The sequence below is a fragment of the Pseudomonas sp. NFPP12 genome, from assembly GCF_900103205.1.
Lineage (GTDB): Bacteria > Pseudomonadota > Gammaproteobacteria > Pseudomonadales > Pseudomonadaceae > Aquipseudomonas > Aquipseudomonas protegens.
On record NZ_FMWW01000009.1, the window covers coordinates 1 to 110288 of the forward strand.

The window sequence follows — 110288 nt, forward strand, 5'->3', positions numbered from 1 at the left end:
GCGCCCCTGCTGCGCCTGACCCTGGTGCGCACTGGCGAGCAGCGTTACCACCTGATCTACACCAACCACCACATCCTGATGGACGGCTGGAGCAACTCGCAGTTGCTCGGTGAAGTACTGCAGCGTTATGCCGGTCAATTGCCGCAGCACCTGACCGGGCGCTACCGCGACTACATCGCCTGGCTGCAACGCCAGGACGCCACCCTCAGTGAACATTTCTGGAAACAGCAACTGCAGGGGCTGGATGAGCCGACCCGTCTGGCCCAGGCCATTGTTGCCGGTGCACGAGCGCCGCTGGAGGAGGGCCATGGTAGCCATGGCTGCACCCTCGACGAAGCCCAGACCCGCAGCCTGGGCGAGTTTGCCCGCCAGCAGAAGGTCACGGTCAACACCCTGGTGCAGGCCGCCTGGCTGTTGCTGCTGCAACGCTGCACCGGGCAGGACACTGTGGTGTTCGGCGCCACGGTGTCCGGCCGGCCGGCGGAACTCAAGGGGGTGGAGCAGCAGATCGGGCTGTTCATCAACACCTTGCCGGTGGTGGCCGCGCCACGTCCGCAGTTGTCGGTCAGCGACTGGTTGCAGGCGGTGCAGGAACGCAACCTGGCCCTGCGTGACTTCGAACACACGCCGCTGTACGACGTGCAGCGTTGGGCCGGTCTGGGGGGCGAGGCGCTGTTCGACAATATCCTGGTGTTCGAGAACTACCCGGTGTCCGAAGCCCTGGAAAAAGGCTCGCCGGCACAGCTGCAATTTGGCGCGGTAGGCAATCATGAGCAGACCAACTACCCGCTGACCCTGTCGGTGTTCGTCGCTGAGCGCCTGTCGTTCGACTACAGCTATTCGTGCCAGCACTTCAGTGCCGCGGTGATCCGGCAACTGGCCGAGGGCCTGCAGCACCTGCTGCTGGCCATGATCGGCAACCCCGGGCAGTGCCTGGGGGATCTTTCCCTGCTCAGCGACGGGCAACGGACGGCCGTTGAACAGGAGTCCCGCCGGGCGGCCGGGCAAGTGGGCCGGGGCCTGAATATCCACCAGTTGATCGAAGCCCAGGCCGCGCGCACTCCGGATGCCGTGGCGCTGCTGTGCGCCGGTGAGCAACTGAGCTATGGCCAGTTCAACCAGCGGGCCAACCAGTTGGCCCATAAGCTGATCGAGCAGGGTGTAGGCCCGGATGTGCGGGTGGGCATTGCCGTGGAGCGCGGGCTGGACATGATTGTCGGCCTGCTGGCGGTGCTCAAGGCCGGTGGCGCCTACGTGCCGCTGGACCCCGAGTACCCCCAGGAGCGCCTGCACTACATGATGCAGGACAGCGGCATCCAGTTGCTGCTGACCCAGTCGCCGCTGCTGGAGCGTTTGCAGGATGGCCTCGCGGTGCCGTACCTGTGCCTGGACCAGGCTCCCGTCTGGTTGGCCGGTATGGCGCAGGGCAACCCGCCTGAGCGCAGCAGCGCGGAAAACCTGGCCTATGTGATGTACACCTCCGGCTCCACCGGCCGACCCAAGGGCGTAGGTATTACCCACAACGCCCTGAGCCAGCACGCACGGGCCACCGCCAGCCATTTCAACATGACGGCTGCGGACCGTGGCTTGCAGTTCTCCACCTTCAACTTCGATGCCTTTGTCGAACAGCTGTACCCGGCGCTGATCCGTGGTGCTTCGGTGGTGATCCGCGGCAAGGCGCTGTGGGACAGCGAAACCTTCTACCGCGAGCTGATCGAGCAAGGCATCAGCATCGTCGACTTGAGCACCGCCTACTGGTTCATGCTGGGCAAGGACTTCGCCGCCAAGGGGCCGCGGGACTTTGGCCGCCTGCGTCAGCTCAACCTGGGGGGAGAGGCCATGCCGGCGGAAGGCGTGGCCGCCTGGAAGCAGGCCGGCCTGAAACACGCCTGCCTGCTCAACACCTACGGGCCCACCGAGGCCACCGTGAGTGCCACGGCCCATGACTGCGGTGCCTACCTGAAGGGGACCGAGCCGCTGCCGGCGGTGATTCCACTGGGCAAGGCCCTGCCGGGCCGTTCCATCTACCTGCTGGACAGCAGCGGCAACCTGCCGCTCAACGGTGTGATTGGCGAGCTGATGATCGGTGGCGACCTGCTGGCCCGGGGTTACCACGACCGCCCAGGCCTGACTGCCGAGCGTTTCATTCCCGATCCGTTCAGCAGCGATGGTGAGCGCCTGTATCGCTCCGGCGATCTGGCCCGCTATGACGCCGAAGGCGTGATCGAATACGCCGGGCGCATCGACCACCAGGTGAAGATCCGCGGTTTCCGTATCGAAATGGGCGAGATCGAAGCGCGGCTGCTGGAGCTGACGCCAGTACGCGAGGCGCTTGTACTGGCCCAGGACGGCGCGAGCGGGCCACAACTGGTGGCTTATGTAGTGCCAGCCGCGCAGGTGGCGGCCGATACGCCGCAGGCCCAGGCGCAACTGCGCGAGCAATTGAAAGCGGCCCTCAAGGAGGTGCTGCCGGACTACATGCTGCCGGCGCACCTGCTGTTCCTCGAAGCGCTGCCGTTGAGCCCCAATGGCAAGCTGGACCGCAAGGCCCTGCCCAAGGCCGAGGCCAGCCTGTTGCAGCAGGCCTACATCGCTCCACAGAGCGAGCTGGAACAGCAGGTCGCCGCCCTCTGGAGCCAGGTGCTGGGCGTCGATCAGGTGGGCCTGGACGACAACTTCTTCGAGTTGGGTGGGCACTCCCTGGATGCCTTGCGCCTGATCGGCGCCATCAACCAGGCACTGGCTGTGCAACTGAGCATCAATGCGCTGTTCACGGCGCCGACCGTGGGGCAACTGGCTGGTGTGATCGCAGCCGGTCAGCCCGACAGTGCACAGAATGTCATCGCCCTGGGCGGCTCCGGCCAGCCGCTGTTCTGCTTCCACCCGGCGGGGGGCAGCGTGTATGGCTACCTGCCGTTGGCGGCGCAGTTGCGCGACCGTTGCGCGGTGTATGGCGTGCTGCACCAGGCCTACCTGCAAACCGACTGGAGCGAGGTTTCATGGCAGGCCATGATCGAGCGCTATGTCGCCAGCATCCGCCAGGTGCAGCCGACAGGTCCTTACTACCTGGCAGGTTGGTCCCTGGGCGGGTCCATTGCCATGGACGTGGCCAGCGAACTGGAGGCGGCCGGAGAGACGGTGCGTTTCCTCGGTTTGCTCGACCCGACGCCGCCCCTGGGCGCCGGGGATGACCTGGTTCAAAGGCAGGAGGAGCCGGTCACCGTGACAGCCGAGTCCGAGTGGCAGGCGATCATCGACAAACTCTGCCAGCAGTTCCCGGGCAGTGCAGGGATGATCGAGAGCCGCTTGAGGCGTGAAGCCGAGCTCGACTGGCAGAGCATCCATGGCTGGGTGGCTGGCAATATCCCCCTGGCTCCCGGCGAGCTGGATCGGGTCGTGGGGCTGTTCAAGGCCGAGTTCGACGCCTCGCTGGTCAGCGCGGTGTTCAATGACTTGAGCGCCTTGTCTGCGGCCTATGCCTATCGCCCCCTGCGGGTTGCGCCGCGGCTATGGTGGTCCAGCGATTATGCCCGGGAGCGGATCCAGGTCATGGAGCAGGCCATGGGTCGCGAGGTACAGGGTGGCGAGATAGCCGCTTCATATCATATCGAAGCCCGCCATGAAGCCATGGTGGACAGCCGAGCCTTGCTGGAGAGCTTCACAGAGCAGTTGTTGACCTGCTTGAACTGAGACACCGACAAAGGCCTGGACCGGCAACGGTCCAGGCCTTTGTCGTTTTCGTCATAAGCAAATCAACGGCTCGCCCTCGCTCTGTAGGAGCTGGCTTGCCAGCGAACGTGCGCAGGTCTTAAGGGCGCCTTCGCCGGCAAGCCGGTTCCTACGGGGATCTGCACCGTGCATCTGACTGCTGTAGGAGCTGGCTTGCCAGCGTAGGCGTCACCCGGGGCGCTGCATGACTTGCGGGCCTCTTCGCCGGCAAGCCGGTTCCTACGGGGATCTGCACCGTGTATCTGACTGCTGTAGGAGCTGGCTTGCCAGCGAAGACGTCACCCGGGGCGCTGCATGACTTGCGGGCGCCTTCGTCGGCAAGCCGGCTCCTGCGGGGATCTGCACCGTGCATCCGACTGTTGTAGGAGCTGGCTTGCCAGCGAAGACGTCACCCGGGGCGCTGCATGACTTGCGGGCGCCTTCGCCGGCAAGCCGGCTCCTACGGGGGCGTGTGTGGGAGGGGAGGGGAATTCATCGCGTTGCAGGATCTGGCTTGCCAGCGAAGGTGCGCGAGTCTTAAGGGCGCCTTCGCCGGCAAGCCGGCTCCTACAGGGGGAGGACGTGATTCACAGAGACCAGCTGACCGTGACCATGGCGTTGCGCGGGTCGCCGTAGAGGCTGGTGCCGTAGTCGGTGTTGGTGCCGATGCTCTGGTAGTAGCGCTTGTCGAAGAGGTTGTTGACGTTGAGGCGAATGTTCACATTTTCCGAGGCCTTGTAGCTGGTCATCAGGTCCACCAGGGCGTAGGACTTCTGTTCGATGCGGTAGTCGAAGGTGCTCAGGTAGTCGTTGGTGCCCTTGTTGTAGATGGTGTTCTGGCCATAGATCCCGCCACCGATGGTCCAGCGGTTCAGGTCGCCGGGCAGTTGGTAGGTGGTGAAGGCCTTGAACACGCTGCGCGGGATGTCGGTGTCGAACAGGCGGCCGACGTTGGCTTCGTTGGAGTCCTTGGTGTACTTGACCGAGGCATAGGTGTAGCCCGCCCCCAGTTCCCAGCCCGGGGCCAGGGTGCCGTTGATTTCCAGCTCGATACCTTCGCTGCGCACCTGGCCCGCGGCTTCGTAGCAGGCGGTGCCGGGGCTGCACAGGTCGGGGTGGAGGGCCTTGGCACGGTTTTCCTGGTCGATGCGGAAGATCGCCGCACTGGCATTGAGTTTGCCGTCGAAGTACTCGCCCTTGATGCCCAGTTCGTAGTTCTTGCCTTCGATCGGCTTGAGCGCGCCGTTGGAGGCGTCGAGTTCGGTCTGCGGCTTGAAGATATCGGTGTAGCTGACATAGACCGAGTGGTTCTGGTCCAGGTCATAGATGGCCCCGGCATAGCGGGTCAGGTGCCGTGTCACTTTGTTCGGCAGGCTGGAGGCGGAGGCCTTGCCGTTCCAGGTGGTGGTTACGTCATAGTCGTACCAGTCCAGGCGGCCGCCCAGGATCAGCTTCAGGTCATCGGTGATGCTCAGACGGGTGGTGACGTAGGTGCCTTCCAGCTGGCTGGTACGGCGTTGTGTCCAGGGGTTGGCACTCATGTCCGGCTTGGGAATGCCGCTGGGCTTGTAGATGTTGGTGTGGGTCTCGAGGTCGATGGGCAGGCCCTTGCCCTTGAACGTCAGGTCGCGCCGGCTGGCGCCCACCACCAGTTCATGGGTACGCCCGAACAGGGAGAAGGGACCGGTGACGTAGCCGTCGTAGCTGTTTTGCTGGTCTTCGTAGTCGTAGCGACCGATGTTCTGGCCGAACTCATCGTAGTTGGCGCCCATGCGTTCCGGAATGGAGCCGAGCATGTTCAGGTCCGACCAGCTCTTGCTGGCGGACAGGAGCATTTTCCAGCTGTCGGCGAAGCGATACTCCAGGCGGCTGAACGCCGTGGTGTTGTTCTGATCCCAGTACTCCCACTTGCTGCCCAGGTAGGTCGAGCGCTTGAGGTGCAGGTCGCTGCCGTCGGCTGCAACCGGCAGGCCACCCCAGGAAGTGTTGTTTCTGCCGCTCTGGTTGGAGACGCCAAAAGTGAAGGTGGTGTCTTCGTTCAGGTCGGCCTCGGTGATGCCGTAGAACACGTTGCGTTCACTGCTGACGAAGTCCTGGAAGCTGCCCTTGCTCTGATAGGCGGCGACCACCCGGCCGCGCAGGGTGCCGCTTTCGTTGAGGGCGTTGGAGGCGTCGATCTCGGTGCGGTAGTCGTCCCAGCTGCCGGCGCTGCCGGTGACGGTGACCCGCGGTGTGGCGGTGGGGCGCTTGCGCACCATGTTGATCGCTGCCGACGGGTTACCTGCGCCCTGCATCATCCCGGTGGCGCCACGCACCACTTCCACATGGTCGAAGATAGCCATGTCAGCCGAGGAGTTCATGTCCCGGCTCAGGTAGTGGGTCAAATCGTTGGGCAAGCCGTCGGTCATCAGGTTTTCGACGGCAAAACCACGGGAGTAGAAGGTCGGCCGCTGCGGACCGTCCTTGGTGATGGAAATGCCGGGGGTGGCCTTGAGCACATCCTCCAGGGACCTCATGTTCTGGTCATCCATGCGTTGGCGGGTGATGACCGTGACCGACTGCGGGGTTTCCCGGGCCGTCAGCGACAGCTTGCTGGCGGTCTGCATGGCCCCGGTGGTGTAGGAACCTGTGTCCTCGGTGGTGGTGCCCAGGCCCTGGCCGCTGATGGTGCTGGTCCCCAGTTCCAGCGAGCCGTTGCCACCATGGTTGCGGATAGTGACCGAGTTGTCCTTGAGGGTGTAGGCCACCCCCGTGCCATTGAGCATGGCCGCGATGGCCCGCTCCGGCGAATAGCTGCCGCTGAGGGCGTTGCTGCGCTTGCCTTGCACATCGTCAGGGTTGTAGAGCACCTGCATATTGGCCTGGCGCCCGAACTCCTGCAGGGCCGCAGACATGGACTGCGAGACGATGTTGAAATGGATTTCCTGGGCCTGGACCTGAGCCATCAGTGGCAGGGTCAGGGCCAGGCCCAGGGTGCGGGAAGCCAGTTTTGGCGAGAAGGCCTGGCGAAGCAGCGCTTTCGTCAAAGGGGTCAGTCGGTGTTGTGCGGGCATGCTCATATGCTCTTATAGATCCGGCAGATGTAGTGACTGTTAATGGTATTAATTCTCAGTTCTGTCTGTATGACGCATCAGCTGCCATAAACCGGAAACAATCACGCCGGTTGCAGTTCAGTCAGGACTCGTCCGGCCTTCATGCGCACCAACTGGTCGGCAATGTCGAAGTAGCGATCGTCGTGGCTGATCACGATGATGGTCTTGCCCAGGCGCTTGAGATCGGGCAGCAGCTCGGTGTAGAAAATCCGCCGGAAGGCCGGGTCCTGGTCGGCGGCCCATTCGTCGAACACCAGCACCGGGCGCTCTTCCAGCCAGGCATTGACCAGGGCCAGGCGCTTGCGTTGGCCGGTGGACAGGTCGGTGGTGGTGAAGGCGCCATCCTTGACGCTGACCTTGTGGGCGATTTCCAGGCGGTTCAGGTACTGGGTGGCGACGTCCAGCGACTTGCCGGCATTGCCCTGGACCAGGTCGTCGAACAGGTAGTAGTCGGCAAATACCGTGGTGAACAGCTGCCGGTAGTCATCCCGGGCCCGGTCGGTCACCGCTTCGCCATTGAGACGGATCTCCCCGGACTGGGGCTGGTACAGGCCCAGCAACAGCTTGATCAGGGTGGTCTTGCCGCAGCCGTTCTCGCCGACGATGAAGACGATGTCGCCCTGCTTGATGTTCAGGTTGATCGGGCCCAGGTGGAACGGTTCGCTGCCTTCCACCGGCGGCGGGCTGTAGCGCACCTCGCGCAGTTCCAGGCTGTGCACCACCGCTTGCGGCGCTTCGCTGTCGTCCATCAGCAGGTGCGGCTCGGGAGAGGAGAAGCGTTCGGATAGTTCGCTGATCCGGGCGAAGGCGATCTTGGCCTTGCCGACGATGGGCAGGTAGCCGACCACGTGTTCCAGCGGGCCCTTCATGTACAGCAGCACCAGCACGAAACCGGTGATCACCGCAGGATCCGGGTTCGGGTAGTAGGCCTGCATGGCCAGGGCCAGGCCGATGACCACGAAGAACAGCATCGAGCCGAAGCTCTTGGCCAGGATGTAGATGTTTACCGAGCGCACCTGGATATCGCTGATGCGATCCGCGGTTTTCTGGATGCGCTGGGTATTCATGCGAAAGCGCCGGGGCCGGTGAATGCGCAGCTCCTTGGCGCCGGAGGCAATCGCGTTGTAGTAGCGCTGCAGCTCGTCCTCATGGTCGCGAGCCTCATCGAAGCCCTGGATGCCCTTGCCGCCGGCCACCAGTTGCACACTGGTGCCGATGATGATGGCCACCACCATCATCAGGAACATCGGCACCGAGAGGTACGCCAGGTAGCCCAGGCAGCCCAGGGTGACGGTGGTGGCGATGGCCAGGGGAGTGAAGGCGAAAGAGAAGTCGCTGATGGTGTCGACGTCGTGGGTCAGTACCGGGATCAGGCGGTGGGAGCGATAGCGTTCGATCTGGGTGATGGGCGCCGAGAGTACTTTTTCACCCAGGTCCTTGCGCAGGGCGGCAATGATCCGTTGTCCCACATAGTTGGTGCCGATGTCCGAGACGATGGAACTGACCAGGGCCAGCAGGCACAGGGCGGCGAAGGTCAGGACCACGCCCTGGGTCATACCAGTCGCCGAGTGCAGGGCGTTGTTGATGGTGGCCAGCAACAGGGTGATGGCCAGGCCGCCGGCCATGCCCAGGGCAACGGAGATCACCACGATGGTGCGAAAGGGCCTGAGCAATGCGAGCAGACCGTTGAAGGCGCCGCGCTTGGGGTCGGTCATAAGTACTTCCCAGAGAGTGGATAGAGGGTCGTAGCACGCAGACCCTTACCCCTGACAAACGAAGCGCCGACGCCAGTATTTAGCTCGGCATGCCAGCCCGGCGGGCACTGCGGATAAATTGCCCTGCCTGTGGTTCGTTCTTGTTCTGTGGGCGCACGTGTATCGACGCAGTGCCTGAACCATTGAGCGAGAGCGAGCAAATGACAAAGAAGAATCTGGTGTATGTCTGGTCCCTGCGAAATGCCGCCGCCGACAAGGCCGGGCAGCCGGTGGCTTACAAGGACCACGAGCGCTACATGAAATCGGTGCTGGAATTTCTGGTCCAGACGCTGAACCAGACGCCCCTGGGCGAGGCCTACGAACTGGTGGGCGTGGTCTACGACGATGACGAGCAGTCGCCACGGGACCAGCAGTTGGTCAGTGACTACGGCTTTGCCTACCAGCCGGGCCGCCAGTGGCTGTACCCGGCGGACCTGGAAGTGCAGGGCAAGCGGGTCAACGACTTGCTGCTGAGCGTGCCGTCCACCTATCGCCGCCATCCCCGCGGCAGTGCCGAACACATCGCCGGCAAGCAGGATTTCGAACGCCGCCTGCACGACACCCTGGTGGAGCTCAAAGCCGATATCGTGGTGCTCGACGGCCTGCTGGTGATCCTCGATGAACTGGTGCGCCCGGGAGCGCCTTTCGCCCGGCGGATCATGAACATCCACCCGGGCATCACCCGCATCGAATCGCCCTATGAGCGTCGCGGGGCCTATGCCACCTGGAATGCCCTGTACGGCGCCCGTGGGCAGAAAGTAGTGGATTGGGCGACGAAGGAAACCGAGCCGACCGCGCCGCTATACCTGACCGGTGCCTCGTTCCACTACGTGGACAACGGTATCGACTCCGGCGAGGTGCTGCATGACGTGCTCAACACCGAAATCGGCCCCGAGGACACCATCCTCGAACTGCGCTGGAACAACTTCAACAACAGCCTGTTCCCGGCCTTGCGCCAGGGCCTGTGGCTGATGCTGGAGAACCTTCGCCAGGCTCAGGCCGGCAAGGCCCGGGACGTCGCCTGATACTGCCAGTGGCCCGGTGCGGTTGTTGCCCCGGGCCGCTGTTCATCGGGGTGTCTACTTGTGGCTGGCGCCGGGCTGTTCCAGCTCACGCACGACCCGGAAGCTCAGCCAGTCCCCGCGCACTTCGCGCTTGCGGCTGTTGCGGTTGCCCGAACGCGAGAATACCGGTGCCTCGCCCCAGTCGTTGCCGCGAATCTGGGCATCCAGGCACACCCCTTCCGACTCTTCCATCCAGGCCCGGCCATCGGCAGGTGCGCCCACGTAGTCGGGGTGCCAGCAGTCGGCGACCCATTCATAGGTATTGCCGTGCATGTCATACATGCCGAAGGCATTGGGCGGATAGCTGCCCACCGGGGCGGTGAAGCTGAAGCCGTCCTTGGGGCCGTAGGTGTTGGCGTGCTTGGTGATCTGGTACTGGCCTTCTTCATCGAAAGGGAAGGGGAAGGAACCGGTGCTGCCGGCGCGTGCGGCGTATTCGCGTTCCGCCTCGCTGACCATCCGGTAGTGCTTGCCGGTTTTCTTCGACAGCCACTGGGTATAGGCCTGCACGTCGGCGTAGTCGACGCAGACCGCCGGCTGGCGCGGCCCCTGTTCATAGCGTGGCTTGCTGGCCTGGCACAGGCGGCCGGGGCGGTCGTCGCCGTCCTTGATCACGGTGCCGGTTTCGCGGATGTAGGCATCAAGCTCGGCGGCAGTGACATGGAAGCGGCTCATGGCGAAGGCATTCTTGAAGGTCACGGTGTGCTGCGGGCCTTCATCGGGCTCGCGGCCCACTTCGTCTTCCGGGGTGCCCATGACAAAGCTGCCGGCCGGCAGGACCACCATTTCCGGGCAGTTCTTGCAGTCCTTGAACACGCTGCCGGGCTTGGGCGGTTCTACCGCGTGTGCGTTGAGGCTGATCAGGCAACCGGCCAGGGCGGCCAAGGAGGAATAGGCGATGGGTTTCATCAGTCAATAGCCTTGTGCAATGTGAGTTCAGGGGGCGTGGCAACGGCTCAGGCGGTCTTGCTGCTGCGCAGGCGCTTGCCCAGCAGGTCCATGGTCCGGTCGATATCCGCCTCGCTGTTGAGCAGGCCGGGGGCCATGCGCACTACCGGCCCGGCATCGCGGTCCACCGCGTCCACCAGGATGCGGTTCTCGATCAGCCAGGCGGCGGTGGCGTCGGTGTCCAGGTTCTGGCCGCGGAAGAAGGTGAAGCCGGCGGAGTGCTCCGGGCTCAGGGGTGTTACCAGCTCGATGCCCGGGTGCTCCTGCAGGCGCTGCTTGAGGTAGCTGTTGAGTTCATGGATGCGCGACTGGATGTTGGCCTTGCCCAGCTGCATGTGCAGGTCGAAGGCCTGGTCCACGGCCCAGCGGTGCTCGAAGCTGTGGTAGCCGCCGGGGGTCATGGTGGTGGCGAAGTTCTGGTTTTCGGAGAAGGTCGCCACCATCGGCGTCAGGTGTTCGAGTTGTTCCGAGCGCGAGCAGAAGATCCCGGTGCCCCGCGGGCCGAACATCCATTTGTGGGTGCCGGCGACGAAGAAGTCGCAGTTCAGGTCGGCAAAGGTGATGTCCTCCACCCCCAGCCCGTGCACACCATCGACGCAGTAGAGAATCCGCTCGTGTTCATCGCGATTGCGGTTGTGCTGGTCCACCAGCTTGCCGATCTCGCCGATCGGCAGTTTCACGCCGCTGCCCGACTGCACCCAGGTCATGCCCAGTACGCGGGTGTTGGCGCGGATGCTGCGGTCGATGTTGCCCAGCACTTCGTCGGTGGACATCCGGTGGGGCGACTTGAACAGTTCGATGGTGCGCACCTGGGTGCCGTCGCGCTGGGTGCGGTACTTCAGCGCGTTGCGGGTCGAATAGTGCTCGTGAACCGTGGTCAGGATCTCCTGTCCGGGGCGCACGTGGATGCCGCCATACATCAGGGCCAGGCCTTCGGTGGTGCTGCCGGTCAGGGCCACCTGGCCGGGCTTGATCTGCAGGTAGCGGCCGACACTTTCGCGCACCTGGGCCTCGCGCTTCCAGGTGTACTGGGTGTCGTAGTCCATGGCCATGGCCGGGTTGCGGTCGAGCACTGCGCGGTATTTTTCGATGGCCTCGCGCACCGGCCTCGGGTGCGAGGTGATGAGGAAATTGGCCAGGTGCACGTAGTCCGGGTCGAGGTCGAACAACTGGCGCAATTGGATCCACTGCGAAGCACTGGCGGTGGCACTGTCGGCCCGGGCCTGGCTGATGGCGAGGTTGCCCAGGGGCAGGGCGGCGGCCAACAGGCCTGCTTGTTTGAGGAATGTCCGACGGTTGGTCACAGGAAGGCTCGTGGTCATGGGTTAGCCGGCGATGGCGGGTTGAGGGGCGGGTTTTGCAGGCTTGGCCAGTTTCTGCACCTGTTCCCAGACGCGCAGATAGTTCTCGCCCCAGAGCTTGGCGATCTCGATATCGCTGTAGCCACGCTGGATCAGCTCGGCGGTGACGTTGCGGTTGTCCGCCACGCTCATCCAGCCATTGACGCCACCGCCCTCGTTGAAGTCCGAGCTGATGCCGACGTGGTCGATGCCGACTTTCTTCACCGTGTAATCGATGGCGTCGACATAGTCCTTGAGGCTGGCCTTGGGTTCCTCATCGAGGATGCCGTACAGGGAGCTGGCGTATTCGCCAAAGCGCTGTTCCGGCCAGATGGTGATCACGGCGTCGCCGGGCATCAGTGCGTTCTCCAGGCCTTGCAGTGGCCCGAGGTCGAAGCGCTTGCGCAAGGCATTGAGCTTGTCCAGGGTCGGCTGGCTGAGGGGGCGCAGGTAGGTGGAGAAGCCCACGACCTGGATCACCCCGCCGGTGGCCTTGATCTGTTGCATTTCCTGGTCGCTGAGGTTGCGCGGGATATCCACCAGCGCCCTGGGGGCGGAGTGGGAAGCCACCACCGGTGCCCGGGTCAGGCTCGCAACGTCGTCCAGGGCCTTGCTCGACATCTGCGAGACGTCGATCACCACCCCCAGGTCATTGAGCCGCTGCACCGCCTGCTTGCCGACGGGCGAGAGGCCGCCGAGGGCGTCCCGGGTGTCATTGAAGAAGGGCAGCGGGCGCGACGAGTCGGCCCAGTCGTTGTTACCCACATAGCTGAAGCCGAACAGGCGCATGCCCCGTGCGGCCCACTGGTCCAGCTGGTCCAGGTCGTCGCCCATGGCGTAGGCATTGAGCAGGCTGATCACCACCGCCACCTTGCCTTCGGAGGCAATGCGGCGCAGGTCGGCGGGGGTGTAGGCGATGGCGGCCTGGTTGGGGAAGTCACGCACCATGCCCTGGATGATCCGGTAGCGGGTCTCGCGCTGGTGGCGGGCTTCCTCGACGAAGCCGGCGGTGGGGCGGTGCGGCGCGTTGGGGCCGTTCCACATCTCCGGCCAGGCCAGGATGCTCAGGGCGGCGCCGGACATGCGGCCGCGACCGGCCTTGACCAGGTCGAACTGGCGAGAGGTGTCCTTGTCCGCTTCGCTGCCTTCGGTGCCGAAATCCAGGGGCACGGTGATGTGGCTGTCGAAGGAAATGATGCGCTCTTGCAGGTCGTTGGCGTGCTTGACGATCTCGCTGGGGTAGGACACCCGGTCTTTCCAGTAGTAGTGCCAGGCCGCGCCGGCACCGACACCGAGGGCGGCGACGATGAGTATCAGCAGGCTCAGATAGAGGGTTTTCTTACCAGATATTTTGATCATTGCTATCCCAGTCGCAGGCGGGCTGATGACGGGGTCGGGCCCTGGGGTTCAGTGCTGCCGGGTCCGACCTTTTGTGCACATCTATCCGCGATAAACGAGCTGGCCGAGAGCAAATTTAGCGTCGCGGCAATCGCTGGCCGGTAAATTTCCCTGCAAATCCAACGTTCTAGCTAGATGCGTGACGCGCCACTGGATAAAGGTAGAGCGATGAGGTTTTCGAGAAGAGGATTTTTGACCGGTCTGGCGGTGACGGGAGCGGCTATCCCTGTGGCGTTCTACACCCAGAAGGAGTTGCTGCGTCAGGATGTACGCCGCAAGGAAGAGCAGGAGATCACCCCCGGGGAAGCCAAGCTGGAGGTGGCCCTGGACCCTGGCGTGCGCCTTGCCGATCACCTGCGGGGCATCTGGGATATCGAGTTTCTCGACGCCAACGGACCGCAATCCCTGCCTCGTAAAGGTTGTGAGTTGTTACTGGATGCCGGCCCCACCGGGCGCGGCTTGCGTGGCCTCCTGGGGCGTGCGCAGAGCCTGCGAGGCGACGGCCCGGTGGAGTTCATGGTGCAGGGCGACCTGGCGTCGGTGGACGCCGCCAGGTTGCGCTGGCGCTTGTTTGCCGGTGGCCGCATCGCCGGTGCCCCCAGCCATGAATGCCAGGTGGTGCTCGATGAGGTCTGGGCCAGTTGGGGCAATGCCGGCAGCGGCACCCTCAGTGGCAGCCTGCAGTCGCTGCAGGCGTCGCCACTGGCGCCGGTATCCGCGGCGCGTTTTGTGGCGCGCAAGCGAGTCTTTCCTGCCGCCCGGGACCAGAGCGGGCTGAGCCCCGCCTTGCTGGCGTGGCTGGTATCGCCGCAGCACCGCCTGTTCCATCAGCTCTGGCACGCTTCGCGGGACCGTTGGCACACCCTGCCCAAGGACAAGCGCAACAGCCTGCGGGGGCTCGGCTGGCAGCCGGGCCCGGTCAAGCATGAACGTGACGCCCGTGGGCGGCGCAAGCACCGCAATGCCTCGGGCATCGATTTTCTGTTCATGCACCGGCACATGCTCCTGCACGCCCGCTCGTTGCAGCCGGACCTGGTGTCCTGGCAGCAGTTGCCGCAGCCCTGTGCCCGCCTTGAGCAGGATCGGCAGGCCTTTATCCGCTATTACGAAAACCGTGACGGCTGCTCGGTGCCGCCGGCCTGGGTGGCCGACGACGATGAAGAGTTCACCCAATGGCTGCACGGGCTGAAAAGCGATGCGGCGTTCTATGGCAATTTCCAGGTCTGGGAGTCGCAGTACCAGGACCCCGAGTACCTCCGCCGCCTGACCCTGGGCCAGTTCGGGTCCGAGGTCGAGCTGGGCCTGCACGACTGGCTGCACATGCGCTGGGCGGATGTCGCCCGCGATCCTTCCAACGGCATGCCGGTGATGGAAGCGCGCCTGTCCTCGGACTTCGCCGGGCGCTGGTACCAGCCGCAGAACGACTTTCTCGGCGATCCCTTCTCGTCTCACGTGCACCCCATGTTCTGGAAATTCCATGGCTGGATCGATGACCGGATCGACGACTGGTTCCGGGCCCACGAGCGCTACCACCCCGGCGAAGTGTTGCGCCGTGAGGTCAATGGCGTGCCCTGGTTCGCCCCCGGGCGCTGGGTCGAGATCGACGATCCGTGGCTGGGGGCCTCGACCCATGGCTGCGGCCCCCTGGGCAATGCCCCGGGGGAAATGTCCCTGGAGATGGATCAGGAGGTCATGAAACTGGCCTTGCGCATCGCCCTGAGCCGCGACGAAGAGGTGCCGGACCTGCTCAAGCGGGCGCCGCGCCGGCCCTGGTATGCCCAGCACTTGAAGCTCTGAGGCGCGGGATTCAGTTGCTCAGGGCCACTTCGGCGAGGAAGTTGAAAAGCCCGCGGTATCGGCTGGCCTGCCATTGCCCGGTGCTGTGGTCGAAGAACTCGACCGGCGCCAGACAGTGCCGGTTCTCGATCCTGAACCCGTAGAAGTCACCGCAGCCGTTTTCTGAAAACAGCAGGTGAGCCTTGGCGATGGTCGGGTGCGCCCGGTTGATCTCGACCAGATGGAAATCACTGCCGCTGTCCAGCGAGTAGAGCGTGCTCAGGGCAAAGTAGCCGCCACCGCACTCCTTGAGGAACCAGGCGTAGTCGGCCGGCAGTTGCAGCCCCAAGGCCTGCTGCGCCTCCAGGATCTGGGCTTGGCTGGCAGGGCGGTCCGACGGCAGTTCGAACCAGATCGGATGGCTGCGCTTGCGTTCGTCCAGCAGTTGCTTGAAGTCCTCGACGTTCATTTTTTGCTCCTTGTGCAGTCAGTCGTCCGTCAGGATGGACCAGGCGCCGTGTTGCTCCAGTAAGTCCTGCAGCGCCTGCAGCTCTGCGGCGGGCGGCGGCTGGCCGGTCACGGCGGCGTAGAGGTCGTTGAGAATGAGGTCTGCGTCCCTGTGGGTGAGCTGAGCCATCAGCTGTGCCAGATTGCGGTCGCACCAGTGCGGGTACAGCAGCACCAGAAGATGGTTGTAGTCGCGGCTGTCGAGCCCGTTGGGGTAGACCTTGCGCAGTAGGGTCAGCAGGCCTGCCAGTGGCTCGTGCGGCGCTTTTTCGAGGGGCATGGGCTCTGTTCGCGGTGGGGCGGGAGGGGATTCTAAGCGATTGCACGCTCGGCCACTCCCGCCTTGTCATTGGCTCCAGCCGCCTCCCAGGGCCTTGTACAGGGTGATGCTCGATTGCAGGCGCGACAGCCGCAGTATGGGGCTGGTGTCAGTGGATATGAATGATCTTCCTTCAGTACTCCCAGTGCGCTTCAGTGAACGCTGCTGTTACAGGCAGCAAGCGGTGAAGTAACGCCAGATATTGTTCAAATAGTTCTTTGTTTTGGAATCGAGCTTTAAAGCCAAAGGGTAGTTCGCTTTTAAGGGCGACTATTATCAAGCGCTTGCGATCTACAGTGACGAAGTTATATTCGTTCCAGGGAAGACTCTGTTCTTGTTTTATTTCGTTTTTCCACCCCAGGATAAACTTGGCTGCGCCAAGCGCAATAGCGCCGGGGCCAATTAAAAAAAGCAGGGATTGGGTGTATATAGCAGCGCCAATGAAGAGAAGAAAAGCGGCGATGGCTATGCCCTTGAAAAAAATCTTCGCGCCGTTTGAGAAGTAGGGATGATACTCAATATATCCGTTGTCGCGGGTTATAGAATAGTTAAACAGGGTTTTCTGCCTGACTCCAAGCATGATGAAGTAAAAAATCAGGCCGTAACCTACGAAGCACAAGACAAATAGGTCAAAAACTTGATCAGGCAAGTTGCCCCACATACTCCAAGTGATAAAAACGTTTGCGAGTGTTGCCATCAGCAAAAGACCGAGCTGCGTCTTCATGATTTCTTTCGGAGAAAACGGGATGGCTTTGGTGGTCCAGCTCATCAGTATCTCGGGCTTTAGTGAGATATCTTGCTGTTTATCTTGGGGCGTGTCTTCACCGGACTGTTGAGCAAGGGGGGAAGTGTTTTCTTTTAGGCTAGTCATTTTTATTCGTCCTTGATAACCAGTAGCATTGCGTCCTTTCAAATATCTTATGAGCGCTGTTCTCTGGCATAAAAAATTTTCAATCAATACTCCCAGTGCGCCTCAATAAATTCTGCTGTTATAGGCAACAAGCGGTGAAGTAACGCCAGATATTGTTCGAATAGCTCTTTGTTTGGAAGTCGCACTTCAAAGCCGAGTGTTTCATGTGTGTGCTGGGTGGCGATAACCAATCGCTTGTGATCTACAGTGACCACGTTGTATTCGCTCCAAGGAAGGCTTTCTACTTGTTTTATTTCGTTTTCCCATCCCAGGAGAAATTTGGCTGCGCCAAGCGCAATAGCGCCGGGGCCAATTAAAAAAAGCAGAGATTGGGTGTAAATAGCAACGCCAATGAAGAAAATAAATGCGGCGATGGCAATGCCTTTGAAAAAAATCTTCGATGCAGTTGAATAGTCCACGCAATACTTTATATGCCCATTGTCACGGGTTATAGAGTAGTTGAATCGGGTCTTCTGTCTGAGGGGGAATATAATGAAATAGATATACAATCCATAAGCAAAGCTGCAATTGCGAATCAACTCAAAAAATGCTCCAGGTAAGCGATCCCACATTATCGCGGCTCCTAAGGCAGTTAGCATTATAGGACCTAATAAAAGACCAAATTGCGTTTTCATGATCTCTTTCGGTGGGAACGGGGTGGCTTTGGTGGTCCAGCTCATCAGTACTTCAGGTTTCAATAGGGTTTCTTGTTGTTTATCTTTGAACGTGTCTTCACTGTTTTGCTGGGCAACGGATGGAGTATTTTCTTTTAGGTTAGTCATTTTCATTGGTCCGCGATGGCCAGCAGCATGGCATTGGCGCGGCTGGATGCTTTGACTTGCAATGTGGTAAGGGCCAATCCATCGACCGCAGTCTCGCCTTGTCTTTCTAACTTCAACTGGTACAGGTAGCCTCTGTCCGTTTCACCTGTATCGAGTATTTGGCTGGGGTACCAGATTTGCAGTTCAATATAGTCCGCATTTTCAGCTAGGGGCACCCATGTTTGCCAGACGATATCTTCTCCAGGTGGTGGGAGTACCGGGAATCGAGCCAATGAAACCTGGTTGTGAGGTCGGTTGTTGACCTGCGTAAAATGATTGCTGTTGGTGAAGTGACCTTTATCAATGAAGGGATCTTGAACCGGCTTATCCATTGCTTTCACAGGTAATATATTCAGGGGGCGATAGCTGGCAATCACATTAAATGGCACCAGTTCGCCTCTAAGGGCACTGGGTAGCAAGATCTGCACCCAGGCGCCATTCTGAACCGTCATGGGAAGCGGAGTTCCTTTTAGGGTGTAGACTGTCTTTTGTTCAACGGTACTCTTGACGAACACTTGTGGGCTTAGCTGTATCTCCAGTAAAGAGCGCTTTTCTTCGGCATGACCGATAAAGGTGTCCGGGTGGCGCTCGCTCTGCGTAAGTGACCAACAGCACCGGCGTAACCACCAACCTACGCCATCGTGCTTGGCGCTGTTCAACATAAAAGTAGCAGCAAGATAAATAACACCTAGCACCAGTATAGCGACAGCAAACCAAGGGTTCATAACGAATGTAACTGCGCTACTCGACACACTCAATCCAGCCCAAAGTTGGGCCGCCCCACCGAGAAGCATACCGAATACCGCTATTCTCTTGAGCTTTAACGCTTTTTGCTCTTCCGAATTTTTTGCTGTCGCCAATTCATTATTTATATCTAAGATTTCTAAAGAGGCAGCAATGACCGTAAACGCCCCCATACCAATCATGCGTACGCTAAAGGAGCGAATCGTAGCTCCCCATGCACTATTGCCTGCTTTATCCCACTGCGCCGCAGTTTGACCGAGAATACCCACCGGCTCACCGTTAATCAAAACCGGCTTCGCTGCTTTTATAATCGACCACGGAGTTCCAACATAAATGGCCATCACCATACTAAAGTTATAACTCATGGAGTAGGCGATTTTAATTGTGTCTTGTGGTTCGAACTTGTTTTTGCCCTTGCTCAGGTCGCGGTAAATGAGCGCGGTGTTGATGAAGTTGAGCATGACCACGCCCCAGGTAATTGCCCCCGCATTTGCTCCCCACTTCATGTTCCAGGCTTTGGCCTTGGCTCCCCAGCCTTTTGCAACATCGACCCCTGACTGAGCAAAACTATAAATTTCCTTACGCATCAGTTCAGCATATTTATTATTTTGGTAGTCAAGGATGCCGGGGGCCTTCAGTGCGTGTATTCGTAATTTTTTTTGTAGAGCCTCGACGCTATGTGCCAGTTGTTTGCGTACGCCGTATTTATCCGGGTAGACCCATCGTCTGCTGATCTTTTTGAGTTGTACGTTTAGCAGTAGCCATTCACGCTTCCAAGTGCGCAGTCTTTTTCCAACCTCGGCATCGATGACCGCACGCTCCGCTGAGTTAATCAGCACATGGCCGATCAGCAGGTTGCGCATCAGGGCCACCAGGTTGGGCTGCTTACCCATGGCCAAGCGGCTGTCAGAGGGAATCAGGGCCAGCAGGATGGCTTGCGCGGCATTTTTACCCTCCTTGCTGGCCAGTTCGCGTAGGGCCTTGAAGGTGTCCTTCACGGGCTGCTTCAGCTCTCTCATCCAGGCCTTGTCGGCAAAGCCATCGTGGTTGAGTGCGCTGTTGAGCTCGCCTGCGCGACTGGACAAGTTCGTGAGGTCGCCCAGGCCATTGAGCAGAAGATCAGCTTGTTTATTCAGGGCTTCTTTCAAACCGGCCGAAAACCCATAGCGCACGAGGCCGAACAGGCTGGTGGCCTTAGTATCTTGTTTGGCTAACCAGGCACTGGCCAATGCGTCTTGTCCATAGATCAACAACAAGTCAGCCATGAGCATTTGCAGGTAGTGCAGGGTCTTGGGGTTGCCGGTGTCGATAAACAACTTGAGCGGCTCGGTGCCGATATGCACGGCCCAGGTCTGGAAGTCGAGCTGGCTGTTGCGCACGTTGCCCAGGAGGGTTTCTCCGTTTTTTTGATGGGCCTGGATATAGGCGTGGGCACCGTCCAGGTCGATTTCGCGACGCCATTTCCCGCGGGCGCTCCAGGCTTCGTAGTCGGCGTTGGAGGGCACTGTGCCGTACTTTTTCTTGAACGCGTGCTCTTTCTCGATGGCGCCGGTCTGCACTGGGGTGAAGCCCCCTCGGTTCATGCTGCCGAGCACCGCTATTGTCGCATCGGCTTGACGCTGTCTGAAACAGTCATCCAGATCGCGTTGATATTCCCGGGTTTTCTCGGCATCACCGCGCACTGAGGCGGGCAATTTGGCCGGGTCGATGCTGGCGCCACACAGTGTCTCAACGGTCTGTGCAATCTGGATCTTGTGTTCGTGCTGTTCTTGCCATTGTTGATAGGCGGCTTGATCGGCGGCCAGTTGCGCGCCCAGGTCGTTGAGCACCGACAAGGGTTCTTCAAGGGCGATGATCAGGGCGCTGTCCTTGTCCGGTACCGCGCCGGTCCAGAAAACATCGGCAGCTTTGGCCGCATAGGGCGCCTCCAGGGGAATGGCCGAGTCGGCAAGACGTTGGTCGTCCTTGACGCCATTGGGATCGACATCGGCCAACGCCTCGGCCATCAAGGTCAGTGGCAAGGTGTCGGGGGCCGACTGTGTCTGGCAGTAGCGCGGCAGGTCCAGTGCTTTCATCCACAATGCCCGGCTGCCAGGATTGGAGCGCATGTGCTCGCACACGCGCCAGGTCCATTGCAGGGGGGAACAACCGATGTGCAAGGAGCTGGTACGTGGGTACAGCAGGTAACGGCTGGTCGCACCGAGGCTGCTGCGTTCATCCTGGCCGATATCGGCATCGCTCCAAGGAATGCGGGTCAGCGTTCCATCGAGCCCGGAGTGCAGGTATTCATGGAGGGTCTTGGCGCTTTCGTCGTACACGTAAACATATACATCGTGCAGTTGGCGCAGGGTGTAGTGACGGGTTAGCAGTGAGGGTAAAGCGGCCCATTTCCCCAACTTCAGCAGCGGCTTGAGCCGTGTCGGGTTTTCATCGAAGCGCGAGCGATCCAGAGCGTAGCGCACAGGAACGATCGCCACCTCTGGGCCTGTGAGCGGGCAGGTGGCGGTGGCGTTTGCCGGGCGTTTGGAAAATCGGTCATTACGCTGGTCTTGGAGGGTCCCGCTCTTGTCAGTCATGTGCAGTGTCCTTTGCTCCCAGCCTGTGCTGGCGATAATCATCCAGTGCTTCGATGCGCAGTTCCGGTGCCAGGCTCGCGTGTTCCGGGTTCAGGTCCAGCCAGTCCTGGTAGGGGCCTTGGGGGCGTGTCGCGAAGTCTTTGCCCCAGTCGACGCAGGTCTCTGCCCAAATGACCAGCGCTCGTTCACTGACCAAACCCCAGGCGTTGCCGCTGCTTAGTACGTACTCCAGCCAGCGTTCGATTTGCTCACTGCTCAATCGTGTAAACGTCAGTGGGTCTCGCTGGTTCAGCCATTCATACAACTGCTCTTTGAATTGCCAGTGGTAGGCCTGTTCAAGGGCGGTGAGCTGCTCTTCACTCAATGTGGCCAAAGGTATGTTCCGGGGCTCGGACAAGTCGCTATGGCTGAAGCTTGTCAGGCACGGGCTATCGAATGGATTCCAGCTGTGGGGCGGTGTGTTGATCCACATCCGCTCCACGGGGCCCATTACCTGACTGAGTTGCTCTGATGGGTAGCTGGAGAGCCAGTGGTGCATCACCCGTGGGTCGGCAAAGCGCAACAGGCCGTTACCACCCAGCACATCAGGCGGTGCGATAAAACGCCGCCAATGCTCTGCCACCTGGCGCAACGGAGCGCGACTGAACAGCAGACAGGTATCTGCCTGCCAGATCGGACTCTGCTGCCACTCACTGATCAGATTCGAAGCATGCTGAGCGGACACCAGAATGGGCCCCAAGTCCTTCAACTCGTCCCAGCGTGTCCCAAGGTACAGCGGCTCGATCTCCAGTGCTTCGCCGCGTTGATACAGACTCACAAGAGCATCAGGACGCAGTGCACCATCGATCAGTAGGTAGTTGGCCTGGGAGGGGCTGTTCATTGGGCCTTCTCCTTGGCGAGTTTTTCGCAGATTTCACAACGTGGCGTTTTGCGCATCAAGGCTTGGCGTTGCGCCGCGATCAACAGTTCTCCGGGCTTATCCCCATCCGCCTGCTGCAACGGCCCCGGCAACAACGGCGCCGCGCCACTGCCGCTGCCCGGGCTGCCGCCGCCGTTGATCTTGACCTCGGCACCGCCGAAGACCACGCCGCTGCCGTCGATCTTTATCCAGCTGCCGCCGCCCTTGAGGGTCAGTTCGCTGCCGGCTTCGAGCACCACCTTCAGGCCGCTGGCCAGGTGGATTTCCTGCCCGGCTTCGACGAACAGGCCGCTGCCGATCTTCAGGTGCTGGCTGCCGGCGATGCTCAGGTGGTCGCCGGTGCGGGCCTCGACTTTGCGGTCGCGGTGCACGGTGTGGTGTTCTTCGGTCTTGAACTCGCTGTAGCTGTTGGCTTGCACCGTGTCGTGGCGTTCGTTGCCGACGCGGACTTTCTGGTCGTGCTCGATGTGTTCGTCCCAGTCGCGCTGGGCGTGGATGAAGATCTGTTCCGCGCCTTTTTTGTCTTCGATGCGCAGCTCGTTGAAGCCGCCGCCTCCTGGAGAACTCAGGGTCTTGAAGGTGCTGCGGGTCTTGTGCGCCGGCAGCGGGTAGGGGACGACGTTTTCCTTGTGGTACAGGCAGCCGGTGATCAGGGGCTGGTCGGGGTCGCCTTCGAGGAAGGTCACCAGCACTTCCATGCCCACCCGAGGGATGGCGACGCCACCGTACCAGGCGCCGGCCCAGGCCGAGGATACCCGCAGCCAGCAACTGCTTTTGTCGTCGCCCTGGCCGTCGCGGTCCCAGTGAAACTGCGCCTTGATCCGGCCGTAGGCGTCGGTGTGGATTTCCTCATTTTTCGGACCGGTGACCTTGGCGCTCTGGCTGCCGAGAATGCGTGGCTTGGGGTGTTCCAGGGGCGGGCGATGGGGGACGTCCCAGGGCGTGGCGGTGAAGCGGTTGCGGTAGCCCTGATGAAAGCCGTCCCGTGGCGCCGTATCGCTGGTGATGGACTCTTCCAGCACCTGCGGTTGACGGCCTTCATGGGTGATTTCCGTCAGCAGCCAGAGGTCGTTCCAGGCCGGATTGGGGTGCCCGGCCAGGGCCAGGAAATGGCCGCTGACCAGGCTGGGCTGGTCGCTGCGGCCGCAGGCCAGGCGGTAGTCGCTGCGGTGGCGCTCCAAGGCGCGCTTGGCCAGGTGCTTGCCGCGCTCGCGGTCGGTGAAGCGGCCCGGGTAGTCGTAGTCTTCGAGGTCGGGCTCGTTGCTCTTGCCTTCGGGTTTGCGGGCCGCCTCCATTTGCAATCGCGGCTTTTCGAAGTCGTAGTCGCGGCGGGTGACGCGCCGGGTGCGGGTTTCGAAACGCAGTTCGAAGCTCTTGATCACCGGGTCGCTGGCCACCAGCCCGGAGTCTTGGCGGTACGCCACCGGAGCCAGTTTCGGGAACACCGTCTGGTCGTCGCCGAACACCAGCAGGTGCCCGTCACGGCTGTGCTGGAAGTGGTAATGGATACCTTCTTCCTCGCACAGGCGCTGGATGAAATGCAGGTCCGATTCGTCGTATTGCACGCAGTACAGGCGCTCGGGGTAGTTCGTTCCCAATTGGAAGTGGTGGTCGTCGCCAAGGATGCCGTGCTCCTCCAGCACCTGGGCGATGATCTGCGGCACGCTCAGGTGCTGGAAGATCCGTTGGTTGATGCACTGTTCCAGGTAGGCCAGGCGTGGGCGCAGGCTGACCTGGTAGTGGGTCAGGCGCCGGCCGCTGTCGCCCTGGGCGATGCGTAGCACCTGCCCGTGAATGCCGCTGCCATCGGTGGCCAGTTGCAGGAAGGCAGGGGTGTGCAACAAGGCGTCGAGGTCCAGGTTGGCATGTTCGCTGACCAGTTCCAGGTCGAAGACGAAGGGCTGGCTGATGCGTTCCCGGCCTTTCAGGCTCAGCACCTGGAAGCCCGGGTCGCGACCTTCCAGGGTCAGGCTGAAATGCGTCTGGTCGGCGGCTGCGAACATTCCCTGTTCCTCGAAATCGGTGGCACAAACCTGAAGAAATGACCTGGGCCAGCAGAGCTGGCCCAGGGGTGCAACGCTCGCGCGACCTTAGCCGGCGACCGGAGTACGCCAGTCGTCGGAGCCGGAAGTGCCGGAGACTTCGTGGGTCCAGGTGATCTTGCGGTAGGTGAAATGCACGTCTTCCAGGTGGGTGAAGTGGGAATTGCCCGGGTCCTGGCAGTTGTGCATGTAGTCCTTGATGTCGACGATGATCGCGTCCTCAAGGGTGGTGGTGTAGTAGTGCTCCTGGGTGCCGGCGGCGGAGGTGCGGTACCACTGGATGACGATTTCGGTCAGGCGCTCACCCGAGGTCAGGGCCGCCAGCAGCAGCGGCGAAGCCTTGTCGAAGACCTTGGTGATGATCACCGGCTTGTGTACCCGCTGGCCGGTGGGCTGGCCGGACTGCGGGTCGCGGGGGATGATTACTTCGTGCTGGAAACCCTGGACCATGACCTGGTCCTCGTGGCCTTCCTGGTAGGTGTTGCCCACCGAATCGGCGGTAAAGGCCCCGGCGGTGATCAGGCCTTGTTTGGTGCCGGTGACCGACATGTACGCTGGCGTTGCCATGAATGCTCTCCTTGCGAATCACTGAGAAATGCCCCGGGCAGAATGGCCGGAGGGGCGAGGCAGTGGGTACAAGGTTTGTGCCAGCATTTGATTAGTGTTTGTTAATCAGCTGGTTACGAGTTTTCATGAGTATTTTCAGCGCGTTTTTCGAGGAAATACCGTGAAAAGTGCGCAAGATGTTGCGCAGTGCTGTGCAACATCTTGCGCACCTTAATGCAGGCCTTGTACTGCGCGGCTTACAGCGATCTGTGTACTGGATTATCAACAGACGGGTGCGCAAGATGTTGCGCGGTTGGGGTGTTGTACACAGGCCGCTGTTTTGCGGGTTACCCAGGGCCTGTCTCTGCCGTCACTGCACCTTCGCCTCAGGCACCCGCCAGCCGCCCCCCAGGGCCTTGTACAGGGCAATGCTCGACTGCAGCCGTGACAGCCGCAGTTGCACGTTCTGATCCTGGGCGGCGTACAGGGTGCGCTGGGTTTCCAGCACGGTCAGCAGGTCTTCGGCGCCTGCCTGGTAGCGGCTCTGGGCAATCTCGAAGGCCCGTTGCGCCTGATTCAACTCCTCGCTCTGCCACTGGCGTTGCTGGTCCAGGCCGCGAATGCTGTTGAGGGCTTTCTCGACATCGGCAAAACCATTGATGATCGCCCCGCGATAAGTCTCCAGCAGCTCTTGCTGGCGCGCCGTGGCCCTGTCCCGTTCGGCGCCCAGGCGCCCGTTGTTGAAGATCGGCGCCACCAGCCCGGAGGCGAGGTTGTAGAAGGGATTGCGCAAGACCTCGCCCAGCTTGTCGGCGTTCGAACCCAGGTTGGCGGTCAGGGTCAGGGTCGGCAGCATGGCCGCCCGCGCCACTTTGACATCGGCCTGGGCCGCCGCCAGCCGGGCCTCGGCACCGGCGATATCGGGACGGCGGGTCAGCAGTTCGCTGGGCACCCCGGCATCGATGGTCGGCCAGTTCAATTGGGCAAAGGGCTGGTCGTTCAGTTTCAGGCTCTGTACCGGCCGGCCCAGCAGGGTGGCGAGGGTGATCTGCGCCTCTTCGGCTTGCTGTTGTACCAGGGGCACCTGGCGTTGCTGGGCGGCCACCAGGCTTGTCTGCTGGGCCAGTTCCAGGGCGGTGGCCGAGCCGGAGTCATAGCGGGTCTGCACCAGTTGCAACACGTTCTGCGCATTGGCCAGGTTGAGTTCGGCGATACGGCTCTGTTCGCGCAGGGACAGGACCTGGGCATAGCTGTTGGCCACGCCGCTGAGCAGGGTCAGCTCAACGGTGGCCTGGTCGAACTCGCTGGCCTGGACTCCGAGCAGGGCGCTGTCGTAGGCGGCGCGGCGACCGCCCCAGAAGTCGACTTCATAGGTGGCGCTCAGGCCCGCGTCGAACGAGTTCGTGACCGTGCTGTTGCTGCTGGAATCGAGCTGGCTGGAGTTGTTGCCGCGCAACTGTTTTCTGCGGCTGGCGTTGAAGGTGCCATTGACGCTGGGCAGCAGCGGAGCCCCGGCGACGATGGCACTGGCCTGGGCCTGGCGGACCCGGGCCATGGCGGCGGCCAGGTCATGGCTGCCGGCCCGGGCTTCGGCGATCAGTTGGTCCAGCTCCGGGCTGCCGAAACGGGTCCACCAGCGCAGGTCTTGCTGCCGGTCGCCCTGGCTGGCGGGAGAGTGCCAGGACGCCGGTGCTTGCAGGCCGCTTTCCGGGCGCGGCGCCGGGCTGCTGCAGGCCGCCAGCAAGACGCTGGCGGCCAGGAGGGTCAGGTGCACTTTCATAGATCGATCATTCACTGGTAAGGGCCGTGACCGGGTCGAGCCGGGCAGCTTTGCGGGCCGGCATGAAGCCGAAGATGACGCCGGTGACCAGGGCGCAGGCGAAGGCGCCGAGCACCGCGGCCAGGGAGAAGGCCACCGCCACTTCGCTGAGGATCAGGATGCCGCCGATGATCAGGGCCACGCCGATGCCGGCCAGGCCGCCGACCACCGAAAGCATCACCGCTTCGGTGAGGAACTGGCGCAGGATGTCGCGCTGGCGGGCACCGGTGGCCATGCGGATACCGATTTCCCGGGTGCGTTCGCGCACGGTCATGAGCATGATGTTCATCACCCCGATGCCGCCCACCAGCAGCGAGATCGCGGCGATGGCGCCGAGCATCAGCGACAGGGTGTTCTGGGTCCGGGCCTCGGCCTGGATCATCGCGGCGTTGTTGGTCAGTTCGAAATCGCGCTTGCCGCCGTGCATGCGCAGCATCAGTTCATCGATCTCCTGTTCGGTCTGCTTGACCCGGCTGGCATCGGCGGCGGCGATCGCCACGTATTGCGGGTTGTGGTCGCCGAACAGGCGGATGCTGGCGGCGGAGTAGGGCACGGCGATGCGGTCGTCGCTGTCGCTGTCGCCGGAGCTGGCGCCTTTTTCCGAGAGTACGCCGACCACCTGGAACGGCACGTTTTCGATGAGGATGTACTGGCCAATGGGGTTGGCCACGTCCTTGAGGAGCTTTTCCCGGACCTTGTGGCCAATCACCGCCACTGCCGCCGCCGAGCGTTCGTCGGCCTCGCTGAAGTAGCTGCCCTGGGCCACGGGCCAGTTGAAGATTTCCGGGAAGTTGGTGTCGTTGCCGCCCACGTAGCTCATGTAGTCGGCGTTGCCGAAACGCACCCCGGCCTTGGCGCCGTTGACCGCCATGATCCGTTTCACCTGGGGCAGGTTGGCCAGGGCGGCGACGTCATCCAGGGTGACGATGCCTTCCGGGGTGCGCGGGTTGGGCGAGTAGCCGCTCAGGTAAATGATGTTCGAGCCAAACGCCCCCATCTGCGCCATCACCTGGCGCTTGCTGCCTTCGCCCACCGCCAGCATCACCACCACCGAGGCCACGCCGATGATGATCCCCAGCAGGGTCAGGGCGGTGCGGAAGCGGTTGATCCACATCACCCGCCAGGCGGCTTGCACCGCTTCCAGCAGTTCACCTTTCCAGGCGCCGGTGGCTTCGCTGCCGTCGGCCAGGCGCTGGCGCAGGTCCACGGCTTGCAGGGCGCCGGCGTTGGCGCTCAGTTGTACCGAGGGATCGCTGGTGGCGGTGTCGCTGATGATCTCGCCGTCGCGGATCTCGATGATGCGCTTGGCCCGGGCCGCCACTTCGCGGTCGTGGGTGATGAGGATCACCACGTGGCCCTGGCTGGCCAGTTCGTCCAGCAGGGCCATGACTTCGGCGCCGCTGTGGCTGTCCAGGGCGCCGGTGGGTTCGTCGGCGAGGATGATGTGGCCGCCGTTCATCAGGGCGCGGGCGATGGATACCCGTTGCTGCTGGCCACCGGACAATTGATGCGGGCGGTTGCCGCTGCGGCTGGCCAGGCCCAGGCGGTCCAGCAGGGCGGCGGCGCGGGCGTGGCGTTCGGCGGCCGGGGTGCCGGCGTAGATGGCCGGCATCTCGACGTTTTCCTGGGCCGAGCCGGATGGGATCAGGTGGTAGCCCTGGAACACGAAGCCGAAGGCCTCGCGGCGCAGCCAGGCCAGTTCGTCGCTGTCCAGGTGAGCTACGTTCTCCCCGGCGAACAGGTACTCGCCCGAGGTCGGGCGGTCCAGGCAACCGAGGATGTTCATCAGCGTCGACTTGCCGGAGCCGGAGGCACCAACGATGGCGACGAATTCCCCAGCGTGGATCGACAGGTCGATGCCCCGCAGGACATCGACCTGCGGGCTGTCGCCGCCGCCGTAGGATTTGCGGATGTTCCTGAGGTCGATCAGAGGCGTCTGCATTCAACCCCCGCTGCTGTTGGCCGGGCCGATCAGCAGATGATCACCTTCGTTCAAGCCGTCGAGGATCTGGATGCGCAGGCGGTCGCTGATGCCGACCCGGACCTTGCGTTCGTCGATCGAGCCGTTCTTGGCCACTACCCGAGCCATCTGCAGGTCCGGCTCGGTACTGCCGTGCAGGGCGGCGATGGGGGCGGTGAGCACATTTTTTGCCTGGTTGGCGACGAAGAACACCTGGGTGGTCATTTCCGCCATCAGCGCGTTGTCGGCGTTGTCCACGTCCAGCAGCACGGTGTAGAGCACCACCCGGCCGCTGCCGCTCTTGCTGGTGCTGTTGGGGCTGCCGCTACCCTGGCTGGATTCGTTGAGGGGCTTGGGCGGGATCGGCAGGATCTGCCGCACAGTGCTGGTCCAGCGTCGGTTGCCGCCACTCAGGGTGGTGAAGTAGGCGTGCATGCCGGGTTTGACGTGGCCGATATCGGCTTCCGAGACTTCGGCCCAGACGGTCATGGGCGAGAGCTTGGCGATGCGCAGGATCAGCGGGGTCTGCTGCTGGGCGTTGAGGGTCTGGCCTTCGCGGGCGTCCACCGCGACCACGGTGCCGGACATGGGGGCATAGATGCGCGTGTAGCCCAGTTCGGCCTGGTCGCTGCGCAGGCTGGCCTGGGCCTGGCGGATCTGCGCCTTGTACATGTCGATCCGCGCCTGGGTGGCCTTGAGTTCGGCCTGGGCGGTCTGTACGTCTTCCTCGCGGGTGGCGCCGCCGGCCGCCAGGTTCTGCTGGCGCTGGTACTTCTGCCGGGCCAGCTGGTTCTGGGCGTACTGCTCCTGCAACTGGGCCTGCAGGTTCTCGATGGAGAAACGGCTGGCGTCGAGTTTCGCCTGCTGGGTGGAGGGGTCGATCTCCACCAGCAACTGGCCTTCCTTGACCTGATCGCCGGATTCGACGTGGATCTTGCGGATCTGCCCGGACGCCTGGGCGCCCACATCCACGTAGCGGCGTGGTTGCAAGGTGCCCAGGGCGGTGACGCTGCTTTCTATATCGCCGCGGCTCACCTGCACGGTGGTGAACTGGTCACGGCCCGCCGGGATGAACTTCCAGGCAGCGATGGCAACAACGGGGATCACACACAGTGCGGCAAGCAGGGCGCGTCGGGTAGGGCGAGGACGTTTCATGCAGGGTTCCGGCCAGGGGATATCGGCCCGTCACAACGGCCAGCTGCACAAGGGGCAGCCAGGCTTGCGGCTGCCGCAGGAACGGCAGAGACGGGGAGCTGTCAGGTAAACGAGATGCCGGGGGGGGAATTTAACTGCCGACACATGGCGTTACAGCTGTCGGAACACTGAAAATAAACCCACCGCGGTGCTGCGCTACTTTAAATCTATATGAGAATTACTATAAATTACGCCGCTACTAAACAGCCATCACGAATTACCGGGTGCAATCGGCCATGGCCGGACGTGCTCAAGGACAGAACCGCCCCAGTGGGCGCTCGGGAGCCCTGTTGGAAAACTACTATCGCGAGCTGATGTGCTTCCTCAACGCCAAGCTGGGCAATCGCCAGGTGGCCGAGGATGTGGTGCATGACGCTTATGTGCGGGTCCTGGAGCGCTCCAGCGATACCCCCATCGAGCAGCCGCGGGCGTTTCTCTATCGCACGGCCCTGAACCTGGTGATCGACGGCCATCGGCGCAATGCCTTGCGCCAGTCCGAGCCCCTGGAGGTGCTGGACAACGAAGAGCGTTACTTCAACCCTTCGCCGCAGACCAGCCTGGATCACGGCCAGCGCCTGGAAATGCTGCAACGGGCCCTGGCCGAGCTGCCCCGGCTGTGTCGCGAGAGCTTCCTGCTGCGCAAGCTCGAAGGCCTGTCCCACCCGCAGATCGCCGAACAGTTGGGGATTTCCCGCAGCCTGGTGGAGAAACACATCGTCAATGCCATGAAGCATTGCCGGTCGCGCCTGCGCCAGTGGGATGCTCAATAACGCGTTGCCGTTGAGACGTATTTAGTTAAATTTTTTTTCATTGTCCTCGTCCCTACTCAACAGACGATCTGCTGTCCTGCATGGGCCAGTCGGGTCACCGTGACACTTTATCCCCCGCGTTGAGGCGGTTTATCCAGAGGACACTGGAAATGACACAGGCAATTGCATCGGCCCACGTTCACGATTTGATCGGTATCGGTTTCGGCCCCTCGAACCTGGCGCTGGCCATTGCGCTGGAGGAGCGCGGGCAGGAGCACGGTCCGCTGGACGCGTTGTTCCTCGACAAGCAGGCTGACTATCGCTGGCACGGCAATACCCTGGTAACCCAGAGCGAACTGCAGATTTCCTTCCTCAAGGACTTGGTGACCCTGCGCAACCCCACCAGCCCCTATTCCTTCGTCAACTACCTCAAGCACCACGGGCGCCTGGTGGACTTCATCAACCTGGGCACCTTCTATCCATGCCGCATGGAGTTCAACGACTACCTGCGCTGGGTGGCCGGGCACTTCCAGGAACACAGCCGCTACGGAGAAGAAGTGCTGGCCATCGAGCCAGTGCTGCACAACCAGCAGGTCGAGGCGTTGCGGGTGATTTCCCGGGATGCCCAGGGCAGCGAACTGGTGCGCACCACCCGTTCGGTGGTGGTCAGTGCCGGCGGCACGGCGCGGGTTCCGGAAACCTTCAAGGCGCTCAAGGGCGATGCGCGGGTGTTCCACCATTCCCAGTACCTGGAACGCATGGCCAGCCAGCCCTGTGTCAGTGGCAAACCGATGAACATCGCCATCATCGGCGGCGGGCAGAGCGCGGCAGAAGCCTTCATCGACCTCAACGACAGTTTCCCTTCGGTGCAGGCCGACATCATCATGCGCGGTTCGGCACTCAAGCCGGCGGATGACAGCCCGTTCGTCAACGAAGTGTTCTCCCCGGCCTTCACCGACCTGGTGTTCCAGCAGACTGGCAGCGAGCGCGAGCGCCTGGTCAGCGAATATCAGAACACCAACTATTCGGTGGTGGACATCGACCTGATCGAGCGCATTTACGGGATTTTCTACCGGCAGAAGGTTTCCGGCATCGCGCGCCACACCTTCCGCACCATGACCACGGTGGAGAAGGCCACCGCTACCGACCTGGGCATCGAACTGATCCTGCGCAACAGTGCCAGCGGCGAGCGCGAAGTGCGTCACTACGATGCGGTGGTGCTGGCCACCGGCTACGAGCGGCAGATGCATCGTCAACTGCTGGCGCCGCTGCAGGCCTACCTGGGTGACTTTGAGGTGGACCGCAATTACCGCCTGGTGACCGACGAACGCTGCAAGGCCGGCGTCTACATGCAGGGCTTCAGCCAGGCCAGCCATGGCCTGAGCGACACCTTGCTGTCGGTGTTGCCGATCCGTGCCCAGGAGATTGCCGATTCGCTCTACGAACACGGCAAGAGCCGCGGTCACAGCCGTTCGGTGCGTGACATGCTGCTGGCCACCGCCAGCTGATCGGCGCCACCTCCGTTCTTGCGGACCTCTTCGCCGGCAAGCCGGCTCCTGCCATTCGGGGTTATCCCGGGTGTTTTTTGTAGGAGCCGGCTTGCCGGCGAAGGCATTCCTGAACCTTGGCTGAAGAACTTTTCGATTCCCTCTGCCAGGGTTTCCCTCCGGTTTACTCTGCAAATAGTGCGGCGTAAGCTGCGCGCGTTTTCAATCAGTGGAGGCCCAGTGTGGGTACTTGTTCGAGTGACAGGAGTCGGCCGGTTTCAGTAACCGGCGCAGTCCCGGCAAGATAGCGCGCAGCCTTTTTCCTGCCGCTGTCTCGCTGTCCAGCGAGATGCGGCATCCCGATCGCGAACCTCTGTGGTTCGCTTCCCGACGCCACTTCCTGGCGACTTCTATTTCCCCTTCGACCCGGCCGGCTGCCGTGTCGTGGAGGCATCGACGCGCAGGTCCAGGACCTGCGGATCAGGCATGCATGGAGGATTACCCTCCGGCAACGCCCGATCGTACCTGCCTGCGGTTTTCCCTACGCCGTTGCTGCAGGAGTCATCACCATGAAGCTCACCCTGTTGAAAGAGTTCTTTGCCGGCTTCCTGCGGACCCGGCATTTCGCCCGGCACTTCCGCCGCCTGGCGCTGCTGGAAAGTTTCAGCGACGCCAGCGTCAGCCGCGACGTGCCGCCGACCCTGGCGCAAACCCTGGTGGCCGCGGCCAACAGCGACGCCGCGCAACTGCTCGACCGGCTCGGCAGCCACACCGACGGCCTGAGCACCGAGGAGGCCGATGCCCTGCGTGAGCGTCACGGCCTCAACGAGGTCGAGCACGAGCAGGCGCTGCCCTGGTGGACCCACCTGTGGCACTGCTACAAGAACCCCTTCAACCTGCTGCTGACCCTGCTGGCGGTGATTTCCTGGCTGACCGAAGACATGAAGGCGGCCACGGTGATCTTCTCCATGGTGGTGCTTTCGACCCTGCTGCGCTTCTGGCAGGAGGCCAAGTCGAACAAGGCTGCCGATGCCCTCAAGGCCATGGTCAGCAATACCGCCACGGTCATGCGCCCAGGGTCGGCGCCCCAGGCCGCGCCGATGCTCGGCCGCCTGCTGGGGGCCGCCGCCGAGGTCAAGGGCGCTCAGCGCATCGAGTTGCCGATCAAGCAACTGGTGCCCGGCGACCTGATCGTGCTCTCGGCCGGCGACATGATTCCCGCCGACTGCCGGGTGCTCAGCGCCAAGGACTTGTTCGTCAGCCAGGCGGCCATGACAGGCGAATCCATGCCGGTGGAGAAATTCCCCCGCCAGCAGGACGCCGACACCAGCAACCCCCTGGACCTGGACAACATCCTGTTCATGGGCACCAACGTGGTCTCCGGTTCCGCCACGGCAGTGATCCTGACCACCGGCAACAGCACCTATTTCGGCGCCCTGGCCCAGCGTGTCAGCGCCACCGACCGCGCGCCCACCTCGTTCCAGAGCGGGGTCAACAAGGTCAGCTGGCTGCTGATCCGCTTCATGTTCGTCATGGCGCCCCTGGTGCTGTTCATCAACGGCTTCACCAAGGGCGACTGGATGGAGGCGCTGCTGTTCGCCCTGTCGATCGCCGTCGGCCTGACCCCGGAAATGCTGCCGATGATCGTCACCTCGACCCTGGCCAAGGGCGCGGTGTTCCTGTCGCGCAAGAAGGTCATCGTCAAGCGCCTGGACGCGATCCAGAACTTCGGTGCCATGGACGTGCTGTGCACCGACAAGACCGGCACCCTGACCCAGGACAAGATCTTCCTGGCGCGGCACGTGGACGTCTGGGGCGAGGATTCCGACGACGTGCTGGAAATGGCCTACCTCAACAGCTACTACCAGACCGGGCTGAAGAACCTGCTGGACGTGGCGGTACTGGAGCACGTCGAGGTGCACCGCGAGCTCAAGGTCGGCACGGCATTCCAGAAGGTCGATGAAATCCCCTTCGATTTCACCCGTCGGCGCATGTCGGTAGTGGTGGCGGAACAGGACCGGCCGCACCTGCTGATCTGCAAGGGGGCGGTGGAGGAAGTGCTGGCGGTGTGCCGCAACGTACGCCATGGCGAAGCCGAGGAAGCCCTGACCGAGAGCCTGCTGGCGCGGATCCGCCAGGTGACCGCCGACCTCAACGAAGAGGGGCTGCGGGTGGTGGCGGTGGCCGCGCGGCCGATGATCGACGGGCGCGATACCTACAGCCTGGCGGACGAGTGCGAGCTGACCCTGATCGGCTACGTGGCGTTCCTCGACCCGCCCAAGGAAAGTACCGCGCCGGCCCTCAAGGCCCTGGCCGAACATGGCGTGGCGGTGAAAGTGCTGACCGGTGACAACGAACTGGTGACGGCGAAGATCTGCCGCGAAGTGGGCCTGGAGCAGCAGGGCCTGCTGATGGGCAACGACATCGAGCGCATGAGCGACGAGCAACTGGCCAAGGCGGTGGAAACCACCAACGTGTTCGCCAAGCTGACCCCGACCCACAAGGAGCGCATTGTCCGCCTGCTCAAGGCCAACGGCCACGTGGTGGGCTTCATGGGCGACGGCATCAACGATGCCCCGGCGCTGCGCACCGCCGACATCGGCATTTCCGTGGACAGCGCGGTGGACATCGCCAAGGAAGCGGCGGACATCATCCTCCTGGAAAAGAGCCTGATGGTGCTGGAGGAGGGCGTGCTGGAAGGGCGCCGGACCTTCGCCAACATGCTCAAGTACATCAAGATGACCGCCAGCTCGAACTTCGGCAACGTGTTCTCGGTGCTGGTGGCCAGTGCCTTCATTCCGTTCCTGCCGATGCTGCCGATGCACCTGCTGGTGCAGAACCTGCTGTACGACATTTCCCAGATCGCCATTCCCTTCGATAACGTCGATGAGGAAATGCTGAAAAAGCCCCAGCGCTGGCAGCCGGCGGATGTGGGGCGGTTCATGCTGTTCTTCGGGCCTATCAGCTCGATCTTCGACATCACCACCTTTGCCCTGATGTGGTACGTGTTCGACGCCAATACCCCGGACCACCAGACGCTGTTCCAGTCCGGCTGGTTCGTGGTGGGGCTGCTGACCCAGACCCTGATCGTGCACATGATCCGCACGCCGAAGATTCCGTTTTTGCAGAGCCGCGCGGCCATGCCGTTGATGGTGATGACCGGCGTCATCATGGCGGTGGGGATCTTCCTGCCGATGGGCCCGCTGGCGCACTACTTCAAGCTGCAGGCGCTGCCGTCGCTGTACTTCGTGTTCCTGCCGCTGATCCTGCTGGCCTACATGGCCCTGACCCAGGCGGTGAAGGGCTTCTACGTGCGGCGCTTCGGCTGGCAGTAACGCTGCCCTGTAGGAGCCAGCTCGCTGGCGAAGGCTGTCTTGCCAGCGAAAGCTCCCCGGCGGGCTAAGGCGTCCTCACGGGCCTCTTCGCTGGCAAGCCAGCTCCTACGGTCAGCCGTGCATCACGGCAGGCCATGAGACGTTCATGGACCGCTGCTAGAGTCCTCTGGTGCCATTCATGCCCTTTGCTCAAGGACAGTCGCCATGCAAGCCCTGCACAACATCAACCTGGACTCGCTGATCGATACCCTGGTCAGCCTCAGCGCCGCCTTTATCCTCGGTGGCCTGATCGGCTTCGAACGCCAGTACCGCCAGCGCACCGCGGGTTTGCGCACCAATGTGCTGGTGGCGGTGGGGGCCGCGATCTTCGTCGATATGGCCAACCGCCTGGGGGGCGCCGAAGGGGCGGTGCGGGTGGTGGCCTACGTGGTCTCCGGTATCGGCTTTCTCGGCGCCGGGGTGATCATGCGCGAGGAGGGTAATGTCCGTGGGCTGAATACCGCTGCCACCCTCTGGGCCTCGGCGGCGGTGGGGGCCTGCGCCGGTGCCGACCTGATCCTCGAGGCACTGCTGGGCACCCTGTTCGTGCTGGCCGCCAATACCCTGCTGCGGCCCATCGTCAACAACATCAACCGCCAGCCCCTGGACGTGGTGTCCGCCGAGGTCACCAATATCGTCTACGTGATCGCCCATCGCTCGAAGCAGAAGGCAGTGTTCGCCCTGCTGGAAGCGGAGCTGGCGCGCTGCAACTACCCCGCCAGCGACGTTGATGTGCACGCCTTCGGTACGGAGGATGTGGAGATCGAGGCGACCCTGGCGACCACCTCGGTGGACGGTGACGAACTGGATGCGCTGGTGGCCCGGCTGTCCACATCGCCCTGGGTGCAGCAGGCGTTCTGGAGCCCGAGCACCACCGAATGAGCATTTTTCGCCTCCGCCCAGGGGAGGCATGAGATACGGCTCGGTTTCTCTCGGAAGGGGCTTACCGGACAACAAGACTTTTCCGCGGGCTGGCCCCTGCTAAAAACCGTGGCCGGTGGTTATGGTAGGGCACGGTTGCACAGCGGGGCTGGAGGACGAGCCGCGAGCGCCAGGCGTCCGGGGTAGAGCGCCGTCCACCGGGGCGCCCTCGGCAGCGACTTTCAGGTTGTTCCTAGAGCCAACCTCCACGCACTGGCTTAGCCTTCCAGCGGCCCGGGAGTAGGGCCGGTATTCGCAGTGCCGAAGTCTTGTCAGCAGGATCAGAAAAATGTCCAACAGAGCATTGCGCATATTGATTGCCGATGATCAGCACTTTCGTCGCATGCAGATCGAAAGAGCCCTGAATCAACTGAACTATTACCGAGTGGCCCCGGTGCACAGGCTGGAGGAACTGCTGACGCTGGTGGAGTATTCCTGCGAGTCGTTCGACCTGCTGATCATCAACGCCAACCTGGCTGTCCGCAGCGATTTCGACTTGCTGGCTTTCTGCCTGGACCACCCGCATATCGAGCAAGCCCTGATCTACGGCAGCCAGCATCTTGCCGCCACTTCCGGCAGCCGGTGGTGCAAGGTGCATGTCAGCCCGGCCGAATGGCCGGACAGCGCGGCGATCAAGCGCCTGATGCTATGGGTGGACCCGCCATTGCCCGATGCCGCCGGGCCTTCCCGGCAGCGGCTGGCGCAATTGCATGGCCATTGGGGCAGCCCGAACTGACCGAGGTTTGCGCACCCCACGCCAAACGGCATCCCGAGGGATGCCGTTTGGCGTTTTTGTCAGCGCCGTTCGCGTTTCAGTCCCACTGCGGGGCAATGCCTGCCGGGCTGGTCAGGCGCTGGCCGCGCTCCAGGCCGGCGATGCTCTCAAGCTCCGCGCTGCTCAGGGTCAAGGCGCAGGCTGCGAGGTTGCCTTGCAGGTTGGCCCGGCGGGTGGAGGAGGGGATCACCGCATAGCCCGACTGCATGGCCCAGGCCAGCACCACCTGGGCCGGGGTGGCCTGGCGTGCCTGGGCGATCTGCAGGATCAGTGGGTCCTTGAGCACTTCGCCATAGGCCAGGGTCATGTAGGAGGTGATGTGAATGCCCTGGCTGCGGGCGAACTCCGCCACCTTGCGGTTCTGCAGGTAGGGGTGCAATTCCACCTGGTGGCTAGCGATCTGCTCGGCCCCGACGGCATCAATGGCTTGCTGCAGCAAGGCATTGCTGAAGTTGGACACGCCGATCTGCCGGGTCAGGCCCTGGGTCTTGGCTTCCAGCAGGGTCTGCATGAACTCCGCCACCGGCACCTGGTTGTCTGGCGAGGGCCAGTGGATCAGGGTCAGGTCCAGGTAATCGGTGCGCAGCTTGTGCAGGCTTTCCTTGAGGCTGGGGATCAGGCGCTCCCGGGACAGGTTGGCGATCCAGATCTTGCTGGTGATGAACAGCTGGTCGCGGGGAATGCCACTGGCGGCCACCGCGGCGCCGACATCGGCTTCGTTGTCGTAGATCTGCGCGGTATCGATGGCGCGATAGCCCAGTTCCAGGGCGCTGCTCAGGGAATCGATGAGCACCTGGCCCTGAAGGCGGAAGGTGCCGAGGCCAAAGGCGGGTACAGACATGGGTCACTCCGGGCATTGCAGTGGGATTGGCCGGCAGTATCCGTACCTGCATCGCTGAGAAAAACCGCCGCCGGCACAAAGGAATATTGCCCCGCGTTCACGAATTCACCTGCCCCTGTAGGAACCCGCTTGCCGGCGAATCGCGCAACTCAGGCATGAACCCCACAGGGAGGCTGCCCAACCGCCACCGCCTGGCCGCTCCAGGCGCTTGCTTCTGAGCCTCAGGCCATGTCGCTGTGGCTGAATTCCTCCCCGAGAAAGTCGATCAGGCTGCGTACCGAAGGCAGCAGCCCTCGGCGTGAGGGGAAGATCGCATGCACGATGCCGCACCTTGGCGCCCAGTCGGGCACCAGTTCCAGCAGTCGCCCGGTCTCCAGGTCTTCACGCACCACCACCTTGGGCAGGTGGGCGATGCCGATGCCCGCCAGTACTGCATGGCGCAGCGCCAGCAGGTCGTCGGTGACCATCCGCGGTCGGTGGCGGATCAGCGCCTCGGCGCCGTCCGGGCCCAGCAATTGCCATTGATATTCACGTTGTGCCGCCCCCCAGTGCACGCTCGGCAAACCGCTGAGGTCGGCCGGTGTTGCCGGGCCCGACAGGCGCTGGAGAAAATCCGGGTGGCCCACCAGGCACTGGGTGCTGTTGCCCAGCACCTTCATCACCAGGTCGGTGTTTTCCAGGGGCGGGAAGCGCACCCGCAGGGCGATGTCGAAGCCCTCGTGGATCAGGTCGACCCGGCGGTTGGTGCTCTCGATGAACAGTTCCACCAGGGGGTACTTGAGCATGAAGCGGGTAAGCATCGGCCCCACCCAGGAATTGAGCAGGGCAGTGGGGCAGGCCACGCGTACCAGCCCCTGGGGTTCGGAGCGGTTGCGTTCTATGACTTCCGCCGCGCCCTCGGCTTCCACCCGCATGGCCAGGCAGCGCTGGTAGTACTCCTGGCCGATCTCGGTCAGCGAACAGTGGCGGCTGGTGCGATGGATCAGGCGCACTCCAAGGCGTTCCTCCAACTGGGAAATCCGCCGGCTGAGCTTGGACTTGGGCATGTCCAGGGCCCGTCCCGCGGCGGCAAAGCCACGGTGCTCCACCACCTGGGTGAAGTAGTAGAGGGTGTTCAGATCTTCCAAGATCGTTCTCCAGATAGAACGCTAAGGGTGATTTTTGCAGTCTAGCGCGGCAAAGGTCTGAGTTTTAAGGTGTGTCCATCAGATAGTTCTGGAGGACGACATGAAAAACATCATCGGCATCTACACCAGTCCACGGCCCCATTGGGTCGGTGACGGCTTCCCGGTCCGTACCCTGTTTTCCTACGACAACCTGGGCCAGCACATCAGCCCGTTCCTGCTGCTGGATCACGCCGGCCCCGCGCAGTTCAGCCCCACCAGCGCCCGGCGCGGCGTCGGCCAGCACCCCCATCGCGGTTTCGAAACCGTGACCATCGTCTATGACGGCGAGGTGGAACACCGGGATTCCACCGGCAGCGGCGGCAAGATCGGCCCTGGCGATGTGCAGTGGATGACCGCGGCCTCGGGGATCCTCCATGAGGAGTTTCATTCCACGGACTTCGCCCAACGTGGCGGCAACCTGGAAATGGTCCAGTTGTGGGTCAACCTGCCGGCGAAGGACAAGCTCGCGGCGCCCGGTTACCAGACCATCGTTGCGGCGGACATCCCGCAGGTCCCGCTGCCGGGCAATGCCGGCAGCCTGCGCCTGATCGCCGGCGAGTTCGATGGCCACCGGGGCCCTGCACGGACCTTCACCCCGATCGACGTCTGGGACATCCGCCTGCAAGCCGGCAAGCACCTGGACCTGCCTCTGCATTCGGGGCGTAACAGCGCCCTGGTGGTATTGCGCGGCACGGTGCAGGTCAATGGCCAGGAGCTGGTGCGCGAAGGTCAGCTGGCGCTGCTGGAGCGTGACGGCCAGGACATCAGCCTGGAGGCCAACAACGACGCGATCGTGCTGTTGCTCAGCGGCGAGCCCATCGACGAACCCATCGTCGGCCACGGCCCGTTCGTGATGAACAGCGAAGAAGAGATTCATCAGGCTTTCGTCGATTTCCAATCGGGACGCTTCGGCCAGATGGACGCAACCGGTCACTGACCGGTTGCACTGGCGCGGCGGGCATCGGCCACCAGGCTTTGCCAGTCGTGCGCAACTCCCCGGCGCCCGCCGTTACCCCGGCGGAGCGTGCCACGGGTTTCATCCAAGCCGGGTCTTCCGGCATCGATCATTAGCGAGGACTTCACATGACCACTGCATACAAGCGTCTGGACAAGGATAACGCCGCCGTACTGCTGGTAGACCACCAGGCCGGCCTGCTGTCGCTGGTCCGCGATATCGAGCCCGATCGTTTCAAGAACAACGTGCTGGCCCTGGCCGACCTGGCCAAGTACTTCAAGTTGCCGACCATCCTCACCACCAGTTTCGAAACCGGCCCCAACGGCCCGCTGGTGCCGGAGCTCAAGGCGCTGTTCCCCGACGCGCCGTACATCGCCCGCCCGGGCCAGATCAATGCCTGGGACAACGAGGACTTCGTCAAGGCGATCAAGGCCACCGGCAAGAAGCAACTGATCATCGCCGGCGTGGTTACCGAAGTGTGCGTGGCGTTCCCGGCGCTCTCGGCCCTGGAAGAAGGCTTTGAAGTCTTCGTGGTCACCGACGCTTCCGGCACCTTCAATGCCCTGACTCGCGATTCGGCCTGGAACCGCATGTCCAATGCCGGCGCCCAGTTGATGACCTGGTTCGGCCTGGCCTGCGAGCTGCACCGCGACTGGCGCAACGACATCGAGGGTCTGGGCACCCTGTTCTCCAACCACATCCCCGACTACCGCAACCTGATGACCAGCTACAACACCCTGACCCAGGGCCAGTAATCCCTGAGTCGCGGCGGGCCCTGCGCCCGTCGCCCGATCCCTGCCCGGGGCGCACGCCCCGGGCTTTTCCAGCTATACCTGCTCCTGCGTCTTTCGTGCGATCGTGCCGTCTTCGTCATGCCGGAGTGCCTCGATGTCTTCCCTGTTCAGCGATCATCCGTTGTTGGCCGCGCTGTTCCTGCTGTTCCTGGATATGCTGCTCTGGCGCCTGATCGGCAGCCGTGGCGACTACTGGAAGCTGGCGGTACGGGTGCTGATCTTTTCCCTCTACAGCCTGATGCTGTTCAACCAGGGCATGAACCCGATGCAGGCCGCGCCCTGGCCCGACGACGTGCCCCTGCACCTGGCCGCCACCGGCCTGGAAATTGGCTGGTGGCTGTTTGGCGCGCGGACCCTGACGGTGTTGCTGGGCACCCTGATGATGCAGCGGGTGGGGCATACCGGGCGCCTGCTGCAGGACCTGATGGGCGCGGTGATCTTCCTCATCGCCATCATCGCCGCCCTGGCCTATGTGCTGGAGCTGCCGGTCAAGGGCGTGCTGGCCACCTCCGGGGCCTTGGCGATCATCGTCGGCCTGGCCCTGCAAAGCACCCTCAGCGACCTGTTTTCCGGGATCGTCCTCAACACCACCAAGCCCTACCAGATCGATGACTGGATCGCCATCGACGGCACCGAGGGGCGGGTGCTGGACATCGACTGGCGCGCCACCCGGCTGCAGACCTCCCAGGGCAGCATGGTGGTGATCCCCAACTCCCTGGCGTCCAAGGCCAAGATCACCAATTTCAGCCGGCCGGTGGATGTTCATGGCCTGTCGGTGAGCGTGCAGGTCAGCCCCCACGCGCGCCCGCAGAAAGTCATCGAGGCCCTGGAGCGGGCCACCCTGGGCTGCCGCCTGCTGTTGAGTACCCCGGCGGCCAGTGTGGCGATGAAGAGCACCAGCAGCAGTGGCGCGGAATACGAGATCAGCGGTTTTGTCGCCGACATGGGGCACAAGCGCGAGGTGCGCAACCAGCTGTTCGACCTGGCCTTCCGCCATTTGCAGGCCAGCGGCATCGGCCTGCTGTCCGCCGCCGAGCCGGCCCAGGCGGCGACCCTGTCGCGGCCCCGGGTACTGCTGGACGCCTCGAGCATCTTTTCCACCCTGCGCCAGGATGAGAAGGACACCTTCAGCCAGAACATGCACCTGCAGACCTACCGTGCCGGCGAGACCATCCTGGCCCAGGGCGAGGTCAGCGATCACCTGTTCATCATCGAATCCGGAGTGGTTTCGGTGACCATGCAACGCGACGGCAAGCCCTTCGAGGCCGGGCGCATGGGGCCGGGTGAGGTCATCGGCGAAGCCGGCGTGGTGGCCGAGCAAGCCACAGTGGCGCAGTTTGCGGCCAAGACCTTCTGCAGCCTCTACCGCATCGACAACGAGTTCCTCAAGCCCTGCCTGGATGCGCGCCACGACATCAACGAGGCCATGAAGAACCTCCTGGATTTTCGCCGGCACATGGCCCAGACCCTGTCCCAGGCTGCGCCCAAGCCAGTGCTCAGGAAGGGTTTCCTGCAATGGCTGCGCAGCCGCACCTGAGGCGCCGGCCACCCCAAGCCCCGACCCGGCCCTGGCCTGACAATATCCCTGACATCGCCGCGTCTGCGCGCAGCCGTCCGCAGCCTGCGGCAGCGGCTACAAAAATCGCCGATCGGCACTGGCCCTGTAGCCGCTGCTGAGCCTGCGAAGCTGCGAAAAGGCCCGCAGGGCCTTGCCTGGCGATGGCCTGGACCGAAGTCATGAGCCGGCATGCCTGGATAGCCTGTTCGCGCATCGTCCATTCGGACTAGGCAAGGCTGACGATTATTCCTCGAGCGCGACTCGCCATAGTGGCTTGCGGCGCGGGTGTTGCCACCCGCCACCTTCAGCAAGCAAGGCGTGAGCGATGGACTTTGCATTCAGCGACGAGCAGGAAATGATTCGTGCGTCGGCCGAGGAGTTTCTCGCCGACGTTTCCACCACCGGCGCCGTGCGTGCGGCCATGGCCAGCGAGCTGGGATATGACCCGGCGCTGTGGCAACGCCTGTGCCGGGACCTGTGCTGGCCGGCAATTCATATTCCCGAAGAGTACGGCGGCCTGGGGCTGGGGTTCGTCGAGCTGGCGATCCTCCTGGAGCAGATGGGGCGCCGGCTGTTGTGCTCGCCATTCTTCGCCACCGCCTGCCTGGCCACTCCGGCCCTGCTTCTGGGAGCCTCGGCGGCGCAGAAGCAACGCTGGCTGCCGCGGATCGCCGAAGGTTCGCTTACCGCGACACTGGCCAGCAGCAGCGGCAATGGCTGGGGCGCAGGGCAGGTACAGGTCAGTGCGCTGGCCGAAGGCGATGGCTACCTCCTCGATGGGGTGCTCGAACATGTGCCCGATGGCCACAGCGCGCAGCTGTTGATCATTGCCGCGCGCCACCCGCACAGCGTGGGCACCGACGGGATCAGCCTGTTCGCGGTGGAGGCCGGGCACCTGGCGATCCAGCGCCGGAGCCTGCCGACCCTGGACCAGACCCGGCGCCTGGGGCGCATCGAGCTGCGTCAGCTGTACCTGCCCGCAGAGCACCTGCTGGGGGACTACGGCACGGCCTGGCCGGTACTCGAACGGGTCTTGCAACTGGCCTGCATTGTCCAGGCGGCAGAGCAGGTCGGTGGTGCCCAGCAGGTCCTCGACCTGACTTTGGCTTACATGCAGGAGCGTCGCCAGTTTGGCCGTCCGATCGCCAGCTTCCAGGCCCTCAAACACCGCGCCGCCGACCTGATGCTGCAACTGGAGTGTGCCCGTTCGGCCAGCTACTACGCCGCTTGCGTGGGGCAAGAGGTGCTGGCCCCGGCAGGCGACGCCAAGGTGGCCGAGGAGTTGCCATTGGCCGCGGCCCTGGCCAAGGCCCAGTGCTCGGAAAGTTATTACCAGTGCGCTGCCGAATCGATCCAGTTGCACGGCGGCGTCGGTTTCACCTGGGAATACGATCCGCACCTGTACTTCAAGCGTGCCCGGGCCAGCGAGGCCTTTCTTGGCTCACCGGCGCTGCACCGCGAACAGATCGCCACACGGATTTTGGGGGAACAGCCATGAAGATCGGTTTCAGCCAAGAGGACGAGGCGTTTCGCCAGGAGGTGGCGCAGTGGCTGGCGGCCAACCTGTGCGGTGAGTTTGCCGCCTTGCGTTTTCGCGGCGGTCCGGGGGACGAACACAGTTTTCCCGAGGCACGCAAAGCCTGGGAGCGGCGCCTTGCCGAGGGGCGCTGGACCTGTGTCGGCTGGGCCGCGGAGCATGGCGGGCGCGGCCTGTCCATCAGCCGGCAGGTGATCTTCCATGAAGAATATGCCCGCGCCGGAGGGCCCGGACGCATGGGCCATATCGGCGAGGGCCTGGCGGGGCCGACCATCGCCGCCTTCGGTAACGAAGAACAGCAGCGCCGTCTGTTGCCGGGTATCCGCAATGGCACAACGTTCTGGTGCCAGGGCTATTCAGAGCCCGACGCCGGCTCCGATCTGGCCAACGTCAAGACTCGGGCCCGCCAGGACCCGGCGAGCGGCGACTGGTTGATCAAGGGGCAAAAGGTCTGGACCTCCCTGGCTCACGAAGCGGATTGGTGCTTTGTCCTGGCCCGCACCGAAGCCGGCAGCGTCGGCCATCAAGGGTTGTCGTTCCTGCTGGTGCCCATGGCCCAGCCCGGCGTGCTGGTGCGCCCCATCGAACAGATGACCGGCACCTCGGAGTTCAACGAGGTGTTTTTCGATGACGCCCGTACCGCAGCCGAGAATATCGTCGGCCGTCCGGGCGAGGGCTGGAAGATCGCCATGGCTCTGCTGGGCTTCGAGCGCGGGGTTTCCACCCTGGGGCAGCAGATGCAGTTCCACAACGAATTGCAGCGGATCATCGATATTGCCCGCGGCAATGGCGCGGCCCGCGATCCGTTGCTGCGCCAGCGCCTGGCCGAGGCCTGGTGCGGCCTGCGGACCATGCGCTACAACTCGCTGCGCATGCTCAGCGGCCCCCAGGACGGCAGCCTGAGCCGTGAGGCCAGCATCTACAAACTGTTCTGGTCCACCTGGCATGCGCGCCTCGGCAAACTGGCGATGGACGTGCTCGGCGCCGACGCCGAACTGCTACCGGGAGCGCCTTATGTGCTGAGCCCCGAGCAAGCGCTGTTCCTGTTCTCCCGTGCCGACATGCTTTACGGCGGCAGCAATGAAATCCAGCGCAACATCATCGCCGAGCGCGCCCTGGGCATGCCCCGGGAACCGCGCGCGGGTTCTTGATCGAGGAGTGTGTTCATGGCGGTTCCTGAATATGTAAAGGGCCACGGCCTGCTGCGGGGCAAGTCGGTGCTGATCACCGCGGCCGCCGGTGCCGGCATCGGCTATGCCGCGGCGTTGCGGGCGGCGGAGGAGGGCTGTCGGGCGTTGATGCTCAGTGACATTCATCCGGGGCGGCTGGCCGAGGCAGTGGCGGGCATTCGCCAGGCCACCGGGCTTGAGGCGGTGCACGGCGAGTTGTGCGACGTTGCCGACGAAGCCCAGGTCCGGCATCTGGTGGCCTGCGGCGAGCGCGAACTGGGCGGGGTCGACGTGCTGATCAACAACGCCGGCCTTGGCGGCTCGCGACGCTTGCTGGACATGCCCGACGCGGAGTGGCAGCGGGTGCTGGATGTGACCCTCACCGGGACCATGCGCATGACCCGGGCGATCCTCCCGGGGATGATCCGCCGTGGTGCCGGGGTCATCGTAAACAACGCATCGGTGCTGGGGTGGCGGGCCCAGAAAGAACAGTCCCACTACGCCGCGGCCAAGGCCGGGGTCATGGCCCTGACCCGCTGCGCGGCGCTGGAAGCGGCTGAACACGGGATTCGTATCAACGCCGTCAGCCCGAGCATCGCCATGCACGACTTCCTGCGCCGCAGCGCACCGGCGGCGGTGCTTGAGCACCTGGCCGCCGGCGAAGCTTTCGGCCGCGCCGCCGAGGTCTGGGAAGTGGCCAACGTGATGATGTTCCTGGCCAGCGACTACAGCTCCTACATGACCGGGGAAGTGCTCTCGGTCTCCAGCCAGAGGGCCTGAACATGCCGCGGATCTTTGCCACTCCCGCTGCCCTTGCCGATGCCGTCGGCGAGGAGTTGGGCGTCAGTGACTGGCTGCTGCTGGAGCAGGGGCGCATTGACCTGTTCGCCGATGCCACCGGCGATCACCAATGGATTCACGTCGATCCGGTGCGGGCCGCCAGCGGGCCTTTTGGTGCCTGCATTGCACATGGCTACCTGAGCCTGGCCCTGGTCAACCTGTTCCTGCCGCAAATCGTCGAAGTCCGCGGGCTGGCGATGGGGGTCAATTATGGTTGCGATCGGGTGCGCTTCCCCGCGGTGATCAGCGTCGGCTCGCGGGTGCGCGGCAGTGCCCGGCTGGTGGCCGTGGAGCAGGTCAAGGGCGGGGTCCAGGCGACCCTGCGGGTCAGCGTCGAGATCCAGGGCCAGGAACGTCCTGGCTGCGTGGTCGACACCATCAGTCGTTACTACCCGGCCTGAACCGGCCAGTTGTCTATTCGAGGATCAGAGCATGAACCAAGCCGTCATCGTTTCCACCGCTCGCACACCGATCGGCAAGGCCTTTCGCGGTGCCTTCAACGACACCGAGGCACCTCGCATGGGTGGCCATGTGGTGCGCGAAGCGCTGCGCCGCGCCGGGGTCGAGCCCGGTGAAGTGGATGATGTGTTGATGGGCGCTGCTGCCCAGCAAGGCACTCAGGGCTACAACCTGGGACGCCTGTGCGCCATGGCCGCCGGCCTGCCCGCGACGGTGGCCGGGATGGCTCTGGATCGCCAGTGCGGCTCGGGGCTGATGAGCATCGCCACAGCGGCCAAGGGCATCATCTGCGATGAAATCGAGATTGCCGTGGCCGGTGGCCTGGAGTCGATTTCCCTGGTGCAGAACAGCCACAAGAACACCTACCGCAATCAGAGCGTGGCGGTGATCGAGCAAGACCCGCAAGCCTATATCCCGATGATTGAAACCGCCGAGATCGTCGCCCAACGCTACGGTATCTCGCGCCAGGCCCAGGATGCCTACAGCCTGGAGAGCCAACTGCGCACCGCCCGTGCCCAGGAGGCCGGGCGTTTCGATCGGGAGCTGGCGCCGATGAGCAGCCGCAAGGCGATCTTCGACAAGGCCAGCGGCGAAACCCGTTACGAAACCCTGACCCTGCAGCGTGACGAGTGCAATCGCAGCGACACCAGCCTGGCCAGCCTCAGCGCCCTGGAGCCGGTGTGGGGCGGTGGCGAGTGGTCCGGGCCCGGAAGCTTCATCACCGCCGGTAACGCTTCGCAGTTGTCCGACGGCGCTTCGGCCTCGGTGCTGATGAGTGCGCGGATGGCCGAGCGCCGCGGGCTGGAGCCCCTGGGTATCTACCGGGGGTTGGCGGTGGCCGGCTGCCACGCCGATGAAATGGGCATTGGCCCGATCTACGCGATTCCCAAGTTGCTCAAGCGTCACGGCCTGACGGTGGATCACATCGGCCTGTGGGAGTTGAACGAGGCCTTTGCCTGCCAGGTACTGCATTGCCGCGACACCCTGGGCATTCCCATGGAACGCCTGAACGTCAACGGCGGCGCCATTGCCCTGGGGCACCCGTTCGGCATGTCCGGGGCGCGCATGGTGGGTCACGCCCTGATCGAGGGCCAGCGCCGTGGCGTGCGTTATGTGGTGGTCAGCATGTGCATTGGTGGTGGCATGGGGGCCGCCGCCCTGTTCGAAGTGGTCTAGGAGGCAGTAATGATCAGTAGCGAACGAATCCAGGCGATCATGGCCGGCTACGTGCAAAAGGTGGATGCCGGCGACATCGAGGCGATTGTCGCGCTCTACGCCGAGGACGCCGTGGTGGAAGACCCGGTGGGCCAGCCAGCGTTGCGCGGCCTGGCTGCCATTGGCGACTTCTATCGCCAGGGGCTGGGCCAGATCAAGGTCGCAGCGACTCTCACCGGCCCGGTGCGGGCCACCCTCAATGGCTGCGGGGCAATGGCTTTTCGCGTCGATATGCTCTGGCAGGGCGAGCCCTGCTCGTTGCAGGTGATCGATGTCATGGAGTTCGACGAGCAGGGCCTGATCCGCTCGATGAAGGCGTACTGGGGCCCCGTCAACATCCAGCCGCAGGGCTGAAGGCCAGGGCGGCGGGGCGCCGTGTGCCTGCCTCGCCGCAACCTGCTACTTGAAGTCCGGATTCTGGGTGCGCCCGGTCTCGTAGAACGCCTTGAGATTCTCGGCGATCTGCCTCACTACCTGGTTCATGGCTTTGCCCAGCAAGCGTTCCACCAGGCGGCCGCCGTGCATCTGGTAATGCAGGCTGGTGATGACCCGGGTCGCGGGCCCGTCGCCCAGCAACTGATAGTGGAAGCATGCCTGGCGAAAGGGAAAGGGCGCACCGGCCTGTTCCCGGTGCAGACGCAGGGCAAAACCCTGGCCCTCCTGCCACTGCACCACGCTTTCATCCAGCCATTGCCCGCCTTTGCGAAATACCCGGCGGCTGGCGCCCACCTGCTGTTCCGGCCCCGGGTGCAGGCGGCAGCCGGTCAGCCCTGGAACATAATGCGGGGCCAGGCGCAGATCGCGCAGGATGGCCCAGGCAGTGGCGCTGTCGAGGTTGAGCAGGACACTGTGGCTGGCAATTGCGGACATTGATGCCTCCTGGAAACGTTGAGCGATCTGCCGCCAGCGGCGGCAGCGTTTGGCATACGGGGTTCAGGCCCGGGCCTGGGCCGCATCGAGAAAGGCCGGCCGCTCGCCGCCGCCATGCACCAGCAGATCGCTGCCGCTGACATAGCGGGCCAGGGGCGAGGCCAGGTACAGGCAGGCATCCCCGATGTCTTCGGGGCGGGCCAGGCGTTGCAGGGGAATGCCGGCGGCGACCCGTGCCAGGCTGGCGGCGTCGCCATAGTGCAAGGCTGCCTGCTCGGTGAGAATCAACCCGGCACTGAGGCTGTTGAGGCGCACCTTGGGGGCCCACTCCACCGCCAGTGAACGAGTCAGGCTCAACAGCCCCGCCTTGGCTGCGCCGTAGGCGGCGGTGCCGGGGGAGGGGCGACTGGCGCTGACACTGGCGATATTGATGATGCAGCCGCCTTCGGCCTGGGCCTGCATCACCCGATTGGCCTGCTGGCAGAGGTTCAATGGTGCCAGCAGGTTGAGGCGGATGATCGCCTCGCTGAAGCGCGGCGAGGCGCTGGCGGCCTCGGCATGAGGCGCACCCCCGGCATTGTTGACCAGCACATCGAGCCGGCCACAGCGCTCCAGCACCTGGTCGATCAGCGCCTGGGACTGCTCTGCCTGTCGCAGGTCGCAGGTGATGAACAGGGCCTTGCGTGCGGCGCAGGCGGGCACCTGCTCCGGAGCCTGGCGCCCGCAGATCAGCACCGTGGCGCCACAGTCCAGAAAGCGCTGGCTGATGCCGCGCCCAACGCCCTTGCCGCCGCCGGTGACCAGCACCACGCGGCCCTTGAAATCCATCGGATCGTGCATGCCTGCCTCGTTCTGGGCTGTTGTCGAGGCGTTGATCCTAGAGCGCGTGCCCTGGCCCTCCAACGTCCAAAGGGACTAGGTGGGCTAGTCCTGTCGGACGATGTTGCAGGCCCGTGGGCTGCCCACAATCGGCCCACTACAACAGGCCGGAGGACCGGAGATGAAGGCTTCAGCACAGGGGCGGACAGTGACGCTGCCTAACGGTATGCAACTGCATTACCAGGACATGGGCAGCGGCGATCCGGTGGTGTTCATCCACGGTAGCGGCCCGGGTGCCAGCGGCCATAGCAACTTCAAGGGCAACTACCCGGCGTTCGCCGCCGCCGGCTATCGCTGCATCGTTCCCGACCTGCCGGGCTACGGCGCCTCGGACAAACCGCTGGCCCAGTACACCCTGGACTTTTTCGTCGAGGCCCTGAGTGGCTTGCTCGATGCCCTGGACATTGGCCGCTGCGTGCTGATCGGCAACTCCCTGGGTGGCGCGATTGCCCTGCAACTGGCGCTGGACCAGCCACGGCGGGTCAGCCGCCTGGTGCTGATGGCCCCCGGTGGGTTGATGGACAAGGAGCAGTACTACCTGCGCATGGCCGGTATCCAGCAGATGGCCGCAGCGTTTGCCCAGGGGGAGTTGCGGAACGCCGCCGGCATGCGTCGCCTGCTGAGCCTGCAACTGTTCGACCCGAGCCTGATCAGCGACGAAACGGTCGCCGAGCGGGTCGCGGTGGTGCAGGAGCAACCCCAGGAGGTGCTGTCCACCATGCAGGTGCCGAACCTGACGGCGCGCCTGGCCGAGCTGAGTTGTCCGATCCTCGGTTTCTGGGGCGTCAACGATCAGTTCTGCCCGGCCTCCGGGGCGCAGACGTTGATGGAGCATTGCCGGCAGATCCGCATGCTGCTGCTCAGCGAATGCGGGCACTGGGTGATGGTTGAATACCGCCAGCTGTTCAACCGCCAGTGCCTGGACTTTCTTGCGGAGCCGCAGCCATGAGCCAGACCCTGCAACAGCAGTACGGCGAAGAGCTGTACCAGGCCCTGCGCCAGGGCCGGACCCTGGCACCGCTGACTGAACGCTGGCCGGCCATCAGCATCGAGGACGCCTACCAGATCTCGTTGTACGGCATCCAGCGGCGGGTGGCGGACGGCGATCGTATCGTCGGCAAGAAGATCGGCGTGACCTCGGCGGCGGTGCAACAGATGCTCGGCGTGCACCAGCCGGATTTCGGCTTTATCACCCAGGGCATGGCATTTGCCGACGGCGCGAGCATTTCCCTGTCGGGCAACCGCCTGATCCAGCCCCGGGCCGAGGGCGAGATCGCCTTCAAGCTCAAGCACGACCTGCTGGGCCCCGGCGTCACCGAGGCCCAGGTGCTGGCCGCCACCGAATGGGTGGCGCCGTGCTTTGAAATCGTCGATTCGCGGATTCACGACTGGCGCATCCGCATCCAGGACACCGTGGCCGACAACGCTTCCTGCGGGGTTTTCGTGCTCGGGGAGGAGCGGGCCGACCCACACCACCTGGACCTGCCCAACCTGCGCATGCAGGTGTTCAAGAACCGGTGCCTGATCAGCGAGGGGCTGGGTTCGGCAGTGCAGGGCAACCCCCTGACCGCGGTGGCCTGGCTGGCCAACACCCTGGGCGCTTTCGGGATTGCCTTCAAGGCCGGGGAAATCATTCTCTCCGGGTCCCTGGTGCCCCTGGAACCGGCCCGGGCCGGCGATCACTTTTCCTTGACCATCGATGGCCTGGGCAGTGCCCGGGTGTCGTTCTGCGCCTGACCCAAGGGGGTATGTGAATGAGCAAGAAACTCAAGGCGGCCATTATCGGCCCGGGCAATATCGGTACCGACCTGTTACTAAAGATGTGCCGTTCAGAATGGATCGAACCGGTGTGGATGGTGGGTGTCGACCCGCAGTCCGCGGGCCTCGAACGCGCCCGGGAGCTGGGCATCAAGACCACCTCGGACGGGGTGGCCGGTTTGCTGCCTCATGTCCTGGACGACGATATTCGCATCGCCTTCGACGCCACCTCGGCCTATGTCCACGCCGAGAACAGCCGCCAGCTCAATGCCCTGGGGGTGATCATGATTGACTTGACCCCGGCGGCCATCGGCCCGTTCTGCGTGCCGCCGGTGAACCTGCAGCAACACGCCCAGAGCCTGGCGCTGAACGTCAACATGGTCACCTGTGGCGGCCAGGCGACCATCCCCATGGTGGCCGCGGTGGCCCAGGTGCAGCCGGTCAGCTACGGCGAGATTGTCGCCACCGTGTCTTCGGCCTCGGTGGGCCCGGGCACCCGGCAGAACATCGACGAATTCACTCGCACCACCGCCGAGGCTGTGCAGCGCATCGGTGGTGCCCGGCGCGGCAAGGCGATCATCGTCATCAACCCGGCCGAACCTGCACTGATGATGCGCGACACCATTCACTGCCTGACCGACCAGGAGCCCGACCAGGCGGCGATCCGCGCCTCGGTGCTGCGCATGGTCAAGGAAGTGCAGCGCTATGTGCCGGGCTACAAGCTGATCAACGGCCCGGTGTTCGACGGCAACCAAGTGAGCATCTACATCGAGGTCGAGGGGCTGGGGGATTTCCTTCCCAAGTCCGCCGGCAACCTCGACATCATGACCGCCGCCGGCTTGCGCACCGCCGAGATGTTTGCCGAAGAAGCCCACCGGGGCGCCCTGCAACTGCCTGTTCGTTGACCGGAGAATTGCCATGAATCTGCAAGGTAGAAGCGTTGTTCTGCACGACATGAGCCTGCGTGACGGCATGCACGCCAAGCGCCACCAGATCAGCCTGGAACAGATGATCTCGGTGGCCACCGGGCTCGACGCGGCGGGGGTGCCGCTGATCGAGATCACCCACGGCGACGGCCTTGGCGGCGCGTCGCTGAACTATGGCCTGCCGGCTCACAGCGACGAGGAGTATTTCGCCGCGGTGATTCCGCAGCTCAGACAGGCCAGGGTCTCGGCACTGCTGCTGCCGGGCATCGGTACCCTCGACCACTTGCGCATGGCCCACGAGCACGGGGTGAGCACGGTGCGGGTGGCGACCCACTGCACCGAGGCCGATGTCTCCAGCCAGCACATCGGCATGGCGGCGAAGATGGGCCTGGATACGGTGGGGTTCCTGATGATGGCGCACATGCTCAGCGCCGAGAAACTCCTGCAGCAGGCGCAACTGATGCAGAGCTACGGCGCCAACTGCATCTACTGCACCGACTCGGCGGGCTACATGCTGCCCGATGAAGTCAGCGAGAAGATCGGCGTGCTGCGCCAGGGGCTCAACCCCGGGACTGAGGTCGGTTTCCACGGCCATCACAACCTGGGCCTGGCGATCGCCAACTCCCTGGCGGCGATCGAGGCCGGGGCGGCGCGCATCGATGGTTCGGTGGCGGGGCTCGGTGCCGGGGCGGGCAATACGCCGTTGGAGGTGTTTGTGGCGGTGCTGGAGCGCATGGGTGTCAGCAGCGGAGTGGATCTGTACGCGATCATGGATGTCGCCGAGGACCGGGTGGTGCCCATGCTCGACCAGCCGATCCGGCTCGACCGTGATGCGCTGACGCTGGGGTACGCCGGGGTCTACAGCTCGTTTTTGCTGTTCGCCAAGCGTGCCGAGCGCAAGTACGGCATCTCGGCCCGCGAGCTGCTGGTGGAGCTGGGCCGGCGCGGCACCGTCGGTGGCCAGGAAGACATGATCGAAGACCTGGCGCTGACTCTGTCCCGGGCCCGTGGCGTACTGCCCACCTGATGCACAGGGCGCACCCTGGACGCCCACACCGGGGGTTCAGGGCAGCAGGCCGCGTACCTGGGGCGGATAGCAGGGATTGGCGGCGCACTGGCTGAGCATGCTGGCGGCACGGTAGGCCGGTTTCTTGAAGACCTGATAGGCGCCGGCACTGGTGCCGATGATGATGAACAGCAGCAGGCAAAGGGTGGATTTGCGCATGGCGAGCCTCCACGGCGGTGTTGTTCTTGTAGGTCGACCTTATGTCGTAGCCCTGGGTCCGGCCTCGTCCGATTGGACTAGCCGGCGGGACGCGAGCCGGGTGGTGCAGCGTCAGCCGGCGAACCTTCTTCGGGCGCTCAGCCCAAGGTGGCCACGCTGCGCAGGATCAGGCGCACCAGCATGGTCTGGCGGGTGACTCCGGTCTTGGAGAAGGTCGAGCGCAGGTGGGCGCGGGAGGTGTTGCGGCTGATGCCCAGCTCCTGGGAGGCTTCGTCCAGGGTCAGGCCGTTGGCCAGGAGCATGGCCAGTTGGGTTTCGGCCGGCGTGAAGTCGAACAGCACCCGGACGATCTCCTGGGGCGCGCAGGACTGCTGCTCCGGGTCACTGATGAAGATCACTACCGTGGGGCAGCGCTTGCCTTCGCTCCAGGCAGAGAGCGGTACCGAGCGTACGATGATGCCCAGGTCGGCGCGCCCCGAGGGCCGTTGCACCCGCAGCGCCTCGACCACCGAAGGGTTGCTGCGTTTATGCGACAGCAGCGACTGTTTCACCAGGCGGCGAAATTCCTGGGTGTCGCGGGCGGTACCGACCTGCAGGCCGTCGTTGACCAGTTTGATGCCGTCCTTTTCCTGGATCAGCCGCTCGGCCACCTGGTTGGTCTGCAACACCTTGCCGGTCTCGTCGAGGATGATGGTGCCGACCGCCATCTGGTCTACGGCGCCAGCATAGAGATTGCGCTCGGTTTCGATGCGGTTGAGCTTCATGTGCATCTTGATCGAGCGTTCCAGGTGCGGCACGAACTGCGCCAGCAGCTCCTTTTCCTGCTGGTCGAATGGCTGGTCGTCGCGTCCGCGGCTGATGCGCAGGCGACACTGGGCGCCTTCACTGGTGTTGATGTCGGCGCCCAGGATATGGAACACCCCCACCGGCTCCAGGAAGTTGCGGTAGAACTCCGATTGCAACCAGTCGTCGTTGGAGACGAACTCCGCCAGGGTCACCACCTGGCGGTTGGGCAGGTCGACGAACGGATCGAGGCTGAAGAAGTGAGTGTTGTAGGAGGTGGTGACCTCGCTGGAGCTGCCGGTGGTGTTGACCATCAGCCCATCCACCTGGGCGCTGGGCGGGCGCAGGATAAAGGTCACGTATTTGCTGTTCAGATGGAGGTTGAGCTGGTTGAGGAAGGTGGCCCATGGAATGTTTTCCATGGGCCCCTGGTAGAGATTGCCGATCAGGTCACTGAACGTCTCAAGGCTGAGGTTCTTCTGCATGGCGAAAACCGTTTTTATTATTGTTTGGGTAGTAGCGGTGGCCGAGAGTAGGGTCGGCATCGCTGGCGCGCAATGGTTCTTGCAAGGCATCTGATCGGCAGCTCTCCGGGGCGGATCAGGGGTGAAAAAGGTCCTGTGTCAGAGGTTCTGGCCCTCGCGTACGATGAAGTCCCGTGCCTCCTGGGTGCCGGCCGGCAAGGCTTCGATATCGGTGTAGAACTGCTCGTACCATTTGCGCAACTGGTACACCGGGCCGTCACCGTCGCACAGCAGCGGATTGTCCACCCGGGTCTTGCTGTGCCAGATCGCCACGTCCTCGTAGAAGGCTTCCTGGGCCTGTTGCACATAGGCCTTGGCCATCGCTTGGTTCTGTTCTTCGCTGAGGCCGGGGATCTTCTTCACCAGCACTCCGTAGCGCAGGGTGAAACTGTCCAGGTCGATGGGTACGTGGCAGTTGAGCAGGATCGAATGGATCGGCTGGCCGTTCATCGCGCCGGTCATTTCGGTGATCTGGTAGGCCGGGCCGAAGTAGGTGGCGGTGGTGCTCAGCTCGCTGTCGCCGGACAGGCGTTCGCTGCGGGCGCGCATTTCCTGGGTGGCCAGATGGCCTTCGAAGCGGTTGCTGAAGGCCTGCACCGGGGCACCATGGACTGTTCCGAAGTGCGCCATGTCGGCGACGTTGTCGATCAGTTCACGGCAGTTGGTCTCGATCTTCAGCTCCGCCACTTCCCAGTTGGCCCATTGTTCGTCGAAGCAGGCGTCGATCCGCGGTATGCGCTGCTGCTCGATGGGCGGGTTGCCTTGGGGGTCATTCCAGACAAACAACAGTTGGTTTTCCTCCATCAGCGGCCAGCTCTTGATTCGTGCGCGTGGCGGAATCCGCTTGGCGTAGGGAATGTCGTCGCAGACGCCGTCGGCGCCCCAGCGCCAGGCATGAAAGGGGCAGCGCAGCGCGTTGCCTTCGATGCAGCCGGTGCTCAGGTCAGCGCCCATGTGCGGGCAGTAGCCGTCAAGAATGTGCAACTGGCGGTCTTCGCCCTCGAACGCCACCAGCCGGGTGCCGAACACATCCAGGCGGTGGGCCTTGCCGTCGCGGTACTGGGCCGCCAGCCCCAGGCAATGCCAGCCTCTGGCGTAGCGTGATTGCAGGGGTTGAGTCTCGATTCGGTGCAGGGTGTTCATCTCTTGTTCTTCTCCGGGTCACGGTGGGGCCGCCGTGGCCTCAGGCCGAAGCCCGGCGGTGCTTGCACTCCTGATCGATTCTGCCGCCCCTGTGCCTTGGGGCATCGTCTGAATGGACGATGGCCAGTGCCGGCCAGCCGGCTCTACTGAGGCCTTTGACCACCGCAGGAGTTATCGATGAGCAGTCAAACAGGGCAGGTAGCAGTGATTACCGGCGCCGCCAGCGGGATTGGCCGGGGCCTGGCCGAAGAGGCCGCACGGCGTGGCATGCGCCTGGTGCTGGCGGACCTGGATGCCCCCGGGCTGGCTCGGGTCTGTGACGCCTTGCGGGCCAACGCAACCGAGGTGGTGAGCCGGGTTACCGATGTTGGGCAACTGGCCCAGGTCGAGGCCTTGCGCGATTGCGCCGTCGAGTCCTTTGGTGGCGTCGACCTGCTGTTCAACAATGCCGGGGTGATGCAGACCGGCTACAGCTGGGAGATCAGCCAGGCCCAGTGGCAGCGCATGCTCGACATCAACCTCAACGGAGTGATCCACGGCATCCGCAGTTTCCTGCCGCTGCTGCTGCGCCAGGGCCGTGGTGGCCATGTGATCAACACCGCGTCCCTGGCCGGCTTGCTCAGCAGCCCGTTGCTGGCGCCTTACAACGTCACCAAGCAGGCGGTGGTGGCGCTTTCGGAAACCCTGCATTACGAACTGGCGCTGCTGGGCGCGCCCATCGCGGTTTCGGTGATCTGCCCGGGCCCCGTGGCCAGCGCCATCATGGGTTCGAACCAGCACAGCGATGCCGCTGGCGATGGCTTGAGCCAGTTGCTTGATGGACGCATTCGCGAGGGCATGAGCCCCGCCGAACTGGCCACGCTGGTGTTCGATGCCATCGATGCCAAGCGTTTCTGGGTTTTGCCCCACAAGGATTTCAAGGAGGCCCTGCAGCGCCGGGTGCGCAGCATCCTCGACGAAACCAATCCGCAGTTCCGTATGCCTGACACCGAGGGGGCCGACCATGTCTCTTGATCCGCAGATCGCCGCTGTACTGCAATCTCTGGAGGGCTTGGCGCCGCCGGACTTCAGCCAGCTGGACGCGACCCAGTACCGGCAGTTCGCCGATAACCTGATGGCCATGCCCCCTGGCGCGGCCATGCATGAAGTGCGCGAGTTGCGCGTGGCTGGCGATGCCGGCGAACTGGATGCCCGGCTCTATCGTCCGCTGGATCAGGAGCGCCTGCCGCTGCTGGTGTTCTTTCATGGTGGCGGTTTCATCATGGGCACCCTCGATACCCACGATTACCTGTGCCGGGCCCTGGCCAGCCAGACCGGGGCCGTGGTGGTGTCGGTGGCTTATCGGCTGGCACCGGAGGCGGCTTTCCCGGCCGCGCCGCTCGATTGCTACGCGGCCACGTGCTGGCTGGTGGAGCACGCGGCCGAGCTGGGTATCGACGGCTCACGCCTGGCGCTTGCCGGGGACAGTGCCGGTGGCAACCTGGCCTTGGCAGTCAGCCGCCTGGCATCGCAGCGCCAGGGACCGAAGATCCGCCACCAATGCCTGTTCTATCCGGTACTCGACGCCGCGTGCGACAGTCCTTCCTACCGCGACTTTGCCGAAGGCTACATGCTGACGGCCGCGATGATGAGGTGGTTCTGGAGCCTGTACGGTGCCGGAGCCTCCCTGGTCGATGAACCGCTGGCCTCACCGTTGCGCGCGCAAGATCTGGGCGACCTGCCGCCCACGACCTTGATCACCGCCGGGTTCGACCCGCTGCGCGATGAGGGCGAAGCCTTCGCCAGGCGCTTGCAGGCAAGCGCTGTACCGGTTCGGTTGCAGCGCTGCGAGGGGATGATCCACGGCTTCATCAGCCTGTCGCCCTTTGTCGAACGCGCCGCCCAGGTGCTGGCACAAGCAACGGCAGAGCTGCGCAAGGCGCTCGGCTGAAGCGACAGCGTCGGCCTTTGGGTGGCGAAGCCCGATACCAAAGCCCGACGCCTGGCGTCGGGCTTTGGCGTTGCGCAAAAGTGCCCGGCCAGGCGTCAGAATCGATATTGGCTGGTGGGTAGTACATCGATCTTGTCGAAGTCGATAAAGCGCGCACAGCTTTGCATCATGGCCGCCAGGTTTTTCTCGAACCGTGCTTCGTCTCCCGTTGCGTCGAAGAAGGCCTGGGGGTCGGTCATCGCCGCGGGCGGGAAGCATTCCTCGACAATGGCGTCGATGGGCGGCGCGTCCGGGGTCAGGGCCGCTACCACCAGGTTCTGCACGTACTGGAAGTTGGCCTGGGTGACGATGGCAACCTCTGTGTGCTGGTTGCGCCATATCTCCAGCCAGGTCTGCGGGGTCAGGCGCGGCGGGCGTGTCAACAGGGCCACCTGGGCGAAGCCGTAAGTCCGCTCACCAGGTGAGGGGGGGAAACGGGTGTTGCGGATCGCTTCGGACTCGCACACCAGATAGGCCGCCAGGCGGGTCGTGGCCTGTGCCAATACCCGGTCGAAAGGCGCCCGGGGAGCGGCGTTGGCGCTGTCCAGCCACAGCGACAGGCAGGCATCCGGCAGCCGTGGCCGGTTCTCCTGGCGCAGGGCCGCAGCGGGAGCGACTTCGCTATCCGCCAGGTTCAACTGCAGGCCCTGGGCGCCCAGGGCTTGCAGTTGCCCTATGACCTCGTGGCGCACGTGCCGGGCGAATGTTTCATCGGTGCTGCTGGGGTCACGCCAGAGCAGATAGATGACTTTTTCCATGGCGGGCAGATTCCTCTGTTGATGGTCGACGGCAGGTGGGTCCTGCGAAGGACAGGGTCGGGCCTGAGCCACTTTGCCGAATCCACCAAACGGACTAGTGCCCGTGGGGCAACCGCTTCGTGAGTGGGATCGAGCGCCAGGGGCTAGTCCCAACAGACGATCAGCCGGCGCCGGCCGGTCGATACACTTCCTGGCATGTGCGGCTGGTGAACAAGCACGCACGATGACCGCCACCCGGCGTCGATCCACGATGATTGCGAGGCCTGTGCCATGACTCTTGAACAACGTATTGCCCGCCTGGAGGCGCTAGAAGCGATCCGCCAGTTGAAGCATCGCTACTTGAATGCTTGTGACTTGAAGCAGGTGGAGGTGATCCGCGACTGCTTTGCCGAGGGCGAGATACTGATCGACTACGGCCCACTGGGCAGCTTTCGCGATCGCGACAGCTTTCTCGCGCTGTATCAGGAACTGGCTTGCCAGCCACGAGTGATCGACATCCACCATGGCGCCAACCCGGAGATTGAATTGCTCGGCGAGGATCAGGCCCGGGGGCGCTGGGCGCTGTACTACTTCAACCTGGATGCCGAGAGTGGCGCCACGCGCCAGTTGGGGGGAATCTATCAGGACCGCTACCGGTGTATTGCCGGGCAATGGAAGCTGGTCGAATGCTGTTTCAGCGCGCACTCGATGGTGGCAGGGCAAGTACCAGCCTGAGCCTGAAGCGCCGCAGGCAGGCGATTTTGCAGCCTGCCGGGCATGGCTGGCGGGCTGGCCCGCCAGCCGGCGCGATAGCCAGCCCGGGAGTGTGAACCGCCCGGGCCAGCCGGGTTCAGCGGGTACCGAGCTTGCGCAGGTTGCCCGGGGTGAAGTCGTCATCGACGAAGTTGCTGGCATTGAGCTTGGCCGGTTTCTGATCCACCAGCAGTCGGTCGACCAGGTAGGAGCCGGCGATCAGGTCCTGGTAGATCCCCAGGCGCGCCTGGTAGCGCTGCATCTCATAGGCGTAGACCGAGGTTTGCATGTTGGTGCGCCACAGCTGGCCACGGCTGTCGTAGTTGTCGGCCAGGGTGGCGGCCCAGGTGTCCTCGTCAAGGTAGAGCACGCGCTTGGCATAGATATGCCGTGCACCTTCCTTGAGGGTCGCCTGCAGGACCCAGACCCGGTGCTTCTCGTAGCGCATGTACTGCGGGTTGACGTGGCCGGTGGTGGCGAGAATCTGCGCAAGATTCACGCTGGAATCGTCGATCCGGTAGTTGTGATAGGGAATGTAGATCTCTCGTTTGCCGATGATGGTCCAGTCGTAGCGGTCCGGAGCGCCGTTGAACAGGCGGTCCTCGTCCTGCACGCGAAAGCCTCCGGCGCCGGTGGGCGAGTCATAGGCAACCGTTGGTGCGCGTCGCACCCGGCGTTGCCCGGGGCTGTACTGCCAGGCCTGGCGCGGCGCGGCGGTGGGGGTGATGAACTCGCGACCGACGATGATCTCGCCCTTCTTGCGGATCGGCTCCAGGGTGGTCAGAAGGAAGTTGGTGAGCACGCCGTTGGCGCTTTCGGGGGTCTTGTCCGGGGCCGACCAGATCGAATAGATCTTGTAGTTGACCTGCTCCAGCACCTGCTCCTTGTTGGAGTACACCACCGCCTGCTGGTAGTTGGCCTCCTCGGTGTAGGCGCGGCCGGCCAGGGTGTGGTTGAACATCAGTTCACTGCCGTTTTTGGGGATCGGGAACGGCGAGGCGGCCCAGGCGTTGCGGGTGTCGTTGCCGTCGTTGATCAGCTCGGCGTTGACGGCGTTTTTCCTGATGGCGTCATACAGTCGCTGGTCGAAGCGAAAGTCCCGGTGGCTGGGGTATACCGGCATGGTGAAGGTCTGCGGGTAGCGTTTGAACAGCGCCTTCTGCCCATCGGTGAGGTTGGCGGCGTACTGCTGCATGTTCGCCGCGGTGATCACGAACAGCGGTTTTTCCGCCGCATAAGGATCGGGGTAGGGGCTGCCGGGGCCGTCGTACTTGAGCTGAGGGGGCAGGCCCAGCCACTTTCCCGACCAGGCAGGAATGCTGCCGTCGGCGTTGCCGGCCCGCTCCGCACCCATGGGGGTCAGGTCCCGGTCTAGCCGGGCGGCTTCCTCGGGGCTGACTTTGGCCTGGGTCGCCAGGCTTGCGGCCAGCAGGCTGGCGGCCAGGGTCGTGCGCAACAACTGAGTGTAGATAGTGCTCGACATGCTGTGCTCCTTGGGGCAGGGAATCAGAACCGGTACTTGAAGTTGAGGGCGAGGTTGTCGCGGTCCGCCAGCGGGCTGTTGTTGGCGTTGCCCAGGTAGGCGTTGTAGCGGGCCTCGATGGTGAAGTTGCCGAGGTAGCGCCAGGAGCTGCCGATGCTTGCGCGGTCGTCGCCCTGGCCCGAGTTGATCGAGCCCACCAGGGAGCTGTCGTTGTGCGCGGCGGTGCTGAAGGTGATCGGGACCGAGAGGTCCCAGCCGGTGAACACGTCGTTGTAGTCAAAGCTGGCTTGCACTGTGTAGCCCCAGGCTGAGCGGTCGTAGAGCAGCTTGTCGGTACCCGGAAGGCTGAACCCCGGGGCCAGCTGGGTCGGCTGCGAGCTGTCGTTGCTCAGCACCTGGTTGTACACCAGCTCGCCAGTCAGGGTGGTGTTGTCGGCCCAGGAAGTGGGCCCCAGCACTTCGATCACCGAAACCTGGGCTTGCAGGGTCTTGGCTCGCACCGGGCTGGCGAAACCGTTGTCCACCATCACCGGCTGGCCGTCGCGGTAGCTGACCTCGCCGGCGATGCTGGTGTCGCCAAGCACCGTGGAGAAGCTCGCTCCGTACTGATCGATGTTGTCGAAGTAGATTGCCCGGTAGCTGCCCAGCTGGCTCTGGAAGTCCAGGGACGGGGTCTTGTCGTGGTAGCGCGAGTAGTACAGGCCGAACTCGGTGTTGTTCAGCGATTCGGCGGCGTAGGTGAAGGCCAGGCCGTATTGGCCGCTGTTGCTCGGGGTGTCGTTCTTCAGGCGGTGGACAAAGCCTGTGGCGTCGTTTTCCCCTCCGCGATCGATGTAGTCGGTGGTGGAGAAAAAGCTGCCCACGCCGAACAGGTCGGTCTTCTGCCACTGGTACTGGTAGTAGGCCTGGACGTCCAGGCTGTCGCTCAGGCTGAACTGGGTGAACAGCTGGCCCACCGGCAGCAGCACTTCCTTGACCTCGACCCCGGGGGTGGTCGACTTGGTGGCGTCCACCGGGCTCTGGGCCGCGGAGATCCCCGGGTAGAACAGGCTTTCGCCCCAGCTCACCACCTGCTTGCCCAGGCGTACGTTGAGGTTGTGCCCGGACAGGTTCCAGGTGCCATAGGCATAAGCGTCCAGCAGGCGCAGGTCGTTGCGGTGCTGGTCGATGGTGTCCTGGGAAAAACGGTCGGGACGGCTGCAGTTGCCGCCGGCAAAGCAGTTGGAGGTGCCACTGGGGTTGTCGTTGTCGCGGTCGTAGACGTTGTCGTAGAAGCCGTCGGCGCGAATGAAAAAGCCGTAGTCGTCACGCCAGCGCAGGTTGGCTTCGGTAAGAAAGCCGCTGCGATTGTTGATCAGGCTGCCCCTGGCGAAAGCGTTGTCGCCATCGTTGCCGTTGGCATTGGCCACCAGCTTGTGGCTCCGGGATTCGGTACGCCAGGCCAGGCTGTAGGTCAGGGTGGTGTCCCAGTCGACAGTCAGATCCTCGTTGGGCTGGAAGGTCATGGCGCTGGCCGGTCCGCCCAGCCCGCCGGCCAGTATCAGCAGGGCAGTGTGCAGTCGGGGGAGTAGCGATGGTGGGGCGATTATTGTTTTTGTCATCTCGTCCTCGTGCCCAGGTCAGGCCCGCCCGACCTGCGATGTAAGGGGGGGGAAGTGCAGCAGGAGCGACTATGGAAGCAGCGGCCCGCCCGGACATCGTCCAACCAGACTAAGTGTTTTGGCCGTGGCGGGCGCTAGTCCCATTGGACGATGCCCGGGCCTCGAGGCTGCCGAACAATCCCGGGACCGACTGCGCCGGAGTCCGGGCCGGTGGCGGCGGCTTCCTGCCTGTAGGCGCCTTGCGGAGATGCGCGGATGAAACACGCCAAGATCAAATGGGATGAGTGCTGCGATGTATTGGTGATAGGTTCCGGCGCAGGAGGCATGACCGCCGCGCTGCGGGCCCATGACCTGGGGTTGAACACGTTGCTGATCGAGAAGAGTGGCGAATACGGCGGCACCTCGGCGGTGTCCGGCGGTGGCATCTGGATTCCCGACAACCACCGGATCCAGGCCCTGGGCGGTAGCGATTCGGTGGCCGAAGGGATCGCCTATGTCCGCGCGGTGACCCACGGTGAGATCGACGACGGGCGCATCGAAGCCTATGTCGAGCAGGGCCGGGACATGGTCCGCTACCTGGAGGCGCAGACCCGGGTGCGCTTCGAGGCCCAGCCCGCTTACTCCGACTACTACCCGCAGGTGCCCGGCGGCAAGCCCGGCTATCGCTCCATGGACCCGCAACCCTTCGATGCCGCCGAGCTGGGCGAGGAGTTCCTGCGCATGCGTGCGCCTTCCCCCGGCACGCTGATGATGGGGCGCATGGCGATGACCATGAAGGAGGCGCAGGTGCTGCTGTGTCGTGGCCCCGGCTGGCTGCGCCTGACCCTGCGAGTGATGTGGCGCTACTGGCGTGATCGCGAGGGGCGGCGGCTGTCGCGTCGCGACCGTTTCCTGACCCTGGGCAATGCCCTGGTGGGCGCCTTGCGCTGTTCGCTGCAGGATCGCCAGCGGCCGCTGTGGCTCAACTGCGCCTTGCAGGAACTGCTGATTGTCGGTGAGCGAGTCGGCGGCGCGCGGGTCTGCCGCGACGGCCAGACCCTGAACATCAAGGCGCGCCACGGGGTGATCATCGCCGCCGGTGGCTTCGAGCGTAACCAGGCCATGCGCGAGCAGTACCTGCCGCAGCCGTCCCAGGCCCAGTGGAGTGCCACGCCACCGCACAACACCGGCGACGGTATTCGTGCCGGCCAGGTGATTGGCGCCCGTACTGCCTTGATGGACCACGGCTGGTGGGCGCCCACTACCCGGGTTGCAGGTGAGGAAAAGCAGCGTGCGCTGTTCGTCGAGCGCACCTTGCCTGGCTGCGTACTGGTGAACTCGGCAGGGCAACGCTTCGTCAACGAGGCGGCGCCCTATACCGATATTGTCTATGCGATGTATGAGAACAATCGGGCCGAAGCGGTCAGCGTGCCGTGCTGGATGATCTTCGACGCCGAGTTCCGCCGCAAATACCCCTGCGGCGCGCTGTTGCCCGGTTATGCCCAGCCCGACTGGCGGCTGCCCGAACACCTGCAGGACTACTTCTACAAGGCCGCCAGCCTGCCGGACCTGGCGGCGCAGATCGGCATCGACGGCCCGGGCCTGATGCGTAGCATCGAGCGTTTCAACATCATGGCCCGGGAGGGCCGGGACCAGGATTTCAACAAGGGCGAGTCGCTGTTCGATCGCTACTACGGCGACCCCCACGTCGGCCCCAACCCTTGCCTGGCGCCCTTGCTCAAGGCGCCGTTCTACGCGGTGCGGGTGGATGCCGGGGACATTGGCACCAAGGGCGGCCTGCTGACCGATGCCAACGCCCGGGTGTTGCACGAGGACGGCCATCCGATCCTCGGCCTTTACGCAATCGGCAACAGCGCCGCATCGATGATGGGGCGCACGTATCCGGGAGCCGGCTCGACCATCGGCCCGGCGATGACTTTCGGCTATATCGCCGCCAATCACATCAAGGCGCAAAGCCTGCGCCAGTCGCAGCCGGCGTCCTTTCTGGCAAGGAGCAGTCAATGAAGAGCAAGCAACCCCAGGTGGCCCTGGTCACCGGTGCCAGTCGCGGCGTGGGCCGTGGCATCGCCCTGGCCCTCGGGGCACAGGGCATGACCGTCTACGTGACCGGGCGTGCGCCGGAAAAGGCCGGGGCACGGCTTTATGAACAGGCGCTGCAAGGTTCATTGGCGGACACCGCGGCAGCCATTACCGCCGCCGGTGGCCGGGGCATCCCGGTGGTCTGCGAGCATGCCGACGACGCCCAGGTGCAGGCACTGTTTGCGCGGATCGCCGAGGAGGCCGGCCACCTCGATCTGCTGGTCAATAACGTGGCCGCCATCCATGAGCGCTTGATCGAGCCCGGGCCGTTCTGGAACAAGCCCCTGGAGTTGGTGGATATCCTCGATGTCGGCTTGCGTTCGGCCTACATCGCCAGTTACTACGCCGCGCCGTTGTTGCTGCGCAGTGCCCAGGGGCTGGTCTGTTTCACTTCGTCGTTCGGCGCCGGCTGCTACATGCACGGCCCCGCCTACGGAGCGCAGAAGGCCGGTTGCGACAAGCTGGCGGCGGACATGGCAATCGATTTTGAAGGGCGTGGCGTGGCGGCGCTGTCCCTGTGGCTGGGGCCGCAGTTGACCGAGCGCACGCGGATTGTCGGCGAGCACCACGGCGAGCAGTACCAGGCTTTTCTCGCGGACGCCGAGACCCCGCAGTTCAACGGCCGGGTCATTCATGCGCTGCTCAATGACCCCGGGCTGATGAGCCTGTCCGGGCAGACCCTGATCACCGCGGAAATCGCCCCGGGCTATGGCATCAGCGAGGATCAGGGGCGCCAGCCGCCGTCCCATCGCTCATTGCTGGGCGAGCCCCGGCGCCAGCATCCGGCGCGGGTGATATAAACCCCGGCGCAACGAGCGCAAATTAGCCGGTGGCTAGGGAGCTTGCTCCCGCGGGGGGCGGAGCCGCCCCAATGCCAGCCACCGGGTTTCGGCACTCGCACATTGATTCAGACGTTCCACAGGCACCGCGCAAAGCGGCGGCAAAAACGCGGCAGTCAGGCTCCGCAGGCTGGCCCGTCCCCAGGAGGGACGCGCCTCGCCAGCCGCACTTGGCACCCTGTGCCAGCCTCAATTGCGGCTTTCGGCCCACTGGCGCAACACCTGCTTGGTCACCTTGCCCGCCGCGTTCAGCGGCATGGCTTCCAGTACCTGGAATCGTCGCGGCACCTTGTAGTTGGCCATCTGTTCCCGGCACCAGCCCAGCAGTGCTGTCGATTCCAGGAGTTGTCCCGGCGTGGCCAGGACAAAGGCCATGGCCACTTCGCCGAGGCGCTCGTCCGGTATACCTATTACCGCCGCCTGGGCCACCCCGGGAAACTTCAGCAGGCACTGCTCGATTTCCGCCGGATAGACGTTGAAACCGCCGGTAATGAACATGTCCTTGAGGCGGTCGGTGATACGCAGGTAGCCCTGCTCGTCGAGGACCCCGACGTCACCGGTATTGAGCCAGCCATCGGCGTCCAGCACTTCCTGGCTGGCTTGCGGGTCGTTGAGGTAGCCCTGCATCAGGTTGTAGCCGCGAATCTGTATTTCCCCGGGGACATTGGGCGGTTGGCACTGGCCGTCGGCGGCGACAATCCGCACCTCTACCCCGGGCATCGCCCGGCCGCTGGTCTGGGCGACTCGCAGCGGATCGTCGCCGGGGCGGCAAATGGTGGCGAAACCGCAGACTTCGGTCAGGCCGTAGGCCGTGACGATGGTGGCAAAGCCCAGCTCGTCGCGCATGCGTCCGATCATGTCCACCGGGATTACCGCGGCACCGGTCACCGCCACCCGTAGTGAGGACAGATCGTAGGCATCGCGCCGGGGGTGAGCCAGTAGCGACTGATAAAGCGTCGGCGGGCCGGGCAGCACGCTGATGCGCTGGCGCTGCACGCATTCGAGCACCGCGTCGACGTCGAACACCTGCTGGGGAATGATGGTCGCACCGCGCATCAGCGCCGCCAGCCATCCCGCCTTGTAGCCGAAGGAGTGGAAGAACGGGTTGACGATCAGGTAGCGATCGCCTTCGCCCAGGCCGACCACGTCGCTCCAGTCGCGCACTATCCGCAGATTCTGCCCATGGCTGGTCATCACGCCCTTGGGCTTGCCGGTGGTGCCGGAGGTGAACAGTACATCGGACAGGGTTTGCGGGCCGAGCTGTTCCTGACGCAGGCGCAGGCTGCTGCCGGGCACTCGGCCGGCCAGGGCCATGAAACTGTCCCAGTCCAGGGCCGCCGGCGAGGGCGAGCGCAGGCTGATGATCTGGCGCAGTTCAGGCAGGCTTTCGCCGGCGAGCATCTGCGGATAGTCGACGCCGAGGAACTCACCGATGGCGAACAGCACGCAGGCGCCGCTCTGGCGCAGGATATAGCCGGCCTCGTTGCCCTTCATCCGGGTGTTGAGCGGCACCAGGGCGGCGCCGACGCTGTGCAGGGCGCCGGCGGCGACAATCCACTCCCAGGTATTGGGGGCCCAGATCGCCACCCGGTCCCCGGCCTTGACCTCCAGGGCCAGCAAGGCCCGGGCGGCCTGCTGGCGCAGGCGGTCGAGCTGCAGGTAACTGATGCTGCCGGCGTCCTCGATGGCCGGGCGGTCGCCGTAGGCCAGGGCTGCCCGGGCGAACAGATGAGCGATGGTGGGAGCGTTGAGCGCAGACGGCATGGTGCCTCCTCAGGCAGAGGATTGTTGAACGAAGGGGGAGGCGGCCTGGCAGAGAGCCAGGCCGCTAAGAACCTGTTCACGATCTGCTGCGCTTAGCTCATGCGGCGTTAAAAATGCCTGAGCGTCGCTCGCTAGATCGTGAACAGGCTCTAACCACTCAGGCTGGCGGTGGCGCGAAGCGGCGGCCGGCAGAGAAGCCGCCGTCCACGGCGATCATCTGGCCGCTGACGAAAGAGGCCTCGTCGGAGGCCAGAAACAGCGCCACGGCGGCCACTTCTTCCGGTTGCCCGGAACGGTTGAGCATGTGCTGGGAAGCGAAGTAGGCGTGGAATTCGGCCTGTTCGCGGACCATGCTGGTCATCGGCGTTTCGATCAGCCCCGGGCACAGGCCATTGACGCGGATGTTGGCGTAACCGTAGTCCACCGCCATGGAGCGGGTCAGCTGGTTGATACCGCCCTTGGACACGTTGTAGGCGACATTGCCGTCGCAGCCTTGCAGGCCGAAGATCGAGCCAATGTTGATGATCGAGCCGCCGCGTTGCGCCTCCATGGCCCCCAGCAGGTACTTGCTGGTGAGCATGCTGCCGGTCAGGTTGATGTCCAGCACCCGTTGCCAGTTGGCGGTGCTGGTCTGGGTCACGCTGCCCTGGTCGGCGACGCCCGCGGCATTGACCAGCACATCGACCCGGCGATAGTGGCCGATGATTTCTTCCATCACCTGCTCGACCTGGGCCTCGTCGCGCACGTCGAGGGTCATGAAGCGCCCGGGAAAGTCCGCCGGTGCGTTGCCGATGTCCAGCCCCACCACCTGGGCACCCTCCGCGGCGAAGCGCCGGACGCAGGCCAGACCGATACCTGAAGCCGCGCCGGTGACCACCGCGACCTTGTTTTGCAACCGAGCCATGCATACACCTCTTTTATTGTTGTAGGCCAATCCTGGCGGTCGAGTCTAATCGTTGCCCGGCGCTGCCGGGTCGTCCGTTGAGACTAGAGGCGCAGGCGCCCCTAATCCGGAAAGCGCACCCGCACCACCGGCGTGTCGGGGTGGCTCTGGCAGGCCAGCGTCCAGCCATCGGCCAGCTCCTGGGCACTGAGCACGGCGTTGTGGGCCAGCCGTGTGCGGCCCTGTTCCACCCGGCACATGCAGGCGCCGCAGATGCCTTCCTCGCAAGACGCCGGCACCTCCAGCCCGGCGGCCCGGCAGCTTTGCAGCAGAGTCTGCCCCGGGTGCCACGCCAGGCTGTGGGCCTGGCCGTCGAGTTCGACGGTCAGGCCCTGGCAGGACTGCCCGGCGGCGTGCTCGACCTGCTGCTGTGCCTGGGGTTGCGGGTCGGGCGGCGACAGGAAACGCTCGACATGGATCGCCTGGCGTGGCTCACCCAGGTCTAGCAGGGTGCTTTCCACAGTGTCCATGAAGGGCGCCGGGCCGCAGATGAAATACTCGCCGCCCCGGCGCGCATGCAGCAGTTGGCGAACCTGGGCCGCAGTGACGAAACCCTGAACCGAGTCCAGCAGGTGCAGGACTTCCAGACGCGGCTCGTGGGTCCGGGCCAGCTGTTGCAGTTCGTCCTTGAAGATCACCGAGGCTTCGTCGCGGTTGGCGTAGACCAGGGTCACCGGCCGGCGCCCGGCGTGCAGCACTGACTTGAGGATGGAGAATACCGGGGTGATGCCCGAGCCGCCGCCGAACAGCACCAGCGGACGCTGCTCGTCGCTATCGGCATTGCTCTCCAGGCAGAAGTGCCCGGCCGGGGGCAGCACCTCCAGCCAGTCACCGACCTGCACCTGCTGGTTCATCCAGTTCGATACCCGGCCCCCGGCCACACGCTTGATCGTGACCTTGGGCTGTGGATCGCACAGGGGCGAGCTGGCCATGGAATAGCAGCGGATCAGCAACTGGCCCGCGCAGGGCACGCGAAAGCTCAGGAACTGCCCCGGTTTGTAGCGAAAACGCTCACGCAACTCGCTGGGGACATCGAGCACCAGGGAGCGGGCGTCGGCGGTTTCCTCGATCACCGCGGCCACCTGCAGGCGATAGCTGCCAGCGGCCGATGCGGCGCTGTCCGATACGCTGGCGTTGAACATTGGCGTGCCCATCTTCACCTCGGCTCATAGATCCCGCTGATCAGTTGCGCGTTGTCGACGAGTATCTCCGCGCCATTGACGAAGCGCGATTCGTCGCTGGCCAGGAACAGCACCGCGTTGGCCACATCACGCGGCGCGCACATGCGGTTCATCGGGTCCTGGTCGAGGGTTTCCTGGGGCACCGACTGGCCGCCGATGAGGGCCTGGGTCATCGGTGTGTTGATGCCGTCCGGGTGCACGCTGTTGCAGCGGATGCGGTAGCCCTGCAGCTTGCAGTGCACGGCCACGGAGCGAGTCAATGCCGCCACCGCGCCCTTGGAGGCGGAGTAGGCGCAGAACAGCGGCAGACCGCCCAGGGCCGCCACCGAGGACATGTTGATGATCGAACCGCCGCCGCTGTGCTTCATCGCTGCGATGGCGTACTTGCAGCCCAGGAAATAGCCGTCGCTGTTGACGGTCAGCACCTTGCGCCACAGCTCCAGCGACGTGTCCTCGATATTGGCCATGGCCAGGATCGCCGCATTGTTGACCAGCACATCGAGGCGACCGAAGTGCTGCACGGTGGTTTCCACCACCCGCTGCCAGTCGTCTTCGCGGGTGATGTCGTGGGCCAGGAACAGGGCGTTTTCGCCGATCTGCGCAGCCACTTGGTGGCCGGCTTCCTGGTTCACGTCGGTCAGTACGACCTTGGCGCCCTGGCTGGCCAGCAGCAGGGCGTCCTCACGGCCGACACCGCTGGCGGCGCCGGTGACGATGCAGACTTTGCCTTCTACACGTTGCATGGTGATTCTCCTGATGGTGCGGGTTGAGCCGCGGTTTGCCCGGCCACATGACGGGCGGCCCGGCGCGCGGAATAGATGCAGTCGGCCAGAGACAGGCCCGACACATAGAGGTTGGAAGCGACGCCCACGGCGTTGCGCCCGGCGCTGTAGAGGCCGGCGATCGGTGTGCCCTGGGCATCCAGCACCTGGCTGCTTCGTTCGCAGACCCTGAGGCCGCCGAGGGTGATCACCGGGCAAGGGAACAGGCGGCTGGCAAAGGACAGGTCGAGGACATACCAGGGGCCCTGTTCCAAGGAGGCGAGCATGGCCGCGGACTTGCCAAACGGATCGGCGCATTCGCCCCGGGCGCTCTGGTTGTAGCGCTCGACGCTATCTTTCAAGGCCTGCTCCGGCAGGCCGCAGCGCCGGGCCAGGGTTGCCAGGTCGTTGCTCCGTCGGGCGTTGAACAGCAGGTTGAGCAGCACTGGCAGGCGCTGGAACTGCCAGACCTGGCCCGGGCCTATCTGTTTCAGGGCCTGGCGCACCAGTGTCCGGTTGAGCACCAGCAATGCACGCCCCTGCTGCTGTTCGACCATCGCCTGGCCAAGGGTGGCGCCATATTGCTCTTCGTTGGCGTAGCGCTGGCCCTGGCCATTGACGATCAAGCCCCGGGCCCACGCCAGGGGCGGATTGATGAAACGCCAAGCGCTGACCTTGTCCATCCGCGCGACAGCGGCGCCCACGCTCTGGCCCAGGGCGATGCCGCTGCCGTCGCAACCACCGGCGCCCAGGGGCAGGCCGGCAAGGTAGCGCGGCGCATGCTCGGCCACCCAGAGGCGGTTGAGAATGAAACCGCCGGCGCTCAGCAGGACGCCTTTTCTGGCGCTGATCAGCCGGCGTTCGGCGCTGCCGGCTTCGATGCGTTGTTGCTGTTTGCGCAGGTGGCGGGCCAGGGCCGGAACATACATGTGCAGGGCCTGGGCCCAGCGCTCGAGGCGTGCATGGCGGCGCGCGGCGCGGCTATCGGGAGCCAGGCGCCAGGCTTCGACGCCGACCACCCGCTGTTGATCGTCGACCACCAGGCGGCGTACCGCGCATTGGCTCTGCAGGCGCACGCCCTTGGCCAGGGCGCTGTCCTTGAGCGCCTGGAACAGGTGCGCACCGGACAGGCCCGGGCCTTTGCAGCGATGGCCTCGGGGAGCGGGGGCCGCCAGCGCTGCATAGCGCGGCAGGGCTTCGTTGCCCGAGTAATAAAGATAGAAGCGGTCGCTGGGGTAGGAGGTCTTGTGCGGTGGCACGCTGGCTTCAAAAGCCACGCCCTGGCGTTCCAGCCATTGCAGTTGCCCGGGACTGGCGGCGCAGAAGTCGGCCAGGGTGCGCTGGCCGACGGCATCGCCGACTTCCTCGCGCAGGTAGTCGAACATCGCCTCGTGGCTGTCGTTGTAGCCGGCCTGGCGCTGGTAGGGCGTGCCGCCGCCGGCATAGATCACTCCGCCGCTGAGAGCGCTGGCGCCACCGCCGGCAAAGCGGTCCAGGGCCAGCACCTGCAGGCCCTGCTCGGCGGCCTCGATGGCGGCGCAGGCTCCGGCGGCACCGAAGCCCACCACCAGCCAGTCACAGGCGTCGTCCCAGTGGGGCGGGGCGTGAGTGTCGATGCGCAGCGGCGCGCGGCAGTCCATGTCCCGAATCAACCGGCGCAGGCCTGGGTTTGGGCCGGCTGGGCGGTGGTGGTGTAGCGGCCGTCGAGGTAGACCAGCGGGGTGATACTGGGGCTGGTATGGATGCGCACGATACGCCCGATGAACACAGTATGGGTGCCGTAGCTGAAGTGCCCGTCCTGGCGGCACAGAATCGCTGATTGGGCGTCCCCCAGGTAGGGAATGCCTTCGTCGCTGGTCAGCCAGTTGCCGCTGCTGAAGCGTGCCTCGCCCTTGATTGCGCCGCTGCACAGGTGGGCCAGGGCCTGCTGCTCCAGGCCGAGGATGTTCACGCAGAACCCGGCACCGGTGGCCAGGGCTGCGTGGGAGGAGGCGCTCTTGTTGATGCAGATCAGCAGCGATGGCGGCTCGGTGCTCAGGGAGTCCACCGCGGTGGCGGCCATGGCAAAGCGCTCGGCGCCGTTGCTGGTACTGATGATGGTGACCGACTTGGCCAGGCGGCGCATGGCCTGGAGCATGTCTGCTTGCAGATTGACGTCTTTCATCGCACAGCCCTCGTTCGTGGTGCATGGAGTGCGATGAATTCTGGCAACGGGGCAGGGGGCCAACATCGTCCAAGGGGACTAGGGCCTGTCGTCAAACAGCAACAGGCCCTGACCCCGGAGGAAATCCGGAAGCCCGGGCATATGGTCCGTTTGAGGGATGCCGGGTGGGCGGACGGTTGTTTGAATGCGCCGCAACAGGCGGTTGCCCGCCGTAGCACGCGCGCCCCGGCGGACGGGGTTCCCAAGGAGAACGACCTGATGCTCAACCACGATGTGCTTCGCCAGCGCCTCTACCAACAGGCCGAGGAACTGGTGCCGGTCCTGCGCGAACGAGCGGCCGAGGCCGAGCGGCTCGGCCGCTTGCCGGACCAGACCCTGAACGATTTTCAGCAGGCCGGGTTCTTTCGCATTCTGCAACCGGCACGCTGGGGCGGTTACGAACTGGAGCCGAATGATTTCTTCCGAGTGCAGATGACCCTCGCTGAGGGCTGCATGTCGTCTGCCTGGGTGCTGGGGGTGGTCGCGATCCACAACTGGCAACTGGCGCTGTTCGATGACCGCGCGGCCCGGGACGTGTGGAGCGAGAACAGCAGCGTGCTGATTTCCTCTTCCTATATGCCGGTGGGACGGGTGGCGCGTACCGAGGGTGGTTTCACCCTGAGCGGCCGCTGGGGCTTCTCATCGGGCTGCAAGCACTGTGACTGGGTGTTCCTCGGCGCCATGGTGCCGGCCGCGGAACCCGGCGGCGCGCCGGACTACCGGACCTTCCTGGTGCCGCGCCAGGACTACCAGATTCTCGACAACTGGGACGTCATGGGACTTGCGGCCACCGGTTCCCACGACATCCTGGTGGAGAACGCCTTCGTTCCCGAGTACCGCACCCATCGTGCCCTCGACGGGTTCATGCAGGACAGCCCGGGCAACGCGGTCAACGATGCTCCGCTGTACCGCCTGCCGTTCGGGCAGATCTTCGTGCGCGCAGTGTCGTCCTCGGCCATCGGAGCCCTGCAAGGAGCGGTCGCGCAGTTCATTGCCCATAACCGGGCTCGGGTGGGGGTCAATGACGGTCGCAAGATGGTCCAGGACCCAGCGGCCCAGTCGGCCCTGGCCAACGCCATGGTATGTGTCGACGAATGCCGGACGGTGCTGCTGAGCAACTTCGAGTTGATGCTGCAACGGGCCCGGGAGGGTACGCCACTGGGCATGCAGGAGCGGGTAAAGATGCGCTACGACTCATCGCTGGTGGTGCAAAAGTGCGCCACGGCGGTGACCGACCTGATGTTCAACAGCGGCGCCTCGACGATCTTTCGCGGGCACGGCATCAACCGCGCCTTCCGTGACATCCATACCGGCCGTGCCCACGTCGCCAACCATCCGGCGAAGTACGCCTGGAACCTGGGCAGCGTCGCCATGGGCCAGGACAGCAGCGACTTTTTCCTCTAGGCGGCAGGCCTCGACAGCCCTAGTCCGTTTGCGTGATTCCGCCGGCCGGGCTTTGCCCGAGCATGCAGGCCAAGGCACGAGCAGCACGCCGAGCCTGCTTTTTACGACCACAAGGATCGAGCATGAAATTTTCCCTGATTTATGAAGCCCAGACCCTGGACGCCAGCCGTGCCGGCGATCGGCAGGTCTTCGAAGAAACCGTCGAGCAGGCCGTGCTCGCCGACCAGTTGGGGTTCGACACGTTCTGGTGTGTCGAGCACACGGCGCTGACCAACTATTCGCACATGTCCGCCCCGGAAACCGTGCTGGCCTTTGTCGCCGGCAAGACCGAGCGCATCGGCATCGGTCACGGCGTGGTCTGCCTGCCGCCGGCGATGAACCACCCGGTCAAGGTCGCCGAGCGCATCGCCACCCTCGACCTGCTGTCCAAGGGCCGGGTGCATTTTGGCGTGGGCAAGGGCGGCACCCAGCAGGAGGCCGGGACCTTCGGCTACGACCTGGCGACCCTGCAACCGCAGATCGACGAGGCCATGTACCTGATCCCGAAAATCTTCGTCCAGGACGAAATCGAGCACCACGGCGACTTTGTGCAGATCCCCAAGCGGCCGATCCACCCCAAGCCCTACCAGGACCCGCACCCACCGATGTACCTGGCCTGCACAAACACCGAATCGCTGAAGAACGCCGGCGGCCGGGGCATGGGCGCCCTGGTGCTGGGCTTTGGTGGCCCCGAGGAAATCGCCAAGAAGGTCGAGGTCTATCACCAGGCCTGGGACAGCCGCGACCCTCGCCAGCAGGTGGGCTTCCGGCCCAACCGGCACATCGCCGCGCTGTGCCCGGCGATCGTCCTCGATGACAACCTGGAGGCGCGGCGCATTGGCATTCGCGGCCAGCGCTATTTCATGGAATCCCTGGGCTACTGGTACGGCGGCGGCGAGCGCCCGGACCCGGCGAAGTGGCAGGACGATACCTACGTCGACGGCAGTGGCCAGAGCGTGATCAAGTCGCGTTTTGCCTCCGAGGAGGTCAGCGTGGATTTCTCCGATCCGACCATGGCCATGATGAACCCCAACCACGCCTACGGCACCGTGGATGACTGCATCGGCTATGTGCAGCGCCTGGTGGATGCCGGCGCCGACGAGATCCTGTTCATCTGCCAGATGGGCACCGTGCCGCAATGGGCGCAGTTGGAGACCCTGCGCAATATCGGCGAGAAGGTCATTCCGCATTTTCGCAAGGCCTGACTCTTAGCGCTGCAAGCTTTTGGCCACGCCGCTTTGCCGTAAGGGCAAAGCGGTTTTTTTGTTTTTGCGCCGGGGCATTTACGGCCGCTTTCGGCACACGGATGCGCTAGTCCCATTGGACGATGCCGGGGCCGCGCTCAGGCGATTAAATCCTGCTGCATAAGGCCTCCTTGCCAGGAGGACGGGTTGAGCTGAACGAGGAGTGCTTGCATGGATATTCGCGGGTTGGGCTACGTCACCTTGCGGTCACGGGACCTGTCGCAGTGGCGCCATTACGCCAGCCAGGTGCTGGGGATGATGGTCGTGCCGGGGGCTGATGAGCAGCACTTGTACCTGAAGATGGACGACCGGCCCTACCGGATCCTGGTCCAGCACAGCAACGAGGACGGCTTCGGCGCCTGCGGCTGGGAAGTGGCCGGAAAGGATGCCTTCGAGCAGGCCCTGGCGCAGCTGCAACAGCACGGGGTGACAGCGCACCGTGGCAGCGCCGCGCAGGCCGAGGAGCGCAAGGTCCAGGAGCTGGCGCATTTTCTCGACCCCGATGGCAACCGCCATGAAGTGTTCTGGGGACCGCGCCAGGATTTCGCCCGGTTCGTCTCGCCGGTGGGGCTCAAGGGGTTTGTCACCAACGACCTGGGCATGGGCCATGTGGTGCTGCCGGCGCCGAGCTTCGAGCGCTGCCGCGAGTTCTATGAGCAGGTCATGGGGTTTGGTCTCTCCGACCTGATGAAGGTGCGTTTCACCCCCGACCCGGCCGAGCCGCAAAAGGCTTTGCACTTTCTGCACTGCAACAACGCCCGCCACCATTCCCTGGCGATCTTCGAATGCCCCATGCCCCATGGCTGCGTGCACCTGATGGTGGAGGTCCAGGGGCTGGACGAAGTCGGTCGCGCCCTGGATCGGGTCCACGCCCACGGGGTGAAGCTTTCCGCGACCCTGGGCCAGCACACCAACGATCAGATGATTTCCTTCTACATCAAGACCCCATCGGGCTTTGACCTGGAATACGGCTGCGACGGCCTGGTGGTGGACTGGCAGCAACACACGCCGTTCGAGAGCACGGTGGTCAGCCATTGGGGCCATGACTTCAGCGTCGGCCGGGAGCAAGCACAATGAGCCAGGACAAGACCCTGAGCACCGCGCAGATGGTCGCTCAGTTGCGCGATGGCATGACCCTGGGCATCGGCGGCTGGGGGCCGCGGCGCAAGCCCATGGCACTGATCCGCGAGATCCTGCGTTCGGACCTCAAGGACCTGACGGTGGTCGCCTATGGCGGCGCCGACGTCGGCATGCTGTGCGCCGCCGGCAAGATCCGCAAGCTGGTGTTCGCCTTTGTCTCCCTGGATTTCATTGCGCTGGAGCCTTACTTCCGCAAGGCTCGCCAGCAGGGCGAGTTGCAGGTCATGGAAATCGACGAAGGCATGCTTCTGCTGGGGCTGCGGGCGGCAGCGATGCGCGTGCCGTTCCTGCCCACGGCGGCGGGCCTGGGCACTGATGTGTTGCGCCACAACCCCGAGATCAAGCTGATCGCCTCGCCCTACGCCGACGCCCGGGACTGGGTGGCGATGCCGGCGCTGAAGCTGGATGCGGCGCTGATCCATGTCGACCGTGCCGACAGCCGAGGGCTGTGCCAGATCGGCGGACCGGACCACTACATGGATGACCTGCTGGTGCGTGCTGCGGCCCGTACCTACGTGACCTGCGACGAGCTGCTGGAGCGCGACACCCTGCACAGCGATCCGGGGCAGGCCCGGCAGGTGTTCTGGGAGCCCAACCTGACCAGCGCCGTGGCCCATGTGCCCGGTGGTGCGCACCCGTCTTCCTGTGCACCGCTGTATGGCTTCGATGTCGCGCATTTCAATACCTACAACGCCTCTGCGCAGCGTGCCGATGGCTGGCAGGAGTACCGCCGCGAGTACGTCGACTGCAGCCATCAGGACTACCTGGACAAGGTCGGCGGCCTGAAGGCCATCCGCCAACTGCCGTTGCCGATTTTCTAAGGAAGCCTCGCCATGAACAGCAGCACTTACAGTCTCGCCGAACTGATGATCTGCGCGGCCTCTGAAGCCTTCGCCGAGGACGGTGACGTCCTCGCCACCGGGATCGGGGTGATCCCGCGGCTGGCCGCTTCCCTGGCCATGCTCAGTTGCAACCGCCAGTTGCTGATGACCGACTCCGAAGCCTGGCTGGTGGCCGAGCCGGTGCCCCTTGGCCCGCGTGATGGTTACCAGCCCAAGCGCGATGCCTGGATGGGCTTTTCGCGGATCTTCGACAACCTCTGGGGCGGGCGGCGCCATGCCATGGTCGGCCCGTCGCAGATCGATCGTTTCGGCCAGGGCAATATTTCCTGCATTGGCGACTACGCCCGGCCCAAGGCACAGATGCTCGGGGTGCGCGGTTTTCCCGGCAACTCCATCAGCCATGCCAACTCGTTTTGCGTGACCAGCCACAGCCGTCGGGTGTTCGTCGAAGGCGAGGTGGATGTGGTGGCTTCGGTCGGCTACAACCCGGCGCGCCTGGCCCGGGGCTGGTCCCTGGACGACATCGACCTGCGCCTGATCGTCAGCGACCTCTGCGTCCTCGATTTCCAGGGCCCGCAACGGCAGATGCGCGTGCGTTCGCTGCACCCCGGGGTGAGCCTTGCCCAGGTGCAGGACAACACCGGCTTTGCCCTGCATGTGCCGCAGCATTGCCCGACCACGGCGGCACCGACCCTTGAGCAGTTGCAACTGATCCAGCGCCTTGATCCGCACAACCTGCGGGCCCTGCAACTCAAAGACAACCCGCCGGGGCTGCGCAGCGTCGGCTGAGCGGACCCCGTTTCGGAGAGCCAAGCAATGCCTGAACACAACGATAAGAACCCAGAGCCTGTGGTGCTGTACGAAGTGCGCGAGGGAGTGGCCCTGGTCACCCTGAACCGCCCGGAGTACCACAACGCGCAGAATTCGCGCATGACCTACGCCCTGGACGCAGCCTTTCGCCGGGCCTGTGACGACGACGGGGTCAAGGTCATCGTGCTGCGCGGCGCCGGCAAGCATTTCTCCAGCGGCCACGACATCGGCACCCCGGGCCGCGACGTCGACCAGAGCTTCGAGCGTGCCAGCCTGTGGTACGACCATGTCGACAAGCCCGGTGGCGAGTTTCTCTATGCCCGGGAGCAGGAGGTCTACCTGGGCATGTGCCGGCGCTGGCGGGAGATGCCCAAGCCGACCATCGCCATGGTCCAGGGGGCGTGCATTGCCGGCGGATTGATGCTGGCCTGGGTCTGCGACCTGATCATCGCCAGCGACGACGCCTACTTCGCCGACCCGGTGGTGCGCATGGGCATTCCCGGGGTCGAGTATTTCGCCCATGTGCATGAACTCAATGCCCGCATCGCCAAGGAGTTCCTGTTCCTCGGCGAACGCATGCCAGCGGCTCGGGCGCTGCAGATGGGCATGCTCAACCGAGTGGTGCCGCGTGCCGAGCTGGAGCGGGAAACACTGGACATTGCCGGGCGCATCGCGCAGATGCCGCGCCTGGGCCTGCAACTGAGCAAACAGGCGGTGAACAACGCCGAGGACCTGATGGGCAAGCGCTCCAGCATGGACATGGCTTTCGGCCTGCATCACTTTGCCCATGCCCACAACGAACTGGTCTCCGGCGACCGGCTGGGGGGTTACGACGCTCGGGCCATGGCCCGTTCCCAGCGCCGCGAGGGTGCCTGAACATGGCGATTGCCCTCGATACGCCGCTGACCGAACTGCTCGGTTGTCGCTACCCGATCATCCAGACCGCCATGGGCTGGGTCGCCGACCCCAGGTTGGTGGCGGCCACCGGCAATGCTGGCGGCTTCGGCTTTCTCGCCGGGGCCACCATCGAGCCGCAGCAGATGGAGGCGGCAATCCTCGAAACCCGGCGTCTGACGGCGCAGCCGTTCGGGGTCAACTTCCATCTGTACCAGGCCAATGCACCGCAGATTGTCGAACTGGTGCTCAAGCACCGGGTGCGCGCGGTGAGCTACAGCCGTTCGCCGGGCCAGCAGATGATTGCCCGGCTCAAGGACGCCGGGGTGGTCTGCATTCCCACGGTGGGCGCGCTCAAGCACGCGCAGAAGGCGGTGGCCATGGGCGCCGACGCGGTAGTGGTGCAAGGCGCCGAGGGCGGCGGGCACACCGGCACGGTGCCGACCTCGCAGTTGCTGAGTCAGGTACTGGCCGCGGTGCCGGTGCCGGTGGTGGCGGCTGGAGGGTTCAAGGACGGCGCCGGCTTGGTGGCCGCCCTGGCCCAGGGGGCGGCGGGCATCGCCATGGGCACGCGCTTTCTGATGAGCGCCGACAGCCCGGTGCCCGCGGCGACCCTGGCGCGTTACCTGGCGGTCAGCGACCCGGCGCAGATCATCGTCAGCCGGGCCGTCGACGGCATGCCGCAGCGGATGATCCGCAACGAATTGCTCCAGCGCCTGGAAACCGGTGGAGCCTTGCGCCGCCTGTGGCTGGCCCTGGGAAGCGGGCTGGCCTACCGCCGGCACAGTGGTCTGAGCCTGGTCCAACTGTTGCTGGCGGCCTTGAACCAGCAGCGGAGCGGCGGGCTGACCCTGGCCCAGAGCCTGATGGCCGCCAATGCACCGATGGTGATCCAGAAAGCCATGGTTGAAGGCCTTCCGGCCGAAGGTGTGCTGCCTGCCGGTCAGGTTGCCGCCAGCATCGACAACCTGCCCGGCTGCGCCGAATTGATCGAGCAGATCGTCCAGGACGCGCAAGCGCGCCTGGAGGACCTGTGCCGCCGTCTCTCGTGAAGGAGCCCCCCATGCAAGCATTCAAAGTGAGTATCGAAAACGGCATCGCCGAGCTGGTGTTCGACCGGCCCCCGGTGAATGCCTTCAACTGCCAGGGCTGGGCCGACATCGCCCGGGAAATCCAGCGGCTGGGCCAGGCCCCTGAAGTCCGGGTGATTCTGATCCGGGCCGAGGGCCGGGGCTTCTGCGCCGGGGTCGACATCAAGGAGCTGGCTGCCGACAGCGACCTGATCGTGGCGGTGAACAAGGGTAACTACGACACCTTCAAGGCCATTCATCGCAACCCCAAGCCGGTGATTGTCGCGGTCCATGGCTTTGTCCTGGGCGGCGGCATCGGCATCTGCGGCGCCGCCGACCTGGTGCTGGCCGCCGACTGCGCGCGCTTCGGCGTGCCGGAGGTGGACCGCGGGGCCATGGGCGGCGGCGCGCACCTGCAACGGTTGTTTCCGTTGCAGAAGGTGCGCCACATGTACTTCACCGGACAGATGATCGATGCCGCCGAGGCCTGGCGCCTGGGGGCGGTGGAGCGGGTGGTCAAGCGCGAGGAGCTGCGCGCGGCGGCCCTGGAGGTGGCCCGGACCATCGCCGCCAAGAGCCCGGCCATGATCGCCCTGGCCAAGGAAGCCTTGAATGCCATCGAGGATGGCGACCTCGAAGACAAATACCGCCGTGAGCAAGGCTTGACCCTCGAAGCCTATCGCTCGCTGGACTCCCAGGAAGCCCGTGACTCGTTCGTCGAGAAGCGCGCTGCTCACTTCAACGGCTGAAGGCACTTGCATGAATCTGAACTACACCCCCGCGCAGCAGGCGCTGCGGGCCGAGGCCCGGGCCTGGCTGGAGGCCAACGTGCCCGACCAGCCGCTGGCTTCCTTCGACACCGAACAGGGCTTTGCCCAGCACCGGGCCTGGGAGGCCAGGCTCAACCAGGGGCGCTGGGGCATGGTCACCTGGCCCCGGGAGATGGGCGGACGCGGCTGCGACCTGATCCAGTGGCTGATCTTCGAAGAGGAGTATTACCGCGCGGGGGCTCCGGCGCGGGTCAACCAGAACGGTATCTTCCTCCTCGGTCCGACCCTGATGGAGTTCGGCACTGAAGAGCAGAAAATGCGCTTCCTGCCGGCCATGGCCACGGGTGAGCAGATCTGGGCCCAGGCCTGGTCCGAACCCGGTGCCGGCTCGGACATGGCGGCGATCCGCTCGCGGGCCGAACGGGTCGGCGACCACTATGTGCTCAACGGCCAGAAAACCTGGTCGACCCGGGCAGTCTGGGCCGACTGGGCGTTCGGGATCTTTCGCACCGACCCCGAGTCCCGGCGCCACCACGGCCTGACGTTCATCCTGGTGCCCCTGGACAGCCCGGGGGTGACCGTGCGGCCGATCCGCCAGCTCAACGGCCTGCCGGGTTTTGCGGACATCTTCTTCGATGACGTCAAGGTGCCGCTGGAGAATGTCCTGGGCGGCGAGGGCCGGGGCTGGCACGTGGCGATGTCCACCGCCGGTTTCGAGCGCGGGCTGCTGCTGCGTTCGCCGGCGCGCTATCAGGAAAGCGCGCGCCGCCTGGTGCAGCTGTACCAGGCCAACCGCGCCAGCGCCGACCTCGACCCGAGTATCGGCGAGGCGGTGATGCGCGCCTGGCTCGATGCCGAGGCCTATACCCTGAACACCTACATGACCGCTTCGCAGTTGGTCCAGGGCGGCAAGATTGGCCCGGAATCGTCCACCAACAAGATCTTCTGGTCCGAGCTCGACCAACGCTTGCACGAGATTGCCATGAGCATTCTCGGCCAGCGCGGCGAGTTGCTGTCCGATGCTCCTGCGGCCGGCGACGTCGGCCAGTGGCTGGAGGGCTTCCTGTTCGCCCAGGCCGGTTCGATCTACGCCGGGACCAACGAGATCCAGCGCAACATCATTGCCGAACGCATGCTGGGCATGCCCCGGGCCTGAGGAGCAGACCATGGATTTCAGCTTTACTCCCGATCAATTGCTGTTCCAGGACAACCTGCGCAAGTTCCTGATCAACGAGGTGCCTCCGGAACGCTTGCGCGAGCTGTGGCAAAGCCCCAGCGGCCGTTGCGAGCGGCTCTGGGGCCAGTTGTCGGACCTGGGCCTGAACCTGCTGACGGTGCCCGAACAATACGGTGGCATGGGCCTGCAAATGGTCGATGTGGTGCTGCTGGCCCAGGAGTGTGGTTATGCCGCCCTGGCCGAGCCCTGGGTGGACACGGCGCTGATCGGCGTGCCGCTGCTGGCGGCCCTCGATGAGGCTCGGGCAGCGCTGAAGCAGCACTGGCTGACGCGTATCGCCGAGGGCGGCACGCGGCTGGCGGTGGCGCAGCCGGGGCAGGTTCTGGTCAGCGATGCCCATGTCGCCGACCTGCTGTTACTGGCCCACGGTGATGAGGTGCATGCGCTGGAGCCGGCGGCGGTGCGTCTGGTTCGCAACGAATCGATGGACCCCAGCCGCCAGTTGTTCCAGGTCCACTGGACGCCCAGCGCTGCCACCTGCGTGGCCGACGCTACTCAAGGCCGACAGCTCTGGGCCGAGGCCTTCAATCGTGGCGCTGTGGGGACGGCGGCGCAGTTGCTCGGCCTGGCCCGGCGCATGGTCGACCTGGCGGTGGACTACACCTTCGAGCGCAAGCAGTTCGGCCAGCCGGTGGGGTCGTTCCAGGCGGTCAAGCACCTGATGGCCAATGTCGCGGTGCAGGTCGAGTTCGCCAAGGGCCCGCTGTTTCGCGCGGCCTGGGCCCTGGATCAGGGTGGTCCCGGCCTGGACGCGCACGTCTCTCACGCCAAGCTGGCCTGTGCCGAGGCGGCCTTGCTGGCCGCGAAGAACGCGATCCAGGCCCATGGCGCCATGGGCTACACCTGGGAGGTCGATCTGCAACTGTTCATGAAGCGTGCCTGGGCCCTGGACAAAACCTGGGGCGACCGTTGCTTGCACAAGGCACGGGTGCGCCAGGCGCTGTTCGACCCGCAGGCGCCGCTTGGCGCCGGCCAGACCTTTGAATGTGGAGGCAGACATGCCTGAAGCCTATATCGTTGATGCCCTGCGTACCCCCACCGGACGGCGCAAGGGCGGCCTGAGCCGGGTCCACGCCGCTGACCTGGGGGGCCATGTGCTGCGCGCTCTGGTGGCACGCAACGGCATCCCCGAAGTGGACTACGACGACGTGATCTTCGGTTGCGTCGACACCATTGGCCCCCTGGCCGGGGATATCGCCCGGACCAGCTGGCTGGCTGCCGGGCTGGCCGAGGAGGTGCCCGGCACCACCATTGACCGCCAGTGCGGTTCGTCCCAGCAAGCGGTGCATTTTGCCGCCCAGGCAGTGATGAGCGGTACCCAGGATGTGGTGATCGCCGGTGGTGTGCAGACCATGACCCAGATTCCCATCGCCTCGGCCATGAGCGCCGCCGAACCCCTGGGCTTCAGCGATCCGTTCAGCGGTTCCGAGGGCTGGGTGCGGCGCTACGGCCCGCAGCCGCCGACGCAGTTTCGCGCGGCGCAGATGATTGCCGAGAAGTGGGGGCTGTCCCGGGGGGCGCTCGAGGAGTACGCCCTGGAGTCCCATCGCCGGGCCTTGCAGGCGCAGGAACAGGGGCGCTTTGCTCGGGAGATCCTGCCCCTGGCTGGGGTCGAACAGGACGAGACGCCGCGCCACACCAGCCTGGCGCAAATGGCCGAGCTGGAATTCCTGTTCGGTTGCGACCGGGTGACGGCGGCGGTATCCAGCCAGACCTGCGATGCCGCCAGCGCGCTGCTGATCGTCTCCGAAACCGCGCTCAAGCGTTATGGCCTGACCCCGCGCGCGCGTATCCATCATTTGAGCGTGCGCGCCGCCGACCCGATCTGGATGCTCACCGCGCCGATCCCCGCTACCGCTCATGCCCTGCGCCGCGCCGGCATGCGCCTGGAAGACATCGACCGGGTAGAGATCAACGAAGCCTTCGCATCGGTGGCCCTGGCCTGGCTCAAGGAAACCGGTTATCCCCACGCCCAGACCAACGTCAATGGCGGCGCCATTGCCTTGGGTCATCCCCTGGGCGCCACCGGCACCCGGCTGATGTGCAGCCTGCTGCATGAGCTGGAGCGCAGTGGTGGGCGCTTTGGCCTGCAGACCATGTGCGAAGGCGGCGGCCAGGCCAACGTGACCATCATCGAACGTTTGTAGAACAGCAGCCCGAGGACTCGTAAAGATGAATATCTGTGAAAACCGCGTTGTGATCATCACGGGGGCCGGCGCAGGCCTGGGCCGCTGCTATGCCCTGGCTTTTGCCGAGGCCGGCGCCCGGGTGCTGGTCAATGACATCAATCGCGCAGCGGCCGATGCGGTGGTAACGCAGATCACCGGCCAGGGCGGCAGCGCCGTGGCCAACAGCGACGACATCACCGACTACGAGGCGGCCGGACGGATTGTCCGGCAAGCCCTGGAGTGCTTCGGTGATCTGCATGTGCTGGTGAACAACGCCGGAATTTGTCGCGACCGCATGTTCAGCAGCCTCAGCGAGGCCGACTGGGACCAGGTAGTGGCCGTACATCTCAAGGGCCATTTCTGCATCGCCAGCCACGCCGCGCGCTACTGGCGGGATCGGGCCAAGGCCGGGGTTGCGGTCAGCGGGCGGATCATCAACACCAGTTCCGGGGCCGGCCTGCAGGGCTCCGTCGGCCAGTCCAACTACTCCGCGGCCAAGGGCGGCATCGCCTCCCTGACCCTGGTCCAGGCCGCGGAGTTGCAGCGTTACGGGGTGACCGTGAATGCCTTGGCTCCGGCGGCGCGAACCGGCATGACCGAGCAGGTGTTCGCCGAAGTGATGAAGAAGCCCGAGGCCGGTTTCGATCACTTCGCTCCGGAAAATGTCGCGCCGCTGGTGGTCTGGCTCGGTTCTGAGGAGTCTGCGGGGGTCAGCGGGCAGATGTTCGAGATCGAAGGCGGCAAGCTCGCGCTGGCCGAGGGCTGGCGTTCCGGGCCGAGTCTGGATCGCCAGGCGCGCTGGGAGGTGACGCAGATAGGTGCGGCGGTGGCGCAACTGCTGGAGCAGCGGGCGCCGGCACAGAAGGTCTACGGTAGCTGAGGCCTTTCAGGTGTTGAAATACGCCCGCGGCGTGGTGCCGGTCATGGCCTTGAAGAAGGCGATGAAGATGCTGTCGCTGGCAAAGCCCAGTGCGCAGGCGCTGTAGCCGATGCCGCGGCCTGTGGCGAGCAGTTCGATGGCGCGCATCAGCCGCCACTGCTGGCGCCATTGCTGGTAGCTCAGGCCGGTTTCACGCTGGAAGATCCGGCCGATGGTGCGGCTGCTGGCGCCGACCCGGGTAGCCAGTACCTGCAATTGCGGCGGCAGTTGCTCAAGGTCCGCCAGCAGCGGTTGCAGGCGTTTGTCCCGGGGCAGGGGCAGCGACAGGGGCTGGTGCAGGGCCTGGCGGATTTCCTCGATGCACAGGCCCAGCAGGTGCGGGTAGCGGCCCTGGCTCCAGTCGCAGTCGAAGGCGGCCTGGGCCATGGGTTCCAGCACCGCCTGGAGCAGCGGGCTGACCTCGATCACCGCCACTTCGGCCGGCAGGCGCCGGCTCAGTTCGGCGCTGAAGTACAGCGAACGGTAGTCCACGCTCTGCTGCATTTGCGCGCGGTGCGTGACCCCCGGGGGAATCCACGCCGCCCGCGAGGGCGGCAGCAGGCACAGGCGATGGTCCAGGGTGATCCGCGTGCAGCCCTGGCGGGTGTACAGCAATTGCCCGCGGCGGTGGCGGTGCAGGCCGGAATCGTGGTCGCCGAGGGTCGCGGCGATGCCCAGCAGGGGGGCGTCGAAGCGGTCGGGGTCGAAGAGTGCCTGTGGTTCGAGCCAGGCCATGATTGGCGTACTTCCGATGTTTGTTGGCAGGGTTGCGATAATACGCCAGGCGCCGCTGCCTAGAATCGCCGGCATGTTTTTTTGCCGAGCACTGCCTGATGAATCCCCGTTCCCTGCTGCCCCTGGCCCTGGCCCTGCTGATGTTCCCGCAGCTCGCCCAGACCCTCTACAGCCCGGCCCTGGCCGATCTTGGCCGGGCCTTTGGCGTGGCCCCCGCGCAAGCGGCCCAGAGTCTTTCGGTGTTTGTTCTGGGGTTTGCCCCGGGGGTGCTGCTGTGGGGGCGCTTGAGCGATCTTTGGGGCCGGCGCCCGGCCTTGCTGGGTGGCCTGACGCTGTATGTCCTGGCCATCGGGCTGCAATTGCAGGTGCAGAGTTTTACCGCGCTGTTGCTGTGCCAGGCCCTCGCCGCCCTGGGCGTGGCGGCGGGCTCGGTGGTGACCCAGACCCTGCTGCGCGACCTGTTTCGCGGCAGTGAACTGGTGCGGGTGTTTTCCCTGGTGGGCATGGTCCTGGCGGCCAGCCCGGCCATTGGCCTGTTCAGTGGCGCCGGGCTGGTGCGGGCCTGGGGCTACCAGGGCGCGCTGGCCGGGTTGCTGGTGCTGGCCCTGGCCTTGCTCGGCTGGTGCGCCCGGGCCTTGCCGGAAACCCGTGCGCCGGCGCCGCACCTGGCGCCTCTGGCCGGGACCTTGTGGCACATGCTCAGGGACCCGGGCATCTGGCGCTCGGCGCTGCTGGTGGCGCTGTTCAATGTGGCCTTGCTCAGCTACTACAGCCTCGGGCCGTTCCTGTTTCGCGACCTGGGGTGGGGCGAGCAGGGCTTTGGTTACAGCGGTGCGGGCCTGGCCCTGGCTTCGGGGCTGGGGGCCTGGCTCAATCGTCGGCTGCTGGGGCGGGGCTGGTCCGGTGACACCCTGCTGCGGCTGGCGGCCCTGGCGGTGACCCTGGGTGGCCTCGGGGTGACAGCGCTTGGGCACAGCCTGTGGTTGCTGCTGCCCATGCTCGGCGTGGTGCTGGGCTTCGGCCTGGCCATCCCCAATATCCTCGGCTCGGCGCTGGCGGCCTACAGCGACCGGCTGGGCAGCGCCGGGGCCGGGTTCGGCCTGTTCTACTACCTGCTGATTGGCGCCGGGTTGCTGCTGGTGGGCTGGGGCCAGGCCCTGGGGCCGACCCTGGGCCTGTGCGGGGTTGCGGCGCTGTTGTTGTGCCTGGTGCGGCGCCGGCAGCAGGGCTGAAGGGCGAGTTTGCGACACACGGTCGCCCCAGCGGCCGCCAAGGGGCCATTGTTTGACCATGATCAAGCCCTTCCTCGGGGTATCCGCGCAGTCTGTCAGCAGACCTGCGGATTCGCGCAGACCCCTTCCCGGCAATGGAGATCGGCAACATGGCCAAGATGAAAGCAGCGGTATTCGTGGAGAAGAACCGCATCGTGCTGGAAGACAAGGACATCCCCGAAATCGGTCCGCTGGACGCCCTGGTGCGGATCACCACCACCACCATCTGCGGCACCGACGTGCACATCCTGCGGGGTGAATACCCGGTGGCCAAGGGCCTGACCATCGGCCACGAGCCGGTGGGGGTGATCGAGCGCCTGGGCTCCCAGGTGCGCGGCTTCCACGAGGGCCAGCGAGTGATCGCCGGGGCCATCACCCCCAGCGGCCAGAGCTACGCCTGCCTCTGCGGTTGCGGCTCCCAGGACGGCCCGGACACCCGCCACGGCTTCCGCGCCACGGGCGGCTGGAAATTCGGCAACACCATCGATGGCTGCCAGGCCGAATACGTGCGGGTGCCGGACGCCCTGGCCAATCTGTGCCCGATCCCCGACGGCCTGAGCGATGAAGAAGTGCTGATGTGCCCGGACATCATGTCCACCGGTTTCTCCGGCGCCGAGCGTGCCGAGGTGAACATCGGCGACAGCGTGGCGGTGTTCGCCCTGGGCCCCATCGGCCTGTGCGCGGTGGCCGGAGCAAGGCTCAAGGGTGCCACCACCATCATTGGCGTCGACACCGTGGCCGCGCGCATGAGCGTGGCGCGCGGGCTGGGGGCGACCCATGTGGTGGACTTCAAGCAGGGCGACGTGGTCAAGCAGATCATGGACCTCACCGACGGTCGCGGGGTCGATGTGTCGATCGAGGCCCTGGGCACCCAGGGCACCTTCGAGTCGGCGCTGCGGGTGCTGCGCCCGGGGGGCAAGCTGTCGAGCCTTGGGGTCTATTCCAGCGACCTGCGCATTCCCCTGGATGCCTATGCCGCCGGCCTGGGCGACCTGAGCATCCTCAGCACCCTGTGCCCGGGCGGCAAGGAACGCATGCGCCGGCTGATGGAGGTGGTCGCCAGTGGCCAGGTGGACCTCAAGCCGCTGGTGACCCACCGCTTCAAGCTCGACGATATCGAGGCCGCCTACGAGCTGTTCGCCAGCCAGCGCGACGGCGTGATGAAGATCGCCATCACCCCATGACCCGTGCCACCGGGCGCCCTTGATACCGATCAAGGCGCCCGGTAGCACGGCATTCCACACTCAAGCTCACGTATCGCCCAAGGAGGAGCACCATGAGCCAGTACCAGCGTCTGTTGCTGATCGCCGATCCACAGCAGCATCAATCCCCCGCGGCGCGCCGTGCCGTTGCCCTGGCCCGGGCCAGCGGCGCGGCGCTGCACGCCCTGGTGTTCGTCGAACCGCCGGCGCGCACCTATCTGTGGGAAGAACACCTGGAAGACAGCGAGCGCGAAGCCTACCTGCAGCGCCACGAGCGCTGGTTGCAGGTGGAAGCGCAGTGGATGGCCGAGGAGGGCGTGCAGGTCACCACCCAGGTGATCTGGAGCACCCAGGTGCTCAAGGACATGCTCGCCTACATCGACGAGTTCCGGCCTGACCTGCTGATCAAGGACGTGACCCTGGAGTCGGCCCTCAAGCGCGTGTTCGTCACCCCGCTGGATTGCCACCTGCTGCGCGAGGCGCCGGTGCCGGTGCACCTGGTCAACGACGCGCCGCACAAACTGCCCCGGCGGATTGTCGCCGCGGTGGACCCGGCCCAGTCCGACACCCAGATCCGCGGGCTCAATACGCAGATCATCCAGACCGCCCACGCCCTGGCCCTGCAATGCGACGCCCAGTTGCACCTGCTGTACGCCTACGACCTGATGCCGATGCTCGATGGCGTGGCGCCGGTGGCGTCCACCGCCTGGAGCGTCAACTGCCTGGACGAGCTGCGCGACTCCCTGCACAAGGAATTCGAACGCCTGGGGGATGAGCACAACGTGCCCCAGGAATTCCGCCACTTCATCATGGGCCCGCCGGTGCCGGGCATCGCCCAGTTCGTCGACGAATACCTGGTGGACGTGGTGGTGATGGGCACGGTGCACCGCACCGGCTTTGGCCGCTTGATCGGCAGCACCACCGAACGCGCCTTGTACTCGATGCCGGGGAGCATCCTGGCGGTGAAGGCGTCTGGCGCGGCCTGACACCCACGCCCGTTTCAGTCCGGATCGGCGCGCTTGCTGCCAGGCAGGTACGGCAGCAAGCGCTCGGTTTCCTTGCGCACCACCCCATAGCACTCGCAGCTGTGCTGTTCCAGCCGCGGCCGGTCAAGCACATTGATCCGGCCGCGGCTGTATTCGATGATGCCCTGGCGCTGCAGTTTGCCCGCGGCTTCGGTCACGCCTTCGCGACGCACCCCGAGCATGTTGGCGATCAGCTCCTGGGTCATCACCAGCTGGTTGCCCGGCAGCCGGTCCAAAGACAGCAGCAGCCAGCGGCACAGTTGCTGGTCGATGGAGTGGTGGCGGTTGCACACCGCGGTCTGGGCCATCTGGGTGATCAGCGACTGGGTGTAGCGCAGCATCAGCAGGAGCATTTCGCCGTGGCGGTTGAACTCGTCCTTGAGGCGCTGGCCGGGCAGGCGCAAGGCGTGCCCGGCGCTCTGCACGATGGCCCGGCTGGTGGTGCTTTCGCCGCCCATGACCAGGGCCACCCCCACCAGCCCTTCGTTGCCCACCACGGCGATTTCCGCCGAGGCGCCGTTTTCCATCAGGTACAGCAACGACACCACTGCATCGGTGGGGAAGTACACGTGGCGCGGTATGTCCCCGGACTCGTAGAGCACCTGGCCCAGGCCCAGGGCCACCGGCTTGAGGTGGGGCAGCAGGCGCTCCTGCACCGCCGCCGGCAGTGCATTGAGCAAGTGATTGGGCCCGTGCCCAAGGTTGTCGAACATCTCAGAACCACCGGATGGCAAGGCGTCAGCGCTCACTCAGGGTAGTCCAGGGTGTGGCCGGGTGTCTGTCATGGTGCCGGCTCCGTATGGGTCGCTGTCGGGGTATGCCCGGCCTGCGCGGGCAGGGCGGCGGGCCAGGTGAGCAGCACCCGGCGCGTACTGCCGTCATCCAGCAGCGGTATGGCCAGCCCCACCAGCGGCCGGCCGTCCAGGCTCAGGCTGAGGGTGGCGCCGGGGTTCTGCCGCACTTCAATACGGTAGAGCGTCTCGCCGAACCGATAGTCCAGGCTGTAGCCCGGCCAATGCGCCGGGATCACCGGTTCGATGTACAGGCTCTGGCCTTCGCGGCGCAGGCCCAGCAGCGACTCGACGATCAGCCGGTAAGTCCAGCCCGCCGAACCGGTGTACCAGCTCCAGCCGCCGCGCCCGGTGTGGGGCGCCACGCCATAGACGTCGGCGGCCATCACGTAGGGCTCGACCCGGTAGGTGGCGACCTGTTCGGCACTGCGCCGGCTTACCGGGTTGATCATGTGCAGCAGCTCCCAGGCCCGGGCACTGTCCCCCAGGCGGGCGAAGGCCATGCTGGCCCAGACCGCGGCATGAGTGTACTGGCCGCCATTTTCCCGCACCCCGGGCACGTAGCCCTTGATGTAGCCCGGGTCCAGGGAGCTGTGGGCGAAAGGTGGGTCGAGCAGCAGCACCACGCCGCTGTCGCGACGCACCAGGTGCTGATCCAGGGAGGCCATGGCCTGGTGCTGGCGGGCATCGCTGGCGGCGCCGGACAGCACCGACCAGCTCTGGGCGATGGAGTCGATGCGGCACTCCTGGTTGCTGGCGCTGCCCAGGATCTGGCCATCGTCGAACCAGGCGCGGCGATACCACTGGCCGTCCCAGGCCTGGCTGTCGAGGGCGGCGCGCAAGGCCAGGGCCTGGGCGCGGCACTCCCGGGCGAAGTCCGGGTCCTGGTGCTGCTCGGCGGTGACGGCAAAGCGTTGCAGCACTTCATGGCCGAAGAAGCCTAGCCACACGCTTTCCCCCAGGCCGTGTTCACCGACTCGGTTCATGCCGTCGTTCCAGTCCCCGGTGCCCATTAGCGGCAAGCCGTGGACCCCGCGCCGCTGGCCGTGCTCGATGGCGCGCCGGCAGTGCAGGTAGAGGCTTTCCCGCAGCCCGCTGGCCTGGGGCAGGTCGTAGTAGGATTCTTCCCCGGAATTGAGCAGGCGGCCTTCCAGGTAACCCACTTCGACCTCCAGCACGCTGTGGTCGCCGGTGATCTGTACATAGCGGCTGGTGGCCAGGGGCAGCCACAGGAAATCATCGGAGCAGCCGGTGCGCACCCCGCGATTCTGTGGCGGGTGCCACCAGTGCTGGACGTCGCCCTCGGGATACTGGTGGGCGGCGCACAGCAACAGGTGCTCGCGGGCCAGGGCCGGCTCGGCGTGGATCATCGCCATGCTGTCCTGCAACTGGTCGCGAAAGCCGATGGCACCGCCGGACTGGTAGAAACCGCTGCGGGCCCAGAAGCGGCAGGCAATGGTCTGGTACATCAGCCAGCCGTTGGCCATGACGTCGATGGCCGGGTCCGGTGTGCGCACCTGTACCGCGCCGAGGCTGCGCTGCCAATGCTGGTGCACGGCCGCAAGCTCGGCCTGCGCCATCTGGCTGCCGCGGTACTGCAGGACCCGGCGGGTGGCGGCCTTGGCATCCACTTCGGCCCCCAGGCGGAACAGCACCTCCCGGCTCTGGCCGTCCTCCAGTTCCAGGCTCACCTGCATCGCCGCGCAGGGGTCGAAACCGGCACCGGAGCGCCCGGACAGGCGCCCCCGAGTCAACGCTGCCGGCGCCGCGAGGCTGCCGTTGCGGCCGATGAACTCACTGCGATCGCCGGTGAAGCTGCTGACCTCGGCGTCCGTATCGAGAAACGCCACGTGCCCGGAAAACTCCATGTTGTAGGGGTTGCGGGCGAACAGTGCGCCGCTCACCGGGTCGCTTTCGCTGACCACGTGCATGGCCGAGCGGCTGCGGGACTCTCCCAGCACCCATTCCACATAGAAGGTGGCCGACAAGCGCCGTGGCCGACCGCTGAGGTTGCGGATCTTCAGCCGCGAGAACTTGATCGGCGCCTGCAGCGCCACATAAACCGTGAGCTCGCTGTGGATGCCGTCCTCTTCATGCTCGAAGACGCTGTAGCCGAAGCCGTGGCGGGTGCGGTAGCTGCCGCTTCCGGGGCAGGGCTGGGGAGTGGGCGACCAGACCCGCCCGCTGTCTTCGTCGCGCAGGTACAGGGCCTCGCCGCTGGGGTCACTGACCGGGTCGTCGTGCCACGGGCTGAGGCGGTATTCGTGGGCGTTCTCACGCCAGCTGTAGGCGCCGCCGGTTTCCGAAATCACCGTGCCGAACAGCGGGTTGGCGAGCACGTTGGCCCAGGGCGCGGGCGTCGGCTGCCCGGGGTTGAGGGTGATCAGGTATTCACGGCCGTCGCTGCTGAAACCGCCGTAGGGGGTTTCCAGGATCAGCTCTGGCGCTGCAGCGGTGCTGGCTCGGCTGGCGGGTGGTGGCAGGCGTACCAGGGGCGCTTCCAGGCGCGGCAGCGAAGGGTCGGCGCGGCGCCGGTGGACTTGTTCGGCGAGGCTGCCGCGGCTGTCGCTGACCACCAGGCGCGCCACCGCCAGCATCAGCGTGCGATCCTCGCCGGACAGTTGCTGGGCCGGGCGCACGAAGATGCCCCCCGGGCGGTCGATCAAGCTGGCTTCGCTGCCGGAGGTCACCAGGCCCATGATCAGGTCCTGGAGCTGCTGGCGGTAACCCGCCTGGTCCTCGTTCCAGATCACCAGGTCCACCGCCAGGCCTTTTTGCCGCCAGTAGGCGTGGGCCTTGATCAACTGCTGCACCAGGGCAATGTTGGCCAGGTCGCCCACTTGCAGCAGGACGATCGGCAGGTCGCCGGAAATGCCCTGGCCCCAGAGCCCGGACTGGCTGCGCCGGTTGGCCTGCAGCAGGCTGTTGTCGGCGCGCAGGGTGGCGTTGGCGTAGAGCAGCGAAGCTGCCATCTGCTGGAACAGCCGGGCCTCGGCCAGGGACGCGTTGAGCTGGCGCAACAGCACCTGGCTGTGGGTCCAGGCCAGGTCGAAGACCCGGTCCGCCAGGTGCCGGTCGCGGTATTTGTGGATCAGTTGCAGGCAGTGTTCACGGCTTTCGGCGACCCCGGTCACCAGGTCGATGGTGGCGCTCTGGCCGGGGTCGAGGGTGATCCGGCAGCGGATCGCCACGATCGGGTCGAGCACCGGCCCGGCGCTGCCCGAGAGCCGTTCGGTCTGCGGGTCCAGGGCCTGGGGCGCGGCCAGGTCGCGGCCACGGCCGATAAAGCGCGCGCGGTCGGTTTCGTAGGAAATCGCGTCGATGTCCACGCCGTGGGCCGCCAGCAGGTGGCACATCCAGGGCACCGGCTGCTCCTGGGAACGTGGCCGGCGGCTGCAGACGATGGCCTGCCAATCGGGCAGCAGTTCGGTCTCGATGAACAGGTTGCTGAAGGCCGGGTGGGCGGCATCGCTTGGAGCCGGGGCCAGCACCACTTCGGCGTAGCTGGTGAGCTCGATGCTGCGGCGTACCCGGGCGCGGTTGCAGATGTGCAGACGGCGCAGCTCGATGGGGTCTTCGGGGGACACGACGATTTCCGTGTGGCTGTCGAAGTCCTGTTCACGCACGCGGAATTCGGCCCGGGCGTCGGTGAAGATCGCCTCGAAGCTTGAAGGGCGGCCTCGGGTCGGCTGGTAGGCGGCGGACCAGAACGTGCCGCTGGCCACGTCCCGCAGGTAGCAGAACTGGCCCCAGTGATCGCGGGTCGGGTCTTCGTGCCAGCGGGTCACCGCCAGCTCGTTGCAGCGGCTGTAGCCGCCGCCGGCGCTGCTGAGCATGACGTGGTAGTGGCCGTTGGAAAGCAGTTGCACCGCCGGGCGCTTGCGGTCCGGGTCGGCGAACACCCGCAGTTTGTTCTCGTGGGCCCGGGCGGCTTCGTCGGCCGCCGGGGCGCCGGCGGCATGCAGGTACTGGGCGGCGGTTTTCGGCACTCGTTCCTGCAACAGCAGGGCGATGGCCTGGAACTGCGGGTCGGATTCGAAGCGCCGCTGCATGGGCTGGTCCAGCAGCAGCCATGCCAGGGACAGCAGGCTCATGCCCTGGTGGTGGGCCATGAACGATTGCACCACGGCATGGTTCTGGCCCCGGGGCAGGCGCGACTCGGTGTAGTCCACGGCTTCATAGAGGCCGAAGCGGCCCTGCAGGCCCAGCTGGGCCAGGCGCTGCAGGTTCTGGCAGGCTGCCTGGGGCGCCACCATCAGCGCCAGGACGCTGGCGTAGGGCGCCACCACCCGTTCCGCGCCGAGGCCACGCTTGAGCCCCAGCCCCGGCACGCCGAACGCCCGGTACTGGTAGTTGAACTGGCTGTCGAGGGTGTTGTAGCCCGACTCGGACACGCCCCAGGGCAGGCCCAGTTGCTGGCCGTGCTCGATCTGCAGGGCCACGGCGGCGTGGCAGGTCTGGTCCAGCAGGGTGCCCTGGTAACTGGGCATCACCAGCATCGGCATCAGGTATTCGAACATCGAACCGGTCCAAGACAGCAGCACCGGGGTACCGGCGCTGCTGGTGAGCAGGCGGCCGAGGGCAAACCAGCTTTCCTGGGGCAACTGCCCCTGGGCGATGGCGACAAAATGGGTCAGGCGCACTTCCGAGGCCAAGAGGTCGTAGTAGCCGGCATCCAGGCGGTGCTCGTCGGCGTTGTAGCCGATCACCAGCAGATGGCGCCGGGTGTCGTAGAGGAAGCCGAAATCCATCTGCGCCATGCCGGTCACCTGCTCCAGCAACTGGTTCACCGCGGTACAGCGTTCCAGCGCCAGTTCCCGTAGCGCGGCGATCCGCCCATGGTGCCGGGGCAGCCAATAGTCGGTGTCCAGCTCGGCCAGCTGGCGCCAACTGAGGAGGCCGAAGCGGCGACCGTCGGCCATGGGCGGTGGGGTGCGCCAGAGCAATTCGTCATGCAGGTCGCGACATTGCGCGGTCAGCGCCTGGTGCCAGAAGGCGCTGTCATCGGATGCCTCGCCGTGGGAGTCGGCGGCGCTCTCGCCAATGCGTTGCAACAGGCCCAGCAGGCCCTCGGCGCTGACCCCGGCATGCAGGCTCAGGTGTTCATGCACGGCGCGGGTTTCCAGGCGCCAGCGCAGCACAGCCGCGGTGTCCTGACCCGCTGCGGTGAGTGCGTCCTGGAGCACGTCGAGGCAGTCCAGCAGGCCGTTGGCGATCTGCACCGGGGACGGCGGGCTGTCCCTCAGGCCCTGCAAGCCCGGGCGCAGGGTCAGCAGCATCCCGGCCAGGTTGCCGCTGTCCACCGTGGACACATAGCGCGGTGGCAAAGGCTCCAGGCTCTGGGTGTCGTACCAGTTGTAGAAGTGCCCGCGATAGCGCTCCAGCCGGCCCATGCTGGCGAGCATCCGTTCCAGGCGCTGCAGCAGCCGGCTGCTGCTCAGGTAGCCGAAGTCATGGGCCGCCAGGTGCGCCAGCAGGGCCAGGCCCAGGTTGGTGGGGGACGTGCGATGGGCTACCCGCTGCTGGGGTTGCTCCTGCAGGTTGTCCGGGGCCAGCCAGTTGTCCTGGGGGCCGACGTACTGGTCGAAAAAGGCCCAGGTGCGGCGGGCCAGGCTCTGCAGGAAACGCCGCTGGCCCGTGTTGGGCACGAAGGCCACCTGGCTGGCGGGGCGGCTCAGCCACCAGGCCAGGGCCGGGCCGGCCAGCCAGGCCAGCAGCAGGGGCACGGCCACCAGCAACTGTGGGCGCGGCCACGACAGCCCGGCCAGGAGCAACGCCAGGGCCGGGCCGACCCACATCCGCCGGTAGAGCTCCAGCAGGCTGTCATCGGGGCCGCGTTCGGCTTCCCGGGACGGTTGCCATTGCAGGCGATACTCCTTGCTGATGCTCATGCGCCATAGCGCGCGGCCTAGGGCACCCAGGCTGTAGGCCACCTCATGGGGCAGCCAGGCCAGGGGCAGCAGCGCCCGGCACAGGTGCTGGCCGGCTGTGCCCAAGGCGGCCACCAGGTGTTGTTGCAGGGGCACATCCGGGGTCTTTTCCAGCAGCTCGCGAAAGGCCGCCGACAGCGGCAGCACCAGCAGCAGAATCAGCACCGCCAGGGTCCAGGCCACGGGGTGGGTGGCCCCCAGCCAGCCCCACAGCAGCATGCCCAGCAGGGCCATGGGCTCGAGGCTGCGGCGCAGGTTGTCGAGGATCTTCCAGCGCGCCAGGGGGCTCAGGCGATTGCTTTCCAGGCCTCCACCGGCCTTGGGCGACCAGGGCAGGAGCCACGGCAGCAGTTGCCAGTCACCGCGGATCCAGCGCTGGCGGCGCTTGACGTCGGCGCTGTAGCGGGCCGGGTATTCCTCGAACAGCTGCACATCGCTGAGCAGCCCGGAGCGGGCGTAGCAGCCCTCGATCAGGTCATGGCTGAGGATCCGGTTGTCGGCGAAGCGCCCGCCCAGGGTCTGCTCGAAGGTGTCTACGGCATAGATGCCCTTGCCGACGAAGGAGCCTTCCTGGAACAGGTCCTGATAGACGTCCGATACGGCGCGGGTATAGGGGTCGATCCCGGCGTCGCTGGCGAACAGCCGGGCATAGGCCGAACGGGCGGTGCTCGACAGACTGATGCCGACCCGCGGCTGGAGAATCCCGTAGCCGCTGACGATGCGCCCGCTCAACGGGTCGGCCAGGGGCCGGTTCAGGGGGTGGTCCATGGCCCCCACGCATTGCTGGGCCACGTCCCGGGGCAACTGGGTGTCGCTGTCCAGGGTGATCACGTAGGTGATTTCAGGCAGTGCCTGGATATCGCCGACGATCAGCGAAAAACGCTCCCGACCCCGGCCGCGCAGCAGGGCATTGAGGTCTTCGAGCTTGCCGCGCTTGCGTTCGTGGCCCATCCAGCAATGTTCCGCCGGGTTCCACAGGCGTGGCCGGTGCAGCAGGTAGAAGCGCTCCACGGCTTCTTCGGGGTACTTCAGGTTCAGCGCCTCGATCCGTTGCCGGGCCAGCATCAGCAGGCTGGCATCGGCGTCCAGGGTTTCGCTGGGGGCGTCGAGAAAGTCGCTGAGCAGGGCGAAATACAGCTGGGCGTCGCGGTTGGCCAGGAAGCGCACTTCCAGCCCTTCCACCAGCTCCTCGACATCCGCCGTGCAGCCGATCAGGCAGGGCACCGCCACCAGGGTCCGGGCTCGGGGAGCAATGCCTTCGCTGTAGTCCAGGCGCGGCAGGATGCCGGGGGCCACGGTCAGGGTCACCAGGCCGTTGATCAGGCCGATGGCCAGCCGGCTGGCGAGCAGCAGCGCCGGCACCGCCAACAGCCCCAGCCAGTAGTGGCCGGAAGTCGCTTCCTGATACAGGGCACTGAGGAAGGGCCAGGCGAACAGGGCCGAGAGCAGGATCACCGGCACCAGGAAAAAGCCCAGGGGCGCCTGGGTCAGCAGGCGGCGGCCACGTTCAGCCAGGGGGACTCGGGCGCCGATCTGCTGTTCCAGGGTGCGCCGGCCAGCGCCGATCAGGTAGTGACCGACGTGGCCGGCCACGGCTTCCGGCGCCTCGGCGCGGTACTGGGCGCGGGCCAGCTCGATGCACTGGCGGGCCACCTGTTCTTCACTGTGGCGGCAGTGCCGGGCCAGGCGTTCGAGCACATGGCGGTAATGGTCGCGGGTGGCGAAATCCATGCGTCGGTAGACCCCCGCGGGGTCCTGTTCCAGTACCTGTTCGACCCGGCTCATCAGCTCGACGAACTCGCGCCAGTTGCTGGCCGAGAGCAGGCGCAGGCTGGAGATGCTGTTGCTGATGGAGACCTGGTCGGCGGCCTGCTGCTGGGCGTCGAGCTGCACCAGGCGCTCGATGTTCAGCCCGGTTTCCCCCAGCAGTTGCTCGATCCACGCCAGGGGCAGCACCAGGGCCGCGTTCTGTCCTTGCAGGCGACGCGCCAGCTCGGCGACGAAGGCGGCGGTCATGGGCGGTGCCGAGCGGGCCATGTCGGCCACCGCCAGCACCACGCTCTTGGCGTCCTGCTCGGCGGTTTCCATCAGGCGGTCGGCCCAGTCGTTGGCCAGGTTGCGTTCGCTCCAGTTGGCCATGACCCGGAAGGCCACCCGGCGCAGGTTCTCGATCAGGGCCAGGCGCAGCATGATGGGGATTGCCCATAGCTCGCCGAGCATCAGCGGGGTGACGCTCTGGTAGCTGTCGACGAAGCGCCCCAGGCTGTCGGTGTCGACCCGGCCGTCGCCGTGGGAAATGGTTTCCAGGGCGATGTCATAGACCCGCGGCAGGCCCGCCGACTGGCCGTTGGCCAGGCGCGGCAACTGCCGGCTGTAGCCCCGGGGCAGGTGGGTGCGGGTGATGCGGATCTGTTCTTCCAGCAGGTAGTAGTTGTCCAGCAGCCATTCCGCGGCGGGGGTGGCCCGGGGTGAGGCGTGGGTGGCGGCGGTCAGGCTCTTGCAGCAACTGGCCAGGGCGCTGGCGTTGTCCGCCAGGCGGGCCAGCAGCCAGTCCGGGGTGCGGCTCGGGCTCAGGCGATGCTGTTGCGCCAGCAGGGTGCCGTGGCGGGCCATCTGTTCAGTGCTGAACAATTCCGAGCGCAGCGGCGCCTGGTATTCGACGCTGTTGCGCGAGGCCTTCCATTGGCCGTATCGGGCGGCGGGCAGCCGCCAGAACCTCAGGAATGCGTGGGTCCAATGACTGTCCATGTTTTCCTTGGCATAACAGAGCCGTCCCTCGGCACGGGGTGCGAGGGAGGGCCGGGAGCGGGGCGTGCGGTCAAATCGAGGCACCGTCGCGACGAGCGTGTCAGGCAAAAATCTGCAACCTTGAGGTTGCCGGGCAGAGGCGAGGGTTGTCTGTGCGCTGGGGCACATAGCCTGGCGATAAGGATGAAGGGTGACGCTGCTTGTAGCCGCTGCCGAGCTTGCGAGGCTGCGACAAGGGCCGCAGGACCTTCAGCGCTCTCAAGAGCGGCGCCTGCTTCGCAGTCGTTCGCAGCCTGCGGCAGCGGCTACAGGGACCGTATGGGCTGGGAGCTGCTTTGAAGGTGAGGCGATGCACCTTCTTTTTAGTTCTGGTCCGACACTGCACTCTTCGGGAGTCGGCTATAAAGCTTGCCACAACCTCACCGCTGGCAGGCCCATGAGTCTCGCTTGCCCTGCATGGGTGATTTTCCGCCGCTTTTTTCACTGTTAATCTTGCCGCCATGACCCATGCCTCCCCCCATCGCCCCCACATTGCCTGGACGCTGTATTTCTGCGTGCTGTTCAACGTGTTCGTCTGTGGCCTGGGCCACGGGCAGATGGCCGGGCTGGAGCTCAATGGCGTCGGCGGGCAGTTCTGTTCCGCCATGGGCAACCCGGGCCCGGCCCTGGACGGCGACTTCAGCGATCAGGCCGCCGCCGGTGGGTTGAGCACGTTCATGTGCCCATTGTGCTCGGCCGTGAGCCTGGGCATCGCGCTGCTGTTTTGCCTGGGCTGGATGCTGCGCCGCCAACGCCCGCCACGGCTGGGGGGCGAGCAGCGCAGCAAGGCGCCGCCGCGCTCTTGCTGGCCTGCGCTCAATCCCCGGGCACCTCCTCTGGGCTGACTCGCTCCGGCGACCGTCATCAGACGGTCGCGCTTTCTCGTCCTCCGGCACTAGCTGCACGGTCGCTCCGGCGACTGCTGCCGGACGCTGTTCGATGATTTTTTTTCGAGTCCGAGTCCATGAAACACCTCAATCGCTCCCCCCACTGCGCGGCGCTGTGCTGTGCCCTGTCGTTCAATGCCCTGGCCGACTCCCCGCTGGAGTTGCCGCAGATGCGCATCAGCACCGACGAAGAACGCAAGGTCGGCCTGCAACTCGATACCCAGGGCAGCACCGGTTCGCGCCTGGGCCTGACGCCCCGGGAAACCCCGGCTTCGGTCAGTGTGGTCAACCGCCAGCAGATCGAGCAGCGCGGCGCCGCCAATACCCAGGACATCCTGGCCAGCGTGCCGGGGATGAACGCGGCCTCGTCCCCCGGGGTACCGGGCTTCGTGTCCTATCGCGGCTTCTCCGGGGCGCAGATCACCCAATTGTTCAATGGCATCAGCGTGCAGTACGACTCCATCGCCGCGCGCCCGGTGGACAGCTGGATCTACGACCGGGTCGAGGCCGTCGGCGGGCCGTCGAGCTTTCTCTACGGCGCCGGCGCGGTGGGCGGTTCGATCAACTACATCACCAAGCTGCCGTCGCGCACCGAGTCGTTCAATGAAGGGCGGGTCAGCTATGGCTCCTACGACAGCACTGAAACCTCCTTCGGCTTCAACCACGCGCTGAACGAGGGGGCCGGCCCGCGGCATTACGCGCGCCTGGACCTCAGCCACACCACCAGCAACGGTTATGTCGACCGTGAACAGCGCGACGCCTGGACCACGGCCTTCTCCCTGCTGACGGACTTCAACGACCAGCTGTCCCACACCCTGGCCTACGAGTACCAGGACGAGCGCGTCGACAGCCCCTACTGGGGCACCCCGGCGCTGAACCCGCTGGGGGGCAAGATGGAGGTGGACAAGAGCCGGCGCTTCGAGAACTACAACGTCCGCGATGGGCGTTACGAACAGCGGGTGCAGTGGTTGCGCTCGCTCATCGACTATCAGGTCGATGAGCGTACTTCGCTGCGCAACACCCTGTACCACTACAACGCCGACCGCGAATACCGCAACCTGGAGACCTACGCCTACAACAGCGACAACAGCCAGGTGGTGCGTTCCGGCATCCTGCTCCAGCGCCACGCCCAGGAACTCAACGGCAACCGCTTCGAGCTGCTGCATCACAACACGCTGTTCGGCCTGGACAGCCAATGGTCGGTGGGCATCGACTACAGCCACAACGTGATGAGCAACTTCCCGCGCTCGGTGTCGGGCTCACTGCCCGGCGTTGATCCGGGCGATTTCGACCCGGGCAGCTTCTGGGACCTGCCCGGCATGCAGCGCGGCTTCGACAAGAACCGCCGCAACCAGGTGGACACCTGGGCCCTGTTCCTGGAAAACCGCCTGCAACTGAGCGAGCGCCTGTCCCTGCTCAGCGGCCTGCGCCACGACCAGATCGACCTGCAAGTGACCAACTACCGCGCCGTCACCGAGGCCAACCCGGCGTTTTTCCAGCGTAAGTACCGCCCGACCACCGGGCGCCTGGGGCTGGTCTACGAGCTGACCCCGGCGGCCAACGTGTACGTGCAATACAGCACCGCCGCCGACCCGCCGGCGGGCATCCTGACCACCGCCAGCTATGGTCAGGTGCGCGACTTCGACCTGAGCACCAGCAACCAGTGGGAGGTCGGCAGCAAGTTCGATTTCCTCGACGGCCGCGGTTCGGCGACCCTGGCCGCCTACCGCATCGAGCGCAATAACCTGTCCACCGCCGACCCGAGCAACCCCGGCAGCAGCCAACCGGTGGGGCAGCAGTCTTCCCGGGGCGTGGAACTGGCGGCGTCGCTGCGGGTGACGCCCAGGCTGCTGGCCGAAGGCAACTTCGCCTACGTCGATGCCCAATACGACGAGTTCTATGAAAACGTCGGCGGGCGCCCGGTATCGCGCAAGGGCAACAGGCCTACCAACACCCCGGACAAGGTCGGCAACCTGTGGCTGACCTATGACCTGGCGCCGTCCTGGCAGGTGGGCAGCGACGCCCGCTACGTGTCTTCGATGTACGCCAATGCGGCCAACAGCCGCTACGCGCCGGCCTACACGATCTTCGGTGCCTTTGTCGGCTATCAGGTGAACGCCGATACGCGGATCACCGGGCGGGTGCGCAACCTCACCGATCAGGTCTACGCCCGCACCACCGCGCCGAGCCAGCTGTACCTGGGGGCGCCGCGGACCTTCGAACTGGCGCTGCAAACGCGCTTTTAACCTGAGCCAGCGGGGCGCCCGGTGGCGCCCCGCGCATCTGCGAGTTGCCCGTGATGAAGCGTTACCTGTACCTCTGGCACCGTTGGCTGGGCATCGTTGCCTGCCTGTTCATGGCCCTGTGGTTTATTTCCGGGGTGGTGATGCTGTATGTCGGCTACCCCAAGCTGACCCCGGCCGAGCACCTGGCCCACCTGCCGGTGCTGCAACTGGAGCCTGCCCCAGCCGACCTGGGGCAGGTGCTGCACGCCGCCGATCCGCACCAGCCGCCCACCCGCATCCGCCTGACCACGGTGGCGGGGCAGCCGCGCTACATCCTTGAATACCCCGGGCCGCGCAAGGTGGCGGTCGACTCCCACAGCGGCCTGCCGGCGGCGCCCCCCGATAGGGTCGAAGCCCTGGCCGCGGCCCGGCAGTTCGCCCCCGAAGCGGTGGCGCGTGATCGTGGCGTAGTGCAGGAAGACATGTGGAGCCTGTCCCGGGCCCTGGATGCCGACCGGCCGTTGCACCGGGTGGCCATTGCCGATGCCGAGCGGCGCCTGCTGTATATCTCCGGCACCACCGGCGAGGTGGTGCGTGACGCTACCGCCAGTGAACGCGGCTGGAACTGGATCGGCGCCTGGCTGCACTGGCTGTACCCGCTGCGGGGCATCGGCATCGATGGCGCCTGGGGGCCGATCGTCACCTACCTGTCCCTGGCCGCCACCCTGATGGCGGTGCTCGGCCTGGCGGTGGGCGTGCTGCGCTGGCGCTTCAAGCGCACCTACCGCAACGGCTCGCACTCGCCGTACCAGGGTTTTGCCCGCTGGCATCACCTGGGGGGCATGCTGTTCGGCGTGCTGCTGATCACCTGGATCTTCAGTGGCCTGATGTCGATGAACCCGTGGAAGCTCTTCAGCAGCGCCCAGCCCTTGTCGGTGGCGGCGTACCAGGGTGGTCCACTGGGCGCCCTGGCCTTCCCGCTGAATGCCGGGCAGGTCCTGCAACGCTTTGCCGATGACGGCCTGCAGGCCCGGGAACTGGAGTGGCGGATGATCGCCGGCAAGGGGTATGTGATTGGCTATGACGGCGCCGGGCGTACGCGGATCTTCGACATGGCCGGGGATCGGGTCCAGCGCCGGTTCCACCCCGGCACCTTGCAGCAGGCGGCCTGGGCCATCCGACCAGGGCAACCGATGCTCGTCGAGCAACTTGCCGCCTACGACTTCTATTACTACGCCCGGGAACCGCAAAGCATGATGGGCCACTTGCAGCAGCGCCTGCCGGTGCTGCGGGTGCGTTTCGACGACCCGGCGCAGACCTGGCTGCACCTGGACCTGCACACCGGCGCCATCGTCGGCCAACTGGACCAGCCGCGCCGTGCCTCGCGCTGGCTGTTCACCCTGCTGCACAGTTGGGACTGGCTGCCGCTGCTGGCCAACCGGCCGTTGTGGGATCTGTGGATGATCGCCTTCAGCGCCGGAGGTTTGCTGGTCAGCGCCAGCGGGGTGGTGCTGGGCTGGCGGCGCCTGGGGCGGTCGTCGATGCGGGGCAGGGGGTAGGTGTGCTGGCCTGGATTCCGTCCAGGTAATTGGTCTGGGTGAACTTTCAGAAAAGTCCTGCAACCCTGATATGTCGCTCCTTGTTAAGTTGCTGGGTCGTTTTTGTCGAATCGCTCCACAGTCGACGATGTTGTCATCGCTTTGGAAGGCTTCGGCTAATGGACCCCGCTGCAATACGTCATGGATCGACTCATGTTCAACCCTGCCGATCAAACCCACTTCAGCCTGGACATCCAAGGCATCCAGCACGACTTCCAGGTGCTCTCGTTCCAGGGCACCGAAGCCATCGGCCAGCCGTTTCGCTTCGACCTGCAACTGGTCAGCGAACGCCCCTTCATCGACCTCGAACCCCTGCTGCACCAACCAGCCTTTCTCGCCTTCGACCCCCAGGGCCATGGCATCCACGGGCTGATCCAGCGCATCGCCCAGGGCGACGTCGGCAAGCGCCTGAGCCGCTACAGCCTGTCGCTGCTGCCGCAGCTGGATTACCTGCGCCACCGCAGCAACCAGCGGATTTTCCAGCAGCTCTCGGCGCCGCAGATCATCGCCCTGATCCTCGAAGAGCACGGCATCCTCGGCGATGCCTACCAATTCCAGATCCAGCACCCGTGCCCCGAGCGCGACTATTGCGTGCAGTACGACGAAAGCGACCTGCATTTCATCCAGCGCCTGTGCGAAGAAGAAGGCCTGCACTATCACTTCCAGCACAGCCGCGAGGCGCATTTGCTGGTGTTCAGCGACAACCAGAGCGTGTTCCCCAAGCTCGGGCGGCCCACCGCCTACGTGCAGGGCAGCGGGCTGGTGGCGGACGAGCCGGTGATCAAGGGCTTCAGCGTGCGCCTGGAAACCCGCGCCAGTCGTGTCACCCGGCGCGACTACGACTTCGAAAAGCCGCGCCTGCAAATGGAGGCCGCCTACAAACCCGACGCCCAGACCCAGCAACCGGACCTGGAGGACTACGACTACCCCGGGCGTTTCACCGATCGCGAACGGGGCAAGTTCCTCAGCCAGCGCGCCCTGGAACGCCATCGCGCCGATTACCTGCAAGCCGAAGGCTGGGGCGATGAGCCGCGACTGGTCAGCGGGTACTTTCTGCAGTTGGCCGAGCACCCGCGTGGCGAGTGGAACAACCTCTGGCTGCTGACCCAGGTAAGCCACGAGGGCAAACAGCCCCAAGTGCTGGAGGAATCGATCAACAGCGACACCGAGACCGCAGACGGCTTCCAGCAGGGCTACCGCAACCGCTTCCTCGCCACCCCCTGGGAGGTATTCTTTCGCCCGCCGCTGGAGCACCCCAAGCCCCGGGTCCTGAGCAGCCAGACCGCGGTGGTCACCGGCCCGGCAGGAGAAGAGATCCACACCGACCGGTACGGCCGGGTCAAGGTGCAGTTCCACTGGGACCGCGAAGGCCAGGGCGACGACCGGACCAGCTGCTGGCTGCGGGTCGCCTCCAGCTGGGCCGGCGACCGCTACGGCGCCATTGCCATCCCGCGCATCGGTATGGAAGTGCTGGTGGACTTTCTCGAAGGCGATCCCGACCAGCCGCTGATCAGCGGTTGCCTGTACCACAAGGAACACCCGGCGCCCTATGAACTGCCGGCCAACAAGACCCGCAGCGTATTCAAGACCCTGAGCTCGCCGGGCGGCGCCGGCTTCAACGAAGTGCGCATCGAAGACAAGCAAGGCGCCGAACAGATCTTCGTCCACGCCCAGCGCGACTGGGATGAAAACATCCAGCACGACCAGAAGATTCGCGTTGGCCACGAGCGCCACGACACGGTTGAAGCCAACAGCTACAGCGAACTCAAGGCCGAGGAACACCGCACCATCCACGGCGACCGCAAAACCGAAATCCGCGCCGACGACCACCTGAACGTGGCGCAAGACCAGCACATCAAACTGGGCACCGCACAACTGCTCCAGGCCGGCCGCGAGATCCACCTGCAAGCGGGCCAGAAGATGGTGATCGAGGCGGCCAGTGAACTGACGGTGCAAGCCGGGGGCAGCTTTATCAAGCTCGATGCCGGGGGCATCAGCGTGAATGGCGCGCAGGTCAAGGTGAATGCCGGAGGCGCGGCGGGCAAGGGGGCCGGTATTGCCTTGCTGATGCCAAGGATCCCCATACCCGCCGGTGCCGACCGAGCTGGAAACCTGCTGGAGAGCGCCAGCCCCGGGGTGGAGCGCCCGCGAATGGAAAGCGCGCCGCGTGATTATTTCTTCAAGATCCAATTGACCGACATTCCGGGTGATGAAGGTTTCCCTCTGGCTTATACGCCATGGGCAATCTTTGAGGGCGATGAGGACATTCCACTGCTGGAGGGAGCCAGTGATGAAGAGGGGCGTATCACCCTCGACGAGGACCAGCGCCGCGTTCTATCGAACGCCGTGGCCCTGGGGACGCCGCTGTGGCTGAGCTATCCCGGGCAGCGGGTGGCGCTGCTGCTGCATCAGGAACCTTCGGCACCGTGGCAGGAACAGGCCGCGCTGGCGGCCCTGGATTTCCATGGCTGCCTGAAAAAAGGCCTGGTCAACAAAGGCCTGGTCCAGGCCCGCAGCCAACAAGACACCCTCTGCGAAGGTGATATCTACCGTCAACTGCAATCCAGGGAGGATTGAGCATGACAATCAACCCGGCACCGTATAACGGTATCCGTCATAAAGAGCTCAGCCAGATCAACACCGATGACGGCAAAGCCCTGCTGGCCGTCTCCGCCCCGGACTTCTTCATTGAAGGCGATGATCTGTTCGCGCCCAAGCGCAGTGGCAATCAGGTGCGTTTCTTCATCAATGGCGATGATTACTACCGCGACTTGGCTGTGGCTATCGACCAGGCCGAGACGTCGATCTTCATCACCAGCTGGCAGGTCAACTACGACGTGCTGCTCGATGGCCAGCGCAGCCTGTGGCAGTGCCTGCATCAGGCGCTCAAAAGCAAGCCGGCGCTCAGGGTGTTCGTCATGCCCTGGCTGAGTCCTTCGGGCAGCCTGGGGACCTACGACTTTGAAACCATGCTGGCGATCTTCCAGCTCAATTTCGGTCTGGGCGGTGCCCGGGCGTTCTGTACGCCAGCCATCCAGCAAAGCGATATGGCAGGTTTGGGCTCGACCTTCTCTCATCACCAGAAAAGCGTGGTGATCGACAACAAGATCGGCTACGTCGGTGGTATCGACCTGGCCTACGGTCGCCGCGACGACAACAATTTCAGCCTCGATGCCCGCGAGCGCCGGGGCAATGATGCCTATAACCCGTGCATTCCACACTTGGGGTGGATGGACATGGACAAGCATGTCAGCCGCAACGGTCTATTGCTGGCCACACTGTTTGACCTGTTCAAACCGTTGGGCAAGGTCTCGGTGCTGGGCATGGAGGTGTCTTTGCCCTCCCGCCAAGGTGTGTTGAATACGGGCGCTGCCGTGCAGAACTTCATCGACGGCCCGATGTTTCCAGCCACCGAGTGGTTATCCCGTGGAATCAACAGCCTGAAAGAAACCGTAGGGGCCTTCGACCCCTTGGCCGAGGCCAAAGAGTACCTGAACGATGAAATGGTTCGCCTGGTGGCCGAGCTGATCCTCGCCAATTGGGACAATCTGCCTTTGGCCGAGCCCCTCAAGAGCCAGGTTCATGAGTGGCTCCAGGAACTGGAAGCCGCCACGGGCCAACTGCACTTGGTACTGCGGCTGAGAAGTTACGAACTGATTCATCGCTGGATGAATGAAACCGAGTTGGGCCGTTTTGTCGCGATGTTCAGCGAGAAGGGCTTCGAGGCCCTGCCGCAGAAAGAGGTTGATAGCATCAAGGCACTGGGCGCCTCGCTACTCGGGCATTTCTATGCCCAGTTGCAAGAGCGCCAGGAGAGTGATCAGCCACCCTACTACTACCTGCTGAACAGCCCTCAACCCATGGCCTCGAAGGACTACTCGCGTCTTGCGGACTATCAGCCGCGCATGCCCTGGCAGGACGTACATAGTCGTATCGAAGGGCCTTCGGTGTATGACCTGTCGCGCAACTTCATTGAACGCTGGAATGGCCAACAGGCCTATATCGCCGAACTCCAGCCTCTTGCCGAAACTCCGGCCAAGGTGGTGGTGGCGGTCATGGAATGGCTGAACCTGATGGCCAAGCGCGCGGGCCTGGAGCACAACCTGGACGCCAATGACAAACTGCAGATACGGTTGGCGCAGCCCAAACCGGTGTGGATCAATCAACCGCAATGGTTGCCCACCGAGCCCGACCCGCGGCGTGGTGGCGTCAGCGTGCAAGTGCTGCGCAGCGCCTCGGAGGTCATGACCAAACAAGAGGCCCTGGGTCGGCAGAGAGCCCAATTGAATCTACCCCTGCCACCGGGTATCAGCGCACCCAGTGTTCAAGCCAACTGCCTGAAGGCGATGCTGCAGGTGATCTCCAGTGCCGGGCACTTTATCTATATGGAGAACCAGTTTTTCCAGAGTGATTTTGGGGATGAGGGAGAGTTGCGGGACGACGTGCTGTTATCCGGCCCCATGGCCAGCCTGCGCGACCCCAATAGCTTGCGACAGGATTACGTGGAACGTATCGGTCTGCGCGAGGCGATCAATGGCCGGGACTTCGCCCTGATCGACTGGCGGGAAATCAAGGCGATAGCCGAAGAGTCCACTGAGGAATCCCACACGTTCCTCAACAGCTTCTATGACATCTGGAAACTCAATGCCATGGGCTGGCTGAGCAAGAACCTGGGGGAAGAAAAGAGCCTGCGTAACCCTATCGTCCAGGCGCTGGCCGATCGGATTGGCCGGGCCATCGAGCATGACCAGCCCTTTCATGTGTACCTGGTCCTGCCAGTGCACCCCGAGGGCAAGCTCAATGACCCGATTGTCATGCACCAGGTCCACCTGACCATGCAAACACTGGTGTTTGGCGAACACAGCCTGGTCAAGCGTATTCAACGGCATATGGCACTCAGGGCACTTCGGGGCAAGTGCAGTCCCGAGGAGGCGTTGAAGGTGATCGAGCGTAAAGATATAGCGGGTGATCCGGTGTATTCACAACAGCGAGACTGGAACCAATACCTGACCCTGCTCAACCTGCGCACTTGGGACACCCTCGATGGCCGTGTAGTCACCGAGCAGATCTATGTGCACAGCAAACTACTGATCGCCGACGATCGGGTGGCGATTGTGGGGAGTGCCAACGTCAATGACCGTAGTTTGCTGGGCAACCGGGATTCGGAGCTGGCGATGATTGTGCGCGACAGCACGCCGGTCAAAGTTGCGTTGGATGGTCAACATGAACAGCAGGTAAGTCAGGCGATTAGCCAGTTGCGCAAGGGTTTGTGGAGGAAGCACTTTGCGTTGAGTTTAACTAAGCCATCTTCGGTTAAGCCGGCTACTGAGCTTGAACAGTATCTGGATCAACCGGCGGCGAAGGCGACGTGGCAGGCGGTACAAAAGCGAGCCAGTCAAAATGAAAGTTTTTATAACGAAAGATTTGATTTTATTCCGCAGAATATAAGCCTGCTTCAAATTATAGATGCGGATATGCTTAAGGAGTATGGAGATGGCTTTCCTTGTCCGGTTTGGCCAACATGGATCTATCGAAGTTTAAGAAAACTTGGAGCGGGTGGTGAGCTGTCCGAGCCTATGCCCTATGAAGAAAGATTCTGGAAGAGCAAAACGTTAGCGAGCGTGAAGTCTTTCTCGCCACCTACTGAGGTAGAAGGTTTTATTACCGCGTTGCCGCTCAACTGGACCCGAGGTGAAAATAATGACTCAGGACTGAATAAGACCATGATTGCTGATGTTTTAGATAAGCAAGGTAACTCTGTAAGAGTTGCCGTTCATCAGTCTCCTCAAGATAAGGGGCATAATTTATGAGGTTCTATTCGTGGGTGTTGGGGATCATCCTACTATTGTTGGGAAGTTATACGTTTGCCGACCCTGTTCGCCAGGAATGCCTGGGGCGTTTGATCTTTGATGTTCCGGAAGAAGTGGAGTGGTCTACCTTTTTCTTTGGGCGCAGTAATATAGGTGAAGGTGGAGGGCATATGTTTAGTAAGAAAATTGGTGCTGTTGGGGATTATGTTTCCTATGACTACGATGGACTAACTATCAGGATTAGTCGAATTGTAACGCGCGAAGAGTTTGATGTGCAGCGCAATGCAATTATAAGAAAGTCCGAAAACTATCAGCGTGAACTAATAAAAAATCTCGATCTACAAAAAGGAATGCTGGAAGATCTCCTGAAGTCTAAAGATAGAGAGGATGTCGAGAAAGTTATTGCGGAACGTAAAAAAAATATGGCAAAAGTTGAGCGTAAAATCCCTTTGGCCAAGATCAACGAATATGATCTAGGCATTCCTGAGGCGTATTTTTTGGGCGGCAAAACCTTTCCTTTCCAAGCACTGCTCTTGCGTAACCAACGCATCTATTATTTTTATATGAGCAAGCCCGGTAAAAACGCATCGCAGCGCTTTAAAGACCTGATCGCCCGCTTCGAACCCCGAGACCTGTACCAGATCCCCAAAGGCCCGGGTATCTGCATGCCTTACGGTTTTATCCATGACGATGGTAAAACTGGCTTTGAGGTCAAGAACAGCCTGCGCTTCACCCGCACTCCCAACGTCATCATGAGCATGATCAATGCCTCCCGTGCTCATCCCGACGCCAAGCCCACCACTGGCATCTACACCACCGATCTATACCCTGGCTACGACGCCAAAAAATGGACCAAATCCAAGTTACTGCAGAAATTCTACCTGGGCGACAAGGCCACCTTGCTGGAAGGCTGGCGCCTGGACCCGCGTCCCGACTCCGGGGAACGGGAACGCGCCTGGTTTGCCATGGCGCACACCGGTGGCCTGGCGCGGCCTTTGCTGGCGGTGCACATGATTACCTTCCAGAAGGGCAAGGACGGATTGGCCGAGCACACACCGCCGCCGGAGGAAGTCATTCCGCGTTTTCTCAAGTTGACTGAGAGCATCAGGCCCAATGAGTAGTGAGCTTGGAGCGTGGTGGATGGCTCCTGGAAACTTGTCTGGATCTGTCGGCGTATCGAGAAAGGCTGGTTCTTTCATATGCACCTGCCCCTGTTCAACCTGCGCACTTGGGACACCCTCGATGGCCGTGTAGTAACCGAGCAGATCTATGTGCACAGCAAGCTACTGATCGCCGACGATCGGGTGGCGATTGTGGGAAGCACCAACGTCAATGACCGTAGTTTGTTGGGTAATCGAGATTCGGAGCTGGTGATGATTGTGCGCGACAGCACGCCGGTCAAAGTTGCGTTTGATGGTCAATGAAATAGTTTTTTAAGCGTCGCCATCCATCAGTCTCCTCAAGATAAGGGGCATAATTCATGAGGTTCTATTCGTGGGTGTTGGGGATCATTCTACTGTTGTTGGGCAGTTATACGTTTGCCGATCCTGTTCGCCAGGAATGCCTGGGGCGTTTGACCTTTGACGTCCATGAAGAGATGGAGTGGTCTATATTTGCCGTGGATGAAGAGCCCATAAGCAATGGAGGAGGACATATTTTTTCTAATCATATTTCTGCCAAAGGTGATTATGTTTCTTATGACTACGATGGGTTGACTATTAGAGTTAGCAGGATTGTCGAGCGTGAAAAACTTGATAGGCAGCGGAACTATATCAAGAAGAAGGTCAAGGAC

The 110288-nt window shown here is 64.4% G+C and carries 83 protein-coding genes and 1 pseudogene; 49 read left to right on the plus strand and 35 right to left on the minus strand.

Translation table 11 applies throughout. The features are described 5' to 3' along the window. On the plus strand, positions 1–3690 hold a 3690-nt coding region (locus tag BLS75_RS30610; protein ID WP_143031448.1), incomplete at its 5' end, for a non-ribosomal peptide synthetase. A gap of 605 nt (positions 3691–4295) precedes the next feature. On the opposite strand, the gene BLS75_RS30615 is transcribed toward BLS75_RS30610, so the two are convergent. Continuing rightward, a complete protein-coding gene (locus tag BLS75_RS30615) occupies positions 4296–6767 on the minus strand; it encodes a TonB-dependent siderophore receptor (RefSeq protein WP_072452473.1) in 2472 nt (823 codons plus the stop codon). Between the two features lie 95 nt (positions 6768–6862). After that, positions 6863–8515: a cyclic peptide export ABC transporter gene (locus BLS75_RS30620; RefSeq protein WP_072452475.1), complete on the minus strand. Its 1653-nt coding sequence runs from the start codon at positions 8513–8515 to the stop codon at positions 6863–6865. A 200-nt stretch (positions 8516–8715) separates the two neighbouring features. Between BLS75_RS30620 and BLS75_RS30625 the strand changes: the two genes are divergently transcribed. After that, a complete protein-coding gene (locus BLS75_RS30625) occupies positions 8716–9579 on the plus strand; it encodes a formyltransferase family protein (protein WP_011062371.1) in 864 nt (287 codons plus the stop codon). A 54-nt stretch (positions 9580–9633) separates the two neighbouring features. Here BLS75_RS30625 and BLS75_RS30630 read toward each other — a convergent pair whose 3' ends face one another. Genes BLS75_RS30630 through pvdM form a run of 3 tightly spaced genes read right to left on the minus strand, consistent with a single transcriptional unit; the run spans position 9634 to position 13265 of the window. After that, positions 9634–10527, minus strand: a complete 894-nt coding sequence (locus tag BLS75_RS30630) for a dihydropyoverdine dehydrogenase (protein ID WP_072452477.1) — start codon at positions 10525–10527, stop codon at positions 9634–9636. Positions 10528–10574: 47 nt separating this feature from the next. Next, positions 10575–11870: a pyoverdine-tailoring periplasmic protein PvdN gene (locus BLS75_RS30635; RefSeq protein WP_072452479.1), complete on the minus strand. Its 1296-nt coding sequence runs from the start codon at positions 11868–11870 to the stop codon at positions 10575–10577. A 21-nt stretch (positions 11871–11891) separates the two neighbouring features. Next, the gene (gene pvdM / locus BLS75_RS30640; RefSeq protein WP_015636418.1) at positions 11892–13265 is read right to left on the minus strand and encodes a pyoverdine-tailoring dipeptidase-like protein PvdM; all 1374 of its coding nucleotides are present in this window, start codon (positions 13263–13265) and stop codon (positions 11892–11894) included. A gap of 207 nt (positions 13266–13472) precedes the next feature. Here pvdM and BLS75_RS30645 point away from each other — a divergent pair, with 207 nt between their 5' ends. Further along, on the plus strand, positions 13473–15101 hold the full coding sequence (locus tag BLS75_RS30645; RefSeq protein WP_072452481.1) for a pyoverdine maturation tyrosinase PvdP: 1629 nt from the start codon (positions 13473–13475) through the stop codon (positions 15099–15101). A 10-nt stretch (positions 15102–15111) separates the two neighbouring features. On the opposite strand, the gene BLS75_RS30650 is transcribed toward BLS75_RS30645, so the two are convergent. The 11 genes from BLS75_RS30650 to BLS75_RS30700 form a co-directional block, all read right to left on the minus strand. Further along, positions 15112–15549 carry an SMI1/KNR4 family protein gene (locus BLS75_RS30650; RefSeq protein WP_072452483.1) on the minus strand — a complete coding sequence of 146 codons (438 nt, stop codon included), beginning with the start codon at positions 15547–15549 and terminating at the stop codon, positions 15112–15114. Positions 15550–15567: 18 nt separating this feature from the next. Next, positions 15568–15867 (minus strand): DUF3349 domain-containing protein, encoded by a 300-nt coding sequence (locus BLS75_RS30655; RefSeq protein WP_072452485.1) that lies wholly within the window; start codon positions 15865–15867, stop codon positions 15568–15570. 172 nt (positions 15868–16039) lie between these two features. After that, a complete protein-coding gene (locus BLS75_RS30660) occupies positions 16040–16777 on the minus strand; it encodes a hypothetical protein (protein WP_083533744.1) in 738 nt (245 codons plus the stop codon). A gap of 83 nt (positions 16778–16860) precedes the next feature. After that, positions 16861–17598, minus strand: a complete 738-nt coding sequence (locus BLS75_RS30665) for a hypothetical protein (RefSeq protein WP_083533745.1) — start codon at positions 17596–17598, stop codon at positions 16861–16863. Between the two features lie 2 nt (positions 17599–17600). Then, positions 17601–20957, minus strand: a complete 3357-nt coding sequence (locus tag BLS75_RS30670) for a toxin VasX (RefSeq protein WP_072452487.1) — start codon at positions 20955–20957, stop codon at positions 17601–17603. Then, positions 20950–21837 (minus strand): DUF4123 domain-containing protein, encoded by an 888-nt coding sequence (locus BLS75_RS30675; RefSeq protein WP_072452489.1) that lies wholly within the window; start codon positions 21835–21837, stop codon positions 20950–20952. Before BLS75_RS30675 ends, BLS75_RS30670 begins: the two co-directional genes overlap by 8 nt. Next, a complete protein-coding gene (gene tssI / locus BLS75_RS30680; protein ID WP_072452491.1) occupies positions 21834–23879 on the minus strand; it encodes a type VI secretion system Vgr family protein in 2046 nt (681 codons plus the stop codon). Before tssI (BLS75_RS30680) ends, BLS75_RS30675 begins: the two co-directional genes overlap by 4 nt. Positions 23880–23966: 87 nt before the next feature. Then, positions 23967–24485 carry an Hcp family type VI secretion system effector gene (locus BLS75_RS30685; protein ID WP_072452493.1) on the minus strand — a complete coding sequence of 173 codons (519 nt, stop codon included), beginning with the start codon at positions 24483–24485 and terminating at the stop codon, positions 23967–23969. 349 nt (positions 24486–24834) lie between these two features. Further along, the gene (locus BLS75_RS30690; RefSeq protein ID WP_072452495.1) at positions 24835–26244 is read right to left on the minus strand and encodes an efflux transporter outer membrane subunit; all 1410 of its coding nucleotides are present in this window, start codon (positions 26242–26244) and stop codon (positions 24835–24837) included. A 7-nt stretch (positions 26245–26251) separates the two neighbouring features. Next, entirely contained in the window at positions 26252–28225 is a 1974-nt protein-coding gene (locus tag BLS75_RS30695) for a MacB family efflux pump subunit (RefSeq protein WP_072452497.1), read from the minus strand. Further along, positions 28226–29398, minus strand: a complete 1173-nt coding sequence (locus BLS75_RS30700) for an efflux RND transporter periplasmic adaptor subunit (protein WP_015636412.1) — start codon at positions 29396–29398, stop codon at positions 28226–28228. A gap of 326 nt (positions 29399–29724) precedes the next feature. Between BLS75_RS30700 and BLS75_RS30705 the strand changes: the two genes are divergently transcribed. The 5 genes from BLS75_RS30705 to BLS75_RS30725 all read left to right on the plus strand — a co-directional run bounded on the left by BLS75_RS30705 (position 29725) and on the right by BLS75_RS30725 (position 36704). Continuing rightward, a complete protein-coding gene (locus tag BLS75_RS30705) occupies positions 29725–30207 on the plus strand; it encodes a sigma-70 family RNA polymerase sigma factor (protein WP_026020154.1) in 483 nt (160 codons plus the stop codon). Positions 30208–30356: 149 nt separating this feature from the next. Further along, a complete protein-coding gene (locus BLS75_RS30710; protein WP_072452499.1) occupies positions 30357–31694 on the plus strand; it encodes a lysine N(6)-hydroxylase/L-ornithine N(5)-oxygenase family protein in 1338 nt (445 codons plus the stop codon). A 548-nt stretch (positions 31695–32242) separates the two neighbouring features. Continuing rightward, a complete protein-coding gene (mgtA, locus tag BLS75_RS30715; protein ID WP_072452501.1) occupies positions 32243–35008 on the plus strand; it encodes a magnesium-translocating P-type ATPase in 2766 nt (921 codons plus the stop codon). Between the two features lie 204 nt (positions 35009–35212). Further along, positions 35213–35929 (plus strand): MgtC/SapB family protein, encoded by a 717-nt coding sequence (locus tag BLS75_RS30720; protein ID WP_015636409.1) that lies wholly within the window; start codon positions 35213–35215, stop codon positions 35927–35929. Between the two features lie 328 nt (positions 35930–36257). Then, positions 36258–36704, plus strand: coding sequence for an ANTAR domain-containing protein (locus BLS75_RS30725; protein ID WP_072452503.1), 447 nt, complete (start codon positions 36258–36260; stop codon positions 36702–36704). A gap of 76 nt (positions 36705–36780) precedes the next feature. Here BLS75_RS30725 and dkgB read toward each other — a convergent pair whose 3' ends face one another. Continuing rightward, positions 36781–37584 carry a 2,5-didehydrogluconate reductase DkgB gene (gene dkgB, locus BLS75_RS30730; protein ID WP_072452505.1) on the minus strand — a complete coding sequence of 268 codons (804 nt, stop codon included), beginning with the start codon at positions 37582–37584 and terminating at the stop codon, positions 36781–36783. A gap of 221 nt (positions 37585–37805) precedes the next feature. Further along, the gene (locus BLS75_RS30735) at positions 37806–38714 is read right to left on the minus strand and encodes a LysR substrate-binding domain-containing protein (RefSeq protein WP_072452507.1); all 909 of its coding nucleotides are present in this window, start codon (positions 38712–38714) and stop codon (positions 37806–37808) included. A gap of 97 nt (positions 38715–38811) precedes the next feature. Between BLS75_RS30735 and BLS75_RS30740 the strand changes: the two genes are divergently transcribed. The 9 genes from BLS75_RS30740 to BLS75_RS30780 all read left to right on the plus strand — a co-directional run bounded on the left by BLS75_RS30740 (position 38812) and on the right by BLS75_RS30780 (position 47631). Beyond that, the gene (locus tag BLS75_RS30740) at positions 38812–39687 is read left to right on the plus strand and encodes a pirin family protein (RefSeq protein ID WP_072452509.1); all 876 of its coding nucleotides are present in this window, start codon (positions 38812–38814) and stop codon (positions 39685–39687) included. A gap of 146 nt (positions 39688–39833) precedes the next feature. Then, the gene (gene ycaC, locus BLS75_RS30745) at positions 39834–40460 is read left to right on the plus strand and encodes an isochorismate family cysteine hydrolase YcaC (RefSeq protein ID WP_011062354.1); all 627 of its coding nucleotides are present in this window, start codon (positions 39834–39836) and stop codon (positions 40458–40460) included. Between the two features lie 133 nt (positions 40461–40593). After that, complete coding sequence (locus BLS75_RS30750; protein WP_072452511.1) at positions 40594–42036, plus strand: mechanosensitive ion channel family protein; 1443 nt, start codon at positions 40594–40596, stop codon at positions 42034–42036. Between the two features lie 346 nt (positions 42037–42382). Next, positions 42383–43555, plus strand: a complete 1173-nt coding sequence (locus tag BLS75_RS30755) for an acyl-CoA dehydrogenase family protein (RefSeq protein ID WP_072452513.1) — start codon at positions 42383–42385, stop codon at positions 43553–43555. After that, the gene (locus BLS75_RS30760; protein WP_072452515.1) at positions 43552–44745 is read left to right on the plus strand and encodes an acyl-CoA dehydrogenase family protein; all 1194 of its coding nucleotides are present in this window, start codon (positions 43552–43554) and stop codon (positions 44743–44745) included. Before BLS75_RS30755 ends, BLS75_RS30760 begins: the two co-directional genes overlap by 4 nt. 15 nt (positions 44746–44760) lie before the next feature. Beyond that, on the plus strand, positions 44761–45543 hold the full coding sequence (locus tag BLS75_RS30765) for an SDR family oxidoreductase (RefSeq protein WP_072452517.1): 783 nt from the start codon (positions 44761–44763) through the stop codon (positions 45541–45543). 2 nt (positions 45544–45545) lie between these two features. Next, a complete protein-coding gene (locus BLS75_RS30770; RefSeq protein WP_072452519.1) occupies positions 45546–46004 on the plus strand; it encodes a MaoC family dehydratase in 459 nt (152 codons plus the stop codon). Positions 46005–46035: 31 nt separating this feature from the next. After that, the gene (locus tag BLS75_RS30775) at positions 46036–47238 is read left to right on the plus strand and encodes an acetyl-CoA C-acyltransferase (protein WP_072452521.1); all 1203 of its coding nucleotides are present in this window, start codon (positions 46036–46038) and stop codon (positions 47236–47238) included. Between the two features lie 9 nt (positions 47239–47247). Continuing rightward, positions 47248–47631: a steroid Delta-isomerase gene (locus BLS75_RS30780; RefSeq protein WP_072452523.1), complete on the plus strand. Its 384-nt coding sequence runs from the start codon at positions 47248–47250 to the stop codon at positions 47629–47631. Positions 47632–47676: 45 nt separating this feature from the next. Here the strand turns inward: BLS75_RS30780 and BLS75_RS30785 are convergent, their stop codons facing one another. Next, a complete protein-coding gene (locus BLS75_RS30785; RefSeq protein WP_072452526.1) occupies positions 47677–48147 on the minus strand; it encodes an SRPBCC family protein in 471 nt (156 codons plus the stop codon). 63 nt (positions 48148–48210) lie between these two features. Further along, positions 48211–48987 carry an SDR family oxidoreductase gene (locus BLS75_RS30790; protein WP_072452528.1) on the minus strand — a complete coding sequence of 259 codons (777 nt, stop codon included), beginning with the start codon at positions 48985–48987 and terminating at the stop codon, positions 48211–48213. A 160-nt stretch (positions 48988–49147) separates the two neighbouring features. Between BLS75_RS30790 and BLS75_RS30795 the strand changes: the two genes are divergently transcribed. From BLS75_RS30795 to dmpG, 4 genes are read left to right on the plus strand one after another with little or no spacing between them, the layout of a single operon-like run. Beyond that, complete coding sequence (locus BLS75_RS30795; protein ID WP_072452530.1) at positions 49148–49975, plus strand: alpha/beta fold hydrolase; 828 nt, start codon at positions 49148–49150, stop codon at positions 49973–49975. Next, entirely contained in the window at positions 49972–50763 is a 792-nt protein-coding gene (locus BLS75_RS30800; RefSeq protein WP_072452533.1) for a fumarylacetoacetate hydrolase family protein, read from the plus strand. The genes BLS75_RS30795 and BLS75_RS30800 overlap by 4 nt, the downstream gene beginning before the upstream one ends. A gap of 17 nt (positions 50764–50780) precedes the next feature. Beyond that, entirely contained in the window at positions 50781–51689 is a 909-nt protein-coding gene (locus BLS75_RS30805; protein WP_072452535.1) for an acetaldehyde dehydrogenase (acetylating), read from the plus strand. 13 nt (positions 51690–51702) lie between these two features. Continuing rightward, entirely contained in the window at positions 51703–52737 is a 1035-nt protein-coding gene (gene dmpG / locus BLS75_RS30810) for a 4-hydroxy-2-oxovalerate aldolase (protein ID WP_072452537.1), read from the plus strand. A gap of 36 nt (positions 52738–52773) precedes the next feature. Here dmpG and BLS75_RS32475 read toward each other — a convergent pair whose 3' ends face one another. From BLS75_RS32475 to BLS75_RS30820, 3 genes are all read right to left on the minus strand, one after another. Further along, on the minus strand, positions 52774–52935 hold the full coding sequence (locus BLS75_RS32475; RefSeq protein WP_176876786.1) for a hypothetical protein: 162 nt from the start codon (positions 52933–52935) through the stop codon (positions 52774–52776). Positions 52936–53072: 137 nt separating this feature from the next. Further along, positions 53073–54203 (minus strand): helix-turn-helix transcriptional regulator, encoded by a 1131-nt coding sequence (locus tag BLS75_RS30815; protein ID WP_072452539.1) that lies wholly within the window; start codon positions 54201–54203, stop codon positions 53073–53075. A gap of 138 nt (positions 54204–54341) precedes the next feature. After that, positions 54342–55385 (minus strand): 3-ketosteroid-9-alpha-monooxygenase, oxygenase component, encoded by a 1044-nt coding sequence (locus BLS75_RS30820; protein WP_072452541.1) that lies wholly within the window; start codon positions 55383–55385, stop codon positions 54342–54344. Between the two features lie 177 nt (positions 55386–55562). Between BLS75_RS30820 and BLS75_RS30825 the strand changes: the two genes are divergently transcribed. Next, the gene (locus tag BLS75_RS30825; protein ID WP_072452543.1) at positions 55563–56399 is read left to right on the plus strand and encodes an SDR family NAD(P)-dependent oxidoreductase; all 837 of its coding nucleotides are present in this window, start codon (positions 55563–55565) and stop codon (positions 56397–56399) included. Beyond that, entirely contained in the window at positions 56389–57315 is a 927-nt protein-coding gene (locus tag BLS75_RS30830) for an alpha/beta hydrolase (protein WP_072452545.1), read from the plus strand. Before BLS75_RS30825 ends, BLS75_RS30830 begins: the two co-directional genes overlap by 11 nt. A gap of 95 nt (positions 57316–57410) precedes the next feature. On the opposite strand, the gene BLS75_RS30835 is transcribed toward BLS75_RS30830, so the two are convergent. Beyond that, a complete protein-coding gene (locus BLS75_RS30835; RefSeq protein ID WP_072452546.1) occupies positions 57411–58112 on the minus strand; it encodes an EthD domain-containing protein in 702 nt (233 codons plus the stop codon). 270 nt (positions 58113–58382) lie between these two features. Here BLS75_RS30835 and BLS75_RS30840 point away from each other — a divergent pair, with 270 nt between their 5' ends. Beyond that, positions 58383–58826 (plus strand): nuclear transport factor 2 family protein, encoded by a 444-nt coding sequence (locus BLS75_RS30840; RefSeq protein WP_072452548.1) that lies wholly within the window; start codon positions 58383–58385, stop codon positions 58824–58826. A 115-nt stretch (positions 58827–58941) separates the two neighbouring features. Here the strand turns inward: BLS75_RS30840 and BLS75_RS30845 are convergent, their stop codons facing one another. Together BLS75_RS30845 and BLS75_RS30850 are read right to left on the minus strand one after the other, a co-directional pair. Further along, a complete protein-coding gene (locus tag BLS75_RS30845; protein WP_072452550.1) occupies positions 58942–60327 on the minus strand; it encodes a DUF1329 domain-containing protein in 1386 nt (461 codons plus the stop codon). Positions 60328–60350: 23 nt separating this feature from the next. Continuing rightward, positions 60351–61928, minus strand: a complete 1578-nt coding sequence (locus BLS75_RS30850; RefSeq protein WP_072452552.1) for a DUF1302 domain-containing protein — start codon at positions 61926–61928, stop codon at positions 60351–60353. A 255-nt stretch (positions 61929–62183) separates the two neighbouring features. Here BLS75_RS30850 and BLS75_RS30855 point away from each other — a divergent pair, with 255 nt between their 5' ends. Together BLS75_RS30855 and BLS75_RS30860 are read left to right on the plus strand one after the other, a co-directional pair. Then, the gene (locus BLS75_RS30855; protein ID WP_072452554.1) at positions 62184–63932 is read left to right on the plus strand and encodes an FAD-dependent oxidoreductase; all 1749 of its coding nucleotides are present in this window, start codon (positions 62184–62186) and stop codon (positions 63930–63932) included. Then, complete coding sequence (locus BLS75_RS30860; protein ID WP_072452556.1) at positions 63929–64807, plus strand: SDR family NAD(P)-dependent oxidoreductase; 879 nt, start codon at positions 63929–63931, stop codon at positions 64805–64807. The genes BLS75_RS30855 and BLS75_RS30860 overlap by 4 nt, the downstream gene beginning before the upstream one ends. 228 nt (positions 64808–65035) lie before the next feature. Here BLS75_RS30860 and BLS75_RS30865 read toward each other — a convergent pair whose 3' ends face one another. The 6 genes from BLS75_RS30865 to BLS75_RS30890 all read right to left on the minus strand — a co-directional run bounded on the left by BLS75_RS30865 (position 65036) and on the right by BLS75_RS30890 (position 71659). Further along, complete coding sequence (locus tag BLS75_RS30865; RefSeq protein WP_072452558.1) at positions 65036–66610, minus strand: FadD3 family acyl-CoA ligase; 1575 nt, start codon at positions 66608–66610, stop codon at positions 65036–65038. A gap of 157 nt (positions 66611–66767) precedes the next feature. After that, positions 66768–67514: an SDR family NAD(P)-dependent oxidoreductase gene (locus BLS75_RS30870; protein WP_072452559.1), complete on the minus strand. Its 747-nt coding sequence runs from the start codon at positions 67512–67514 to the stop codon at positions 66768–66770. 101 nt (positions 67515–67615) lie between these two features. Continuing rightward, positions 67616–68695: a ferredoxin--NADP reductase gene (locus tag BLS75_RS30875; RefSeq protein ID WP_072452830.1), complete on the minus strand. Its 1080-nt coding sequence runs from the start codon at positions 68693–68695 to the stop codon at positions 67616–67618. Between the two features lie 14 nt (positions 68696–68709). Then, positions 68710–69477 carry a glucose 1-dehydrogenase gene (locus BLS75_RS30880; RefSeq protein WP_072452561.1) on the minus strand — a complete coding sequence of 256 codons (768 nt, stop codon included), beginning with the start codon at positions 69475–69477 and terminating at the stop codon, positions 68710–68712. Continuing rightward, a complete protein-coding gene (locus tag BLS75_RS30885; protein WP_072452562.1) occupies positions 69465–71135 on the minus strand; it encodes an FAD-binding protein in 1671 nt (556 codons plus the stop codon). Before BLS75_RS30885 ends, BLS75_RS30880 begins: the two co-directional genes overlap by 13 nt. Before the next feature lie 8 nt (positions 71136–71143). Continuing rightward, positions 71144–71659: a flavin reductase family protein gene (locus BLS75_RS30890; protein WP_072452564.1), complete on the minus strand. Its 516-nt coding sequence runs from the start codon at positions 71657–71659 to the stop codon at positions 71144–71146. Positions 71660–71917: 258 nt separating this feature from the next. Here BLS75_RS30890 and BLS75_RS30895 point away from each other — a divergent pair, with 258 nt between their 5' ends. From BLS75_RS30895 to BLS75_RS30950, 12 genes are all read left to right on the plus strand, one after another. Then, entirely contained in the window at positions 71918–73102 is a 1185-nt protein-coding gene (locus tag BLS75_RS30895) for an acyl-CoA dehydrogenase family protein (RefSeq protein WP_072452566.1), read from the plus strand. A gap of 122 nt (positions 73103–73224) precedes the next feature. Continuing rightward, positions 73225–74346, plus strand: a complete 1122-nt coding sequence (locus tag BLS75_RS30900) for an LLM class flavin-dependent oxidoreductase (RefSeq protein ID WP_072452567.1) — start codon at positions 73225–73227, stop codon at positions 74344–74346. A gap of 210 nt (positions 74347–74556) precedes the next feature. Then, entirely contained in the window at positions 74557–75462 is a 906-nt protein-coding gene (locus BLS75_RS30905) for a VOC family protein (protein WP_072452569.1), read from the plus strand. Next, complete coding sequence (locus tag BLS75_RS30910) at positions 75459–76346, plus strand: CoA transferase subunit A (RefSeq protein WP_072452570.1); 888 nt, start codon at positions 75459–75461, stop codon at positions 76344–76346. Before BLS75_RS30905 ends, BLS75_RS30910 begins: the two co-directional genes overlap by 4 nt. A 12-nt stretch (positions 76347–76358) precedes the next feature. Beyond that, positions 76359–77156: a CoA-transferase subunit beta gene (locus tag BLS75_RS30915; protein WP_072452572.1), complete on the plus strand. Its 798-nt coding sequence runs from the start codon at positions 76359–76361 to the stop codon at positions 77154–77156. Between the two features lie 27 nt (positions 77157–77183). Next, positions 77184–78053 (plus strand): enoyl-CoA hydratase, encoded by an 870-nt coding sequence (locus BLS75_RS30920; RefSeq protein WP_072452574.1) that lies wholly within the window; start codon positions 77184–77186, stop codon positions 78051–78053. 2 nt (positions 78054–78055) lie between these two features. After that, on the plus strand, positions 78056–79123 hold the full coding sequence (locus BLS75_RS30925) for an NAD(P)H-dependent flavin oxidoreductase (protein WP_072452576.1): 1068 nt from the start codon (positions 78056–78058) through the stop codon (positions 79121–79123). Between the two features lie 11 nt (positions 79124–79134). After that, entirely contained in the window at positions 79135–79890 is a 756-nt protein-coding gene (locus tag BLS75_RS30930; RefSeq protein ID WP_072452578.1) for an enoyl-CoA hydratase family protein, read from the plus strand. 10 nt (positions 79891–79900) lie between these two features. Then, positions 79901–81067: an acyl-CoA dehydrogenase family protein gene (locus tag BLS75_RS30935; protein ID WP_072452580.1), complete on the plus strand. Its 1167-nt coding sequence runs from the start codon at positions 79901–79903 to the stop codon at positions 81065–81067. Between the two features lie 10 nt (positions 81068–81077). Beyond that, on the plus strand, positions 81078–82154 hold the full coding sequence (locus BLS75_RS30940) for an acyl-CoA dehydrogenase family protein (protein WP_072452582.1): 1077 nt from the start codon (positions 81078–81080) through the stop codon (positions 82152–82154). Continuing rightward, positions 82147–83295, plus strand: coding sequence for an acetyl-CoA C-acetyltransferase (locus BLS75_RS30945; RefSeq protein ID WP_072452584.1), 1149 nt, complete (start codon positions 82147–82149; stop codon positions 83293–83295). The genes BLS75_RS30940 and BLS75_RS30945 overlap by 8 nt, the downstream gene beginning before the upstream one ends. Positions 83296–83320: 25 nt before the next feature. Further along, positions 83321–84196 (plus strand): SDR family oxidoreductase, encoded by an 876-nt coding sequence (locus BLS75_RS30950; protein ID WP_072452586.1) that lies wholly within the window; start codon positions 83321–83323, stop codon positions 84194–84196. A 6-nt stretch (positions 84197–84202) separates the two neighbouring features. Here BLS75_RS30950 and BLS75_RS30955 read toward each other — a convergent pair whose 3' ends face one another. After that, positions 84203–84970: an AraC family transcriptional regulator gene (locus BLS75_RS30955; RefSeq protein WP_072452588.1), complete on the minus strand. Its 768-nt coding sequence runs from the start codon at positions 84968–84970 to the stop codon at positions 84203–84205. A gap of 98 nt (positions 84971–85068) precedes the next feature. Here BLS75_RS30955 and BLS75_RS30960 point away from each other — a divergent pair, with 98 nt between their 5' ends. The 3 genes from BLS75_RS30960 (at position 85069) to BLS75_RS30970 (ending at position 88429) form a co-directional block, all read left to right on the plus strand. Continuing rightward, complete coding sequence (locus tag BLS75_RS30960) at positions 85069–86202, plus strand: MFS transporter (RefSeq protein WP_072452590.1); 1134 nt, start codon at positions 85069–85071, stop codon at positions 86200–86202. A 149-nt stretch (positions 86203–86351) separates the two neighbouring features. Further along, positions 86352–87425, plus strand: coding sequence for an NAD(P)-dependent alcohol dehydrogenase (locus BLS75_RS30965; RefSeq protein ID WP_053152835.1), 1074 nt, complete (start codon positions 86352–86354; stop codon positions 87423–87425). 92 nt (positions 87426–87517) lie between these two features. Beyond that, the gene (locus BLS75_RS30970) at positions 87518–88429 is read left to right on the plus strand and encodes a universal stress protein (protein WP_011062349.1); all 912 of its coding nucleotides are present in this window, start codon (positions 87518–87520) and stop codon (positions 88427–88429) included. 14 nt (positions 88430–88443) lie between these two features. Here the strand turns inward: BLS75_RS30970 and BLS75_RS30975 are convergent, their stop codons facing one another. Continuing rightward, positions 88444–89181: a Crp/Fnr family transcriptional regulator gene (locus BLS75_RS30975; protein ID WP_053159563.1), complete on the minus strand. Its 738-nt coding sequence runs from the start codon at positions 89179–89181 to the stop codon at positions 88444–88446. 68 nt (positions 89182–89249) lie between these two features. Then, positions 89250–97937 carry a glycoside hydrolase family 94 protein gene (locus tag BLS75_RS30980; protein WP_072452592.1) on the minus strand — a complete coding sequence of 2896 codons (8688 nt, stop codon included), beginning with the start codon at positions 97935–97937 and terminating at the stop codon, positions 89250–89252. A 500-nt stretch (positions 97938–98437) separates the two neighbouring features. Here BLS75_RS30980 and BLS75_RS30985 point away from each other — a divergent pair, with 500 nt between their 5' ends. The 8 genes and pseudogenes from BLS75_RS30985 to BLS75_RS31020 form a co-directional block, all read left to right on the plus strand. After that, positions 98438–98821 (plus strand): DUF2946 family protein, encoded by a 384-nt coding sequence (locus BLS75_RS30985; RefSeq protein WP_053152829.1) that lies wholly within the window; start codon positions 98438–98440, stop codon positions 98819–98821. A gap of 119 nt (positions 98822–98940) precedes the next feature. After that, positions 98941–101109, plus strand: coding sequence for a TonB-dependent receptor (locus BLS75_RS30990; RefSeq protein ID WP_072452593.1), 2169 nt, complete (start codon positions 98941–98943; stop codon positions 101107–101109). 53 nt (positions 101110–101162) lie between these two features. Further along, complete coding sequence (locus BLS75_RS30995; RefSeq protein WP_072452596.1) at positions 101163–102647, plus strand: PepSY domain-containing protein; 1485 nt, start codon at positions 101163–101165, stop codon at positions 102645–102647. A 192-nt stretch (positions 102648–102839) separates the two neighbouring features. Next, positions 102840–105263, plus strand: coding sequence for a type VI secretion system Vgr family protein (gene tssI, locus BLS75_RS31000; RefSeq protein WP_072452598.1), 2424 nt, complete (start codon positions 102840–102842; stop codon positions 105261–105263). Positions 105264–105265: 2 nt separating this feature from the next. After that, positions 105266–108496 (plus strand): phospholipase D-like domain-containing protein, encoded by a 3231-nt coding sequence (locus BLS75_RS31005; RefSeq protein WP_092215012.1) that lies wholly within the window; start codon positions 105266–105268, stop codon positions 108494–108496. Beyond that, complete coding sequence (locus tag BLS75_RS32670; protein WP_239690699.1) at positions 108493–109617, plus strand: hypothetical protein; 1125 nt, start codon at positions 108493–108495, stop codon at positions 109615–109617. The genes BLS75_RS31005 and BLS75_RS32670 overlap by 4 nt, the downstream gene beginning before the upstream one ends. Positions 109618–109695: 78 nt before the next feature. Further along, the gene (locus BLS75_RS31015; RefSeq protein ID WP_092215018.1) at positions 109696–109920 is read left to right on the plus strand and encodes a phospholipase D-like domain-containing protein; all 225 of its coding nucleotides are present in this window, start codon (positions 109696–109698) and stop codon (positions 109918–109920) included. A gap of 56 nt (positions 109921–109976) precedes the next feature. After that, positions 109977–110288 (plus strand): annotated as a pseudogene (locus tag BLS75_RS31020) (hypothetical protein); the annotation flags it as partial.

Bases quoted from the DNA above. Each gene is read 5' to 3' on its own strand.
- BLS75_RS30725 (WP_072452503.1), top strand. From the start codon at position 36,258: ATGTCCAACAGAGCATTGCGCATATTGATTGCCGATGATCAGCACTTT.
- BLS75_RS30945 (WP_072452584.1), top strand. From the start codon at position 82,147: ATGCCTGAAGCCTATATCGTTGATGCCCTGCGTACCCCCACCGGACGG.
- BLS75_RS30630 (WP_072452477.1), bottom strand. From the start codon at position 10,527: ATGAAACCCATCGCCTATTCCTCCTTGGCCGCCCTGGCCGGTTGCCTG.
- BLS75_RS30965 (WP_053152835.1), top strand. From the start codon at position 86,352: ATGGCCAAGATGAAAGCAGCGGTATTCGTGGAGAAGAACCGCATCGTG.
- BLS75_RS30785 (WP_072452526.1), bottom strand. From the start codon at position 48,147: ATGTCCGCAATTGCCAGCCACAGTGTCCTGCTCAACCTCGACAGCGCC.
- BLS75_RS30930 (WP_072452578.1), top strand. From the start codon at position 79,135: ATGCAAGCATTCAAAGTGAGTATCGAAAACGGCATCGCCGAGCTGGTG.
- BLS75_RS30900 (WP_072452567.1), top strand. From the start codon at position 73,225: ATGAAATTTTCCCTGATTTATGAAGCCCAGACCCTGGACGCCAGCCGT.
- BLS75_RS30825 (WP_072452543.1), top strand. From the start codon at position 55,563: ATGAGCAGTCAAACAGGGCAGGTAGCAGTGATTACCGGCGCCGCCAGC.
- BLS75_RS30920 (WP_072452574.1), top strand. From the start codon at position 77,184: ATGCCTGAACACAACGATAAGAACCCAGAGCCTGTGGTGCTGTACGAA.
- BLS75_RS30790 (WP_072452528.1), bottom strand. From the start codon at position 48,987: ATGCACGATCCGATGGATTTCAAGGGCCGCGTGGTGCTGGTCACCGGC.
- BLS75_RS30915 (WP_072452572.1), top strand. From the start codon at position 76,359: ATGAACAGCAGCACTTACAGTCTCGCCGAACTGATGATCTGCGCGGCC.
- BLS75_RS30760 (WP_072452515.1), top strand. From the start codon at position 43,552: ATGAAGATCGGTTTCAGCCAAGAGGACGAGGCGTTTCGCCAGGAGGTG.
- BLS75_RS30750 (WP_072452511.1), top strand. From the start codon at position 40,594: ATGTCTTCCCTGTTCAGCGATCATCCGTTGTTGGCCGCGCTGTTCCTG.
- BLS75_RS30840 (WP_072452548.1), top strand. From the start codon at position 58,383: ATGACTCTTGAACAACGTATTGCCCGCCTGGAGGCGCTAGAAGCGATC.
- dmpG (WP_072452537.1), top strand. From the start codon at position 51,703: ATGAATCTGCAAGGTAGAAGCGTTGTTCTGCACGACATGAGCCTGCGT.
- BLS75_RS30700 (WP_015636412.1), bottom strand. From the start codon at position 29,398: ATGAAACGTCCTCGCCCTACCCGACGCGCCCTGCTTGCCGCACTGTGT.
- BLS75_RS30770 (WP_072452519.1), top strand. From the start codon at position 45,546: ATGCCGCGGATCTTTGCCACTCCCGCTGCCCTTGCCGATGCCGTCGGC.
- BLS75_RS30690 (WP_072452495.1), bottom strand. From the start codon at position 26,244: ATGAAAGTGCACCTGACCCTCCTGGCCGCCAGCGTCTTGCTGGCGGCC.
- BLS75_RS30955 (WP_072452588.1), bottom strand. From the start codon at position 84,970: ATGGCCTGGCTCGAACCACAGGCACTCTTCGACCCCGACCGCTTCGAC.
- BLS75_RS30710 (WP_072452499.1), top strand. From the start codon at position 30,357: ATGACACAGGCAATTGCATCGGCCCACGTTCACGATTTGATCGGTATC.
- BLS75_RS30645 (WP_072452481.1), top strand. From the start codon at position 13,473: ATGAGGTTTTCGAGAAGAGGATTTTTGACCGGTCTGGCGGTGACGGGA.
- BLS75_RS30795 (WP_072452530.1), top strand. From the start codon at position 49,148: ATGAAGGCTTCAGCACAGGGGCGGACAGTGACGCTGCCTAACGGTATG.
- BLS75_RS30830 (WP_072452545.1), top strand. From the start codon at position 56,389: ATGTCTCTTGATCCGCAGATCGCCGCTGTACTGCAATCTCTGGAGGGC.
- BLS75_RS30935 (WP_072452580.1), top strand. From the start codon at position 79,901: ATGAATCTGAACTACACCCCCGCGCAGCAGGCGCTGCGGGCCGAGGCC.
- BLS75_RS30775 (WP_072452521.1), top strand. From the start codon at position 46,036: ATGAACCAAGCCGTCATCGTTTCCACCGCTCGCACACCGATCGGCAAG.
- BLS75_RS30925 (WP_072452576.1), top strand. From the start codon at position 78,056: ATGGCGATTGCCCTCGATACGCCGCTGACCGAACTGCTCGGTTGTCGC.
- BLS75_RS30985 (WP_053152829.1), top strand. From the start codon at position 98,438: ATGACCCATGCCTCCCCCCATCGCCCCCACATTGCCTGGACGCTGTAT.
- ycaC (WP_011062354.1), top strand. From the start codon at position 39,834: ATGACCACTGCATACAAGCGTCTGGACAAGGATAACGCCGCCGTACTG.
- BLS75_RS30850 (WP_072452552.1), bottom strand. From the start codon at position 61,928: ATGACAAAAACAATAATCGCCCCACCATCGCTACTCCCCCGACTGCAC.
- BLS75_RS30805 (WP_072452535.1), top strand. From the start codon at position 50,781: ATGAGCAAGAAACTCAAGGCGGCCATTATCGGCCCGGGCAATATCGGT.
- BLS75_RS30845 (WP_072452550.1), bottom strand. From the start codon at position 60,327: ATGTCGAGCACTATCTACACTCAGTTGTTGCGCACGACCCTGGCCGCC.
- BLS75_RS30620 (WP_072452475.1), bottom strand. From the start codon at position 8,515: ATGACCGACCCCAAGCGCGGCGCCTTCAACGGTCTGCTCGCATTGCTC.
- BLS75_RS30980 (WP_072452592.1), bottom strand. From the start codon at position 97,937: ATGGACAGTCATTGGACCCACGCATTCCTGAGGTTCTGGCGGCTGCCC.
- BLS75_RS30615 (WP_072452473.1), bottom strand. From the start codon at position 6,767: ATGAGCATGCCCGCACAACACCGACTGACCCCTTTGACGAAAGCGCTG.
- BLS75_RS30905 (WP_072452569.1), top strand. From the start codon at position 74,557: ATGGATATTCGCGGGTTGGGCTACGTCACCTTGCGGTCACGGGACCTG.
- BLS75_RS30880 (WP_072452561.1), bottom strand. From the start codon at position 69,477: ATGCAACGTGTAGAAGGCAAAGTCTGCATCGTCACCGGCGCCGCCAGC.
- BLS75_RS30655 (WP_072452485.1), bottom strand. From the start codon at position 15,867: ATGCCCCTCGAAAAAGCGCCGCACGAGCCACTGGCAGGCCTGCTGACC.
- BLS75_RS30995 (WP_072452596.1), top strand. From the start codon at position 101,163: ATGAAGCGTTACCTGTACCTCTGGCACCGTTGGCTGGGCATCGTTGCC.
- BLS75_RS30800 (WP_072452533.1), top strand. From the start codon at position 49,972: ATGAGCCAGACCCTGCAACAGCAGTACGGCGAAGAGCTGTACCAGGCC.
- BLS75_RS30820 (WP_072452541.1), bottom strand. From the start codon at position 55,385: ATGAACACCCTGCACCGAATCGAGACTCAACCCCTGCAATCACGCTAC.
- BLS75_RS30870 (WP_072452559.1), bottom strand. From the start codon at position 67,514: ATGGCTCGGTTGCAAAACAAGGTCGCGGTGGTCACCGGCGCGGCTTCA.
- BLS75_RS30895 (WP_072452566.1), top strand. From the start codon at position 71,918: ATGCTCAACCACGATGTGCTTCGCCAGCGCCTCTACCAACAGGCCGAG.
- BLS75_RS30835 (WP_072452546.1), bottom strand. From the start codon at position 58,112: ATGGAAAAAGTCATCTATCTGCTCTGGCGTGACCCCAGCAGCACCGAT.
- BLS75_RS30815 (WP_072452539.1), bottom strand. From the start codon at position 54,203: ATGCAGAAGAACCTCAGCCTTGAGACGTTCAGTGACCTGATCGGCAAT.
- BLS75_RS30910 (WP_072452570.1), top strand. From the start codon at position 75,459: ATGAGCCAGGACAAGACCCTGAGCACCGCGCAGATGGTCGCTCAGTTG.
- BLS75_RS32670 (WP_239690699.1), top strand. From the start codon at position 108,493: ATGAGGTTCTATTCGTGGGTGTTGGGGATCATCCTACTATTGTTGGGA.
- BLS75_RS30855 (WP_072452554.1), top strand. From the start codon at position 62,184: ATGAAACACGCCAAGATCAAATGGGATGAGTGCTGCGATGTATTGGTG.
- BLS75_RS30665 (WP_083533745.1), bottom strand. From the start codon at position 17,598: ATGACTAACCTAAAAGAAAATACTCCATCCGTTGCCCAGCAAAACAGT.
- BLS75_RS30975 (WP_053159563.1), bottom strand. From the start codon at position 89,181: ATGTTCGACAACCTTGGGCACGGGCCCAATCACTTGCTCAATGCACTG.
- BLS75_RS30860 (WP_072452556.1), top strand. From the start codon at position 63,929: ATGAAGAGCAAGCAACCCCAGGTGGCCCTGGTCACCGGTGCCAGTCGC.
- BLS75_RS30780 (WP_072452523.1), top strand. From the start codon at position 47,248: ATGATCAGTAGCGAACGAATCCAGGCGATCATGGCCGGCTACGTGCAA.
- BLS75_RS30740 (WP_072452509.1), top strand. From the start codon at position 38,812: ATGAAAAACATCATCGGCATCTACACCAGTCCACGGCCCCATTGGGTC.
- BLS75_RS30755 (WP_072452513.1), top strand. From the start codon at position 42,383: ATGGACTTTGCATTCAGCGACGAGCAGGAAATGATTCGTGCGTCGGCC.
- BLS75_RS30625 (WP_011062371.1), top strand. From the start codon at position 8,716: ATGACAAAGAAGAATCTGGTGTATGTCTGGTCCCTGCGAAATGCCGCC.
- BLS75_RS30885 (WP_072452562.1), bottom strand. From the start codon at position 71,135: ATGGACTGCCGCGCGCCGCTGCGCATCGACACTCACGCCCCGCCCCAC.
- mgtA (WP_072452501.1), top strand. From the start codon at position 32,243: ATGAAGCTCACCCTGTTGAAAGAGTTCTTTGCCGGCTTCCTGCGGACC.
- BLS75_RS30675 (WP_072452489.1), bottom strand. From the start codon at position 21,837: ATGAACAGCCCCTCCCAGGCCAACTACCTACTGATCGATGGTGCACTG.
- BLS75_RS31015 (WP_092215018.1), top strand. From the start codon at position 109,696: ATGCACCTGCCCCTGTTCAACCTGCGCACTTGGGACACCCTCGATGGC.
- dkgB (WP_072452505.1), bottom strand. From the start codon at position 37,584: ATGTCTGTACCCGCCTTTGGCCTCGGCACCTTCCGCCTTCAGGGCCAG.
- BLS75_RS30865 (WP_072452558.1), bottom strand. From the start codon at position 66,610: ATGCCGTCTGCGCTCAACGCTCCCACCATCGCTCATCTGTTCGCCCGG.
- BLS75_RS30685 (WP_072452493.1), bottom strand. From the start codon at position 24,485: ATGGCAACGCCAGCGTACATGTCGGTCACCGGCACCAAACAAGGCCTG.
- BLS75_RS30765 (WP_072452517.1), top strand. From the start codon at position 44,761: ATGGCGGTTCCTGAATATGTAAAGGGCCACGGCCTGCTGCGGGGCAAG.
- pvdM (WP_015636418.1), bottom strand. From the start codon at position 13,265: ATGATCAAAATATCTGGTAAGAAAACCCTCTATCTGAGCCTGCTGATA.
- BLS75_RS30960 (WP_072452590.1), top strand. From the start codon at position 85,069: ATGAATCCCCGTTCCCTGCTGCCCCTGGCCCTGGCCCTGCTGATGTTC.
- BLS75_RS30650 (WP_072452483.1), bottom strand. From the start codon at position 15,549: ATGAACGTCGAGGACTTCAAGCAACTGCTGGACGAACGCAAGCGCAGC.
- BLS75_RS30990 (WP_072452593.1), top strand. From the start codon at position 98,941: ATGAAACACCTCAATCGCTCCCCCCACTGCGCGGCGCTGTGCTGTGCC.
- BLS75_RS30890 (WP_072452564.1), bottom strand. From the start codon at position 71,659: ATGAAAGACGTCAATCTGCAAGCAGACATGCTCCAGGCCATGCGCCGC.
- BLS75_RS30660 (WP_083533744.1), bottom strand. From the start codon at position 16,777: ATGACTAGCCTAAAAGAAAACACTTCCCCCCTTGCTCAACAGTCCGGT.
- tssI (WP_072452491.1), bottom strand. From the start codon at position 23,879: ATGTTCGCAGCCGCCGACCAGACGCATTTCAGCCTGACCCTGGAAGGT.
- BLS75_RS30695 (WP_072452497.1), bottom strand. From the start codon at position 28,225: ATGCAGACGCCTCTGATCGACCTCAGGAACATCCGCAAATCCTACGGC.
- BLS75_RS30875 (WP_072452830.1), bottom strand. From the start codon at position 68,695: ATGTTCAACGCCAGCGTATCGGACAGCGCCGCATCGGCCGCTGGCAGC.
- BLS75_RS30720 (WP_015636409.1), top strand. From the start codon at position 35,213: ATGCAAGCCCTGCACAACATCAACCTGGACTCGCTGATCGATACCCTG.
- tssI (WP_072452598.1), top strand. From the start codon at position 102,840: ATGTTCAACCCTGCCGATCAAACCCACTTCAGCCTGGACATCCAAGGC.
- BLS75_RS30970 (WP_011062349.1), top strand. From the start codon at position 87,518: ATGAGCCAGTACCAGCGTCTGTTGCTGATCGCCGATCCACAGCAGCAT.
- BLS75_RS30940 (WP_072452582.1), top strand. From the start codon at position 81,078: ATGGATTTCAGCTTTACTCCCGATCAATTGCTGTTCCAGGACAACCTG.
- BLS75_RS30670 (WP_072452487.1), bottom strand. From the start codon at position 20,957: ATGACTGACAAGAGCGGGACCCTCCAAGACCAGCGTAATGACCGATTT.
- BLS75_RS31005 (WP_092215012.1), top strand. From the start codon at position 105,266: ATGACAATCAACCCGGCACCGTATAACGGTATCCGTCATAAAGAGCTC.
- BLS75_RS32475 (WP_176876786.1), bottom strand. From the start codon at position 52,935: ATGCGCAAATCCACCCTTTGCCTGCTGCTGTTCATCATCATCGGCACC.
- BLS75_RS30950 (WP_072452586.1), top strand. From the start codon at position 83,321: ATGAATATCTGTGAAAACCGCGTTGTGATCATCACGGGGGCCGGCGCA.